The 95649-nt window shown below is 69.7% G+C and carries 83 protein-coding genes, 1 tRNA gene and 6 pseudogenes; 52 read left to right on the top strand and 38 right to left on the bottom strand.

Annotated elements, in window-relative coordinates; all coding sequences use genetic code 11:
* The 6 genes from N4G66_RS30945 to N4G66_RS30920 form a co-directional block, all read left to right on the top strand.
* Nucleotides 1-294: hypothetical protein (locus N4G66_RS30945; protein ID WP_261707554.1), on the top strand; the 294-nt coding region annotated here is incomplete at its 5' end.
* Entirely contained in the window at nucleotides 287-637 is a 351-nt protein-coding gene (locus N4G66_RS30940) for a gas vesicle protein (protein ID WP_261707553.1), read from the top strand. The genes N4G66_RS30945 and N4G66_RS30940, both read left to right, overlap by 8 nt.
* Nucleotides 638-697: 60 nt before the next feature.
* Complete coding sequence (locus N4G66_RS30935) at nucleotides 698-1510, top strand: GvpL/GvpF family gas vesicle protein (RefSeq protein WP_261707552.1); 813 nt, start codon at nucleotides 698-700, stop codon at nucleotides 1508-1510.
* Between the two features lie 3 nt (nucleotides 1511-1513).
* Nucleotides 1514-1741 carry a gas vesicle protein gene (locus N4G66_RS30930; RefSeq protein ID WP_261707551.1) on the top strand — a complete coding sequence of 76 codons (228 nt, stop codon included), beginning with the start codon at nucleotides 1514-1516 and terminating at the stop codon, nucleotides 1739-1741.
* Nucleotides 1738-2016, top strand: coding sequence for a gas vesicle protein K (locus N4G66_RS30925; RefSeq protein ID WP_261707550.1), 279 nt, complete (start codon nucleotides 1738-1740; stop codon nucleotides 2014-2016). The genes N4G66_RS30930 and N4G66_RS30925 overlap by 4 nt, the downstream gene beginning before the upstream one ends.
* Nucleotides 2017-2320: 304 nt before the next feature.
* A complete protein-coding gene (locus tag N4G66_RS30920; RefSeq protein ID WP_261707549.1) occupies nucleotides 2321-2791 on the top strand; it encodes a DUF3618 domain-containing protein in 471 nt (156 codons plus the stop codon).
* 598 nt (nucleotides 2792-3389) lie between these two features.
* Here N4G66_RS30920 and N4G66_RS30915 read toward each other — a convergent pair.
* Nucleotides 3390-3785, bottom strand: coding sequence for an ATP-binding protein (locus N4G66_RS30915; RefSeq protein ID WP_315903714.1), 396 nt, complete (start codon nucleotides 3783-3785; stop codon nucleotides 3390-3392).
* Nucleotides 3786-4017: 232 nt separating this feature from the next.
* Between N4G66_RS30915 and N4G66_RS30910 the strand changes: the two genes are divergently transcribed.
* On the top strand, nucleotides 4018-4182 hold the full coding sequence (locus N4G66_RS30910; RefSeq protein WP_261707548.1) for a hypothetical protein: 165 nt from the start codon (nucleotides 4018-4020) through the stop codon (nucleotides 4180-4182).
* 328 nt (nucleotides 4183-4510) lie between these two features.
* Here N4G66_RS30910 and N4G66_RS30905 read toward each other — a convergent pair whose 3' ends face one another.
* From N4G66_RS30905 to N4G66_RS30895, 3 genes are read right to left on the bottom strand one after another with little or no spacing between them, the layout of a single operon-like run.
* On the bottom strand, nucleotides 4511-4879 hold the full coding sequence (locus N4G66_RS30905) for an STAS domain-containing protein (protein WP_261707547.1): 369 nt from the start codon (nucleotides 4877-4879) through the stop codon (nucleotides 4511-4513).
* Entirely contained in the window at nucleotides 4876-6141 is a 1266-nt protein-coding gene (locus tag N4G66_RS30900) for a PP2C family protein-serine/threonine phosphatase (RefSeq protein WP_261707546.1), read from the bottom strand. The genes N4G66_RS30905 and N4G66_RS30900 overlap by 4 nt, the downstream gene beginning before the upstream one ends.
* A complete protein-coding gene (locus N4G66_RS30895) occupies nucleotides 6141-6950 on the bottom strand; it encodes an alpha/beta fold hydrolase (RefSeq protein WP_261707545.1) in 810 nt (269 codons plus the stop codon). The genes N4G66_RS30900 and N4G66_RS30895 overlap by 1 nt, the downstream gene beginning before the upstream one ends.
* A gap of 44 nt (nucleotides 6951-6994) precedes the next feature.
* On the opposite strand from N4G66_RS30895, the pseudogene N4G66_RS30890 reads away from it, so the two are divergent.
* Both N4G66_RS30890 and N4G66_RS30885 read left to right on the top strand, forming a co-directional pair.
* Nucleotides 6995-7484: pseudogene (locus N4G66_RS30890) on the top strand (RNA-guided endonuclease InsQ/TnpB family protein); the annotation flags it as partial.
* Nucleotides 7485-7511: 27 nt separating this feature from the next.
* A pseudogene (locus N4G66_RS30885) lies at nucleotides 7512-7769 on the top strand (GNAT family N-acetyltransferase); the annotation flags it as partial.
* A 392-nt stretch (nucleotides 7770-8161) separates the two neighbouring features.
* On the opposite strand, the gene N4G66_RS30880 reads toward N4G66_RS30885, so the two are convergent.
* The 5 genes from N4G66_RS30880 to N4G66_RS30860 form a co-directional block, all read right to left on the bottom strand.
* Entirely contained in the window at nucleotides 8162-8317 is a 156-nt protein-coding gene (locus N4G66_RS30880) for a DUF6131 family protein (protein WP_261707562.1), read from the bottom strand.
* 211 nt (nucleotides 8318-8528) lie between these two features.
* Nucleotides 8529-9110 (bottom strand): DUF2231 domain-containing protein, encoded by a 582-nt coding sequence (locus tag N4G66_RS30875; RefSeq protein ID WP_261707544.1) that lies wholly within the window; start codon nucleotides 9108-9110, stop codon nucleotides 8529-8531.
* A gap of 772 nt (nucleotides 9111-9882) precedes the next feature.
* Entirely contained in the window at nucleotides 9883-11610 is a 1728-nt protein-coding gene (locus N4G66_RS30870) for a thiamine pyrophosphate-dependent enzyme (protein WP_261707543.1), read from the bottom strand.
* Nucleotides 11611-11657: 47 nt separating this feature from the next.
* Complete coding sequence (locus N4G66_RS30865) at nucleotides 11658-13241, bottom strand: FMN-binding glutamate synthase family protein (protein WP_391858913.1); 1584 nt, start codon at nucleotides 13239-13241, stop codon at nucleotides 11658-11660.
* Nucleotides 13242-13579: 338 nt separating this feature from the next.
* On the bottom strand, nucleotides 13580-13987 hold the full coding sequence (locus tag N4G66_RS30860) for a hypothetical protein (protein ID WP_261707542.1): 408 nt from the start codon (nucleotides 13985-13987) through the stop codon (nucleotides 13580-13582).
* Between the two features lie 581 nt (nucleotides 13988-14568).
* Here N4G66_RS30860 and N4G66_RS30855 point away from each other — a divergent pair.
* From N4G66_RS30855 to N4G66_RS30820, 8 genes are all read left to right on the top strand, one after another.
* Nucleotides 14569-17139 carry a glycoside hydrolase family 5 protein gene (locus tag N4G66_RS30855; RefSeq protein WP_261707541.1) on the top strand — a complete coding sequence of 857 codons (2571 nt, stop codon included), beginning with the start codon at nucleotides 14569-14571 and terminating at the stop codon, nucleotides 17137-17139.
* Nucleotides 17140-17463: 324 nt separating this feature from the next.
* On the top strand, nucleotides 17464-19371 hold the full coding sequence (locus tag N4G66_RS30850; protein ID WP_261707540.1) for an FHA domain-containing protein: 1908 nt from the start codon (nucleotides 17464-17466) through the stop codon (nucleotides 19369-19371).
* A 181-nt stretch (nucleotides 19372-19552) separates the two neighbouring features.
* Nucleotides 19553-19625, top strand: a tRNA-Arg gene (locus tag N4G66_RS30845).
* A 109-nt stretch (nucleotides 19626-19734) separates the two neighbouring features.
* Nucleotides 19735-20868 carry a gala protein gene (locus tag N4G66_RS30840; protein WP_261707539.1) on the top strand — a complete coding sequence of 378 codons (1134 nt, stop codon included), beginning with the start codon at nucleotides 19735-19737 and terminating at the stop codon, nucleotides 20866-20868.
* Nucleotides 20865-22799 (top strand): ankyrin repeat domain-containing protein, encoded by a 1935-nt coding sequence (locus N4G66_RS30835; protein ID WP_261707538.1) that lies wholly within the window; start codon nucleotides 20865-20867, stop codon nucleotides 22797-22799. The genes N4G66_RS30840 and N4G66_RS30835 overlap by 4 nt, the downstream gene beginning before the upstream one ends.
* Nucleotides 22796-24010 (top strand): AAA family ATPase, encoded by a 1215-nt coding sequence (locus N4G66_RS30830; RefSeq protein WP_261707537.1) that lies wholly within the window; start codon nucleotides 22796-22798, stop codon nucleotides 24008-24010. Before N4G66_RS30835 ends, N4G66_RS30830 begins: the two co-directional genes overlap by 4 nt.
* A 41-nt stretch (nucleotides 24011-24051) precedes the next feature.
* Complete coding sequence (locus N4G66_RS30825; protein ID WP_261707536.1) at nucleotides 24052-25224, top strand: vWA domain-containing protein; 1173 nt, start codon at nucleotides 24052-24054, stop codon at nucleotides 25222-25224.
* Between the two features lie 21 nt (nucleotides 25225-25245).
* Nucleotides 25246-26397, top strand: a complete 1152-nt coding sequence (locus N4G66_RS30820; protein ID WP_315903716.1) for a protein kinase domain-containing protein — start codon at nucleotides 25246-25248, stop codon at nucleotides 26395-26397.
* A gap of 239 nt (nucleotides 26398-26636) precedes the next feature.
* Here the strand turns inward: N4G66_RS30820 and N4G66_RS30815 are convergent, their stop codons facing one another.
* On the bottom strand, nucleotides 26637-28187 hold the full coding sequence (locus N4G66_RS30815; protein ID WP_261707535.1) for a hypothetical protein: 1551 nt from the start codon (nucleotides 28185-28187) through the stop codon (nucleotides 26637-26639).
* Between the two features lie 89 nt (nucleotides 28188-28276).
* Here N4G66_RS30815 and N4G66_RS30810 point away from each other — a divergent pair, with 89 nt between their 5' ends.
* From N4G66_RS30810 to N4G66_RS30800, 3 genes are read left to right on the top strand one after another with little or no spacing between them, the layout of a single operon-like run.
* The gene (locus N4G66_RS30810) at nucleotides 28277-30028 is read left to right on the top strand and encodes an FHA domain-containing protein (protein ID WP_261707534.1); all 1752 of its coding nucleotides are present in this window, start codon (nucleotides 28277-28279) and stop codon (nucleotides 30026-30028) included.
* Nucleotides 30025-31602, top strand: a complete 1578-nt coding sequence (locus N4G66_RS30805; protein ID WP_261707533.1) for a serine/threonine-protein kinase — start codon at nucleotides 30025-30027, stop codon at nucleotides 31600-31602. The genes N4G66_RS30810 and N4G66_RS30805 overlap by 4 nt, the downstream gene beginning before the upstream one ends.
* 32 nt (nucleotides 31603-31634) lie before the next feature.
* Entirely contained in the window at nucleotides 31635-33278 is a 1644-nt protein-coding gene (locus tag N4G66_RS30800; protein WP_261707532.1) for a hypothetical protein, read from the top strand.
* Here the strand turns inward: N4G66_RS30800 and N4G66_RS30795 are convergent.
* The 3 genes from N4G66_RS30795 to N4G66_RS30785 form a co-directional block, all read right to left on the bottom strand.
* Nucleotides 33259-33657 carry a hypothetical protein gene (locus tag N4G66_RS30795; protein ID WP_261707531.1) on the bottom strand — a complete coding sequence of 133 codons (399 nt, stop codon included), beginning with the start codon at nucleotides 33655-33657 and terminating at the stop codon, nucleotides 33259-33261. The genes N4G66_RS30800 and N4G66_RS30795 overlap by 20 nt on opposite strands.
* A gap of 164 nt (nucleotides 33658-33821) precedes the next feature.
* Nucleotides 33822-34931 carry a phosphatidylinositol-specific phospholipase C domain-containing protein gene (locus N4G66_RS30790; protein ID WP_261707530.1) on the bottom strand — a complete coding sequence of 370 codons (1110 nt, stop codon included), beginning with the start codon at nucleotides 34929-34931 and terminating at the stop codon, nucleotides 33822-33824.
* Between the two features lie 291 nt (nucleotides 34932-35222).
* Nucleotides 35223-35609: a hypothetical protein gene (locus N4G66_RS30785; RefSeq protein WP_261707529.1), complete on the bottom strand. Its 387-nt coding sequence runs from the start codon at nucleotides 35607-35609 to the stop codon at nucleotides 35223-35225.
* 27 nt (nucleotides 35610-35636) lie between these two features.
* On the opposite strand from N4G66_RS30785, the gene N4G66_RS30780 reads away from it, so the two are divergent.
* Nucleotides 35637-35774 (top strand): hypothetical protein, encoded by a 138-nt coding sequence (locus tag N4G66_RS30780; RefSeq protein ID WP_261707528.1) that lies wholly within the window; start codon nucleotides 35637-35639, stop codon nucleotides 35772-35774.
* Nucleotides 35775-36134: 360 nt separating this feature from the next.
* A complete protein-coding gene (dacB, locus tag N4G66_RS30775) occupies nucleotides 36135-37664 on the top strand; it encodes a D-alanyl-D-alanine carboxypeptidase/D-alanyl-D-alanine endopeptidase (RefSeq protein WP_261707527.1) in 1530 nt (509 codons plus the stop codon).
* Nucleotides 37665-38550: 886 nt separating this feature from the next.
* Here dacB and N4G66_RS30770 read toward each other — a convergent pair.
* From N4G66_RS30770 to N4G66_RS30755, 4 genes and pseudogenes are all read right to left on the bottom strand, one after another.
* Nucleotides 38551-39117, bottom strand: coding sequence for an AMIN-like domain-containing (lipo)protein (locus N4G66_RS30770; protein ID WP_261707526.1), 567 nt, complete (start codon nucleotides 39115-39117; stop codon nucleotides 38551-38553).
* A gap of 380 nt (nucleotides 39118-39497) precedes the next feature.
* Entirely contained in the window at nucleotides 39498-41000 is a 1503-nt protein-coding gene (locus N4G66_RS30765) for an FG-GAP repeat protein (RefSeq protein WP_261707525.1), read from the bottom strand.
* A 450-nt stretch (nucleotides 41001-41450) separates the two neighbouring features.
* Nucleotides 41451-43412: an ABC transporter ATP-binding protein gene (locus N4G66_RS30760; protein ID WP_261707524.1), complete on the bottom strand. Its 1962-nt coding sequence runs from the start codon at nucleotides 43410-43412 to the stop codon at nucleotides 41451-41453.
* Nucleotides 43413-44075: 663 nt separating this feature from the next.
* Nucleotides 44076-44362 (bottom strand): annotated as a pseudogene (locus N4G66_RS30755) (transposase); the annotation flags it as partial.
* A gap of 85 nt (nucleotides 44363-44447) precedes the next feature.
* On the opposite strand from N4G66_RS30755, the gene N4G66_RS30750 reads away from it, so the two are divergent.
* The 4 genes from N4G66_RS30750 (at nucleotide 44448) to N4G66_RS30735 (ending at nucleotide 46778) form a co-directional block, all read left to right on the top strand.
* On the top strand, nucleotides 44448-45179 hold the full coding sequence (locus tag N4G66_RS30750) for a hypothetical protein (RefSeq protein ID WP_261707523.1): 732 nt from the start codon (nucleotides 44448-44450) through the stop codon (nucleotides 45177-45179).
* A 166-nt stretch (nucleotides 45180-45345) separates the two neighbouring features.
* The gene (locus N4G66_RS30745; protein WP_261707522.1) at nucleotides 45346-45855 is read left to right on the top strand and encodes an NUDIX hydrolase; all 510 of its coding nucleotides are present in this window, start codon (nucleotides 45346-45348) and stop codon (nucleotides 45853-45855) included.
* 112 nt (nucleotides 45856-45967) lie between these two features.
* The gene (locus tag N4G66_RS30740) at nucleotides 45968-46666 is read left to right on the top strand and encodes an alpha/beta fold hydrolase (protein WP_261707521.1); all 699 of its coding nucleotides are present in this window, start codon (nucleotides 45968-45970) and stop codon (nucleotides 46664-46666) included.
* On the top strand, nucleotides 46641-46778 hold the full coding sequence (locus N4G66_RS30735) for a hypothetical protein (protein WP_261707520.1): 138 nt from the start codon (nucleotides 46641-46643) through the stop codon (nucleotides 46776-46778). The genes N4G66_RS30740 and N4G66_RS30735 overlap by 26 nt, the downstream gene beginning before the upstream one ends.
* A gap of 194 nt (nucleotides 46779-46972) precedes the next feature.
* On the opposite strand, the gene N4G66_RS30730 is transcribed toward N4G66_RS30735, so the two are convergent.
* Nucleotides 46973-48103: a serine hydrolase domain-containing protein gene (locus tag N4G66_RS30730; RefSeq protein WP_261707519.1), complete on the bottom strand. Its 1131-nt coding sequence runs from the start codon at nucleotides 48101-48103 to the stop codon at nucleotides 46973-46975.
* Nucleotides 48104-48275: 172 nt separating this feature from the next.
* Between N4G66_RS30730 and N4G66_RS30725 the strand changes: the two genes are divergently transcribed.
* On the top strand, nucleotides 48276-48971 hold the full coding sequence (locus N4G66_RS30725; protein ID WP_261707518.1) for a TetR/AcrR family transcriptional regulator: 696 nt from the start codon (nucleotides 48276-48278) through the stop codon (nucleotides 48969-48971).
* A gap of 265 nt (nucleotides 48972-49236) precedes the next feature.
* On the top strand, nucleotides 49237-49617 hold the full coding sequence (locus tag N4G66_RS30720) for a hypothetical protein (RefSeq protein WP_261707517.1): 381 nt from the start codon (nucleotides 49237-49239) through the stop codon (nucleotides 49615-49617).
* A 302-nt stretch (nucleotides 49618-49919) separates the two neighbouring features.
* Here the strand turns inward: N4G66_RS30720 and N4G66_RS30715 are convergent, their stop codons facing one another.
* Nucleotides 49920-50774, bottom strand: coding sequence for a PhzF family phenazine biosynthesis protein (locus N4G66_RS30715; RefSeq protein WP_261707559.1), 855 nt, complete (start codon nucleotides 50772-50774; stop codon nucleotides 49920-49922).
* A gap of 484 nt (nucleotides 50775-51258) precedes the next feature.
* Here N4G66_RS30715 and N4G66_RS30710 point away from each other — a divergent pair, with 484 nt between their 5' ends.
* The 5 genes from N4G66_RS30710 to N4G66_RS30690 all read left to right on the top strand — a co-directional run bounded on the left by N4G66_RS30710 (nucleotide 51259) and on the right by N4G66_RS30690 (nucleotide 54684).
* Nucleotides 51259-51411, top strand: coding sequence for a transposase family protein (locus tag N4G66_RS30710; RefSeq protein ID WP_261707516.1), 153 nt, complete (start codon nucleotides 51259-51261; stop codon nucleotides 51409-51411).
* 58 nt (nucleotides 51412-51469) lie between these two features.
* On the top strand, nucleotides 51470-51619 hold the full coding sequence (locus tag N4G66_RS30705; protein WP_261707515.1) for a hypothetical protein: 150 nt from the start codon (nucleotides 51470-51472) through the stop codon (nucleotides 51617-51619).
* A gap of 473 nt (nucleotides 51620-52092) precedes the next feature.
* Complete coding sequence (locus tag N4G66_RS30700; protein ID WP_261707514.1) at nucleotides 52093-52500, top strand: hypothetical protein; 408 nt, start codon at nucleotides 52093-52095, stop codon at nucleotides 52498-52500.
* A gap of 80 nt (nucleotides 52501-52580) precedes the next feature.
* Nucleotides 52581-52949, top strand: coding sequence for a hypothetical protein (locus N4G66_RS30695; protein WP_261707513.1), 369 nt, complete (start codon nucleotides 52581-52583; stop codon nucleotides 52947-52949).
* Nucleotides 52950-53478: 529 nt separating this feature from the next.
* Nucleotides 53479-54684: an ISAs1 family transposase gene (locus tag N4G66_RS30690; protein WP_261707512.1), complete on the top strand. Its 1206-nt coding sequence runs from the start codon at nucleotides 53479-53481 to the stop codon at nucleotides 54682-54684.
* Between the two features lie 27 nt (nucleotides 54685-54711).
* On the opposite strand, the gene rph is transcribed toward N4G66_RS30690, so the two are convergent.
* The 3 genes from rph to tnpA all read right to left on the bottom strand — a co-directional run bounded on the left by rph (nucleotide 54712) and on the right by tnpA (nucleotide 59761).
* Nucleotides 54712-57309 carry a rifamycin-inactivating phosphotransferase gene (rph, locus tag N4G66_RS30685; RefSeq protein WP_261707558.1) on the bottom strand — a complete coding sequence of 866 codons (2598 nt, stop codon included), beginning with the start codon at nucleotides 57307-57309 and terminating at the stop codon, nucleotides 54712-54714.
* An 804-nt stretch (nucleotides 57310-58113) separates the two neighbouring features.
* Nucleotides 58114-59325, bottom strand: a complete 1212-nt coding sequence (locus tag N4G66_RS30680; RefSeq protein WP_261707511.1) for an RNA-guided endonuclease InsQ/TnpB family protein — start codon at nucleotides 59323-59325, stop codon at nucleotides 58114-58116.
* The gene (gene tnpA / locus N4G66_RS30675; protein WP_261707510.1) at nucleotides 59309-59761 is read right to left on the bottom strand and encodes an IS200/IS605 family transposase; all 453 of its coding nucleotides are present in this window, start codon (nucleotides 59759-59761) and stop codon (nucleotides 59309-59311) included. Before tnpA ends, N4G66_RS30680 begins: the two co-directional genes overlap by 17 nt.
* 154 nt (nucleotides 59762-59915) lie before the next feature.
* Here tnpA and N4G66_RS30670 point away from each other — a divergent pair.
* Both N4G66_RS30670 and N4G66_RS30665 read left to right on the top strand, forming a co-directional pair.
* A pseudogene (locus N4G66_RS30670) lies at nucleotides 59916-60385 on the top strand (YciI family protein); the annotation flags it as partial.
* A gap of 628 nt (nucleotides 60386-61013) precedes the next feature.
* Entirely contained in the window at nucleotides 61014-61865 is an 852-nt protein-coding gene (locus N4G66_RS30665) for an alpha/beta fold hydrolase (protein ID WP_261707509.1), read from the top strand.
* Nucleotides 61866-62139: 274 nt separating this feature from the next.
* Here the strand turns inward: N4G66_RS30665 and N4G66_RS30660 are convergent, their stop codons facing one another.
* Together N4G66_RS30660 and N4G66_RS46015 are read right to left on the bottom strand one after the other, a co-directional pair.
* Nucleotides 62140-63642, bottom strand: a complete 1503-nt coding sequence (locus N4G66_RS30660) for an MFS transporter (protein ID WP_261707508.1) — start codon at nucleotides 63640-63642, stop codon at nucleotides 62140-62142.
* A 4-nt stretch (nucleotides 63643-63646) separates the two neighbouring features.
* The gene (locus N4G66_RS46015; protein ID WP_391858912.1) at nucleotides 63647-64186 is read right to left on the bottom strand and encodes a DUF6188 family protein; all 540 of its coding nucleotides are present in this window, start codon (nucleotides 64184-64186) and stop codon (nucleotides 63647-63649) included.
* A gap of 326 nt (nucleotides 64187-64512) precedes the next feature.
* Between N4G66_RS46015 and N4G66_RS30655 the strand changes: the two genes are divergently transcribed.
* On the top strand, nucleotides 64513-65055 hold the full coding sequence (locus N4G66_RS30655) for a low temperature requirement protein A (RefSeq protein ID WP_261707507.1): 543 nt from the start codon (nucleotides 64513-64515) through the stop codon (nucleotides 65053-65055).
* Nucleotides 65056-65083: 28 nt separating this feature from the next.
* Nucleotides 65084-65764, top strand: a complete 681-nt coding sequence (locus tag N4G66_RS30650) for a low temperature requirement protein A (protein ID WP_261707506.1) — start codon at nucleotides 65084-65086, stop codon at nucleotides 65762-65764.
* 86 nt (nucleotides 65765-65850) lie between these two features.
* On the opposite strand, the gene N4G66_RS30645 is transcribed toward N4G66_RS30650, so the two are convergent.
* The 5 genes from N4G66_RS30645 to N4G66_RS30625 all read right to left on the bottom strand — a co-directional run bounded on the left by N4G66_RS30645 (nucleotide 65851) and on the right by N4G66_RS30625 (nucleotide 71099).
* Nucleotides 65851-66669 carry an ABC transporter permease gene (locus N4G66_RS30645; RefSeq protein WP_261707505.1) on the bottom strand — a complete coding sequence of 273 codons (819 nt, stop codon included), beginning with the start codon at nucleotides 66667-66669 and terminating at the stop codon, nucleotides 65851-65853.
* Nucleotides 66666-67433, bottom strand: coding sequence for an ABC transporter permease (locus N4G66_RS30640; RefSeq protein WP_261707504.1), 768 nt, complete (start codon nucleotides 67431-67433; stop codon nucleotides 66666-66668). Before N4G66_RS30640 ends, N4G66_RS30645 begins: the two co-directional genes overlap by 4 nt.
* A complete protein-coding gene (locus N4G66_RS30635) occupies nucleotides 67430-68434 on the bottom strand; it encodes an ABC transporter ATP-binding protein (protein ID WP_261707503.1) in 1005 nt (334 codons plus the stop codon). Before N4G66_RS30635 ends, N4G66_RS30640 begins: the two co-directional genes overlap by 4 nt.
* 58 nt (nucleotides 68435-68492) lie before the next feature.
* Entirely contained in the window at nucleotides 68493-69686 is a 1194-nt protein-coding gene (locus N4G66_RS30630) for a nucleotidyltransferase family protein (RefSeq protein ID WP_261707502.1), read from the bottom strand.
* A 195-nt stretch (nucleotides 69687-69881) separates the two neighbouring features.
* Entirely contained in the window at nucleotides 69882-71099 is a 1218-nt protein-coding gene (locus N4G66_RS30625) for an ISAs1 family transposase (RefSeq protein ID WP_261707501.1), read from the bottom strand.
* A 379-nt stretch (nucleotides 71100-71478) separates the two neighbouring features.
* Here N4G66_RS30625 and N4G66_RS30620 point away from each other — a divergent pair, with 379 nt between their 5' ends.
* From N4G66_RS30620 to N4G66_RS30605, 4 genes are all read left to right on the top strand, one after another.
* Nucleotides 71479-72351, top strand: a complete 873-nt coding sequence (locus N4G66_RS30620; protein WP_261707500.1) for a nucleoside-diphosphate kinase — start codon at nucleotides 71479-71481, stop codon at nucleotides 72349-72351.
* Between the two features lie 56 nt (nucleotides 72352-72407).
* The gene (locus tag N4G66_RS30615) at nucleotides 72408-73220 is read left to right on the top strand and encodes a metallophosphoesterase family protein (RefSeq protein ID WP_261707499.1); all 813 of its coding nucleotides are present in this window, start codon (nucleotides 72408-72410) and stop codon (nucleotides 73218-73220) included.
* A gap of 358 nt (nucleotides 73221-73578) precedes the next feature.
* Nucleotides 73579-73752: a hypothetical protein gene (locus N4G66_RS30610; RefSeq protein WP_261707498.1), complete on the top strand. Its 174-nt coding sequence runs from the start codon at nucleotides 73579-73581 to the stop codon at nucleotides 73750-73752.
* Between the two features lie 50 nt (nucleotides 73753-73802).
* Nucleotides 73803-75641 (top strand): GNAT family N-acetyltransferase, encoded by a 1839-nt coding sequence (locus N4G66_RS30605; RefSeq protein ID WP_261707497.1) that lies wholly within the window; start codon nucleotides 73803-73805, stop codon nucleotides 75639-75641.
* A 17-nt stretch (nucleotides 75642-75658) separates the two neighbouring features.
* Here the strand turns inward: N4G66_RS30605 and N4G66_RS30600 are convergent, their stop codons facing one another.
* Nucleotides 75659-76345, bottom strand: a complete 687-nt coding sequence (locus tag N4G66_RS30600; RefSeq protein ID WP_261707496.1) for a DUF4232 domain-containing protein — start codon at nucleotides 76343-76345, stop codon at nucleotides 75659-75661.
* Between the two features lie 498 nt (nucleotides 76346-76843).
* Nucleotides 76844-77767: an ADP-ribosylglycohydrolase family protein gene (locus tag N4G66_RS30595; protein ID WP_261707495.1), complete on the bottom strand. Its 924-nt coding sequence runs from the start codon at nucleotides 77765-77767 to the stop codon at nucleotides 76844-76846.
* 284 nt (nucleotides 77768-78051) lie between these two features.
* Here N4G66_RS30595 and N4G66_RS45725 point away from each other — a divergent pair, with 284 nt between their 5' ends.
* Nucleotides 78052-80475 carry a bifunctional serine/threonine-protein kinase/ABC transporter substrate-binding protein gene (locus N4G66_RS45725; RefSeq protein WP_315903713.1) on the top strand — a complete coding sequence of 808 codons (2424 nt, stop codon included), beginning with the start codon at nucleotides 78052-78054 and terminating at the stop codon, nucleotides 80473-80475.
* Nucleotides 80476-80721: 246 nt separating this feature from the next.
* Here the strand turns inward: N4G66_RS45725 and N4G66_RS30580 are convergent, their stop codons facing one another.
* Nucleotides 80722-80949, bottom strand: coding sequence for a hypothetical protein (locus N4G66_RS30580; protein WP_261707494.1), 228 nt, complete (start codon nucleotides 80947-80949; stop codon nucleotides 80722-80724).
* A 202-nt stretch (nucleotides 80950-81151) separates the two neighbouring features.
* Here N4G66_RS30580 and N4G66_RS30575 point away from each other — a divergent pair, with 202 nt between their 5' ends.
* Nucleotides 81152-81475 (top strand): hypothetical protein, encoded by a 324-nt coding sequence (locus N4G66_RS30575; RefSeq protein ID WP_261707493.1) that lies wholly within the window; start codon nucleotides 81152-81154, stop codon nucleotides 81473-81475.
* 302 nt (nucleotides 81476-81777) lie between these two features.
* Here N4G66_RS30575 and N4G66_RS30570 read toward each other — a convergent pair whose 3' ends face one another.
* The 3 genes from N4G66_RS30570 to N4G66_RS30560 all read right to left on the bottom strand — a co-directional run bounded on the left by N4G66_RS30570 (nucleotide 81778) and on the right by N4G66_RS30560 (nucleotide 84882).
* On the bottom strand, nucleotides 81778-82485 hold the full coding sequence (locus tag N4G66_RS30570; RefSeq protein ID WP_261707492.1) for an alpha/beta fold hydrolase: 708 nt from the start codon (nucleotides 82483-82485) through the stop codon (nucleotides 81778-81780).
* Nucleotides 82486-82612: 127 nt separating this feature from the next.
* The gene (locus tag N4G66_RS30565) at nucleotides 82613-84112 is read right to left on the bottom strand and encodes a tetratricopeptide repeat protein (RefSeq protein ID WP_261707491.1); all 1500 of its coding nucleotides are present in this window, start codon (nucleotides 84110-84112) and stop codon (nucleotides 82613-82615) included.
* The gene (locus N4G66_RS30560) at nucleotides 84088-84882 is read right to left on the bottom strand and encodes a helix-turn-helix domain-containing protein (RefSeq protein WP_261707490.1); all 795 of its coding nucleotides are present in this window, start codon (nucleotides 84880-84882) and stop codon (nucleotides 84088-84090) included. The genes N4G66_RS30565 and N4G66_RS30560 overlap by 25 nt, the downstream gene beginning before the upstream one ends.
* Before the next feature lie 604 nt (nucleotides 84883-85486).
* Here N4G66_RS30560 and N4G66_RS30555 point away from each other — a divergent pair.
* The 6 genes from N4G66_RS30555 to N4G66_RS30530 all read left to right on the top strand — a co-directional run bounded on the left by N4G66_RS30555 (nucleotide 85487) and on the right by N4G66_RS30530 (nucleotide 91121).
* A complete protein-coding gene (locus N4G66_RS30555) occupies nucleotides 85487-86191 on the top strand; it encodes a Clp protease N-terminal domain-containing protein (protein ID WP_261707489.1) in 705 nt (234 codons plus the stop codon).
* A 462-nt stretch (nucleotides 86192-86653) separates the two neighbouring features.
* Nucleotides 86654-87070 carry a hypothetical protein gene (locus N4G66_RS30550; RefSeq protein ID WP_261707488.1) on the top strand — a complete coding sequence of 139 codons (417 nt, stop codon included), beginning with the start codon at nucleotides 86654-86656 and terminating at the stop codon, nucleotides 87068-87070.
* Nucleotides 87071-87359: 289 nt separating this feature from the next.
* Complete coding sequence (locus N4G66_RS30545) at nucleotides 87360-87872, top strand: GNAT family N-acetyltransferase (RefSeq protein WP_261707487.1); 513 nt, start codon at nucleotides 87360-87362, stop codon at nucleotides 87870-87872.
* A gap of 257 nt (nucleotides 87873-88129) precedes the next feature.
* Nucleotides 88130-88552: a hypothetical protein gene (locus tag N4G66_RS30540; RefSeq protein WP_261707486.1), complete on the top strand. Its 423-nt coding sequence runs from the start codon at nucleotides 88130-88132 to the stop codon at nucleotides 88550-88552.
* 90 nt (nucleotides 88553-88642) lie between these two features.
* Nucleotides 88643-89407, top strand: a complete 765-nt coding sequence (locus tag N4G66_RS30535; protein WP_315903715.1) for a transposase — start codon at nucleotides 88643-88645, stop codon at nucleotides 89405-89407.
* A 163-nt stretch (nucleotides 89408-89570) separates the two neighbouring features.
* Nucleotides 89571-91121, top strand: coding sequence for a dolichyl-phosphate-mannose--protein mannosyltransferase (locus N4G66_RS30530; protein WP_261707556.1), 1551 nt, complete (start codon nucleotides 89571-89573; stop codon nucleotides 91119-91121).
* Nucleotides 91122-91399: 278 nt separating this feature from the next.
* On the opposite strand, the gene N4G66_RS30525 is transcribed toward N4G66_RS30530, so the two are convergent.
* Nucleotides 91400-91666, bottom strand: a complete 267-nt coding sequence (locus tag N4G66_RS30525; RefSeq protein ID WP_261707555.1) for a DUF6233 domain-containing protein — start codon at nucleotides 91664-91666, stop codon at nucleotides 91400-91402.
* On the opposite strand from N4G66_RS30525, the pseudogene N4G66_RS30520 reads away from it, so the two are divergent.
* A pseudogene (locus N4G66_RS30520) lies at nucleotides 91656-92213 on the top strand (MFS transporter); the annotation flags it as partial. The gene N4G66_RS30525 and the pseudogene N4G66_RS30520 overlap by 11 nt on opposite strands.
* 288 nt (nucleotides 92214-92501) lie before the next feature.
* Here the strand turns inward: N4G66_RS30520 and N4G66_RS30515 are convergent.
* Nucleotides 92502-92840, bottom strand: coding sequence for a hypothetical protein (locus N4G66_RS30515; protein WP_261707484.1), 339 nt, complete (start codon nucleotides 92838-92840; stop codon nucleotides 92502-92504).
* Between the two features lie 211 nt (nucleotides 92841-93051).
* Here N4G66_RS30515 and N4G66_RS30510 point away from each other — a divergent pair, with 211 nt between their 5' ends.
* Complete coding sequence (locus N4G66_RS30510) at nucleotides 93052-93189, top strand: hypothetical protein (protein WP_261707483.1); 138 nt, start codon at nucleotides 93052-93054, stop codon at nucleotides 93187-93189.
* Nucleotides 93190-93869: 680 nt separating this feature from the next.
* Here N4G66_RS30510 and N4G66_RS30505 read toward each other — a convergent pair.
* The gene (locus N4G66_RS30505) at nucleotides 93870-94472 is read right to left on the bottom strand and encodes an alpha-L-rhamnosidase-related protein (RefSeq protein ID WP_315903712.1); all 603 of its coding nucleotides are present in this window, start codon (nucleotides 94470-94472) and stop codon (nucleotides 93870-93872) included.
* A 60-nt stretch (nucleotides 94473-94532) separates the two neighbouring features.
* On the opposite strand from N4G66_RS30505, the pseudogene N4G66_RS30500 reads away from it, so the two are divergent.
* Nucleotides 94533-95404 (top strand): annotated as a pseudogene (locus N4G66_RS30500) (NmrA family NAD(P)-binding protein).
* Nucleotides 95405-95649 lie beyond the last annotated feature (245 nt).

Raw genomic sequence — 95649 nt, 5'->3', positions numbered from 1 at the left:
GAGCAGGAGCAGTCGGAGGGCGAAGAGCCCGAGGGCGATGCCGAGGAAGGTGCCGACTCCGCGTACGAGGACGAGGACGAGGACGAGGACGAGGGCGACGGCGACGGCGACGGCGCAGAGAGGGCGGAAGGCGCGTACGAGGACGAGGAGGACGGGTACGAGGACGAGGGCGAAGAGGGGGCGGAGGACGCATACGAGGACGAGGGCGAGGAGGGGGCTGAGGAGGAAGACGAGCCGGAGGGCGAGGAAGAAGCTCCCAAGAAGAGGAGAGGGCAGAGGCGACACCGTGACTGACGTCGACTTCCGGCAGGGCTCCTACCCCGTCTCCGGTCCTCAGACCACCAACCTCGCCGACATTCTCGAACGCGTTCTGGACAAAGGAATCGTGATCGCCGGGGACATCAAGATCGATCTCCTCGACATCGAACTGCTCACCATTCGGCTCCGCTTGTTCGTGGCATCCGTGGATACCGCGAAGAAGGCCGGAATCGACTGGTGGGAGAACGATCCGGCACTCAGCTCACGGGCTTCGCGCAACGCCTTGAAGGACGAGAACCGTGAATTGCGTGAGCGGCTGAAAGAGCTCGAGTCCGAGGCGTCGGAGAAATCGCTCGATTCCGAGAAGGCGGAGAAATAGCCTCAACGACGGCCACACAGCAACGTCCCGAGTCGGCGAGGAACAAGGAGGTCCGAGTACATGACGGAGCGCGGCCCTGAGCTGTCGGGCGTCAACGCAATCTACGTGTTCGCTGTCTGCCGGAAACCGGACCTTTCGGCCGTGGTCGGGCTGCCAGGGGTCACCGACCAGGCGTCCGTGAGCTCACTGTCGCTGGGGGCGCTGACAGCGATCGTCCAGACGGTTCGGGCGAGCGACTTCACTGACGAGGTCTGGCAGGCGCGCCTGTCGGACCAGCGGGAACTCGAGCGATACGCACGCGCCCACCACGATGTCGTCGCCGCGGTCGCGGCTCGCTGTCCGACAGTTCCCCTGCCGATGGCCACCCTGTACCACGGCGAGGAGAGGGCGCGGGAGGCACTGGCCAAGGAGGCCGATCGGTTCGATGCCGCGCTCAAGCGCATTGCGCACCACGCCGAATGGGGGGTGAAGGTCTTCGTGCCGCCCTGCCCGCAAGACGAGACGGTGCCGACGCCGGTCCGGCACGTCACGCCGACGGAGCGGTCTCGCCCGGCGCCCGGAGCCGGCCTCGCCTACCTGAACCGCAAGCGGGGCGCGCAGGAGCGCCGCGAGCGGATCCAGGACGAGGCCTTGAGGACCGCCGAAGCGGTGGATACCGAAGTCCGGGGTCTCGCCACCGCGTCCCGTAGGTTGCGGCCGCACGCCCAGCCTTCCGGGGAACACCGGGTCCAGGTCCTCAACGCGACGTATTTGGTGTCAGCACGCCGCGCTGAGGAACTGGCCGTGCTGACACGGACATTGCGGGAACGCACCGGGGTGGATATCGAGCTGTCCGGGCCGTGGGTGCCCTACTCATTCGTTGGCGAGGTGTAGACCGTGACGCACGACGTGGTGCCCTGGGATGCCCCCGGGCCCCTCAGCGGACCCATCGGGGTACCGCTCGTCGATCTGTTGGACCGTGTTCTGGCAACCGGCGTGGTGATCAGTGGGGATCTGGTCATCGCCATCGCTGACGTCCCGTTGGTGCGGCTCTCCCTTCACGCGCTGCTGTCGTCCGTCAACGAGCGCGTACCGGCTCCCTGGGCGGACGGCGGCCCGCTGTGAGCGGCTCCCGACTCGACCTGGACTCCGAGCAGATGGGGCGCGATCTGGTAGCGCTGGTACTCACTGTGGTCGAACTCCTCCGGCAGTTGATGGAGCGCCAGGCGATTCGCCGTGTTGAGCAAGGTGACCTCAGCGATGAGCAGGTTGACGAGATCGGGACCACGCTGATGTTGCTCGACCAGCGGATGGCGGAACTGTGCGAGCAGCACGGAGTGCGTCCGGAGGATCTCAATCTCGACCTCGGCCCGCTCGGAAGTCTTTTGCCCAGAGGCTGAAGAACGTTGATCCAGCTCTACTCGATCAGCGACGGTCCTCACCGTGCCTGCCGCGGGGCCGCGTGAAAACTCCATCGGATCGCAGGGCCTTTCCTGAACTGGTCCGCGATGTTCCGGGTACTCGCCGCCTCACCAACTACCGGAACGAGTCTCGGTGCTTTGGCCTCAGCAGGAAAAGAGGGGGAGGTGATCGGTCTGAGGGGGAAAGAAGCAGATCAGCCGCCGGGCAGCTCCCCCGTTTGCCCGAGCAGGTGATCGAGAACGTGAAGGCCGACGTGGCCCAGATCAAGGAGAGTACCCACCGATGAGCAACCCGTCAGACGATGAGCAGACTGCCGCCACTCCCGGAGAGCTGCGGGAGCAGGTCGAGCAGACCCGCGCCGAGCTGGGGGAGACGGTCCAGGCGCCGGCCGACAAGGCCGATGTCAAGGCCCGGGCCAAGGAGAAGGGTTCTGAGGTCAAAGAGAAGACCGCCGAGGTCGCGGAGCAGGCGGTGGCCAAGGCGGAGGAGCTGAAGGATAAGGCGGCCAGGACCGCGCACTCGGTCCGGGACAAGCTGCCCGACCCGGTCAAGGACAAGGCCGCCCAGGCCGCTGTGCAGGTTCGCGACAAGGCCGCACAGGCCGGGAGTGTGTGGGAGGAGAGGGCTCCCGAATCGGTACGGCAACATGCGGCTGAGGGCGCGCGCATGGCACGGAACAACCGCAAGTTGTTGCTCGGAGTCGCAGTTGCAGCGGTGATCGTGTGGTGGGTGGTCCGTCCCGGGAAGGGATGAGCGCCGGATGACGCCGGTGGGCTGCCACGCGTCACGAGCCCATCCGCGTCGTCGCTCAGCGGCTTCCGTACCCGGCCGCTGAGCCGTCCGGCTGGCCGAGTAGGTCCTGGCCCAGTCAGGTCCGTATCCCGCCGCACACCGTTTCGCCGGGGACGAGAGCCCGGATGCGGGGGCGACGCAGGCCGTCGTTGTCCCAACGATCAGCGCCTGGGTCCGGATGGTGTCAGGGCCCACCTCCGGGTGCCCCTGCTCGGGTCAGGTCAAACAAGTACATCGGCGGATCACCGACCGCACGGGAGCAGCAGGTTGGTGCGCGTCGTCGGCGGGCAGCCGGCCTGCCGGGGAGCCTCGGATTCCCATCACGGCGGCGTCCGGCGGCCGCCCAGTTCGGTGCCACTGGCTGTGAGCGGAGGCACGCGTCAACACTGATCTCCACGATCTTTGAAATCGTGCCGTCCTTCGCCGACCGGAGTCGCCCGCGGCCCTGGGCGACCGGGATCGCGGCCGCCGACGCCCTGCCGCTGTGGCTGCGTGGTCGGAATCTTGGGCGTGCTCGGCCTGTTCCGGACCAGCCCTGAACGCCTTGCCCCTCAGGGCATCAGCCTCGTCCGGACCCGGCGTCTTCGGCCAGGGATATGTGCGCAGTGACGCGTTTGCCGGCCGGTTCCACGTGGACCTGGAACTCCCGGGCGACGGCCAACACGATCTCCAGGCCGTGCTGACCGATTCGGTGTGGATCGACGGCGCAGGCGACGGGCCGGGCGCGGCGGCTGTCTCGCACGGTCACCTCCACGGCGGCTTCCGCGATGCGCAATTCCATGTGTATGGGCCCTGGGGCGTATTTGCTGGCGTTGGTGACCAGTTCGCTGACCACCAGTTGGGTCAGGTCCATCACGCGGGCGGAGACGACGACGTCCTGATCTGCCTGGGCACGGGTGAGGAAGTCTGCCGCGAAGTGACGTGCTTCGGCGATGCAGGAGTTGCCTCCGGCCAATGGGACAGCGGTGGCTGTGGGGCGAGTGTTCGGCGGCCCCGCACAGCCCTTACCAGACGACTCCATTTTGCCCACCTTCATTCCTGTTGTCCGCACATGTACCCCGGGTGGCACAGAAGATGCTGCTCCTGCTCACACGCATCCGCTGTTCGGCATACCGCCCTGTAGCGTCGGGACTGGGTGGGGTACACGCTCCGTCCTCGGCGGCCCGGCGAGCGCATTCGAGGACACGGTGACAGACGTACAGTCGGCGCAGACCGGCTATTTCTCCGTGAACCACTCCGCCGTCGGCGGTGTGCGGGTCGTCACGGTGTGCGGCGAGTTGGATCACCTGGTACGTGAGCGTCTCGACGAGGCGCTGAACCAGTCGGCCAACAGCAGTCGGTGCTGCGCGTGATGCAACTCATCGGCATCGATGAGCTCATTCCCTGCCACCCCACCATGTTCCAAGCGATGGAGGGATGACCTCGCAGGATGGCGCGTGCATGGCGAGAGCACTCGGGGGTTCGGCACCCTACGAGAGGCCGTGGAACGGTGAGCGGCTGCCTCACTCCCGGCCCGGCCTGCGAAAAGGCCAGGACCTCGTAGTACGTCAGCGCCTCCGCCCGGTCGGCCGGCTCGCCAAGCGCACGGACCGTGACCAGGTCGTCCCTGGACGCGCCGCGCGGGATTTCGGCGAGCCGGCGGTGGCGTCCTCGACTGACTCCGGGCGGGCTGTCCAGCGTTCATTCAGAAGGAGGCCCTGGTCGGGTCCATGCTGCCGCGGCCGCCTGCGAGGTGGGCTGGATGGAGAAGACCCGTTCCAGACCGACCAGGCGGAAGGTCCGGATGACGTCGTCCGGTACCGCGGTCAGAACGACGGACGCCCCGGCTGCCAGCGCGTGGTTGCGGGCGGCGATGAGAACCGTGATGCCGGTGGAATCGCAGAAGGTGAGCCGGTCGAGGTCGATGACGAGTTGCTGACCGGGGGAGAGGGCGAGGTGAGGGAGCACAGTGCGGACGTCCGGCGCGCTGTGATGGTCCAGGACGCCGGCCAGTTCGATCACCGGGCCGGCCGGTGTGGTGCGGGTGCGGACGGTCAGTTCGTGGTTCACATCTGCTCTTCGCTGCTGTGTCGGGGCACGTTGAAGGCCAGGACTGCGGTGTCGTCGTCCACGCCGGTGCCGAAGGTGTCGAGCAGGTCCCGGATCGCGGCTACGGTGTCGCGGGCGGTGGTGGGTGCCAGCTCCTGGGCGAACTCCAGCAGGGCTTCGTCGCCGTAGCGTCCGTCGGCGCCGACGGAGTGGGCTTCGGTGAGACCGTCGGTGTGCAGGAACAGCGTGTCGCCGGGGTCGAGGCGGACGCTGGTGGTGGCGATGTCGGCATCGGGCAGGACGCCGATCAGCTGGCCGCCGGGGGTCGGCAGGTAGTCGGCATGGCCGTCGGAGCGCATCAGCAGGGCCGGTGGGTGGCCGCCGCTGGCCAGGGTGACCTGAAAGCCGCCCTCGTCTCCGTCCGGGGTGAGCAGGCCGAAGATGACGGTACAAAAACGCGGGTCCTGGCCGTTGTACTCGTGATTCAAGACAGTGTTGAGATTGGCGAGCACGGCCGCGGGGTCGGGGTCGTACACGGCCGCCGCGCGCAGTGTGTAGCGCGCGAGGGAGGTGACGGCCGCGGCGGCCGCGCCCTTGCCGCAGACGTCGCCCAGGAAGAATCCCCAGGTGCCGGAGGCGAGGGGGAACAAGTCGTAGAAGTCACCGCCGACCTCGTCGGCGGAAGCGACGTGGTAGTACGCGGCGACGTCCAGGCCGGGCACGTCCACCAGGGTGGGGGGCAGCAGCGTCTTCTGCAGGGTGGCGTTCAGTCGTTTCAGACGTTCACGTTCCCGGTCCGATTCCTGACGGGCACGCAAGAGCTCGGCCTCGTACGTACGCCGGTCCCGGGCATCGAAGACGGTGGTGCGGATCAGCAGCGGCTGTCCGTCACTGCCTGTGCGAATGATGGAGGTCACCAGAACCGGCAGCCGGTCGCCGTCAGCGGTCTTGAGTTCCAGGGCGATGCCGCTGATCGTGCCCTGCATGCGCAGCAGCGGGCCGAAATGGGTCTCGTGGTAGAGCCGGCCGCCGACGGTCAGCAGATCGGAGAAGTCCCTCCGGCCGACCAGGTCGCTGCTTTCGTAGCCGAGCCAGTCCAGCAGAGTCCGGTTGATCTTCGCGATGCGGCCGTCGAGCGTCGTGGAGAGGTAGCCGCATGGCGCGTGTTCGTACAGGTCCTCCGCACTGTCCTCCAGCAGCGCGGAGAACATGGCCTGCTCGTCACCCGGCTGGGAATCCGGGGGCGAACCCCCGCTCTTCCCGTTGCCGTCGGTTCTGCACATCAAAGGCCCGCACCGGCGAAGGCCGCGATCGCGGCAGCGGTTTCCTCGGGGGCGGCGAGCTGCGGACAGTGCCCGGTGGCGTTCAGCGTGATCAGGCTGCTGCCGGGAATCCGCGCCTGTACGAAGGCGCCCACCTCCGGCGGTGCGATCGCGTCCCTGGAGCACTGCGCCACCAGGGTCGGCACCCGCACATGGGCCAGGGACTCGCGATTGTCGGACAAGAATGTCACCCGGGCGAAGACCCGGGCGATATCCGGATCGGTGCGGCAGAAGCTGTTGGTCAGCTCCTCACCCAGCTCCGGACGCTCGGGATTGCCCGTGATCACCGGTGCCATGGCACGCGACCAGCCCAGATAGTTGGAGTCCAGGGACTCCAGAAGCTCCTCTATGTCCGCGGCGCTGAACCCGCCCCGATAGCCGGATACCGGATCGTCGATGAAGCAGGGAGAAGGGGCGAGCAGAAGCAGACCGCTGAACGCACCCGGCTCCTGTGTCGCGGCCACCACTCCCATCATGGCGCTCACCGAGTGTCCGACGAACGTCACGGGACCCAGCGCGAGCTCGTGACAGATCTCCAGCACGTCCTCGGCATAGCCGTCGACGGTGGAGTAGCGCCGCTCGCTCCACGATGCCAGATCGGAGTTCCCTGCCCCCACATGGTCGAAAAGCACCACCGTGAAATCGGGCTCCAGCAGCGGTACCACCAGCCGCCACATGTTCTGGTCACACCCGAATCCGTGCGCGAGCATCACAATGGGGCCACCCGTCCGGCCGGTCACCCTTACATGGTTCCTGCTCCGCACGTCCATGCTGACCATCCTCGCAGACTGCCCCGGGGTGCCGACCGAACATTGTGGAGAAGATCGCCCACCTCCATGGCAAGGTCCGCCGCCAGCAGCTGGACCACGCGCACAAGACCGCGCTCGGCCTGGTCCGCGCGCACGAAGACCTCAAGATCCGCAACATGAGCCGGGCCCCCGCAGCCAGGCCCGACCCCGGCCGGGCGGGCGCGTTCCTGCCCAACGGGGCCGCCGCCAAGGCCGGGCTCAACAAGTCGATCAGCGATGCCGGTTGGGGGGTGTTCCTGACGATCCTGCACGCCAAGGCTGAAAGCGCCGGACGGGAAGTGATCGCCGTGGACCCCCGCAACACTCCCCCAGACTCCGTCCGGGGGCACCCCCACCCGCACCTGCCCCCACTGCGGGCACACCGCCAAGGAGAACCGGCCCACACAGGAAAAGTTCCACTGCATCGCCTGCGGACATATTGCGCACGCCGACACCGTGGCAGCCACCAACGTTCTACGGGCCGGGCTGGTCCGTCGCAACGCCGACCCGGCGTAACGAGAAGCCCCCGGCTCCAGCCGGGGGAGGAGTCACCAGTGGTTGTCACAGGACGCGTACTGGGCCCTCGGTCGCTCGTGGTGGCTCTGCGACGTCCATATCGCTCCCTCCGTACGCGGCGAAGGCCTGGGCACAGCTTTGGTGGCCGCCGTCAAAGACCACCTCGCCCCGTACGGGCTGCGCCGCATTCTGCTTGCCACGGCGGATGCCCACGCTGTCTACGCCGAAGTAGGCTTCGCACCGCTTGAAAAGCCGGAGAGGTGGATGACGCTCGGCGAGCAGTGAGTCGTTCCGCGCCCGGTCTGATGTGAGGCTGCCGAACTGACCGTGTGTGCGGACGCGTGCGTGTCTTGTCGCCGCCTCGGAGTCTTTGGGGGTCTTGACCTCGCATACGGGGGTGCCCGTCAGCCATGAAAGCGACAAGCTGGGAAATTGCCCTGCCGGAGAATGCTTGACCGAAGCGGTGAGCGGGCCCGTTTCTCTCAAGGAGACGGTGGGCCGTGCCGTGTCTCTTCCGGCGACCGGGCTGATCCGGCCGACGAACTCCGAGAGCCTTGATGCGGCTGGGGATTCATGGAGGGCCGCGCCGATAAACTGCAGGCGTGCCGATCGGCCGGGGTATCGGCCACGAATCGTCGCCGTTGATGGTCAGGTGAATGCCCGGGCAGTGGCGGCAACTACCAGTAGTGCCGTCGTCCGCCGACCTCATGTCCTATGGCTCCCAGAATCCACAGCAGAATTCCGATCGCGACCAGGATGACCCCGATGGTCCAAAGAATTCCAATACCCGCGACGAGGCCGACAACGAGCAGAATGACTCCGAGGATGATCATGGCTTCCTCCGATGACGGGACGTCGTCTGCGGGCGTCCCCATCCTTTGTCACGGGTCCCCGTCCTAGCGCGGGACAAACGAGTCTTCGGCCCCTCTTTGATGGAACGAGTTCTCGCCGGCCTGGTCGTCACGGCCGTATACGTCCGGCTGATTGCGGTGTCGGTCAAGGGCGGGCGGGATCGGCGACGAGGCGTCGGCAGCCACGGTCTGCCTATGCCGCGGGATTCGCTCCTACGGCCTGTCGATAGGCCACGTGACCGCCCAGCGCACCGCTCACAGCGACGGCTGCCAAGCCGCCCAACGACCACAGCTTGCCCTTCGTCGGGTGATGGCGGAGCCGCGCGGTCAGGGACGCGGCGTAGAAAGCCACTGCGGCCACGTTCGAGACCGCGTGGGCCAGTCCGACCCGGGCCTGTTCGGGCGGCAGGTCCGCCCAGTCGGCCCAGCCCGCGACCGCTGCCGGGGCGACCCCGGCCAAGCCGACGGCCGTGAGGGTCGTAGGCGCATGTCCTCCTCCTGGCACGATGTCCAGTACGGCGGCTGACAGCCAGCAACCGATCGGGACCTGTACCAGAAGGGGATGGACAGGGTGGCCCATCGGCCGGCCGCGCAACAGTGCGCGTACCTCACCCAGCGGGAGAGAGCGGATTCCGCGCTGGAGAACCCGGATCGCCGGATCCGCAACCGTCGACCGTTCCATGCGGTCCAGGGTCGTCAGCCACCATGTCGACGCCGGGTGCAGGGAGGCGGTCGTCCTGCTCTGCGTGGAGGTGTCGAAGGCGTGTGTGTTCATGTACAACGGTTACCCGCCATCGCGCTGCTGTCTCACCACGGCCTCGACTGCACCCGAACGGTCTGCTTCCCAACGGTGGAGTCATGGCCGGTACGTTCACGGCGGCGCATGAGCAGGTCAAATGCGCTCGTCCGGACGAGGTCGGCCCTTGGCCCGCAGGGTCACATTCCGAGCGGACCGGTGAGTCTCTCGGCGGTCGGGTGAAGACCGCGAGCAAAGGGCTGTCCCGTAATCCCCGGTGGATCAGCGCGCGGCGTCAGATGCTGGGGGCCCCTCCCACGCCTTTCGGGCCGTGGGGGAGCATCGCAAGGCGGAGGGTCGTCCTCATACTGGGCGTATTCGGGCGATCCGACAACGCGGCGTGGGGGTCCCCCCTGCTCGAAGAGCTTGGGGGAGTGCCGTAGCTGTCGTCGTGCGCCCGCCGGGGATTACGGGACAGCCCTAAGGCATCGCTCCGCGAGCCCAAGTCGGCGTCGCCGCCTTCGGACGGCTGAGGTGGTGTGCGGGCCGTGGCGGGACGGATCGGTTCGCTGCGGTTGCGGACCGAGTGGTCATGGTCGTGGTGTTCGTGATCATCGTGGCTGCGGTGGGCGTGATCACCGTGGTGATGGCGGCCGCTCGCGTTCCCGTCGCTGTGATGGGGGTGGCCGTGATGCGGCTTGTCGCGCGGGGCCGCGGTGAGGACCTCGCCACCCACGTCCTGTCCGCCTGGAAGCGGCGGCTCACTGCGCTGCGCATCCCATTCGGGGCGGACAACCGATGTCCGAGTGAGTCAGCTTTCACGGCTCGACAGAACTTCCTTGACCTTGGCGATGGCGAAGCCCCAGCCCTGTGACACGGTCGGCTTGCCCGGCACGGCCACCTCCTGCGGGTTGGTCAGCACGTCGAGCACGACCGGTCCCGGTGTGTCGAATGCCCGGCGCACGCTGCCGTGGAGTTCGGCAGGGTCGGTCACCCGGATTCCGGTGAACCCGAGAGCGGTGGCGACCGCGGCGAAGTCGGGGTTGTCGAGTTCCGTACCGAACTCGGACAGGCCCGCTTGTTCCTGTTCCAGCTTGACCATGCCGAGGCGGCGGTTGTCGAAGACGACGAGCTTCACCGGCAGCTCGTACGTCTTGATGGTCATGAGGTCCCCCAGCAGCATGCTCAGCCCACCGTCGCCGCAGAAGGCGACGATCTGGCGGTCCGGCGCCCAGAGTTGTGCCCCGAGGGCCTGTGGCATGGCGTTGGCCATGGAGCCGAGGTTGTAGGACCCGATCAGGCGCCGGGTGCCGCTCATGGTGACGAAACGGGAGAGCCAGACGGTGGCCATGCCGGTGTCGGAGGTGAAGACGGCGTCCTGGTCGGCGAAGGTGTCGACCGCGGCAGCCAGCGCTTCAGGGCGGATCTCGTGGTCGCGGTTGTCGAGCGCCGCACGCAGTTTCCCGGTCCAGCGGTGATCGTGGGCGGGGCGCGCCAGGCGCTGCTGTCCTTCCTGCCAGTGGGTGAACCGGTCGCGAGCATCGTCCAGGTGGGCACGGTCGGGCGTCGCCTTCAGCAGCGGGAGCAGGCCGCGCAGCGTGGCTCCGACGTCGCCGGTGAGACCCACTGTCAAGGGGACCCTGCGGCCCAGATGCTCCTCACGGGCATCGACCTGTACGACTTTGCAGTCCTTGGGATACCAGTCGCGGTAGGGGAAGTCGGTGCCCAGCATGAGGAGTGCGTCGCCGCTGTCGAGCGCGTGGGCGGCGGCGGGATTTCCGATGAGGCCGGTCTGGCCGACCTGGAAGGCGTTGTCTTCCTCGAAGCCTTCCTTGGCTTTGAGGGTGAGCACCATGGGCGCTGCGAGCAGCTCGGCGGTGCGGAGCACTTCGGCCCGGGCGTCACGTGCGCCGCGGCCGACGAGCAGGGTCACCCGGGAGGCGCTGTTCAGGAGTTCGGCCGCCTCGGCGAGCGCGGGGTCATCGGGCCGGGTCACCGCGCGGCCGAGAGCAAAACGCGTCGGCCGGTCCTCGTTCAGTTCCTGGTCGCCCAGATCACCGGGGACTGTCAGTACGGCCACACCGCTCTGGCTGACGGCCACGCGTACGGCCGATTCGAGCATGCGCGGCATCTGCTCCGGAGAGGTGACGGTGGCGCGGTATACGGCCACGTCGCGGAAGAGCAGGTCGTTGTCCACTTCCTGGAAGTACTCGCTGCCGATCTCGGCGAGGGGCACCTGACCACAGATCGCAAGGACCGGCGTCCGGCTCTTGGCGGCGTCGTAGAGTCCGTTGAGGAGGTGTACGGAGCCCGGTCCCACGGTTCCCATGCACACTCCGAGGGTGCCCGAGAGCTGCGACTGGGCCCCGGCGGCGAAGGCGGCGGCCTCTTCGTGCCGGCAGCCCACCCAACTCAGCTCGTCCGTGGTGCGGATGGCGTCGGTCAGCGGGTTCAAGGCGTCTCCGACGACTCCGAAGACGTGCCTTACGCCAAGTTCCTTGAGTGCCTCGACGATCACTTGGGCGACAGTGCGTGCCACAGGTATGTCCTTTGCTCCGGTGGGGCCCCATGGCGCCGGGGCCCCGGTCAGGGGGTGAAGCGGTCCGGGTCGGCCGCCTGCCAGTCGGTTGCCCAGTTGTCCGGGACCGACGCGAGCAGTTGTCCGGGCGTGAGCCATGTGTGGAGTTCGGCGTAGGAACGGACGGTGTTCGGGTCCACCCGCTGGAGCAGCATGTGGGGGCGCAGGCCTCGCGGATCGTCGACGCCCATCGCCGCCATGATCTGGAGGGCACTCTTCACCGTCGCCTGCTGATAGCGGTGAACGCGCCGGGACTTGTCGTCGACGTCGACGGCGCGGCCGCGGCGTTCGTCCTGCGTGGCGACTCCGACCGGGCAGGTGTTGGTGTGACAGCGCTGCGCCTGGATGCATCCGATCGCGAACATCATGGCGCGGGCGGAGTTGGTGTAGTCGGCGCCCTGGAGCAGACGCTTCACCAGGTCACTGCCGGTGGCGACCTTGCCGCTGGCGCCGACGCGGATCTGATCCCGCAGCCCGACGCCGACGAGGGCGTTGTGCACGGTCATCAGTCCTTCGCCGAGCGGCAGCCCTACGTTGTCGGCGAACTCGAGGGGCGCCGCGCCCGTTCCGCCCTCGGCGCCGTCGACGATGATGAAGTCCGGCGCGGTGCCTTCGGCCAGCATTGCCTTGCACACGGCGAGGAATTCACGGCGCGAACCGACGCACAGCTTGAACCCGACGGGTTTGCCGCCGGCCAGTTCACGCATCCGGCCCAGGAAACGCACAAGTTCGCGGGGCGTGCCGTACACGCGATGGAAGGGTGGCGAGATGACCGTCTCTCCCTGCGGAACGCCGCGGACCCGGGCGATCTCCGCGTTCACCTTGGCAGCGGGAAGCACCCCGCCGATGCCCGGCTTGGCTCCTTGGCTGATCTTCAATGACACGCATTTGACCTGCTCATGTGCTGCCTTGTCGGCGAACTGCCGCTCGTCGAAGCCCCCGTCGTCCGTCCGGCAGCCGAAGTAGCCGGTGCCTATCTCCCAGACGAGATCGCCGCCCGGCTGCAGGTGGTACTCGGACAGGCCGCCCTCGCCGGTGTCGTGGGCGAAGCCGCCGAGCTGGGCTCCTGTGTTGAGGGCAAGCACGGCATTGGCCGACAGAGAGCCGAAGCTCATCGCCGAGACGTTGAGCAGAGCCATGTCGTAGGGATGCCTGCAGTCCGGGCCGCCGATCCGGACCCGGGGTGGGCCGTCGGGCACGGCTCTGGGGGCCATGGACGGGGTGAGGTATTCACTGCCCGCCTGGTAGAGGTCGAGTTCCGTGCCGAACGGCTCCTCGGCGGCGGTTCCCTTGGCCCGCTCGTAGACGATGCTGCGGGTGTCGCGGTCGAAGGGACGGCCGTCGTAGTTCCGCTCGATGAAGTACTGCTGGAGTTCCGGCCGAAGTGCCTCCAGCGCGAAGCGAAGATGTCCCAGCAGCGGATAGTTCCGCAGCACTGAATGCCGCCGTTGAACGAGGTCGTGCACGGCCACCACCACTGCCAGGAGCAGGGGGACGGCCGCACCCCAGTACCAGGGGGAGACGAGGGCAGCGGCAACCAGACCGCACACGGTCAGCAGGGCGAGGAGGGCGACCAGACATTTCTTCAGCACCACACTCTTGTGTCCCCGAGCCGGGTCACTAATCGCGAGTGCGGGACTGACCGATCCTGGTCACTGCAAGGAAGTCGAGGTCGAGTCGGTGTCCCGGTGTCCCGGTGGCGGGTGGTGAACACTCCTGGCGCCGTGAGCGGAGCCTGCCCGAGGTGAAGATCAAGACCACCCGGGAGAAGCTCCGCGAGGAATACACGCCGAGCAGCCTGATCGGTCGGACCGCGGAGTTCGGGCCTCTCCGGGCGGAGATGCCGGACACCTCAAGGAGAGCGCGGCTTCGGGCCGGCACCCGTGGGTGTCTCGCGATACGGGGCCGCCCGGCCGCCGGTGCCCTCGTGTCAGCCGAATCCGATCCCGATGAGCAGCGTGCCGATGGACGCCAGCGTGAGGCCCAGCGGGATCAGGCTCACGCCGATTCCCACGCCCAGGCTCTTCCTCCTCGCCGGGTACCACGGCACGCCCAGGGAGAGCAGCGCCAGCAGGAACAGCACCAGGGACGTGCCGATGGCGGCCTCCGTGCGCCCGCAGGGGTTGGCGGTGCTGCACGAGTCCAATGCCATGGGGGATATCAGCAGCAGCAAGGCGGCGACGAGCTGGACCGCCAGGGCCACCAGCACACCGACCAACGGGGCGATCCACCACTTCCGCCGGGGCTGTGCCCGGTCGGCGGGGAGGGATCCGGCCGCGGACGGCGACGGTGAGGGAGAGGGCTGAGTAGGGAACTGCGGTCTGGCGGATGTGCTCATGGGCGCAGTATGGCGTCCTGGTGAACGTTCGGTGAAGGCTGGTCCGTTCTGGCGACGCGCCGGTGTGGCGCCGGACGTCGTGGTTCCGTCGGACGGTCCTCAGGGTGATGCGTATCCGGACGATTCGGGCCGATGTCCGCCCGTACGGTGATCTCTTGGGCGTTTCGAGTCCTTTGGTGTGGCCCGTCGGTGAAGCCTGAGCTCCAGCGGAGCGTGAGTCCAACGGTGACGGCCTCGAGGCCCTGGCGGAGGAAGTCGGCGAAGCCGCCCATCGGTTTGGGGTTCCCCCGGTGTGCACCTGGAAGGCGGCACGGGCCGAGCAAGAGGCCCCGGTCGGCCTGCGGGGCAACGGCACCAAAGAAGAAGAGGAGCGTCGGGTCCGGCAACTTCCGAGCCCAGGGCGTGAGTTCGGAATTTCGCACCCGCCCCGGCGGATTTCCGCACCCGGTCCGGCGGAAGGCATCGGTCGAGCAGCCCAGGGCCACCGCGCCGTCCGGACCCGGCCGCGCGTCGCGGATCCGGAGAAATTCCTGCTCACAGACCTTACGCGCGACCTTCGAACTGCCCTATCTTCTGCACCCATGCTCCTTGCCGATGATCAGCGCGGCCGCCGTCGGCTTGCCCGCACAGCGTCCCTCACCACCGCGGCCGTACTCGCGGTTCTCTGCGTCGCCCTCGGCTATGCCGACGGGACCGGACTGTTCGCTCCGGAGAACTGGCTGGACGCGGGATTCGTACCCGGCAACGCCACGAGCCCTGCCTGGGCCACGGTGGTGTTCATGCCCCTGCTGATCGGTGGCAGCGCGGTGGCCGTCCACCGGTTGGTGCGCGCCGCGGCCCCCGGGGCGAGGGCGCGATGGGTCTTCGGCGCCGTCTGGTCGAGTCTGATGCTGGTGGCGTTCCTGGCCAAGCTGGCCTACAGCGCGCTGCTGCTGGTGATCGCCGGACCGGGCGGGCTGCATCTGCTCCCGACGGCCGGGGCGCTTCTCGCGGAGTGCGGTCTGACCGGCGCGAAGTACGCCGTGTTCGGGCCGCTCGTCGCGGGTTTGACGGCGGCTGCGTACCGGATCGGCGTGTGGAGCCTCCGTGGCGAGCGCGCCGCAGGGGATTCGGACGGCGGCATCGACGAGGGCGCCGGCGTCGACGGGATCGGCGGGTTCGCGTGGCTGCCGGCCGGTGCCGCAGTGGCGCTCCAGGCGGGTACCGGCGCGTTCGCCTGGGCCGCCGGCCCGATACCGGGCGGCTCCGGGGTGGCGATCCTGGTCGCCGGGGGCGCGGCGGTGTGCGCCGGTGCGGGGCTCTGGCGCCGAGTGGTGTCGCCGGGCCTGACCCGCGCCGGTTTCGGGGTGAGACTCTGGTCGCTCGCGACGACGCTCACCGCGGCGGGCGCCCTCGGGTTCGCGCCGCTGTGGGTTCTCGACGGGTGCCTGAACGGTTTCGGCGGAGCGCTGTTCCCGGTCGCGTCCGTGCTCGTGCGGGTCGCGGAAGGTGTGACCGCGGGCGTGTGCGCGAGCGTCGTGGCCGTGCCCTGGGCCGCCGAGCGGGCGTGGAGGCGCCGGACGGAGCCCTCGGCCGAGCGCCGCGGCCTCGCCCGTGCCGTCGGATGGGCGCCGCCGGTCGCGATCGCCGTCCTATTGGCTCTCGCGGTCGGCACCGTGTCACCGGCAACCGCGGCGGGCTCCGGCGGCACCTCGCCGCGGGCCGCGGGCCGCGACCGGAACGGTCTGCTGCCGCTGACCGTGCTGCGCCGAAGCGGACAGCCTCCGGTGATCGGAGACAGCGCGGGGCGGCAGGTGCTGCTCCGCGGCGTGAACGTCAACCAGCTCATCGACTACGGGCAGCCCGACCCGGCCAAGGGCACGGTGTGGCCGCTGGAGGACTCCGACTACGCCCTGATGGCCCGGTACGGGTTCGACGTCCAGCGGCTGGCCCTGTCGTGGTCTGCCTTGGAGCCGAAGCGAGGCGAATTCGACGAGGGGTATCTGGCGCGGGTGCGCACCGCGGTCGACCAGGCCGCCGCGCACGGGATCCACACCGTCCTCGACATGCACCAGGACACCTTCTCCAAGTACGTCAGCGCGACGCCGGGGACGCACTGCCGCCCCGGGGCGACGCCCGAGTTCGGCAACGACGGCGCCCCGGACTGGGCGACGCTCACCGACGGCGCCCGGGCCTGCGGCTTCCTCGGCCGCGACCTCGCGCCCAACGTGCAGCAGGCGTTCACCAACCTCTACGACGACACCGACGGCATCGGCACCGAGCTGGCCCACGCCTGGGGCCGCCTCGCCGCGGAGTTCGCGGACGACCCCGCCGTCGCCGGCTACGACCTCCTCAACGAGCCCGGCCCGGGCGACGCCCCCGGCGTCACCTCCTCACTCCTCCTCGGACGCCTCTACCAGCAGGCGATCACCTCGATCCGGGCAGCGGAGTCGAAGGCGGCGTCGAAGCCTTCCGGCGGCTTCCACCACCTGGTGTTCTTCGAGCCCTCGATCCTTTGGTCGGGGCTCGGCTTCGACACCACTCCACCGGTCGGGTTCGCCGACGACCCACTGCTGGTCTTCTCGCCTCACCTGTACAGCGAGTCGATCACCATGGACCAGGGCCTGGGCGTCACCCTGACCTCGATCGAGCAGGGCTACACCACCGCCGAGCGCACCGCCCGGGCGTACGGAGCACCGCTGTGGTCGGGCGAGTGGGGATGGTTCGGGGACCCCGACGACTTCCGATCCCGGTTCGACCGTTTCCTGGCACGGCAGAACACCGACGTGCTGGGCTCGGCGATCTGGGTGTGGAAGAAGGCCTGCGGTGATCCACAGAACGACCCCGCAGCCACCACCTCGGGTGGCGGCGTGGTGTTGTACACCTGCCCCGACGGCAAGCCGTTGCCGAGCCCGGCCTTCGAGACCACGGAGCTGTCCCAGGCGTACCCTCGCAGCGCCCCCGGTCGCCTGAACTCCCTGCGGTCCTCCGCCACAACGCGGGACCTGCGGCTGTCGGGCTCCGGGGTGGGCACCCTGGACGTGTGGGTCCCCGGCCCCAGCCGCCCGGAAGCCACGGGGAGCGGCCTGACCGGCATCGGGCTGGTGGAGCAGCCCGGCGGCTGGCGGTTCACCGCGCACACCTCCCGTCGGTACACCCTTCACGTGACGTAGCGGTTCCTGTCGGCCTGCCCACCTCGGAGGTGGGCAGGCCGACGACACCGATGATCCAGCTGCGGAGTGGAGGGCGTTCGGCGAGGTCCGTTCCGCCGTCGACGGAAGGCCTCTCCCGAACGGCTTCGGAATCGGGCATGATGGGTCATCCGTACCGGTCAAACGACGCTGATCCGTCGTCAAAACTGATCCATTGCCCTTCGGACACATCGAGCGGACACCCCTTTTCCCAACCGTCAAACGCTGCCCGGTCACGCCCGCGCAGCGGTGCGTTCCGGTGGCACCGCGGCAGCGGCCATGTCTTCGATCCCGGAAGGAAGTGCCGTGGCACCGGTGCTTGTTGGACGCGTAGGACTGCTGGCCGGAGAGCGCATACCGGTGATAGGGACCAGGGTCACCTTCGGACGTAATCCGGAGAACACCATCGTCATCTCCAGCTTGAACGTTTCACGCTTCCACGCGGAAATCGTCCTCGACGACACTCAGGGCTACGTGCTGCGCGACTGCGGCAGCAGCAACGGAACGCTGGTGAACGGCGAGGAAGTCGATGACCGGCTTCTCAAGCCCGGGGACGACATCACCATCGGTGACCAGGAGTTCCGCTTCGAGGTCCCGGACGCCATGGAGACCATCATGGCGCTCTCCCTGCCGAGGTCGCTGACCCACGGCGACGAGGAGGTCGAACGCGGGCCGGTGCTGCGGGTCACCATCGCGGGCGGGGGCCCGGTGGGCCTGTCGCTCGCCCTGCTGCTGGAGCGCTTCCTCGGTACCCAGGTGAACATCACCGTCTACGACGGCCGGTGGCGCAAGCAGGGCCGCAAGGTCGTCTGGAAGGACGCGAGTCAGGGCAATGTCCGGCGCCAGCAGGTGGTGACCGTCCAGAGCCGCCAGTACCTCAGCCTGCCCGAGGAGGTGCAGACCCGGCTCTTCGATCCGGACAACTACACCGAGATGTGGCCCTCCGGCCCCGACTCGATCGGCGATCACCACCCGCGCAACATGCGCATCGCCTATATAGAGGACCGGCTGTTGGAGGTGGCGAACGAGAAACCCGGCCGGATCCGGCTCGTGCCCGCCCGGTTCGGCATCGATGAGCAGCAGGAGGCCCTGGCCACCCAGCACGTACTGGCGATCTGCGACGGCGGACGGTCGCGCACCCGCGAGCACTTCGCCGCCAAGTTCGGCAGAGCGGACGAGTCCATCTACTCGCTGAACGACCGCCATCTCCAGGACGTGGTGCTCGGCCTGCGGGTGAAATCGGGTCTGAGCGACCCCATGGCGGTACTGCTGACCGTCGGGCAGAACCGGTTCCTGCTGAACTCCCTGCGCGGAGAGGGCTTCCTCAACATGCGCCTGACGGACGCGGAGGCCGCGGAGGTCGTCGGCATCGATCCGGTGCGCCGCGTCTTCGAGGAGTGCATCGCCTCGCGCCCCTGCCTGATGGGGCGTGACGAGTACGGCGACTTCCAGTGCTCCACGCACAGCACCCTGTTCCTGCCGGCCCTCGTCAAGGGCTCCGCCCTGTGGAAGCGGGTGGGGGAGGGGCTGCGCCTGTTCGGCGTCGAGCCGGACGACCTGAGCGCGGTCACCTCCTTCCGCCTGGACATGGTCCAACGTCCCCGCTTCACTGCCGAGTTGCTGCCGCCCACGGCCAACTCCACCGGTACGTACGGCTTCCTGCTGGGCGACGCCGCCAACGCCATCCACTTCTGGCCGGGGCGGGGACTCAACAGCGGCCTGGCCTCCGCGATCTCGCTCGCACGGTCGCTCAACGCGGCATGGAACGGCAAGCCCTTCCGGGACGCGGACTTCCTGCGCCACGAGGCCGCCATGTCCATGCTCCAGTACCGGCACAAGAGCCGCGCCTGGAAGGCGATGGTGACCACCGACGATCAGGGCGCCACCTGGGCCATCAAGGACATCATCGCGCACGGCATCGACGGAATCGCCGAGGAGCCGGATCGCGAGGCGGACACCGCGACGCTGCTGGATCGGCTGCGCGAGATCCGCACCCGGCTGGCGACGCGCATGCCCGGTCTGCCCGACGACGAGGCGATCCTGGAACGACTGGGGACCCTGGAGGGCAGCACGCTGCGCATGCTGGTGCTCAGCGGCGCCTGGGACACACTCACCATGGGCGGCGAGGAGGTCGACATCGACATCTTCTACGGCCGGGACTCCGCCGCCGCGGCAGCCGCAGTCGAGGCCCTTGAGCCGGCCGCCCTGCTCTGAGAAGCGCCGACCCCCTCCGCACGCGCGAGCCCGCGGCCGGGCGTGACCTGCGGCTCGCGCACGTGTGGTCGGTCACTGGTGGTTGCTTGTGCCGGTCGAACGCTTCGGCGCGCTGGGGGAGTTGCGGTCGGCGGCGACCGGGTTCGAACGCAAGGATGAAAGCCGTTATGATCTCCGCGGCAAGGCCGTAGCGCAGAGGTCGTCGCGCCCAAGCATCGAGCTGGAGGACGTCGGTTCGAATCCGGCCGGCCTTGCCGCCTTTGTCGTGGAGGAATGTCGATTGGCGTCGGTTCGTCCCGGGCGGTCGCAGGGCGATGCCGCCCTCGGCGGGCCGGGCACCGGCGATGGACCGGTGGAGTGGTGATGACGCAGCCGACACCCGTACGCTGCCCCGCGATCGAGCACCCGGACATCCCGCTCAGTGACCCCGTCGCTCTGCAGCCTCTGCTGGACCGGCTGCGGTCCGCGCAGCCGGTCGAGGCCGACGAGATCTTCCCGCTCGGCACCGTGCGGGCGGACGGGCGTATCGACCTGTGCAAGCAGGGACTCGGAGCGGTGGGTGCCGCGCGGCTGATGCCCGTCGCCGCCGCCTGCGCGTACGCCGCGCACGTCCTGCTCGGCACGAACGCCATCGGGAACGACGGAGCCCGTGCGGTCGCCGACGCGCTGGTCGACGGCCATGGCCTGCGCACGCTCTACCTCGGCTGCAACCGCATCGGCCCCGAGGGTGTCACCGCACTCGCCGACGCGCTGACGACGGACGGCACCGTCCGCGCCCTGTGGCTCAAGCGCAACCCGGTCGGTGACGACGGCGCCCGCGCGCTCGCCGCGATGCTGCGCCGCAACACCACGCTGCGCACGCTCGACCTGGTCAACACCGGTCTGACCACCGACGGTCTGCGGACCCTGTTCGACGCTCTCACCAGCCGGACCAGCCCAGTCGAACGCCTCTTCCTCGGCGGCAACGGCCTGACCGCCGACGCGGCCCCCCTGCTGGCGGCGCTGATCCGCGAGGCGGGTGTGCGCGAGCTGTATCTCCCCGCCAACCACCTCGGAGACGAAGGCGCCGCGATCCTCGCCGCCGCGGCCGACCCTGTACGGCCGGTGCGCCTGGGCCTGGGCGGCAACGGGATCGGTCCCGCCGGTGTCCGGGCCCTCGCCGACCGCCTCGACGGGATCGAAGCACTCGACCTGGGCCGGCCCATGTCGGAACGCAGCCTCGGAGCCACCGCGAACACCCCCGGCGACGAAGGCGCCCACGCGCTGGCCGCCGCCCTGCCGGGCAGCCCGCTGCGCCGGCTGGACCTGTGCCACACCGGCCTGACCGGGCGGGGCGCGAAAACACTGCTGGCGGCCGTGCCCGACAACTCGCCCCTGGAGTACGTCGGTCTGGGACCGGGCCTGCCCCGCAACGTGAAGCGGTCCTTCACCCGGCGTCTGCGGCCCGCCGCCGGGGCGCATCCCGATCTGCGCGCGATAGGGAGCGTCTACCGTTGAGTTCTCGTGGCGACCTGCGTTGCTTCCTCCCGGACGAGGTGTCGAGCCGGCGCCGGATCCGCCAGTACGCGGTGCCCCGCTGGATGATCGAGCGCGCGAGCGCATACCGTCTGGCCGGCGACTGGCGGGGTGCCTGCGCGGCGGCCGACGTCGACGTCACCTTCGACCTGTCCGACATCGCCGGCCGCTGGGGCGAGGACATCGCAGCCGTGCTGGAGGACGACCTCCGCCACTTCGCCCCGGACCTGCTGCGCTGGCACCTGCCGCGCGCACTCGGCGGGCGGACCACACTCGCCAAGAACACGACCGTCGTCCTCGCGCGCTACCGCCCGAGAACACCTGACGCGGGCCGCCCGGCCACGCCGTACCTGCACGTCACCACTCCCGCGATGATCGACGGACCGCAGCGGATCACCCTGCGGTTCGCGGCCGTCAAGGGCGAACGGGCCGCAGGCGTCTTCGGGCAGACCCTCCAGGACTGGCGCGAGGCGCGGCACCTTTGGGATGTCCGGCACACCGCCGAACTGCGCGAACGGTGTGGCGGCGGCACGGACCGGCCGCCGTTCTTCCACGCCGACGCCACCGCGCGCGACACGGACGAGCTGCCGACGGCCGATCCCGGCGACGGCGACCCGGCGGCGCGGGCCGAGTGGGCCACGCTGCTGCACCAGAGGGGCGAGACCCGGGCCGCGTGCGCCGCCGTCGGCATAGAGCTGGATCTGACATCCGCGCAAAGGTCTTGGTACCGCGAGGAGCCGGAGCGGCTCCTGGACGGGATCGCACTCAACCTCACTCGCCTGGAGCCGGAGGTCCGTCGGCAGGTGGCCGAGGGCGTCTCCGATCGCTTCCTCGTGGCCACCACGCACTGGCGGGCCTTCCTCCTGCTGGAACCCTCCGACGCCGGCGGCCTGCTGGCGCGCATCGTCGACCGGGAAGAGGCCAAGGGTGAGCCCACCCTCGCCGAAGCCCTGTGGCGCAGGCTCCCCGACCTCGATCTGATGCGCGCCGGAGGCCTTGCACCGGAGCATCTGCATCCGCTCGTCCGTGCGGCCCTGTTCCCCGCTCTCCAGGTCCCGCAAGGCCCGGTCGGCCCGCCGGGTCCGACGGCGCCCGCACCCGTACAGGTCAGATGCCGAGGGCAATGGCACGAGGTGGGCTTCCGGCCCGGATCGCTGCTGCGCATGCCGCACAGCGACGAGGAACAGCAGCGTGAACGCGCCCTGCGCGCCTTCGGCGGTGCCGTCGCCGGATGCTTCGCCGTGGAGCAGACGTGGACATCCGGAGCAGGCCGCCTGCCGAAGGAACTGAGGGCGCAGCGCAACGACCTGTTCCTGCGCGCCCAGCACGGTGACACCCCCGGCGTGCTGGAGCTCCTGGACGCCGGTGTGGACCCCCGGGTGCGGGACGCCGGCGGCCGCACCCTGCTCCACGTACTGAACCTGCTCGACCACGAGACGCTGCTGCCCCGGCTGCTCGCGGAGGGACTGGACCTCGAAGCCCGCGACCGACGGCAGCGCACGCCGCTGTTCGTGGCCGTCAACGACCTCGGTACGACGGCGCTGGTGGAGGCGCTCGTCGCCGCCGGGGCGCGGCTCGACGTGACCGACGAGTCGGAGTTGTCGCTCGACCAGCTCGTCCGCCGGTACAAGCGGCCCGACCTGGCCTTCCTCCAGGACCGCGTACGCGAGGAGCATCCGGGCACTGGTGCCGAGTGGTGGGACGAATGGATGGAGGAGCAGGCGGAGTACCACGCTGACGAGTCCGACGAGGAGGAAGAGCCCTTCTGGGGGGACGAGCCGATGGAGGAGCCGGAGCCGCGACACGCGGATGACCCTGGCGGGACGGCAGAGCTCCTCTGGGGGGACGAGCCGATGGAGGAGCCGGAGCCGCGACACGCGGATGCGCCCGATGACGAGGAGGAGTCCGCGTGAGTTCCGACCGCACAACCGCCCCCACCGCGTCGTCCGGCCCGCTGGCGGCCGCGGACGACCTGAACCGCAGGCTGCGCACGACACGGACCGAGCCCGCCGCGAACCCGCAGCTGGAGGCGCTGGCCCTCGCCGTGACGGCCAATCAGCCCGTACTGCTGTGGGGGGAGCCCGGTATCGGCAAGTCGGCGGCCCTGGAGCAGTTGGCCGCCGGGCTCGGCCTGCCGCTGGAAACGGTCATCGCCAGCGTGCACGAACCCTCCGACTTCGCCGGACTGCCGATCGTCGGTGACGACCCGGCCGTGACCGGAGTCCCGATGGCTCCGCCGGACTGGGCGGTGCGCCTCGCCCGGGCCGGACAGGGCTTGCTCTTCTTCGACGAACTGTCCTCCGCGCCGCCGGCCGTGCAGGCGGCGCTGCTGAGGGTGGTGCTCGAACGACGGGTCGGCAGTCTGGTCCTGCCGGAGGCGGTGCGTATCGTCGCGGCCGCCAACCCGCCGTCCAGCGCGGCGGACGGCTGGCATCTCAGCCCGCCGCTCGCCAACCGGTTCGTCCATCTGCAATGGACCCACGACCCCCGGACGGTGGCCCGTGGCATGGCCGGCACCTGGCCGGAGGTGACCGTGCCCGTCGTCGGTTCCGCCCGGGTGCCCGGTGCGGTCGCACGGGCCCGCGGCGCGATCTCCGGCTTCCTCACGGCCCGGCCCGGCCTGGTCCACCACCTCCCCGGCGACGCCGAGAACCGAGGCCGGTCCTGGCCGTCCCCCAGGACCTGGGAGATGGCCCTCAAACTGCTCGCCACCGGGTACGCGGCCGGGGCCGGCCGCGAGGCACTGGCCGCCGCGCTCACCGGCGCCGTCGGCGACGGCGCCGGCCTGGAACTGCTGTCCTACCTCGAACACCTCGATCTGCCCGACCCCGACCGGGTCCTCGCCGACCCGGACGCCTTCGCCCTGCCCGACCGCGGCGACCGGCAACTGGCCTTCCTCATCGCGGTGGTCGCCGCCATCCAGAGCGACCTCACCCGGCCCCGCTGGGAGGCCGGCTGGACGGTGCTGGCCAAGGCGGTGGACGCGGGCGTACCGGACGTGGCCGCCCGGGCCGCCACCGACCTCGCCGCGATGCGGCGCCTCGACTGGCCCGTACCGCCCGGCATCGACGGGTTCCTGGACCTGCTGCAGATGTCGGGGGCGCTGCCCGGCGGCGGCCGGTGAGCCGCGCGGGGACCACGGGAGACGCCCGTAGCGCCCTGGACATGACCAAACTGCTCGCCGCCCGCTACCGGGCGGCCGGCGACCGGCCGTATCTGGCGGCGGCGTTGTACACCCTGACCGTCGTGCCGAGCACCGAGGTGCCGACGATGGGGGTGGACCGGCACTGGCGCTGCTATGTGTCCCCTGCCTTCGTCGAGGCGACGCCGGTGCCCGAGCTCGCGGGTGTGTGGGTGCACGAGGCGGCGCATCTGCTGCGCGACCACCACGGCCGGGCCGACCGGCTGCCCGCCGCCGTCCAGCGCGACTGGCATCGCGTGAACGTCGCTCAGGACTGCGAGATCAACGACGATCTGCTCGCCGACGGCCTGCGGCTGCCCGAGGGGCGCATGGAACCCCGCCGGTTCGGTCTTCCCGAGGGCCGGCTGTTCGAGGAGTACGTGGACCTGCTGCCGCCGCAGGTGCGCACCCCGGACTGCGGATCGGGCGCCCACGGCCGGCCCGCACCCTGGGACCTGCCGGGGTCCGCCGGGACCGCACGGATCGGCGAGGTGGAGGCGCAGGCGCTGCGGCGGCAGACCGCCGAGGCGATGCGCGCCCATCAGCGCAGCCGTGGTTCCCTGCCCGGGGGCTGGCAGCGCTGGGCCCAGGAGATCCTGGAACCCACGGTGGACTGGCGGCAGGCGCTGTCGGGCGCGGTCCGGGAAGCCGCCGCATGGGCGGCCGGAGCCGTCGACTACACCTATCGCCGCCCCTCGCGCCGCACCCCGGCGATGCGCGGTGTCGTGCTGCCGAGCCTGCGCCGGCCGCTGCCGCGGGTGGCCGTGGTCATCGACACCTCCGGCTCGATGGGTGACGGCGAACTGGCCGCCGCCCTCGCGGAGGTGACGGGCGTCCTGCGCGAGGTGGGTGTACGGGGCAATCGCGTGACCGTGCTGGCCTGCGACGCCGATGTGCAGGCCGTGTCCCGGGTGACGGCCACCGAGCAGATCACCCTGGGCGGCGGAGGCGGCACGGACATGCGCGTCGGTATCGAGGCGGCGCTCGCGGGTCCGGACCGCCCGAACATCGTCGTGGTGCTCACCGACGGGATCACCCCCTGGCCCGACGAGAACCCGCCCTGCCGCGTCATCGCGGCTCTGATCGGCTCCGCCGCACCACAGCCTCCTGGCTGGGTGGAGGCGGTACGCATCCCGGATCCCGGGCCGACGCAGTGAGCCCTCCAGCGGTAGGGACAGCTGTCCACGCCATCCATACTGCCCGCCCCTCTGCGGCCTTCCCTGTCGTCCGAGACGCGCGCGGCCGGCCAGTTCATGTCTCCCGAGCAGCTGACCGGCGACCCCGTGACGCCCGCCACCGACGTGTTCGCGTTCGGCGCGGTACTGACCTACGCGGCCACCGGCACCGGACCGTTCAGTACGGGCTCCGCGCAGTCGCTCAACTTCCGTATCGCGTACGAGGAACCGCGCCTGGACGGGCTGCCGGAGCAAGGCCTGGAGATCGTCGCCCGCTGTCTGGCCAAGGATCCGGAGCAGCGCCCGGACGTGAGCACACTCATCAGGGAACTCGCCGACACGGCGGGCGACATGAGCCGCACCCCTACTGAGATTGTCACCAACACGGCTGTGTGGCTGCCCGATCAGGTCGCCGCCGCCGTATCGGCCACGGTCACGGCAGCCGCCGTACCGGCACCGGCCGTTCCGCACCGGCCCAAGAAGGCACCCGCACCCGTCTCCCCTCGCAAGCCCGCCCACCCGAAGCCGGCGGCTGACGCTCCGGTGCCCGCACGCCCCGCGGTCTCCGCCGAACCACCGCACCGCCCCTCGGCGGGTACGTCGCCGACCCGGCCGCGGAAGGCAGAAGCGCCTGCCATCCGTCCTGCGCTCACCGGAGAGGTCGAGGTCCCGACCACGCCGGTCACACCGGCCGCTCCGCCCCACCCCTGGGCAGTGCGTCGCGTCCTTCTCCTTTCGATCGCCTGTATCGCGTTCGTGCTGGCGATGTGCCTTCCGTTCAGCTATCGCGCATCCGTATTCGCGTTCCTGTTCGTTGGCTGGTGGCCGTGGTGGTCGCCCAGTTGGCCGTTCGGCGGCACCTGGCCGTTCGTGCTCACCGCCGGGCTCGCCGTCACCAGCTGCGCCGCCGTCATGGCCATGCTTCGCCGCTTTCCCACGGGTCCGGTCCCTGGTCCGGTCCGGCGCCTTCACTACCTGGCGACCACGCTCGCCGGAGGGCTCCTCTCCCTCCATGTCGCTCTGGGCCTTGGAGCGCGGGGGGACCTGTCCTTCCTCGAATCCGGCGCGTGGTTCTTCGTCCTGGGTTGTGCGGCGTTGGTAGCCGGCACGGTCCGGCTGTCGGGTCCGAAACCCTCCGCCGCACCCATTTCCTGACGAAGGGGTGTATCCAGCGCCGGCCCGCAAGGCCGGTACAGGGGCGGTGAGTTCCGGAGCGAGGGCCCTCGGCGTCGCCGACGTGCGTGGCCCTATCGGCCGCGGCGTCCCCTCGGCCGGTGGGACGGGATGCCTGGACGGCCTCACGGGTGGCCGTATCCGATCGGTGCGCGGTCGAGATGGCCGACCCTTCCGGAGGCATATTCGCCCAGGGTGCCCTGCTCCCGGCCTTGCGCCGGTCATGCCGTGCCCCTTATAACCGTCCGAGCAGGCATCGGTGGGGATGGCCGGAAATGGCAGTTGCCGCCGACCAGGGGGATCCTCAGCTCCGCCGGGATCAGACAGCAGCGCACGCAGACCCACGCAGACCCACGGAGACCGAGGACATGACCGACAACGCCTTTCGCGATGCCATGACCCGCCTTGCCGTCGACCCGGCCTTCAGGGCCGAACTCGACGGTGACACCGAGGAGGTGGCCCGAAGACTCGGCCTGACACCCGCGCAGGTCGGCGAACTCCGTGCCCTCCGCGTCGAGTCCGGCACCGCCGGGGGACCGGCCGCACTCGACCCGCGGCTGTCCAAGTCGTCTCTGTTCTTCGGGAGCGCGGCACACGCGCTGGCGCACCATGACGTTCCGGATGTCCCGGCCGACCACGTCTCCGGTGACCACGCCTCCGTCGACCACGCGCCCGACCTCTCCTTTCCCGCTGACGGCCACGAGGGCGCCGGCGGCTTCGACGTCTCCGCCACCGGCGCCCAGAGCCTGCTCGGCGGGGGGCTGGTCCAGGAGTCGCCGGTTGATGTGAGCGGCGGATTCGGTGAGTTCGGCGACTTCGGAGGGTTCGGGAACGAGGACGGGACGGACCTCGGCGGGCTCGGGGGACATGTCGGTGGGGGTGCCGAGGGCGGCTCCGACGGCGGCTTGGGTGACTTCGGCGGGTTCGGTGCCGGCGGTGCCGATGGCGGTTCGGGCGGGTTCGGTGATGGCGGGTTCGGTGCCGGCGGTGCCGATGGCGGTCCGGGCGGGTTCGGCGATGGCGGCTTCGGAACCGGCGGTGCCGATGGCGGTCCGGGCGGGTTGGGTGATGGCGGCGCCGGTTCCGGTTTCGGTGACGGCGGTGCCGGATCCGGTGGCGACCTCGGCGGGTTCGGGGGTCACGGCGGTGGCTTCGGTGGCGAGGGCGGCGGCGACGCCGGTCACTTCGGGCACGGCGGCATCTACGACCGCGGCGAGGACGGTGACGGCGGCGGGGACAGCGGTGGCGGTGAGGGTGGCGGCGGAGACAGCGGCGGCGGGGACAGCGGCGGCGGCGGTGGCGGCGACCAGGAGAACACCGGACGTCGGCCCGGCGGCGGTGAGGGCGGCGGTGGCGAGGGCGGTGGCAGCGGCGGTGAGGGCGGCGGTGAGGGCGGCGGCGGAAGCGGTGACGGTGGCTCCTCCGGCGGCGAAGGCGGTGGCCACGGTGGTTCCGGCGGCGGTGAGGGCGGCGGTGGCGGCGACGGCGGTGGCGGCGAAGAGGGCGGCGGCTCCGGCGGCGGGGGCGAAGGCGGGGGCGGCGGTGGTGACCAGGAGAACACCGGCCGACGCCCCGGAGGCGGCGGTGAACCCGGTGGTGGCGACGACGGCAGCGGCGGCGGCAGTCAGGAGAACACCGGACGCCGGCCCGGCGGCGGTGGAGAGCCCGGTGGTGGCGAAGGCGGCGGTGGTGGCCGCGCGGGCATCCTCGACGGCGCCGAGAGCGTGCGCGGCGGTGTGAGCGCCCCCGGCCTCGGCGGCATCGCCACCCACCTCTCGCCCTCCGCGCCCGGCGCCGCCACCGACGGCGGCTTCTCCGGCGGAACGACTCTCAGCGGCTCCGGCGCGGGCTGAGCCGACGCATGCTCTGCCACGCCTGCCGCATCCACGTGCGGCGCGACTTCCCGTACTGCCTGTACTGCGGCACGCTCCGCCGCGGCGCGGCACCGACGTCGTACGCCGCGCCGCACCTGCGTGGCGTCGACGACCCCACGCTGCTCGTCCCGCTCACCGGCCCGGTCACCACACTGGGCCGGGGCGCGGACAGCGACGTCGTCCTGCCCGACGCCAGCGTGTCGCGCCGCCACGCCCGGATCGTCCGCACGGAGTCGGGCTTCCGAATAGAGGACCTGGACTCGTTCAACGGCACGGCCGTCGCAGGCGCCGACCTGCACGGCGGCGCCGCCCACCTCGCCGACGGCACCGAGTTGTCCGTCGGCGACGTACGCCTGGTGTTCGAACAGCCCCGCGACGCCCACATCGGCCAGCGCACCCAGGTCGTCGGCACCCAGCTCACCCAACTCCCCACCGCAGTGCAGGAGGCGGCACCGGAGGCGAACGGCCCGCTCACCGCACGTCCCCGCCGCCGCTCCGGCTGGGCGCTCAAGCAGGTGCCCACCGACCGCGGCGAAACCCGCTGGGTCCTGAACAACACCCGCACCGGTGTGTATCTGGAGCTGGACGAGCGCGAGGTCTTCCTCTGGCACGCCGTCGACGGCGAGAACACCGTACGGGACCTGCTGTTCACGTATGCCGACCGCTTCGGCGAGCTCGCCCTCCCGCGCATCGAGGCGGCGCTCGCCGCGTTCGCGAACGCGGGACTGCTGCGCGGCCTGCCCGGCCGCACCGAGGAGACGGAACGGACCGGCTGGCGCCGTGCGGGACGGGCGGTGTACCAGGCACTGCTGAAACTGGAGATATCAGTCCCCGGCGTAGACTGGACCGTCACCCGCCTCTACCAGGCCTTCGGCTGGCGGTTCTTCACCCGGGCCGGTGTGACCCTGGTCTGGCTGTCGGTGATCGGCGGCCTCGCCGCGTTCTTCGCCGCGCAGAGCCGGCAGCACCTGCTGGACTTCGGCGGGGCGGGCGTCTGGGGCCCGGTGCTCCTCGCCGTCGGATACGTGTCCGCCCTGGTCGTCCACGAGCTGACGCACGCGCTGGCCGTGAAGTCGTACGGCCGCAAGGTCAGGCGCGGCGGGTTCCTGCTCATGATGGGCATGCCGTTCGCGTTCGTGGACACCAGCGACATGTGGTTCGGCACCCGCTGGTCACGCGTCGTCGTCGCGCTGTCCGGGCCGCTGTCGACGGCGGCGCTGGCCGGCTGGTGCGCGGCAGGCGCGGCCTTCCTGCCCGCCGGAGCAGCCTCGGCAGTCCTCTTCCACCTGGCCTTCGGCCTCTACCTGAACACGCTCTACAACTTCAACCCCCTGATGCCGCTGGACGGTTACCAGGCCCTGACCGACGCGCTGCGCGTGCCGCGGCTGCGCGAGGAGGCAAGCGCGTACTTCCGCAAGGGGCTCTGGCAGGACCTGCGCGCGGGCAGCCGGCCCGGCCCACGGCAGGCGGGCATGGCCGCGTACGGGCTCGCGGTCGTCGTCGGCACGTACGGCTTCCTCGTGCTCGCCCTGCTCGCCTGGCGCTCCCGGATCGGCGACCTGCTGGACGGGTGGCTGTCCCCGCCGTGGACCACGGTGATCGAGGCGGTAGTGGTCGCCCTGGTGGCCTTCCCCGTCTGGTCCGCGCCGGTGCGGTGGCTGACGCGCCGTGTACGCCGCCGCCGTGAGACGAAGGGTGCGGCGCCGGCGGTGGGCGCGGCCGTGGAGGGGGCGGCATGACGCAGGGTCCGGGAAGGACCGAGGGCGGCGACTGGGCCGTCCCCGGCTACGAACCCGTACGCATTCTCGGCGAGGGTGCGGGGGGACGGGTCGTACTGGCGCGGCACACCACGACCGGCGTGCCCGTCGCGATTAAGTACCTGAGCGGGCGCCTGCGCGGCGACCGGGAGTTCCTCACCCGTTTCCGCGCGGAGGCCCGGCTGCTGGGCGGGCTGCAACACCCGTGCGTGGTGCGGCTGTACGAGTACGTCGAGGCGCGCGGCGGTGCCGCCATCGTGATGGAGGCGGTGGACGGAGTCAGCCTCCGCCGGCTGTTGCGCCGACACGGGGCGACCGGCCCCGAGGCCGCCCTGGTCCTGCTCAAGGGCTCGCTGCTGGGCCTCGGAGCGGCCCACGCGGCCGGGGTCGTGCACCGCGACTACAAGCCGGAGAACGTGCTGGTCCGCGCCGACGGCACGAGCGCGCTCGCCGACTTCGGCATCGCCGTACGCACCGGACGCGAGACCGAGGCCGCCGGCACACCCGCCTACATGGCGCCCGAGCAGTGGCGGGGCGAACCGGCGGGACCGGCGGGCGACGTGTACGCGGCGGCGGTCGTGTTCCACGAGTGCCTGACCGGGCGCCGCCCGTTCACCGGCGACGACGTGACCGCGTTGCGCCTGCAGCACCTGCGGGCTCCCGTCCCCCTGGACGACGTACCCGACCCGGTGCGCGGGCTGCTGCGCAGGGGACTGGCCAAGGACCCGGCGGACCGGCCGGGCATCGAGGCTTTCCTCGCCGACCTGGAACGGTCCGCCACCGACGGGTACGGCGCAGACTGGGAGGAGCGTGGCCGCCGCAGACTCGCCGAACTCACCGCGCTGTTGGCCCTGTTGTTCCCGTTCACCGCGACGGCGACGCTCGACGCGCCGGCCCGCGCTCTGACCCTGCTGGGACGGGTGAAGCGCAGCGGATGGAAGGCCGCCGCCGGGGCGGCCGCGCTGGCGGTCGTGGCGGGCGGGGTGACGTCCGTGGCGGCCCGTCCGCGCGACACGGCGACGACGGTGGCCAGTTCGGTGCCATCGGGGACCAACTCGCCGATGCCACCCGCCTCTTCGTCCTCCGATTCTCCGACTGCCGTCCCGGCCACGGCCGACGTCACGCCCTCGGTCACCCCTTCGGCCACGCCGGAGAGCCCGTCGGCCCCGCCCACGACCTCCGTGGGTACGGCCCCGCCGGCGGAGCCGCCCGCACCGACGACCGTGCCCCCGGCCGCGCCCACGCCCGGCACGGTCACGATCACCATCGGTTCCTGGCGGCGGGGGCAGACCCCGGGGACGCTGATCGCCGATGTCACCGTCGACACCACCGGGACCGGGCCCCTGACCGTCACGGCGGACTACTACGTCGACACGCCCGCCGATCCCTATGGAAACCGGACCATGGAGCTGTCCGGCGGCACGCACTACCCCGTGACCTTCGAGGCGGACTTCTCCAACCACCCGTGCCGGGGCACCTGGATGGTCACGCTCACCAGCACTCCGGCCGCCGCGAACGGACCGCGGACGGCCTCCCTGGACGCTCCGCCGTGCTGAGCGGTGACGAGCGACGGCGAGAACGGATCGACATGACGACAACCACCACGGTCGCCGGGCGCCCCCTGTCGGGCTGGACGCGGGACGCACGCCACGGCACCTGGCACGCGCTGCTCCCGGGCCGGTCCGGCGAGTCCGTGCTCGGCGCGCTGCGCATCGACCGTGCCCTGCTCGCGCCGGAGGGTGCGCGCGAGCGGCTCGCGGCGGCCGTGCTCGCCGTCGCGAAGCTGCGGCTGCCCGGGGTGCTCGGCACGGTGGACCTCGTCGCGGAGGCCGGGGAGGTGTGGCTGATCACCGCCCGGCCACCGGCTCCCACCGTTACGGACCTGCTCGTCCGCGGGGGTACGGGCCCCGACGCGGGCAGCGCGGCCAGTGTCCTGAACGAGACCGCGCAGAGCCTGCTCGCCCTGCATGCGGCAGGCCTCGCCCACGGGGCGCTGGACGCGGACACCGTCGTCCTCGCCCCGGACGGCGTCGCCCTGCTCGCCGAGGCCGCGCTGGGCACGGTGCTGGGCGACGCGCCGGACTCCGGGCGCCGCGAGGCCGACATCGCCGCCTGGGCCGGCCTGTCCCGCACCCTCGGCGAGGCCTGGGTGGCCACCGGCACCCCCGCGGCAGCCCTGTTCGCTCGCTCTTCCGCCATCGCCGGTTCCGAGGGGCTCGCGGCGGCCCGAGCGGCACTGGTCGCCGGGCGCGCGGCGCTCCCGGCGGGTTTCCTGCGGCGTACGGAACTCCGCGCGGCGGTGGCCGCGGCGACCCCGGAGATCACCACGGCACCGACGGCGGACGAGACGGGGGCGGACGCCCGGCGCGTGGGCCCCCGGGAGGGGGACTGCGAAGCCGCCGGTTCCGAGGCCGCTGGTTCCGAGACCGCCGGTTTTGAAGCCGCCGGTTTTGAAGCCGCAGATTCCGAGGGCGCGGGTGTCGGGGACGTGGGTTCCGAGGGCACGGGCCCCGGGGACGTGGTCCTGGAACTGGACAGGCCCAGGCACGTCGTGCCGGACGGGCAGCTCACCATGCCCAGCCGCACCCGCTCCGCCCCGCGCCAGCCCCACTCCGCACCCTCGGACGACCAGGCCACCCTCCTCGGCAAACGCAACCGCACCCCCGCCGGACCCCCGACAGCGACACCCACCGAGGCAACGACGCCACCCCCGACAGGGGAAGACGACGGCGAGATCCTCCTGCGCTTCGGCCCCGGCATCCCCGTCGAGGCCCAGGACGTCCTCCGCGCCCAGTGGCGCACCGCACCCGTACCGTCTGACAGCCGCCCCCACCGTCGAAGACGGCGGGCCTGGATCGCCACGACCGCCTTCCTGACCGCCGCGGCCGTCCTCCTCTGGCTGCTGCTGCGCCCGTCCCCCGCCCCGACGGTCACGGCCGTCGAAGTCCGGGCGCCCGCCGGGCGGTTGCACTGCGGACAGACCGCCGATCTGGTCGGCGTCGTGACCACCGACGGCCGCGGCGGCCCGGTGATGTACCACTGGCTGCGCAGCGACGGCCACGACTCCGGCGAGCTGGTCCATATGGCCCAGCGGGGCGACCACAGGGTCACCGTGCACCTCCGCTGGACGGTCCGCGGCCCCGGGAGCTTCCAAGGAACCGCCCGCCTGCGGATAGCGCACCAGCGCAAGTCGCCCGAGGCGGAAGCGACCTTCAGCTACGCCTGCTCCTGACGGACCCGGCCACCGGCGCGACAGACGGACCGGCGGCGAGCAGCATCGCGAGCGCCGCGAAACCGTACGTCACTGTCGCCGCGACCGGGTGGACCAGCAACGGACCGCCCGCGTAGCCGAGTTCGCGCCCCAGCCCGGCCGCGCCCATGCTCTGCCCGAGCCGCTCCTCCGGAGTCGCGGACGCCAGGGCGGCGAAGCCCAGCGGTGTGATCGGGCCCGTGCCGATGCCGATCAGGGTGGTGGCGAGCAGGACACCGGCCAAGCCGGGCAGCATTGCGCAGGCCGGTCCCGCCGCGGCGAGGAGCAGCCCGCACCCCAGGCCGCCGCGGGCCGTGAGTCGCCCCGAGTCCAGCGCCCGCCCGGCGCGGGGCCGGACCACCGCCGCACAGAGGCCGCGAGGTCCGCCGCCCGTCACGCGCGACCCCATCGAGCGCGACGCCGGGTGCCCAGATCGGTGTTTCCGACCGACCGGGGCACCCGGCGGGTTGAGTGGTGGAGCGACGCAGCGGCAGATCAGCACCAGAACCGTGGATCAGCCGTGGATCAGCCGCGTGGCAGGACCAGCGACTGCACGTCCGGCAGGCCCCGCCAGTCGTTCGACGCGACCGTGGCATGCGCCTTGGCCAGCAGCGCGACCCGTGCAGACGCGTCGGCCGAGGACGGGCTGACGTCGTCGAGAGCCGGCGACACATTCTGCGAGTCCGTCATGAACAGAAGGTAGTGGTTGACGTCGTACCAACTCGTGTCGATGCCGTTGTTGACGAATGCGGCCGCGTCACCGTCGAACGCCACGAACCAGGGCCGCAGCGTCGTGTCGGAGTAGCGGGTGCGCGGGTCGCCCGACGCGGCGTTGTGCACCGAGGGGAAGATGTTCGCCTGCGCGGTGGTGCCCGCGGTGTGCAGGTTGCGCAGGTAGGTCGCGTACTCCCTGTCCGTCCACAGGGTGTCGGTCGGGTTGTTCTCCTCGACCGTGCCGGGGATGACCTCCAGCAGCACCTTGCCCGCCAACTGCGCCCGGGTCGGCCAGTTGCCGGCCTTGGCCGCGTCGTCCAGGGTTGCGTACTGACCACCGCCGGGCTTGTTCAGCAGGTCGTTCGGCTTGTAGACCAGGCTCCCCAGGTGCGCGGTGATCGACTGGTCCAGCTTGGCCGGGCTCATCCCGAGGCTGGCCTGGAAGCCGGCCTTCATCTCCAGCTTGATGATCAGCGGCCCGTGGCCGGGGTGCGCGCCGAGCCACACCCGGACGTCGTCCAGACAGCTCTCCAGATCCTTGTTGGCGCTGCCGGTGTACAGGTCGGCGGCCGAGGAGGCGTTGACGCAGTTGTTGCTGTTGCTGGTCAGGCTGCTGTGGCTGACTTTCCACTCCTGGGTGAAGAAGTCGTCCCAGACGTCCAGCTCGATCATCGAGGTGCCGGTGTCGAGGCTCTGCGCGAGGTAGGTGAACGCGCTGGGGTCGTAGGTGTTGTGGATTCCTGACGTGGTGGTGCCGGACAGCTGCAGCGAGTTCGTGTCGACGGCGGTGGCGGAGGCGGTGGCGCCTCCGGCTCCGGCGGCGCCCAACGCCAGGAACAGACTCAGCATGCCGAGCAGCGCGGTACGCGGTGCCGCGAGCGGGCGGAGGGAAAATCTACGGCGGCTCATCGAACCGGTCACGGTTCCTCCATCGTGGGGGTGACTCTCCGTCTGGACGGTGACGGCTAGGCATGAATCGACGGAGACATGACACGTAACGCGATCTAGAATCCTGCTGTCAGCTACGATTCCGGCCGATCTTTCCGGCCGTCCGCAGGCCGCTGAGCATTCGTTTTCTTCTGTACGTGGTCGGTCCGCAGCGGACACCGCCGACGAAAATGCGGACGAGTGCGGCCGAACAAGGGAGTTCGGCAGGTGGCCGGGGCAACGTGGCGGCGCCGCGGCCGGCCTCCGCGCACCGGGCGGAGGGAATCAGGCGTGACCGGAACCGGTCCCACCGAAGTGGAAGGCCTTGGTCCGATGCCGGTGACTTGCAGGCGAAGCCGTCGCTGTTTCGGCCCCGGCAGCGCGGTCGGGGTCCGAGCCGCTGCGGGTGCTGTTCGCCGCGACCGCGAAGCCGATGGCCACCGAGACGACTCCCGGGGCCTTCCGGCGTGGCCTGCGGGTGCTCGCGGTGGACTGGACCTGATGGAACGTCACCGACACCGAGACCGCCATGTCCACCAGGTGGGACACCGGCGGGACGAGGGCGACGCCCCTGACTCTGCGTGATTCGCACAGGAACCCGATCGGATCGGCCAGCGGCCGCACCAGTGGGACCGGCTCGTTTTCCCCCAGCGGCGCCCTCTGTCCGTTCAAGGCCGGGACGAGAACGACGGCTCGGTGATGACCACGGCGTTCCTGATCGCCGCCCTCGGCTGGGAAGTCGACCTGATGCTGTGGGCGGACGCTGCCGAACGCGGCCCGTGCCACCCCGGCGACGACTCGCACCGACACGGTGAAGGACCTCGACGGGGCCGGTGACCAGCACCGGCGGCAACGACACAGCGCCACGCCCACCCACAGCCTTCTGCAACAGCCTTCGGGTCTGTTCGGACAAGTGGCTCACCTTGTGCGGACTTCCGGCGTCCTCGGCTTCGTCGATCGGCCGACCGGATGAAGTTGTCCCACACGCTGTCGGCACGGCGCCGAGCAGCGGAACGTGCGCGGTTCGTGTTCTTACGATGCGGCCAGGAGCGCCCCGACGAGTAGGGCCCGTGCGAGTCGGCCCCGTGCGATGCGGGCTTCTTCGACTCGGCTTCTTCGACTCCAGAAATGGCGGAACGCATGAGACCGATGATCTGTGGCCGGCGCCGGACCTGGGCTGCTGCTGGTGCGACACTCGTGCTTTTGGCGGGGGCGGCTGCCGCCGGTCCCCCTGCGGCGGCGCACGGGGACGGCCTCGGGCCCGCCATCGAGGCGATCATGCACAAGCCCGGTTACGAGCACGCGCAGTGGGGCGTGCTGGAGACGGATCCGGAGAGCGGCCGGGTGATCCACTCCCAGTTCGCGAACCAGTTCTTCGTCCCCGGCTCGACGGTCAAGCTGGTCACCATCTCGACCGCCTGGCACACCCTCGGCCCGAACCACCGCTTCACCACCCCCGTGATGGCGACCGGCACCCGCACCGGGTCGACGCTGCACGGGAACCTGGCGCTGGTCGCCCAGGGCGACCTGACCATGGGCGGGCGCACCAAGCCCGACGGGTCGGTCGACTACACCGACATCGACCACACCGAGGCCGCAATCCCCGGCGCGACCCTCACCCCGGAGAACCCGCTCGCCGGCATCAACAAGATCGCCCGACAGATCCGCGACGCCGGCATCACCAGGGTCGACGGCAACGTCATCATCGACCCCCGTCTGTTCACTCCTCCCGCGCTGAGCCCGCAGCCCACCCCGCTGATCCTCAACGACAACCTGATCGACCTGCTCACGACCCCGACCACGCCGGGGAAGCCGGCAAAGCTGTTCTGGCGCCCGCAGGTCTCGCCCTACCACGTCACCTCCACCGTCCGGACGGTCTCCAGCGGCGGGACCACCTCCGTCAACGTGACCGCCTCGCCCGACGGCACCCAGATCCACCTCTCCGGTACCATCGCCGCCGGTTCACAGCCGCTGCTGCGGGTCTCCAACATCCAGGACCCCAACGCCTTCGGCCGCACGGCGCTGATCGAGGCCCTGGCCCGTGCCGGCGTCACCGTCACCGCGCCGCCCACCGGCCCCAACCCGCAGAAGGAGCTGCCCACCTCCTACCGCAACACCCCCCGCGTCGCCGCGTACGTCTCCCCGCCCTACAGCCAGTACGCCAAGCTGATCCTCAAGGTCAGCCACAACCTCGGCGCCAACCTGGCCCTGTGCAACATGGCCGTCGCACGCGGCAGCAAGAACTGCTTCGACGCGTTCCCGATCGAGCACGACTTCCTCACCAACGTCGCGCAGATCGACCCGAAACAGTTCCAGCTCGCCGACGGGCGTGGCGGCGTGCCGGCCGAGAGGGTCACCCCGAACGGCCTCGTCGAGCTCCTCACCTACTGGCTGCACACCCCCGACGCCGAGGCCTTCCGGAGTCTGCTCCCGATCCTCGGCGTCGACGGCTCGAACGGCATCTCCTGCACCACCGACTGCCCGGCCAAGGGCAAGGTCTTCGCCAAGCCCGGCACGATCATCGGTGACGACGAGCTGAACCAGGAGCTCGCGGCCACGGCGCAGAACGAGGCGGGCTATCTGCAGACCGACGACGGCCGTCTGCTGACCTTCTTCGTCGGCGTCAACGGCGCCTCCACCCCGGACCTCCAGAGCTTCATCGGCATCTTCAACGACGTGAACCAGATCACCGCCCTCCTCCAGGAGCAGGCCTCGGCACACGAATAGCGCGCCGCCAAAACCGCCGCGCGACCGCCGCACGACCGACCGGAGTACTGGGGTCCGGTTCGAAGGTGAGGCGACCCCTGTCCTGTGGACACTCTGGCGGTCAGTGCGGTGCCCGGCCGGCGGGCGGTGACCCCCACCGGGCAGTACGGCCTGAATGCGAGTCAACCCGTCGGCAGCGTGGGATCCAACGCACGCCATGCTGCCGCCGGGCTCCATCGCGCCGGAGCCGCGCCCGCGTCTCGCGCAGCCGATCGGCCGGGCGACGAAGGTGCCGTCGTAGCGCGGGGTGTACAGCGGCCAGCCGGTCTTCTCCCTGTGGTCGGTCGACGCGAGCCGGGATGGGGAGGTGCCTTCGCCCATCACCGTCGGCGGCAGGCGGATCCTTCCACCGCCGCGCTGCGGGATCGGTCTGCACACACCGTCCGTCGGCCACCCCGTCACCACCTGGACGGAACGCGCCCTGGAACTCTGCCGCGACCATGGCAAGGAGGACGCAGGCACCGGACGACCACACGGAAACAGGCCCGTCCCGTTCGAGTCCGGCCGAGGTCGAAGTCTTCCCCGGCCGGCCATCGGGCGGGTCCGCAAAGGGGCGCCCGCTCCGTTCGGCCGGCGGCACCGTTGTCCTCCGTCAGCCTGGTACCCGGACCCGCCACCCCGCCACCCCGTCGCCCGGTCCGGAGGGAACGTGGTGCGGGGACTCCTCGGTACGGCGTGCGGCGACCGCGTGCGCCTCGCGGAAAAGGTGGAAGCGCAGGCGGGCTGCAGCCGGGTCGTCACACCGGTCGGCTCGATCGGACGTTTGACCCGGCGCCGTGCCGTCAGCCGGACGAGCGCAGCGACTCGTACGGGGCGGGCACGTTCACGAAGGCTGGCGGCGACTGCCTCACCAGGTGTGCGCGACGTCGACCACCAGTCGGTCGGAGAGCTGGGACACCCGGAACGGCAGCCGGGCCCGCACACCGAGCCCCACCTGCGTTACTCCCTCGAAGCTGGCCCCGAACTTCGCGTCCCGGAAGGTTCGGTAGCCGGTCAGGTCGACGCCCGGAAGCGGTCGCCCGCCCCGGCCGGGGTAGGTCTCGGAGTGGGTCTCCGGGTCGTAGGCGGGGGCGGACACGATGATCTCGATGATCGCCCCGCCGGAGATCGGGATGCGTATGCCGGACGGGTCCTGGTAGAACGCGTCGACGTAGTGCACGGTGTACCCGATCGGCTCGGTGCCCGCCGTGGGTACGTCGAAGACCATGCGGTCGTAGCAGTCGTGCTCGCCCGTCCTGATGTCGGTCAGGGACCCGTCGGCGGCGTCCGCCGCGGTTTTCGGAAGGCTGCCCCAGCCGGTCGGGCATGCGACAGCCGTCGTGGCCGCGCCCGCCGCCGTCGGCGCTGCGACTCCCACGCCCACACTGGCCATCGTGAGGGCGGCCAGCACCGCCCCGTATCGTCTCGTACGCATCAGGTCCCCTTGTTTTCGGCTCTTTTACCTGTGATGTACGACATGCCGGTCAGGGGTTTGGTTGTACGGGTCGCCCCGGAATTGACCTGAGGTCCGAGCGCTCGTAGAGGTGTCACGTCCGGGTGCTTGCCCCGCGGACTCCCTCACGGGCAGCCGACTTCGGCTGCCCCGCGAAGGCAACCTGGTGAGCGAAGGGGCCCCGCGGGTCGACATCAGTGCCGAAGGGCGCTCTGACGGCTGTGGCGCCGTGCCCGATTCCCCACGGACACAGCGCCACACCGGGCGGCCAGAAGGCCACACCACCGCCTCCCAAGAGGCATACAGAACACGTGAGTTGTGACGAACGCCGGTGAACTCCCCAGCCCTGCTCCAGGCTTCCGCTACTCGTCGATCGCCGCACCGAACCGCGCATTGGCCACCGATGCCCCGAGGCTCGCCCCGTCGTAGGTCCACGAACCGTTGGCGGTCAGCCCCGACGACGAGCCGGGAACGACCCATACGATGCCGTCGTTGGTGTTCTCACCGGGCGCCGCCGCCAGCAGACCGAACAGACCGTCCTTGTCGGCGTCGATCAGCCGCACCTGGCCACCCCACCGGTCCGAGGCCTCCGCGACGCCGGGAATGCCGGCGGAGTTCTGGTCGAAGCTGCGCGCCCCGGTCGCCGTCAGCCCGTCCGGTGCGCCGCGCAGCGTCCAGACCGCACCCGCGTCGGACACGGAACCCACGTCCTCCCCGGGCGCCCCGATGGCGAGATCCGGGCGGCCGTCGCCGTCGGTGTCACCGGCGGACAGCTCGGCACCCCACCGGTCACCGGCCTCGGCTGTGCCGGGGACACCCGGGGAGTCCTGCGTCCACGTCTGTGCCGGGGTCGGGTCGAGTCCGGAGAGATCGCCCTTGCCCAGGTAGAGGGAGACGGATCCACCGACGGGTGAGCCGACGCCCGTGTTGCCGATGACCAGGTCGTCCTGGCCGTCATGTTTGAAGTCGCCGGAGACGATCGCGGGACCACCTTCGAACGTGCCGCCGTCGCCCAGCGCCTCGACGCTGGGTGCGCCGTACAGCACCTGGGTGGCACCGATGCCGGGCTGGTCGCCGGTGGTCACACCGGAGATCGCCAGGTCGGCCCAGCCGTCCTCGTTGTAGTTGCCGTGGCTGAGGCTCCGGAAAGCGAAGCCGGTCTCCAGCGGGCTCACGTCCCGGGCCCGGACTCCCGTGTCCACCGCCTTCATCTGCCGTGCCGCCGCCTCCGGTGCGGCGGTGAAGAACAGCAGTGTGTCGTTCTCCAGGAGGGCGATGCTGTCGCGGGGGTTGGCGTCCGGGTTCGCCGGGTCCGGGGCGAAGTACCGGGCCGCTTCGATGGCCAGGCCGAAGTTCGCGCCGGCCCGCAGCCGGTCGGGGTTCTGCAGCCAGGTGCTGTCGGTCCCGTGCAGCCCGCTCGGCGAGCCCCAGAAGACGACGGCACCGCCCGCGTCGGACAGTCCGGCCAGGTCTTCGCCGGGGATGCCGACGATCGCGTCGTCGTAACCGTCGTTGTCCAGGTCACCCGAGGCCACGGCGCTGCCGAAGCCGTCGCCGGCCTCGGCGGCGCCCGGGACGCCGGAGGTGTTCTGGTGAAGGACGCTCTTTCTGGTCGTGCTGAGACCTCTTGACGAGCTGTACTGCACGGTGACGTAGCCGGCGGCCTTGGCGCCGCTCACCGTGGCGCCCGGGGCGCCGATCAGTACGTCGTCGAACCCGTTGCCGTCGTAGTCGCAGTTGTGCTGCTGCCAGCCGATGGACGGAAAGGGCACAGGGGCCTGTGCCGCAGGGGCCGCGGCGATCGTGCCGCCACCGAGGCTGAGGAGTGCGGCGGCCGTCAGGGCCGCGCTTTTGATGTGACGCACCGGAGAAAATCTCCTTCTTTTCTGGATTGGCCTGCGGGTTCCTGCTCGGTCGCGGCGCCCTGTGCGCGGGGCGCCGCAGGTGCGCGGTCGGTTCTCCGGCCGACGGCGAGGCACGTTTCAGGGACAGGGAGGGGGCAGGGGCGTGGCAGGTGGTCGGGGAGGGCCACAACGCCACCGCGCCCGTCGTGAACCGCAAGGAGTCACGCCTGGCCTCCCCCGTCGGGCAGTGCGGTGAGGGCAACGCCCCCTTGTACTCACTGAGAAGACATCCCAAGTTCATACGGGGTTGTAGTCAGCGCGCCGGAGAGTTGACGGATTCAGGCCTGCCGATGCGGACGGCATCCGTCGTAGGCGTACCCGCCTGTCCGGAGGAGCACAGGAAAGCGGCCGTGTCCCGTTCGAACTCCTCCGTGTACCGCCGGCTGCGGTTGCTCCTGCTTCCCACCTCGCTCAAGTGGGATCTGTGACGGGGGGCGATGACGGGTGCGGAAGGGGAGGGGCAGGGGCGTACTGGGCGGCTTGGGCGTCGAACATCGCGGCGTAGCGGCCCTGAGCTGCCACCAACTCGTCGTGGCTTCCCTGCTCGGCCAGTCGGCCCTGGTGCAGGACGTAGATGCGGTCTGCATGACGGACGCCCGACATGCGGTGGGTGACCAGGACAACGGCCCTGTTGGGGGCTGCGAGGCAGCGGATGCGGTTGAAGGCGGCGATCTCGGCCTCCGGATCGAGTGCGGAGGTGGGCTCGTCCACGATGAGGACACTGTCCGCCGTGGATGTGGCACTGCGCCAGTGGGTGCGGGCCAGACCGACCTTCTGCCATTCCCCGCCCGAGAGTTCGCTGGCTCCGCGGAACATCCGTGCCAGCAGGCTCTGCAAGCCGTCCGGCAGTTTCGCGATGACCGTGTCGGCTCCCGCATAGTCGACGGACGGTTGCAGGTCCCCAGTTGTGGCCTCCTGGGCGGGCCGGCCGATCCGAATGTTCAACGCGGCTGTCACGGGCCAGCGTTGAAAATCCTGGGTGAGCAGCGCGACCCGGTCGAAGACTTGGGCGCGGTCCAAGGACGCCACATCGGCATCGCCCCACAGCACGCTCCCGCTCTGCGGCAGCAGCAGGCCCGACAGCACCTTCATCAAGGTGCTCTTGCCCGAGCCGTTCTCGCCCACCACGGCCGTGACCGAGCCCATGGGCAGGGTGAGTGAAACCTCGTCCAGGGCAGCTGTCTCGCGGTCGGGATAGCGGTAGGTCACCTGGTCGAGGACGACTTGCTTGACCTGTGGCGGAACGGTATCGCCCCCGCAGGGGATGGCACGTTTGGCCGCCTCGTCCAGAAAGCGGGAGTGATCGCGGATGTAGAGGGATTCCTCGTGCAACTGGTTCACGTTCATCACCAGCGCGCCCAGGCTCGCCGAGCCGGAACGGACGGCAATGACCGCAGTACCTGCCACCGCCAGGCCCATGTGCCCACTCATGACCAGCCAGAACATCGTTCCGTACGTGGCGGCCAGGGCGAGCCCCGACAACGCGGCGGCGACCCACTCGGTCACTGCCTTGCTGGACGCCAGCCGCCCCTGCTCGGCCTCGGCACTCTCGGCCATGCGTCGATACCGGCTGAGCAGGAACGGGCCCACGGCGTGGATGCGCACCTCCTGGGCGGCGGTGCGCTCGGTCAGCAGGTTGCCGATGAGGCGACTGGCCCGTACGTGCTCGATCCAGCTCATCACCGACACATAGCGCTCCTGCGCCACCCGCATGGCGCCCCAGCCGCGCGGTGCCGCGATCAGGATCAGCATCGGCAGCAGGGCCGGGTGCAGGACGGTGAGGACACCGGCCGTGGCGATCAGGGAGATGGTGCCGTTCATAGCGGCCACGCAGGCACCGATCATGTGGCGAGCGGATACGGCACCGTACTGGGCGACGTCGATCAGCCGCCGGAAGTCCGGGTCCTCGATGGCCTCCAGCTCGACCGCTGTGGCCGCGGTCAGGTACTGGGTGGTGGCGATCCGCTCGACCAGTGGCTCAAGGCGGCCTGCCCGTGAGGTGGACCATCCGGCCAGAGCGGAGTTGACCACCGCGATTCCGGCCGCGGCCAGCAGGCCGGGCAGGACTGCGTGCAAGCGCTCCACCGGCGTGCCCGAGCCCAGCAGAGCGTGCATGACGGCGTTCACCGCGAGCAGGCTTACCGCAGCAGCGATGCCCTGCCCGATCTCGCTGATCACGACCGCCGACAATGCTCGCCGGTCCGCGTTCCACGCCATCCGCAAGGTGGCACCGACCAGAGTCGGCATGGAGCGCAGAGCGGACATCATGGTCAAGTCGAGTCGTGCACGCTCGTGTTCGGACCAGCCCATGTCGTAGCGCAGCGGACCGCCGAACAACTCCCGCTCCGCATCGGAGACTTCCGGCTCGGCCATCCGTATGCGACCCAGAATCCTCTTCACAGGATGCCTCCCCGCGCCGGCCGCTCCAGCGCCCGATCAGCGGGCCCCCGGGTGCGCGTTGAACAGGGCGGTGATCCGACGGAGAGCAGGGACCGTTCACTGCCACTGAGTCGGCTGTAGCGGCGACCATCGGCGTAACTGGAATTCCAGTCGTCCTGTGTCGTGGCCATGTGAAGCGCACGTCCTTCCTGGAAGTGACGGACTTCAAGGGCAGCAGCGCGAAGGGGGCGCGCGGTAGGGGGCCCCTACCGCGCGCGGGGTGAACGGGGACAGGCCGAGCCCTTCACGTGCAGGCCGTGACGAGGCAGCTAGGACACGACAGCAAGCCCGGCAAGTCCGCCACCACAGCGGCCGCCGTGCCCAGCGCCCAACGAGCGCCGCGGACAAGGCCGCTGACCTCCCGTCGGAGTCGACCGGAGCTGGCCGCGCAAGGCCGCTCCGCGCGCTCGCAGCCGCGATCCCGGACACCGTGCGCCACGAGGCCAGGGCCGTCGATGCCGCGCGCAACCAGTGCGCGCACCACCAGCGGACCTGGGTGGGTTTGGGGTGACTCCCTTCGGCGGGACTCGTTCCGGGCCGCGCGCCGAGGTGACGGGCGTGGCGCCACGGCTACCTTCGACGATGTCAGCGGGCGCGCAGCCGCTGTCGGACGCCGGCCGCGTTCCGGTCCCGCAGCCGCCGCCGGCGCGTCATGCTCGAGCCGAACCCCAAGTCCTTCGGAAGGCAGTCCCACTGGATCCCGGTGTGCAGCACGTACAGGATCCCGAACGGAGCACGTCCCGGTCCGGCAACGGCTTGCGGCCCGGATGCCGGAAGCGCCGCTCGTGTCGCGGGAGGAGCGGCTCCAGGTGGTCCCAGAGTTCGTCCGGCACGATGCACGGTGATGTTCCGACACCGGACCGAAGGCCCAACTCCCGTGTCAGACGCGGTCATCGGGGCCGATTCACCTGTGTCAGCCCTAATCAGTAGGGTGTTGGCGTGCCGTCTTCCACTGCTCCGAAGCAATCCATGTCTCGGGGTGTGCTCTCGTCGCTGCCGCGACCGCGTACACGTCGCCAGTGGCTCACCACCGCTCTCGTCGTGATCGCCGGTGGTACGTGGCTTCTGCTGGGCACCGGACCCCGACCCGGCGACCACGCCCCCATGGCCATATGCGCCGTCGACGGCTTCACCCTCACCCTGCGGGCCGACGTGGACGCGGACGGGCACCTGGACGAGATCAACGAGGTCACCAGCTCAGTGGTCTTCCAGAAGGACGATCACCGGACCGTTGTCAAAGTCGACGCTGCCCGCGGGTTCTGGCAGAAGCTGCGAGGCGCGTCGAAGAAGGACATGAAGACGCGGGGAGCCTTCGGCGACTTCGACGGCGACGGTTACCTCGACCTGGCCTTCTTCTACAGCCAGCGCAACAATGGCGACTCACCGCAGGACAACATGGTGGTGCACGAGGTGCACTACGGGCCCCTCGCCCGCGACCTGAGCAGCGACCGGACCGGCACCATCCGTATTAGGTCATCGTCGTTCGTGTACGAAGCACGGGCCATCGACACCGACCACGACGGCCGCGCCGAGCTGGAGGTCTTCCAGTCGGCCGGGGACGGCGGCGTCTCCCGCCGCATCGGCCGGCAGGACAGGGGCGGCGTGTCTGTGAGCCGTGAGGAGACCGGCTTCTACGGGGAGTCGGACTTTCCCTCCCGTGACCCCGACGCCCTCGGCTACGGCGCCTGCGAAGATCGCTAGTGCCCCAGGTCGCGGACTCCCTCATGGGGAGCTGCAGCGAGCAAGTCCGTCCTGCCCATGAGCACCAGGTGAGGATTCCGGGCCTGATGCCCCACCCGCGTCGCGGTTGTTCATCCGTCATGGCCGGATCGGACTTTTACGGCGGTGGACCGGGAATCATAGTGAGGTGCCCCACTCGCATGTTCCGCCCCTCGCAGCCGACGGCCGCGGCAATGACCTGGTCTCCTTCGCACGCGGGACCGAAGGCGCGCCACCGTGTGACGCGCCGCTGCCGGCGGCGTTGGTCGCCATCTGGCACGCCGACCGTGTCCTCGTGGTCTTCGACCGATTCCGCCAGGCGTGGGAACTGCCCGGCGGCTGCATAGAGGAAGGCGAATCCCCTCGCCAGGCGGCCGCGCGCGAATTACTGGAGGAGAGCGGCCAGATACCTGACGGGCCGTTACGGTTCGTCGGCTACGCGGGTTTTGTACTCGCACCCGACCGGCGAGCTGAGAACGCGGCGTTGTTCGCAGGCCGTACCACCGACATTCGGGACTTCCAGGCCAGCGAGGAGATCGCGGCCATCCGCTGGTGGAACCTCCGGGAAGTCCTCCCAGGACGTGTTCAATCCCTGGACGCCTACCTCGCGCGCCTCACGTGCGAGTCGGGCTCCGGTCCCTCCCACGATCCACCGTGACGTCAAAACTCAAGCTACGGCGTGCTCTAAAGTGGATCAAGGTCGTCAGTGACGGCCGGCCGTCGTCCGGGCCTGAGATCACTGGCCTGACGCCGATCTGAGGAGGGGTGAATTGCCCGCTGTGGTGCTCGTTCACGGCCTGTATCACCGTCCCGAGCACTTCGCCGTGGTGGCAGAGCGTTTGCGGACCGCGGGAAGCGAGGCTGTCGTTCCCGAGCTCCACCGGGGCTCATTGCCCGCTGATACAGCCGCGGTTCAGGCTGCCGTCGACGCACTACCGGAGCCCCCGATCGTGCTCGGTCACTCCTACGGCGGGTCGGTGATCACCGGGGTCCGCGGAGCAAGCCACCTGGTCTACCTGGCGGCCTTCGTGCCGGACGTCGGCGAGAGCGCGGCCGGTCTGGGCGGGACGTCCCCGCAGCTCCAGGACGCAATCAGCCCTGAACCCGACGGTTCGACCAGCCTGTACGCCGACCGGGCCGCTGCCACTCTCTATGGCGACTGTCCCGAACCTCTCGCCGCATGGGCGGTTGACCTACTGCGTGCCCAAGCCCCCGGCTGCGGACGGGGAGTCCCGGAGTGCCACAGCTGGAAGCGCACGCCCTCCACCTACGTCATCTGTGCACAGGACCGGGCCATCGACCCTGGCCTGCAACGGAAGATGGCCTCGCGCTGCACCGACGTGCGCGAGTGGCAGACGGGCCACTCCCCGTTCGTGGGACAGCCCGATCTCATCGTTGAACTGCTGCGGGAACTGCTCGCTACCAACGCCGCGCACAGGCGAGATGAAGGGGCAACACCTACTCGTTGACCTCAACGCGCTCGGCCGCCACAGCTTCCGTGCCTCCAACCCGGTCGACGACGGCCTGCGCCCGCCGCGCGACACGGGTGCGGGCGATCTCGACGAGGACGAGGCGGAATGAGATCGGCCAACGGTTCAGCAGGCGGCTTCCAGGGTGCTGATCGGTTCGCCGTGAGCAGGGGGACGTGAGCAAGGGGGACGTGAGCAGAGGGAGAGGGGTCGGGGCGCTGCGGTCCAGGTACGGACTGAACGGTGCCACCAACCCATCGCCCACGGTCTCGGTCAGCCACTGGGCTTCACCGACTTCCTGCTGGGTCAGCCGTACATCGCCACGCGGTACAGAGTCACAAGCGCGTCGTCGATGGGATGGGGCTGCGGCCTGCCGGAGGAGTCGAGTCTGTTCCACCTCTGCAGGTTCACCGCGACGGACATCTGCCGTTTGCCGTCGGCACGGGTCATGGCCAGCGCTCCACCACCCCAGACCGTACCGCCGTGGCCCCAGAAGGTGCCCTGACCGGGAGCCTCCATCGGGTGCAGGCCGAGGCCGTAGTCGATCGTCCTGCCCTCCTGGGAGACGACCGGGACGGTGCGTTGCATCTGCGCCAGCGACGACGGACTGACGATCTCGCCGGCCAGCAGCATGCCGAAGAAGTGGTTGAGGTCCGTGACAGTCGATATCAGCGAGGCGGACGGCCCCACCCATGACATGTCGTAGACGCTGTAGTCGCGCGGCGGGTCGATCATGCCGAACCACGCCTCGTAGAGCTGCGAGTGCGGCCCGTCGACGTACGGTCCGGTGGGGAGTTCGGTGTCCCGGAGCCCGGCGCGCTCGATGACGTTCCGGGTGATGTACCGCTCGGCCGGAGTGCCGGTCACCTGTTCCAGAAGGTGGGCGAGGAGCAGATAGTTGGTGTTGGAGTACACCCCCGGAGTACCGCCCGGAGTACCGCCCGGGGTGCCGACGGCAGGTGCGGTGACCCCCATCTCGATCAGGTCGGCAGGGTCGAACCGCGTGAGCCGGTGGTCGTCCAGGCTCTGGGGTCCAGTGTCCGCGAGAGCGGGATACGCCTTGAGGGAGGGGTAGGCGTACGGGAGGTACTCGGCGAGGCCGCTCGTGTGGTTGAGCAGCATCCGGACCGTGATCGCGTCACCGCGTTCTCCGGGAACCAGCTTCGGAAGGTACCGGCCGATCGGTGCGTCGAGGCCGATCCGACCGCTCTCGACCTGCTGCAGAACTGCGGCGGCGGTAAAGGTCTTGGTGATGCTGCCGACGCGGTGCCGCATGTCGGCAGTGACGGGACGGCCGGTGACAACATCGGCGACCCCGGCGGCGCCGCGCCAGACCTGGTCGCTGTCTCGCACCTCGGCGAACAGTCCCGGCATCCCGGCGCGGTGGACGTTCTCGATGGCTGCGTTCAGTGCCGCGCAATCCAGTGGGCTCTTCACGTCATGCGTCCTTTCGTGTTCCCCGGGGTGAGCTCCGCATCGGTCGCCTGACCCGGGCAACAGGGCACGAGTGGCATGCCGGCCCGCCCGGCATGCTCATGCACTCATTATGCACGCGGTGCGTGCAACGCCAAGTGCATAGGCTAGGCTGAGATGTGGCGAGAGGAGCAAGATGGCAGGCCGAAGGCGTTGGTCAACCGAAGAGATCCTGGACGCGGCGGCGGAACTGCTGCGCACGAGCGACGCGGATTCGTTCAGCGTGCGCAAGCTGGCTGCGGCCCTTGGCACCGATTCCTCCAGCCTCTACCGGCACTTCCGTAGCAAGACCGAACTGCTGCGCGCGGTCGCCGACCGGATTCTTCTGGCCGCGATGGACGGCTACCGCCCCGAAGGCGACTGGAAGCAGCGCATCACGTCCCTGGCCCTGCATGTGAGAGAGGCGTTCGGGCGGCAGCCGCAGCTCGCCGCGGTCTGGGGACGCTACGCATCAAGCGGCACCGGTTCCCGGCTGGTCATGGAAGAGGTGCTGCAGGCCCTGCGCGCGTCGGGGCTGCCCGACGAGGAGATCCCGGCGCGCTACCACCGGCTCGTGGTCCTCGTCGCGGCGTTGATCGCCTCCGAGGCCGGGGTCAGCACCGTCACCCCCGAAGAGTACGAACAGGGCATGGAGCTGTTCCGCGTGGCGGTTCTGGGCGCCGACCCCGAACGCTTCCCGGCCCTGGCCCACTTCGCCCGTGACATCCGTCCCCTCGGGGTGGATCGCCGTGCCGCGTTCGAAGAGATCCTCGCCGCCCAACTCGCCCACATCGAGGCCGAAATCCGCCCGAGCCGGCCGACGGGCTCGGTAGACGATGGCACCCTCAAGTGACCAACGCACCAACCGCGAATGATCATGTGGTTGCGTCGGTGACGGCGATGCGGATGGCCTGGTAGGCGGTGAGCGGGGCGTAGATCTCCTCAGGTCGGACCGGCCGTTGACCACCAACCCGTACGCCTGACTTCACGGCCTTGTCCACATGCCAGTGACGTCACGTCAGCGACCAGCGCACGGAACTTGTGCCAGACCCTTGAAGTGGTTCCGGCTGTCGGTGCGAGGCGGTCCCACCGGTGTCTCGTGGTGGCATGATCGCGGCATGACTGCAGTGCTGCCGCGGACGATCCGGGCCGTCGACACAGCGCGGCTCGTGCGGCTGGGGGAGGAAGCGGCGCGTCTGGGCTTCAGCCAGCGCCTCCCGGCCGATTGGCTGCGGAAGCACGCGGCGGCCGAGGCGGTTCACCATCTGTTCCCGGCGATGGAGCATCGGCTCGGCCATCGACCGGAACTGTCACCACAGTGGCGGTGCGAGCTGTTGCTCATGGTCCGGACCGGCGAGGAGGTGTTGGGCCTGCTCGATGTCCTGCCTGCCGCTTTCCAGGAGCTGCCGGAGACACTGGACGCGACAGCGAAGTCTGCCATTGCGGCCCGTATGAAGCGTGCGCTCGCCGTACGGGAATGGCTCGAGCAGGAGCGGTGATCCTGCTCCGGCGTGGGCGCCGACGCGGTCAGGTGACGGCCTTGGGCTGTTGCTGGGCCTGGGTGCGAGCGAGGCGGCAGACCTGGAAGCGTTCGGCGGGTCGGCGCCGCGGCCGGCCGTCTTTGACGACGTGGAGGGCCAGGCGCAGGCAGCCGGTCTCAGCCAGGGTTGCACTGCGGTGTGGTTCGAGGGTCCTTCTGTCGCTGGTGCAGATGTCGCGATCCACACCAGGCCAGAAGGCCCTCACCCGTCTTCAAGACCGATCAGCAGCGCACCCTGTCACCAACCGCCGTGGACAGTCCTTAGGGCGCTGATGAGGACTCGATGGCTACGGCCGTCCCTGTGATCGCGATGCCTGTCTCTGGATCTTCCGGGACGGTGACGGTGATGGTGCTGGGTCGCCCCATGTCGTCTCCTTGGCGGACCGTGATCTGAGCGGGTAGCGGAGCGAGGCCCAGTTCTCTGACATAGCCTCCGAGTGCTGCGGCGGCGGCCCCGGTGGCCGGATCCTCGAACACGCCCCCGGTGGGGAACGGGTTGCGTGAGTGGAAGACCTCCGGGGATTCTCGCCAGACGAGGTCGATGGTCACCCATCCGTGCCGGTCCATGAGCTCGGCCAGTTCGTGCATGTCGTAGTCAAGAGCGGCCAGGCGGGCGCGGTCCGCGGCGGCCAGTACAGGATGCCAGGCGCCGGCGTAGGCGACTCTGGGCGGCAGGGCGGGATCGAGGTCGGGCAATTTCCAGCCCAGTACGTTCAGCAGAGCGGTGAGCTGTTCGTCCGACATCGCGACTGTGCGGGGTGGCACGCTCGTCAAAGTCGCGGTGATGCGGCCCGACTTGTCTCTTGTGGTCCGCACGGGGACGAGGCCGGCCCGCGTGTGGAAAGTGAGCTCACCGACCCCATGCAGATGGGCGTGGACGACTGCGGCGGCAATGGTGGCGTGACCGCAGAAAGGCACTTCGGCAGTCGGACTGAAGTAACGCACGGACATGTCATCGCCTTCGCCGGGAACGAGGAAGGCCGTCTCGGAGTAGCCGACGTCTTTGGCGATTCTTGCCATCTCGTCGGCGCTCACACCCGTGGCGTCGAGCACCACTCCGGCAGGGTTGCCACCCTGAGGGTCGGTCGTGAACGCCGCATAGCGCAGAACTTCCACAGTCACATCTCCAAAATGGGCATCTTGTCGTTCGGGTGTCAAAAGCCCTACGGGAATGGGTGATTCACCCCTGTGCCGGCAATTCACCGTTGACAGTGGGTCCGAGGGAGAATCCGAGTGCGATGCGTCGATCACCGAGACTTGGTCGCACCGCATGATAGTTGCGGGAGTTGAACAATAGTGTCACCCTCTCGCAGCGTGAAAGACCCTGCCTGCAGGGGAAGTCGGGCGTCAGGGCGGAGAAGCGGCCGAAGTGCGATTGGGTGAAGCAGTCGTGGCGGACCGGCTCAAGTGGTCGGGGTGATCCTCCGCATCAGGCCTCGGTCAGGGCGGTTGCAAGTTCCGGGGTCGTGCGGCTGGTCGGGTTGTGACCGGTTGGGGCGCACAACAAGGCAGGCACGGGCTTCGTGATCATTGTGGTGTCTAAGCCAGATGATCATGAGGTGGCCCGTGCCTGCTGCTGCGTCCTCTCCCACTACCTGCCGTGCTGGTGAAACTGGGCCCGCTGGACAGCGGCCGGATCGCCGACCTGCGCCCCTACTTCGACTCGGTGCCCGACCCGCGCGCACGGCGGGGCCGGTGGTACTCACTCACAGCGATCCTGCTGGTGTGCGCCTGTGCGCCTGCGCGGCTGTAGGGATGTCACCTTCGCCGAGGACGCCTCCACCGTCCACGCCGGGACCGCACTACGGGCCATGGCGACCCTCCGCAACCTCGCCATCGGCGCGCTGAAAACCCTCGGAGCCGACAACATCGCCAAGACCACCCGGGCGATCCGCGACGAGCCCCAACGAGCACTCCCCATCCTGGGCATCACCAACAATCCGGACGCCCATGGAACTTGATCAAGCCCTGCACCAGTGCAGCACCACGAGAACATCGACTCACGGACAGCCGGCAGACTTCACCTCACCGCGTGAAGATCACCAACAGCATCCAGAAATTGAGTCAGAGCCGAAAAGCGTGACCGCCACGGCTTCTCACTGCAAGCGACGTCACACCGACCTCGACTGAACCCTTCACCCAGATGATCCGTCAGATCGCCAAGTGCAACTGGAGTACTGGGGCACCAGCACCCGAACGGGCGACCCGGTCCCGCCTGTCGCCGCACCTCAGGTTTCGCTCAACCGTGCGAACGGAGGTGGGAGTCGGCGCTAGGGTCTCTCCTCGGCGGCTGTAGAGGCCGTTGTCGACCAAAGAAAACCGAGGGGAACGCGTGCGCCGAATTTCGCGAATCATGTCGGCAGGCTGTGTCGCAGCGGCACTGGCCGTCATCAGCTCCACACCTGCGTCCGCCGCTGTGCCCATGAGTTGCCCGATGACCAAGGGCTACGATTTTTCCGGCAGTCACAATTACTACCGGGACCTGGAACCCCGTTCCGGCGGCGACAGCGGTACGACAATCAGCATCACCTTCCACAAGGGAAAGACGACGACGTCCACCGTGGGCGGAGCGATCACGGGCGAAGCGAAGGTGGTCTTCGTCAAGGCGTCGGCGTCGTTCGACTACCACTTCGCATGGCAGTGGACGAACAGCTCGACCTACACGTGGTCGTGGAAGGTGCCGAACAACATGAGGCACGGTTACCTGCACGCGGGTGTGAAGCTCAGGTACACGAAGTGGAACTACAACCAGACGCAGCCCAACTGCAGCACCAAGGTGCTGCGCAGTGGATCAGCGCGGCTGCTCTACAAGGGTCGCGAAACCTGGCACGGAAAGAGCTGATGCGCAGAAGACATCTGGCCGTACTGCCAGTCATCGTCATCCTGGCCGCCGGGTGTGGGGGAGGGGGAAATCGGGCTCCTGTGGGCAGCCCGTCGAAATCAGTGCTGGTGTCTGATCCGGACCGTCCTGACAGCGGAAAGGAGACGCCGGGCCATCTCGGACCCGGGACGGTCAAACTTCCTGTTTCTGCTGACCTGATCGCCGAACTAGGCGTCCGCTACGACTGTCTCGGACCTGGCGGTCTCACTGTCACTAGCGGAACCGGCCTCAGCGCCGAGGTCGGTGGCTGCGACGACAGCGCCACGTTCGGCGCCCGCATCAAGGCGAAGGATTTGCGCGGCAGAAAATTCGCGGACACGGTCACCGTCACGGTTGGCAAGCGTACGAGGTGGCGTATGTCCGTGGACATCACCACCAAGGACGGTGTGAAGCAGACCGTCCACGGCTGATCGCGTGGCGAGACCCCCGCTGATGCTGATCTCTGACTACGGGCTGACGCGGGGGCGACAAGTTCCAGGCCGGTTCCGGCCAGGAAACCGATGAGGAGTTCGGGGTGGCGCTGGGCGTAGCGCAGGGTGCTCTTCGTGGCCCAGTACTCCAGTCGTACTTCGTGATCTGACGGATCAACGGGGTGGTGGGTTCAGTCGAGGTCGGTGAGGCGTCGCTTGCAGTGAGAAGCCGCATCTCAACCGATCTTGAAACCTGCAGGTCGAACGGAGTTCCTGGTCGGGTGATCTTCCGGCCGTACGCGCATGAAGGCAGGGCCTCCTGGTAGCTCGGGGGTGCGACCCCATTCCGAGCGTTCCGGGAGGCCCTGTTGCAGGGCGGTTGCAAGTTCCGGGGTCGTGCGGCTGGTCGGGTTGTGACCGGTTGGGGCGCATAACAAGGCAGGCACGGGCTTCGTGATCATTGTGGTGTCTAAGCCAGATGATCATGAGGTGGCCCGTGCCTGCTGCTGCATCCTCTCCCATACCTGCCGTGCTGGTGAAACTGGGCCCGCTGGACAGCGGCCGGATCGCCGACCTGCGCCCCTACTTCGACTCGGTGCCCGACCCGCGCGCACGGCGGGGCCGGTGGTACTCACTCACAGCGATCCTGCTGGTGTGCGCCTGCGCGGCTGTCTCGGGAGCCAGGAGCATCGACGAACTCGCCGAGTGGAGCCAGCGTGCCTCGACGGCACTCCTGACGGCGATCGGGATCCGCCGCCACCTGCTCAGATGGCGGCGCACTCCGCCGGCCACGATCGGCCGTGTGCTGGGGGCTGTTGACGGTGACGCCCTGGACCGGGCGGTCGGCGCCTACCTGGCCGACCGGCACCGCGCCGCCACCGAACCCGCCCAGGCTTCGTCGCCCTCCGGGTTCGGGCCGTCGCGTGTGATCGCTGTCGACGGCAAGGCACTCAAGGGATCAGCCCGTCTCACCGCGACGCGCCGACATCTGCTCTCCGCGGTCACCCACGGCACCGTCGTGACCCTTGCCCAGGTAGAAGTCGGCGCGAAGACGAACGAAACCACACACTTCTGTCCACTGCTGGCACCGCTGGACCTGACCGGCACCGTCGTCACCTTCGACGCCCTGCACTCGGTCAAGTCGAACATCTCCTGGCTGGTCGAGACCAAGAAGGCCCACTACATCGCCGTGATCAAGACCAACCAGCCCACCGTCCACGCCCAACTCGCCGCCCTGCCCTGGCAGTCCATCGCAGTCCAGCACACCGCCTCCGGGGCTGGACACGGACGCCGCGAGTCCCGCTCAATCAAGACTTGCTCGATCGCCGACAAACTCGGCGGAATCGCCTTTCCCCACGCCCGCCTGGCCATCCGCATCCACCGCCGCCGCAAGCAGACCGGCCGGCGTGAGACCCGTGAGAGTGTCTACGCCGTCACAAATCTCGACGCCCACCAAGCCGGTCCCGCCGATCTGGCCGCCGCGATTCGCGGGCACTGGGGCGTGGAGAACTCCTCGCACCACATCAGGGATGTCACCTTCGCCGAGGACGCCTCCACCGTCCACGCCGGGACCGCACCACGGGCGATGGCGACCCTCCGCAACCTCGCCATCGGCGCACTGAAAACCCTCGGAGCCGACAACATCGCCAAGACCACCCGGGCGATCCGCGACGAGCCCCAACGAGCACTCCCCATCCTGGGCATCACCAACAATCCGGACGCCCACGGAACTTGATCAAGCCCTGGGCCTCGGTGCGGCCGGTCAAGGCAGGATCTCGACGTACCCGTCCGTTCCGTGCACGCGGATCCGCTGCCCGTCCCGGATCAGCCGGGTGGCCTGCTCCACCCCCACGACGGCCGGCAAGCCGTACTCCCGGGCGATCACCGCGCCATGGGTCATCAGGCCGCCCACCTCCGTCACCAGACCCGCGACTCCGACGAACAGCGGCGACCAGCTGGGGTCCGTAAAGGTCGTGACCAGGATGTCGCCCGCTTCGAGATCGGCCTCCGCCATGTCAAGGATGACGCGGGCCCTCCCCTCGATGGTCCCGGCGGAAACCGGTAGGCCGATCAGGGCGCCGGCCGGCACGCCGTCGCGCCGGTACGCCCCGGTGACAGCCTCGCCATCCGACGTGAGGACCCGGGGCGGTGTGAGCGCGTGGTGCGACCCGAACGCCTCCTTGCGCTGCTGGACGAGCTGGTCATCCACCTGGTGCGAGCGCACGACGTCGTGGAGTTCCTGGAACGTGAGGTAGAAGATGTCCTCCCTCTCAGGAAGCACGTCGGCCTGCACGAGGCGCTCGGCCTCCTCCAGCAGGGCCTGCTTGTAGACGAAGTAGCGGCTGACGATGCCGTACTTCGGGTATTCCCGGTACCCGATGAAGGTTCTGACCCGGTCGATCATTCGCTCGGCCTCGTCGGCTTTCCGGTCCCCGTCAGGCAGGGTCCTCAGCCGTGACAGCACGTCCTCTTCCTTCTTCAGCGACTTCTGCCGCCCTTGCTCGAAGCGCCGCCCGGCGGCGCCCGGCTCGAAGTTCCTGACGTTGTCGAGGATCACGGGCACGAGTGTGGCGGGGCGTTCGCGCCAACGTGGCCTCGTGATGTCGATCTCGCCGACGCAGCGCATGCCGTACCGGTCGAGGTAGGTCTCGATGGCGTCGCGCGCTTCGGTCCCGCCCGTGAGCTTCGCCAGCTCGTCCAGGAAGTCCTCGTCCTCGACGCCCTGCAGGAACGCCACCACCTCCGGCTGCGGGCGGATCACGTCCGCGACGTCGAGCAGCGCCAGTCCCATCTCCGAGGTGATGTTGTCGGGGGCGGACAGCGTGAGCGTGTCAGCCGCGTTCTTCTCGCCCAGCCACTCCTCCAGCTTGTCGTTGAGCCACCACGTGGCCTCCATCCCCGCCATGATCGCCTGCACGCTCAGCGGATCACTGAGGACTCGCTTGTGCTCCTCGAAGGCCTCCAGCAGGAAGTCGAACAGCGCCGGTCCGCTCTTCGTCCGGATGCCGCGCTCCAAGGCGGCGAGGGATACCCGGGTGCGCTCGATCAGCTCGGTGACGATGGCCGGATCGGTCTCGATCGGGGCGGACGCGCCGCCGACCGGCGGCCCGCCGCGGCCCGCGTCCGGGAGCGAGGGGACGAAGTCGTCGCGGTCCAGGACGGTCTCCAGAGCGTCCCTGACCAGCGGATCGCCTCTCCCCATGATGTCCAGGAGGGCGGCGCGGCTCGCGGGCGAGGCCAGGCGCCGGGTGACGTCGACGAACAGCCTCCCGCCGGCCTCGTGCATCGGCACCATGGCCGTCAGCTGCCACATGGAGAACCCCAGGGGCTTCATGGGGTCGGTCATCATCTGCTGATGCCCCACGGAGACGTAGACGTGATTCTCCTGGTCATCGGCCTCGGGGATGGGGAACAGCGTCGTGATCGGCCGGCTCTGAACGATCTGGAAGCCGTCATCGGCCAGGCACCATTCGATGTCCTGAGGGCGGCCGAAGTGTGCTTCGATCCGCCGGCCGAGCTGCACGAGCCGCACGACCTGCGCATCCGTCAGCGCCGGCTGCTCCTGCCGCTGCGAGTCGATCGCCACTTCCTGCGTACCGCCGGCCGGAAGGGCGTGAACGGCACGCTGTTTGGCGGCGATCGCCTTGGCGACGACTTCGCCGTGCCGCACCTTGAAGACGTCCGGGTTCACCAGGCCGGAGACCAGAGCCTCGCCGAGGCCGAAGCCGGCGTCCACGGTGGCGACCTTCCGGTTGCCCGTGACGGGGTCGGCCGTGAACAGGATGCCGGCCGCATGCGGGAAGACCATCTGCTGCACGACCACGGCCATGTGGACCGTGCGGTGGTCGATGCCGTTCCGCTGGCGGTAGGTCACGGCCCGCTCGGTGAACAGCGAGGCCCAGCACCGGCTGACGTGCCGGAGGATCGCCGTCGGCCCCACGACGTTCAGGTACGTGTCCTGCTGGCCGGCGAAGGAGGCCGTCGGCAGGTCCTCTGCCGTCGCGCTGGATCGGACGGCGTAGGCGGCTTGCTCGCCGAGTCGGGCGAGTCCGCTGGTGATCGCCGCCGCGAGATCGCCCGGGATGGAAACCTCTTCGACGGCCGAACGAATCTGCGCGCTGAGCGTACGGATCCCCTCCCGGTCGTCCGGGTTCAAGCGCGACAACCGGTCGAGCCGATCGTCGATCGACGGCGCTTCCGCCATGATCCGACGGAAGGCGTCCGTCGTCACGCAAAAGCCACCCGGCACGCGGATGCCCTCGATCCGCGACAGACCGCCCAGGTGAGCGCCCTTTCCACCGACGGCCGCGACCTGAAGCTCGTCGACCTCTTGAAGATCCAATACGTACTGCTCGATCATTCCGATACCTCCGATACGGCCGTGCTCCCTTGCACTGCGGTGGCCGATCGAATCACCGGCGCCTCCGACTCCGTCGAACTTCTTGTCGAGCATGTCCTCATCCCCGGTTGCCTTACCTTCGACGAGTCGGCCGGCCGCTCCGCCCGGTCGGGCGGCACGCACCCCGTACCTCCGCGCCGAGCACCCGCAACTGCACTGCCGGTTCCCACGACTGGTTCGACGTCACCACGTTCCCCCCCCCACACGTCGACTCCATACGTCGACCCCACATGTCGACAACAACACGTGCACGTCGTGCCGCCTTTTCCGCAGTTTGTGGCATCGGCCGACGATTCTGCGCCGTGACCCGGGTCTTGCGGCAAGCCCCCCAGCGCGCTATATGTTGAGAGTGGCAAGGAGAGAGAGCTCTCCTTGCCTTTGCCTTTTGCCGTCCGGGGGAACTGGAAAGCGTCTCTCCGAAGTGATGGCGCGGCGCGTACGGGTACGCGTCGTCGGCCCAGGCGGATGCCCCCTCGGCCTACGGATGCAGCCGCGGAACCAGATGTTCTTCCCCTTGTCGGCAAGCCCGAACGCCGAGCGCGCCGCATTCTCCCGGAGGCCTTCGCGCCACGCGAGTGCTGCGCCAGGTTCGCCGGACGGACGCCTCGGGTGAGCGCCCATTTCTGGAACCGTTTGCAGGTCGGAGGCTTGTCGCTGCTGGCCGATCGGTCATAAGTCGGTCGCGCTTTCGCCGTGCGTGGTGGTAAAGACTGCGGGCGTGACTCCTCCTCCCGGATAAGCTCGGGGGGCTTCTCCTGTCGGTGGCTAGGCCACGTCGGGAAGGACCAGCCCGGCCCTGACAGCGACGTTGAGTGCGCCGACCGTGTCGGCGTTGGCGGTGTGGCCGCACTTCACGCACTCGAACTTCTCCTGTGTGGCGCGGTTCTCGCTGGACACGTGCCCGCATGGGGGGCAGGTGCGGGAGGTGTTGCGGGGGTCCACGGGAACCAGCATGCGACCGGCGCTTTCAGCCTTGTGCGCGAGGATGCCCAGGAACACCCCCCAACCCGCGTCGTGGATGCTCTTGTTCAGCCCGGCCTTGGCCGCCGTGCCGTTGGGCAGGAAGGCGCAGGGGGCGCCGGGGTCGGGCCTGGCCTTGGGGGCGCGGACCATGTTCGCGATGCGCAGGCGTTCGTGCGCGATCACGTCGTAGGTGTGGACCATCGTGAGGGCGGTCTTGTGGGCGTGGTCGGCGCGCTGCCGCTTGACCTTGCGGTGCAGTTGGGCGACTTTCTCCACGGCCCGGCGGTGCTTGGCCGACCGGTTGTCCCGCTTCCTTCGTGGGAACGCCTTGAGGGCGCGCTGGGCGTTGGCCAGGGCTGCGGCGTTACGCTTGCCGTGGCGGGGGTTGGCGATGTGCTCACCCTGGGACGTGGTCAGGAAGTGGGCGACGCCCATGTCGATGCCGGTCACCGCGCCCGTCGCGGGCAGCGGCTCGGCGGGGACCTCGTCGCAGGCCAGGACGACGTACCACTGCCGGCCCTCACGCTTCACGCCGACTGTCCTGACCCGGCCCTTGACCGTCCGGTGCTGGTGCACGCGGACGTGGCCCACGCCCTGGAGGCGTACCCGGGTGACCGGGTCGTGGGGGGTGGAATCCCAGCGGCACCCGTCACCGTCCTTCGGGAACTGAACGGTGTCGAACCAGTTCACGCCCCGGAAGCGGGGGTAACCCGGCTTCTCGCCGGCCTTGACCCGGCGGAAGAACGCCTGCATCGCCTTGTCCAGACGGCGCAGCGTGGCTTGTTGGGAGGAGAACGACCAGCGTCCCTGACGCTCGGGGTCGAACGCCCGGATGTCCTTGAGCTGGGCCGACTGGTCGCCGTACTTCACCGAGGTCTTCGAGACATGCCGATAGGCGTCCTGGCGTTCCTGCAGCGCCCCGTTGTAGAGCGAGCAGTGATCCCGCAGCATCTCGCCCAGCGCCTGCTCCTGGCGCACAGTGGGACGGAGGAGGAACTTATACGCACGGTGCACGGTCCTCCTCATTCTTCCGCTTGTTGGTCCAGGGGCGTTCCCACTGGGTGTTGATGTACTGCTCGACCGTGTCCGCGCTGACCGCGCCGACCGAGGCAACGAAGAACGACGACGACCACAGGGTGGGCATCTGCGACTTCAGATGCGGAAACTCCTCGCGCAGGACGCGGGAAGTGAAGCCCTTGAACTGGTTCGCAACGTAGGACGCGGAGGCCTTCGGCCCGTGCTTGACGAAAACGTGGACGTGGTCGGGCATCACCTCCAGGGCGATGATCTCCCAGCCCCTCTCCACCGCCTTCGCTTCGATCAACTCACGCAGCCGGACCGCGACCCGGCCGCCAAGGACCCGACGGCGGTACTTCGGGCACCACACGACATGCAGACCCAAGTCGTACACACCGCCGGAATATCGGCGAACCTTCCGAGGCACGGCCATAATCACCAATATATGCACGGCATGTGTCTAGTGTCCGCCGATATCGGCACCCCGAGGCCGACAGGACAGATCCATGGACAAAACTGAGGTCAAAGCAGCACCGAGAAGCGATTCCCCCCACGCCTGAAGGCGCGGGTCCCCTCGCTAGGTCCTGATGGACCGGTACGCGAAGGAGATGATCGCCTGGGCCCGACCCTCACCGACGACGGCGACACGCCCACCGGCAGCGTGCACATCGTTGACCTGCCAGATCCCGCCTCCGCCCGCGCGTTCGCCTTCGACGAGCCCGGCTATCAGGCCAGTGTGTACCGGGACGTGCTGCTGCGCCGGTGGCGCAACACGCTGGGACGCACCATGTGGGATTTCCCCGGCGGCCGGACCGGGGGCAACCGGTACCTGGTGCTCGGCCTCGGCACGGGGCAGGCCGCTGACCTCACGGTGCCGCCCGACCAGGACGAGCTGATCGCATACGGGCCGCTGCTGTCCGACGACCGCGCCGTCTGGCTGGGTACGGAGGCACTGGTCCGGGCACCGGACCCGGACACGGCACGCGCTGTCCTGACCCCGGACCGGTACGCCGACATCGAGGTCCACAACTGGCAGTTCGGCGGCCGACCGTCATGAACCGAGGGTGTGGATTCAGTGCTGAAGTGCGTACGGTGACGGCATGGGCAGGGACGGTGTTCCCCGGCTGAGGCTGAGACTGTTGGTGCCGTTGTCCCGACGGCAGCCCGTCCGCCTACTGGGCCGCTCTTGTTGTCGCCGGAAGACTCATGCCGGACGGTGGCGGTATGGAGGAGGCGCGGCAGCACTGTCGTCGGATGGCGAAGCATCCCGGCGATTTGAGGGACGCCTCAGTCACCAGCATCAGCCCGCCTTCAGATGCCTCTGAGTCTGACAAGCCGTGCTCTCGGCTCAGGTAGGCGATGGCTCGTCGAATGCCGGCGCCTTCACCCGACCGCCGGCCCCGGCCTGCGGGAGCTGCACGACCCGAGCCGCGAGGCCCGGAAGGACGTCAGCGAGGACGGATAAAACCCTCTATCGGTCCTGAGCAGGGCTTTTATGTTCCGGCATATGCCTGGGGCCAGGGCGTGTCTCCTTGATCGTCGGCTCGTTGTTCTGTGGACGGGCCGTCGGGCCCGCCCCAATCTGCTTTCCAGTACGACGCCGGGCCTGGCGTTGCGGAGCTCTCACCGCGCGTCGAGCCGGCGTTGTTGGACGGCAGGGGGACTCAACTGCCGGAGAGGATGCCATGAGCGACAAGCGCGATCAGTTCGCGGAGTTGACGACGGTGAAGATGTGTTTTCGCGACGAGGGGAACTCGGAGGGGGAGCCGCTGCTGCTGATCATGGGACTCAGCTCGCAGCTGATCCACTGGCCGCAGGAGATCGTCGACGCGCTCGTCGAGCGGGGCTACCGGGTGATTCGTCCCGACAACCGCGACAGCGGTCTCACGGAATGGAAGAGCACACCGAGCCAGTACTACCTGAGGGCGCTGGCGCGTGACACGGTCGAGCTGCTCGACCATCTCGGCATCGAGCAGGCGCACGTCGTCGGCGCCTCGATGGGCGGGATGATCGCCCAGCTGCTCGCGATCGAGCACACGGCGCGCGTGCTCAGCCTGTGCTCGATCATGAGCACGCCGCACATCAGCATCGGCATGGCCGACGGCAATGTGCTGGAGGAGCTGACCAAACCGCTGCCACCCGGTCGCGAGGACGCGATCAAGCAGATCGCCGGCCTGTACGCCACGATCGGCTCGAAGACCTACGCGGACAGCGAGAGCGAGCGCCGCCTCGCGCTGGCGACGCAGGCATACGACCGCGCGCAGCATCCCGAGGGCGGAACACGCCAGGTGACTGCGGCCTTGATCGCGCCTGACCGCACGAAACGCCTTCAGCAGTTGAGGCTCCCCGCGCTGGTGATCCACGGTGGCGAAGATCCGCTGATCAAAATCGCCGGCGGCGAGGCCACCCACGCCGCGCTCGCCGACTCGACCTACCTGCCGCTCGATGCGATGGGCCACGACCTGCCTGTGCCGCTCCATGACCAGATCGTCGCGAGCATCGCCAAGAACGCCGCGCGGGTGACGAGCCGCTTCTGATCCTCAGGTCTTGGCAGGATGCCGCCCCATGGGCTCCTTCCTCGCTGCCGATACTCAGGACCCGAGTATCGGCGGGCGGCATCCAGGACCTGGCCGAAGATCGGCGAACCGACGAAATGTGGTTCCGGGCGATGTGAGTCCACTCGGCATCGGGCACAAGATCGCTGTGCAGGTCCAGAAGCACGGCGGAAGTTCCCGCCTGAGGCGCACCGATTGGGCCGGTGAACTCGCCTGACGAGTCAGAGCGGGGGAGCCGTGACGGAGGCCGTGCCCCTCAGCCGCCGCGCCGGACCATTTCCTCGGCGTCCCCCTCCTCGAAACCACGCCGGGGGGTTTCCACGGCCCGCTCCGGCTCGGGGTGTGCTTGGCGTACCCGTAGGTCCGCGACGGCCAGAAGCAGTGCGATCAGGCTCATGCCGACGGCGGTGAGCAGTCCGAGCTGAATGGCTGTGACGGAGCGACCGTGGTCGGCCTGATGCGCGAAGTACACCGCGCCCACCACGGCGATACCGGCCGCCGAGCCGATGCGCTGCCCCGTCTGCAGCACCCCGCCCGCCGCGCCGGCACGGAGAACGGGGACGCGGGTGAGTGTGAGCGTCGTGTTGGGGGAGACCGTGAGGCCCGAGCCGATCCCGGCGATGACCATGGGCAGGGCCGTGGCCCACCCGACACTCTGCAGGGGTACCAGCTGGACCGCCACGATCACCCCGAGCAGCCCGACCACCACCGCGAAGAGACCGAAGACGACCAGCTTGCGGCCGTGGCGCATCACGAGCCGGCCCCCGATGGCGGCGCCGACCGCGGAGGCGGCCGCGAAGGGCAGCACCGAGACACCGGCTGCCAGCGCGCTGTATCCGGCCGTGTTCTGCAGGAACAGGGAGTAGACGAAGAAGACCGTGGTGAAGCCCGCGAAGTAGGTCAGGCTGATCAGGGAGCCGAGCGTGAAGGAGCGCAGGGAGAACAGGTTCAGATCGACCAGCGGAGCCTGCCCGTGCCGTCCTTGGCGCCGCTCCCACGCCCAGAACGCGGCCAGCAGCAGCGCGGCCACCGGCAGCATGGCCCACTTCAGCCGCCCGGTCCACTGCTGCATCTGCACCAGCGGCAGCATGAGCGCGAGCACGGCGGCGCCGAGGAGCAGCACACCGAACGGGTCGAACTTCTCCCGCTTGCCCGTCGCCGCCGGGAATCGGGGCAGCAGCCGCAGTCCTGCGGCGAACGCGGCGACCCCGATGGGCAGGTTGACGAAGAACACCCAGCGCCAGCCGTCATCGGTGCCTACGGCGTCGATCAGCAGACCGCCCGCCAGCGGGCCTGCCGCCGTCGAGATCCCGATGACACTGCCGAGCAGACCGAAGGCCTTGGCCCGCTCGGCGCCTTGGAACATCTGCTGGATCAGCCCCGAGGTCTGCGGGGCGACCATGCCCGCCGCTGTGCCCTGGACCAGGCGGAACAGCACCAGCCAGGAGGCACTGGGAGCGAGGCCGCACGCCCCCGAGGCCAGCGTGAACAGGGCCAGCCCCAGCAGGAAGGCCTGGCGTCGCCCGCGCATGTCGCCCAGTCGGCCGGCCGGGACGAGCACCAGCCCGAAGGTCAGGGCGTACCCGGAGACCACCCAGGACTGGGCGGCCTCCGAGGCGGCCAGCCCGTGCTCCATCGAGGGCAGCGCCACGTTCACGATCGAGGTGTCGAGCAGCGAGATGAAGCCCGCCGTCAGACAGACGGCGAGCGCCTTCCACCGCCGGGTGTCGGGGGCGGGCCGGTCTTGGACAGTGGTCATGGGGTCACGCTAAGCAGTCACCCCGCCCAACGCGCGCGGAAGGGGCCCTTCCGCGCGCGTCGCGGTCGTCAGGAGGCCGAAGCGGTGCGCCAGGTCGGCGGCATGCCTTCTCCGCTCCTGGCGTTCGACCCGGTGTCGGCCGACCGCACCGTAAGCTCACTCCTCGGCGTCGACACAAACCGCCAGCCCCCGGGCCCGTCACCTGCCAGGTTTCGAACGAGGGGTCTGCCGGGCAGGTGAGATGCAGTCCGTTGTCGAAGACCAGCCGCAGTGAGCCCGTCTTGAAGGCCACGGCCGACAAGACCTTGGCGCCGAACAGGGCCAGAGCCGCCGCCACGTCCTGGCGTCCCGGATCCGACAATCCCTGCAGATCGTCGCTACGGGCCAACCCTTGTCCGATTCGGGATGGTCGTTCCAGAACGACCCAGGCTTCCGAGCCGAGCAGAAGCGTCAACCGGAAGTCGATGATGATCTCAGTGACAGCCAGACCCCGAAGACCCAAGACCCAACGGTCCTCGTGCTCGGCAAGGGCAGAATCGTTCACCACCGCACGATGCACTGCCACATGCCGACCATGCCACTCAGATCTGTCCCTGAACTGGTGATCGAGAACTGGTGATCGAGCCCTGCGCCGCGCACAGGTGGGGCCCGGTGATCAGGACGGTCTTGCTCATGGTGCTCACTCCTCTGACACCGGCCACTGCGGGTCGGGGGTTCGTTTCTCAGGCTTCTGTACGTGGCCTGGCGAAGTCGCGTACGGAGGCCTCGCCTTCCGCAGGCGTGCGGCTGTCCTGCCGCGCGCCGGGCTAGCGGAGGAACGCCTGTGGACCGTATCCGAGGCCTTCCTCCGCCGGCGATCTACCTGCGCGCATGACCTCGCGATACGGGGAGTGGGCCGGGCTGCGGCGTCAGCTGTGGCGGCCCCCTCGGCCTCACGGCGAGCAGCCGCCGGAGCGGTCGGTCGGACCGCTCGAGCTCTTCTACGACCTGGTCGTGGTCGTCCTGGTCGGCCAGGCGGCCCACCACTTCGCCGAACACCTCACCTGGCACGGCCTGTTCGAGTTCACCGTGGTGTTCGCGCTGGTGTGGGTCGCCTGGTTCAACGGCAGCCTCCACCACGAACTGCACGGCCACGACGACGCGCGCAGCCGGGTCGTGTTCCTGCTGCAGATCCTCGTGCTCGTGCCGCTGGGCGCGTTCATCCCGGAGGCAGGCGGCGAGCACGGAGCGGCGTTCGCCGTGAACGCGGGCGTGATGTTCGCGGTCCTCGCACTGCTGTGGCTGTTCGCCTCACGCGGTGACAGCCCCGAGTTCCGGCGTTCCAGCGGGCTGTTCGTGGGCGGGACGGCCGTGTGCGCGGTTGTCCTCGCCGCGAGCGCCGTCCTGCCGGAGGATGACCGCATGACCGCATGACCGCATGACCGCATGACCGCATGACCGCATGACCGCCTGGGGCCTGCTGGTCCTCGCCTACCTGGCGGGCTTCGTGTTCATGATGGGCTGGGCCACCCCGGTGCGGGCGGTCGCGCTGAGCGTGACCGACCTGCTCGCCGAACGGTTCGGCCTGTTCATCATCATCGTGCTCGGCGAGACCGTGGTCGGCGTCGTCGAGGGCCTGTCCCACGAGCCGACCAACGCGCTCACCATCGCCGTCGGACTCGTCGCCGTCGTCGTCAGCTTCGGTTCCTGGTGGACATACTTCGATTTCGCCGGACACCGGCTGCCGCGTCCGACCCGTGCGAGCACCGCGCAGTGGCTCCTGGTCCAACTGCCGCTCACGGCCGCCATGGCGTCCATGGGCGCCGCGAGCGTGGGCTTCGTCGAGCATGCCCACGACGGCCGCACCCCCGCCGCCGTCGCCTGGACGCTCTGCGGGGGCGCGGCCTTGGTGCTCGGTACAACCATGGTGCTCGCGACGTCCCTGCGTGTCTGGCGCGAGGACCGCGAGCTCTACCGGCCGCTGGCCGGGACCTGCGCAGTCGCCGCACTGATGGCCGTGGGCCTGGACGCCGTACGTCCCGCACCGCTGGTTCTCGGACTCGTTCTTGTCGTCCTCCTCGGCATCCCCTGGCTCCTGGCGATGGCCGGTCGGCCGGCGCGGGACGAGCCGGTCGAACTGTGACCGAGGGCCCGGAGCGACGAGGAACTCGGTCCCGTTTCCGGTGACTGCCCCTGTCCGTAGGACCTCGCCGCCCGCCGCCCAAAGCATCAGGTCAGGAAGAGGGCCGCCCCGTCGCGCCTGCTTCTGCGGGCCCGTAGCCCCAGTACGGCGAGGGCGGCGGCCAGCCAGCACGCGCCGATCAGCGTCTCCCATCCGGCCAGTCCGGCCGTGTGCGCGCCGGCCTCGCCCGCCAGCACCTCGCGGATCGCCAGCAATCCATGGGTGAGGGGCAGCAGGTGGCCGAACCCGGCGAGGACGGGGCCCACGGCATCCGACGGCACCTCCGGGCCGCAGACGATCAGCATGACCGTGAACGCCGCGTTGGACACGACGTTGCGCAGGTCGACGGCGGTCAGCACCAGGGAGCCGAGGAAGAGGCCGAGGCAGTAGCTCGTCACCGCGACGAGGACCAGCAGAACGGTGAGCAGGGCGACCGACGCCGCCGTCAGAGGCAGTCCGGCCACCGGACCGAGGATGAGGACGGCGCCCAGCCCGCAGGCCACCCCGTCCGGCAGCCAGAAGAGGCTCCGCCCGACCAGGACGAGCGCGGGACTGCTGGGCGAGGCGACCAGCAGGGGCAGGGTGCCGTTCTGGAGCTCCCAGGTGGTGGAGGCGGTCGCGAACACGCCGTGCAGTGCGACGAGTGCCACCGCGTTGCCGACGAGGAGGTAGCGGGCCTGCCCCGGCCCGAGCAGGTTGCCGATGGTGGCGAAGAACAGCACCTGGGCGAGCATGCGGACGAACCAGCCGAGCAGCCAGGTCTTCCAGGTGAACACCGTGCCGTAGTCGGCGGCCCCGGCGCGTGCCGCCCAGCCCAGCACCCGCGTCCGGCGGCCCGTGCGCGGGTCGTCCGCCGTGCGGCTCACCGCAGCCCCACCGTCCCGTTCTCACGTACCAGCCGTACGACCCTGCCGAGCAGGAGTCGTCCGCCGGCCCCGGTGAGGAGGCCGAGACCGAGGATGGCGCCGGTGCGCGCCGGGGCGGAGGTGACCGCCGCCGGGGCGAGCGCGTCGCGCAGCAGGTCGGAGCTCCAGGAGAGATAGACGAGGCGGCCGATGGGGTGCGTCCACTCCGGCAGCCGGTCGAGGGGGGCGAACACTCCGCCGAGCAACAGGACGGGGTAGCTCAGGGAGTTCTGGAACGTACGGGCCGTCCGGGTCGCGACGAACAGGGCGGCCATCAACGTGGCGGCGCCCGCGGTGGCGACGGCGGTGGCCAGCAGTCCCACGGCGAGGACGCCGGGATGCGGCACATCGGGAACGGTGCCGAAGCCGAGGATCGCGACGGCGGCGACCTCCAGCACCGTCAGCAGGCTGATCGCGGTGGTCACCCAGACCCGGCTGAGGACCACCCGGGCGAAGTCGGCCGGCGCGGCGATCTGAAGTTCCAGCGTCCCGAGCCAGCGGTCGTTGTCCACGACCTCTCCGGAGATCAGCATGGCCATGCTCCACACCCCCATCAGCACGGGGGCGAGGAGACCGTTGGCGAGGAGGTCGGGACGGTCGTTGTGCCGGATCAGGAGCAGGAAGACAGCGGCGAGCAGCGGCGTACGCACCAGGTCGATGAGGTAGTCGCGGTGGGTCAGCACCAGGCGTCCCTGGAACCTGCCGGCGGCCGCGAGCAGGCTCACCGGTTCACCACGCTGCGCGTCTCGCCCCGGTGCACGAGTTGGAGGTAGACCTCTTCCAGGCCGGGCAGTTCGGTGCGGACCTCGGTGACTCCCCGCTCGACCACGAAGGCGAGTACGCGGCCCACGGCTTCCTTGCTGTCCACCGTGACGACTGTGGTCCCGTCGTCGGCGGGTTCCGTGCCGAGGGTCCCCGGGAGCGCGCGTACCAGGTCGAGCAGGGGTTCCTCGGCGCGGATACGGACGCGTTCCTGGCGCGGGACGAGCCGGGCGAGGGTCCTCGGTGCCTCCGCGGCGACCACCCGCCCGTGGTTGATCATGGTGACGCGGTCGCAGAGCGCTTCCGCCTCGGCCAGGTCGTGCGTGGCGAGCAGGACGGTGCGGCCCTCGCCCGCCAGCCGCAGGATCAGTTCGCGCAACTGCCGTGCGGCCAGCGGGTCCAGGCCGTTGGTCGGTTCGTCGAGCAGCAGGACGCGGGGGTCGCCGATGATGCCGCGGGCGAGGTGGAGACGCTGGCGCATGCCCACGGAGAAGGTCTCCACCCGGTCGTCGGCGCGCTCGGCGAGCCCGAGTTCGTCGAGCAGCGCGTCGGTGCGGGCGACTGCGTTCCTGGTCGTCAGACCGTACAAGGCGGCCCAGTAGCGCAAGTTCTGACGTGCTGTCAGCCGAGGATAGAGGCCGCGCTCGCCGCCGAAGACGATGCCGAGCAGGGGGCGGATCCGCCGGTGTTCGGTCGCCAGGTCGTGGCCGAGGACCCGGCCGTTTCCCGAGGTCGGCAGCAGCACCGTGGAGAGGATCTTCATCAGGGTGCTCTTGCCCGCGCCGTTCGGACCGAGCAGTCCGTGCACCTCGCCCTGTTCCACGGTGACCGAGACGTCGTCGAGCGCGACGACCGCCGGGCCGCGCCGTGTGCGGTACTCCCGCCGCAACCCGCGTGTCTCGACCGCCGGTTCGCCCTGGCCCGGACGGGTAAGGCCACCCGTACCGTTTCTGCTGTCCGTCATCGCGCTCCCGTTCCCGTGCGGGTCGTCGGGTTTTTGTCTGCTGGGTGGCGCAGGAGCTTCACGTGCCGGATTCCGCGGCCGCCAGGCCACCGTCGGCCGCCTCGTCGAGCCACTCCCGCCGGGCGGCGCCGGTCACCAGCAGGAACGAGCCCAGCGGGGTCCGCGCGACGAGATGACGCCCGACGTCGTCGAGGCGCAGCCGGTCGGTCGGCTCGTCCTCCAGGGGTACGCCGAACAGCGGCAGCCCGGCGTCGAGCAGCCGCCTGGCGCCGATGCCGCGGTGGGCGAGATCGGAGGCGAGGTCCGCGAGACGGCCGGCCTCGCCCTCGATGCCCGACTGGGCGACCAGGGCGGGCGCCCGGACCGGGCTGCTCCAGCGTGCCGTCGCGCGGGCCGCCCGCAGCAGCCGGGCGCGTACCGCGGCCGTCCGGGTGTGCGGCAGCGTCACGGCGGGCCGCCAGCCCAGCCGGGCCATGGCGCGCAGGGCCTCCCGCCACTCCGGCCACAGGCCGGTCCTGGCGAGGTCGGCGCGCAGCTGCTGCACGCCGGTGCCGTCGAGGTGCTGGAGCAGCAGCGCCAGGTCCAGCAGGTCGCGGGTGCGGAAGGGGCGCTCCCAGCGCTCCGCGACCAGGGCGACCGCACAGGCGGCGAGGGGGGAGCGGGAGGGGCGGGTCAGCTGCCACGCCGGGGCGCGCACCTCGGTCACGATCTCCGCGGTGAACAGACCGACGGCGTAGGGGTCGGGGGACGGCTCGGGCGCCGGGCTGCGGAACTCGGCTCCCAGGTGCAGAGGAACGGAGTCGCCGGTCCTGGAGGGGCTCACGGTGAAGGCCGCCAGGTCCCAGCCGTTCGCGGCCAGATGGCGGGCGCAGTTCCACAGGTCCGCGTGGCCGGGGCAGACGACGTCGAGGTCACCGGCCGCTCGGAGGACCCCCGGCGGGTAGAGACCGGCGATCGTCATGCCCTTGAGCAGGGAGACACCGGGCGCCGCCGTCTGCAACTGCGACCAGATCCGGCGGTAGTGGTCGATGCGCTCCCGGTGCAGGCGCAGTTCCGCCGCCTCCGCCCCGGTGAGGGCCCGGCCGTCCTCGGCCCACAGACTCAGCAGGGTCGCGGCGAGTTTGTGGCGGCTGTCGCGGGCGGTTCGTACGACGGCCTCCCGCGACACCCCGGGCCCGGCGTCGAGCAGGGCGAGGACGGTCGCGGCCGACACCTCGACGTCCGTCGCCGTTCCGGTCGGTGCATCAGTCAACGCCGGCTCCGCCCTGGTGCACGAAGGTGGACGGAGTCCGCGGGCCAGGGGACTCCGAGGTGGCCGAAGAAGAACGCGATCAGGACCGCTGGCGGGCGAACAGGCCCGGATCCGGATCCCGATCGCATCCGGCGGACGACTACTTGCCCGGCTTCGGGCCAGGGCTTCGGCATAGTCGGTCCTCGTCCTTTTTGATCATATGAGGCCGAGAAGGGCGAGGGTGCGGGTTTGATCCCGGGCTGTCCGGCGGAGGCCGGCGGCGATGTTGCGGACGCCGGCAAGGCGGAGGGCTCCGATCGCGAGGTTTCTGCAGGTCGCCATCGCCCGGGGTGCGTTGCCCGTCCGCAGTTGTGAGGCGTCCTCGGCAAAGGTGACGTCTCTGACGTGGTGCAGGGCCTCGACCGTCCAGTGCCCGCGGACCAGTTGGGCGAGCCGGGCCGATGGAGCCTGTTCCGCGGCGAGGCTGGTGACCGCGTAGACGGTCTTGAGACTGATCTTCCCAGTTGTGCGATCCACACGGCGGCGGACGATCTGGACGGCCTGGCGGGCGCCGGGGAAGAGCAGGTTGCTGACCGTGCAGACCTTCAGACGGCGGATCTCGAAGCGTCCGTGACCGGTCGTGCGGGACTTGTCCTGGAGTGGGATCTGGTTCCAGGGCGGGGACTTCAGCTGCTTGCGGAGCTTCTTCGTGTTGCCCTTCACGATCGCGATGTAGTGGGCGTCGCGCCCGCGCAGATAGGTGGCATGGCCGTGCTGGGTGTGCATGGCATCGCTGGTCACGACGGTGTCGGACAGGTCGGGCAGCGTGTCCAGGAGGGGCTGGAAACGCGTGATCTCGTTGGGCTTCTCACCGACGTCCATCTGCGCGAGGACCAGGCCGCCGACGTGATCGCAGGCGGCCAGAAGATGAATCTTCCGACCATGCGCGCGGGCGGCGCCCCGCAGGGATTTCCCGTCGACGGCCAGCCCCCGCAACCCGCCCGTATCCTCCTGCCGGTCGGAGAGCCAGGCCCCGACAACCTGGTCCAGGGCATCCGCGTCGATTCTGGCAAGGAGTCTGCGGATCGTTGATTCCGCAGGCCAGGAGCGTTTCGGGAAGAGCGGGTCGACATGAACGCCGAGCCGCTCGAGGACTTCCGCCGGGGCGTCGGCCACCCATTCACTCACGGCCAGCAACGACCTCGCGCCGGCGAGGACCGCGCAGGCGGTCAGGGCCAGCACCGTGATGAGTGGATGCCGTACTCCGCGGGGATTACGCGGGTCAGGGACCTGCGCGAGGCGTTCCAGCAGGTCAGGAATCTCGCTGTGCGCGGCTTCCGGGTGGGGGTCGAGTTGGTGAAAGACGGAAGAGATCAGAGATGATGCGTCGGCAGGCACGGACTTCCCAGGATCACAGAGCGTAGAGAACTCCATGATCACGGACGTCCGTGCCTGTTCTGCGTCGGACCCCGCCCAGCCCGGCCATCCGTCAGGAACCGGACGTCAGCCGACTACGCCGAAGCCCTGGGCTTCGGGCGGACCTTGACCTGCTTGAAGCCGACGCTCATGGGACTCTCCTTGATGTGGTCGGTCATGGAAAGTAACCTCAGCGTATTGCCCTCGAATGGTTCATGACAATGATGCAACTTGCTTTGCATACAGCTGACTTGGCGTGCCGCGCGGGTGCTGTGCCGGGCCCGGCGGACGAGTGGAATGCCGGAGGAGCATGACGGTCCACGAGTGGTTGAGGGCTCCCCGGACTCATGATCCGGTAAGGCGCCGCACCTATCCCGATGACGTCTATTTCCGGGAAATGGCGGCTTTGCTGGACGGGTGGGAGACGGACACGGCCGACCGGGCACTGCTGCGGTCGACTTTCGTGATGTTCAAGCCGGACGCCGTCGTCGGCCGGCGTGTGGAACCCGCGCTCGCCTTTCTGGCGGGGCATGACTTCGAGCCCCTCGGCGCCCTGACCGTACGGGTCGACGCGAGGGTGTGCCGGGAGCTGTGGCGCTACCAGATCAACGCGGCGCCGCTGGCGGTCATCCGGGCCGTGGACATGATTCTCGAGTCCGGCCCGCCCTGCCTCTTCGTCGCCCTCCGTGACACCCGGGTTCCGGAACGGACGGGTACGACCGCGGCGGAACGGCTCGCCGAGCTGAAGGGGTCGTCCAAGAACCGTTCGGTGGAGGGCCGTTCGCTGCGCGAGGCGCTCGGATGCGAGTTGATGTGCCTCAACTTCCTGCACGCGCCCGACGATCCCTCCGACCTGATCCGCGAGGTGGGTGTTCTGCTGCCCGGACGGCGGGAGGAGGCACTGTCCCTGCTGGCCGCCGACGCGGCGCCGCGCGAGGCCGCCGAACCGGCCGCCGTGGCAGGCGAGTTGTACGCCGCCCATCCGGCCCACTCGCTCACCCGGCCCGCGTCCCGGGGCACCTCGCGCCGCCCGGCCGACCCTGCCTCGCTGCTGGCGCGGGTGGAGGAGCTGGCCGCCGGGGAGGACGGGCTTCCGCTGTGGGATCGCATCGTGATCGCCGCGGAACTGGTGGAGGGCCTGCCCTCCGAAGGCCGGCCGCTGATAGGTCCGCCGCCGGGCAAGCGCCTCACCCACCCGCGCGCCGTCCGTCCCGCCGGACCTCCGGCTGCAGCGGCGGGACCCCCGGCCGCTGCCCCGGCGGACCGCTGAACGCACCTGGCCCCGCTCGACCGAGGAAGCCCCAGCCACCAGGAGGAATGGCATCGATGGCCGACCACGACGTCGAAATGCACGGTCCGGCGCACTGGGAGGGACCGCCACGCCGGTACGGTCCCGTCGCCCGGGTCGCCGTGCTCTCCGATGTGCACGCCAACATTCCCGCCCTCGACGCGGTGCTCGCCGAACCGGACGTCGCCGCGGCCGACCTCGTCGTCCTGTGCGGCGATCTGACCTGGGGGCCGCAGCCGCAGGAGACGTACGAACGGATCGTCGCGCTCGGTGGACGTGCCCTGTGCGTACGCGGCAACGCCGACCGTTACGCCGCCCAGATCGGCACGGCCGCGCGGGTCGCCGACACCCCGCGTCAGTCATGGATCGCCGCACAGCACTCGCCCGAGGCGATCGCCTTCCTCGACCGGCTCCCCTTCGGGGTCGTCGTCGAGATCGACGGGCTGGGACCGGTGCACTTCTGCCACGGTTCGCCGCGCAGTGACCACGAACTGGTCACGCCGGGGACACCGCTCGAACGGTTCGTGGAACTGTCCGGGGCCATCGACGCGCGGGTCCTGGTCACCGGACACGCGCACCTCCAGTTCGACCGCGCCGTGGCGGGCCTGCGCAGCGTGAACCCGGGCAGCGTCGGGCTGCCCTACCACACGGGTGAACCAGGCACCGCGTACTGGGCGTCGCTGGGCCCCGATGTCCGGCTCAGGACCACTCGCTACGACGTCGAGGACGCCGTCGCGCGCGCCCGCCGCGCCGCCGACCCGGACGCGGAGCGTTACGCGGACACCCTGTCGAACGCGCCCGACCCGGAACAGATCGTCGTGGAGGCGGAGACCCGGATCTTCGTGAATTGACCGCGCGCCGACGTCCCCTGTCGGCCGTGCGCGGAACGCCTTATCGATCGGCCAGGGAACGCGCATTGATCGTCCACGGAAACGACGTAATGATCGTCCACGGGTAGGGCGTAATGATCGTCCTGGGGTAGGGGGAAATGATCGCCCACGACCGGGGTGAAATGATCGCTGTCCGGAAAACGGACCGCGCGGTCGACGGAATTTCTCGCTCCGTCAAATACGAGAAACAAAAGCATAGTTGAGGGTTGATTCCCGGCACGTCGTTGACATGCAGGCTCGCCATGTGTTGACCTGTTCACGCAAAAAATGCAAGTTGTTTGGCACTTTTCTCTGGCACCGTTCCCGGCAGGAGGAATCCATGCAAACAGCTCCGCTTCCCACCGCGAAAACCCCCACCGAAGTCACGCCCGCGTCGACCCCGGCGCCCGTGATGCTGCTGCCTCGCCTGGTCGAGCGCATGATCACGGACCGGCAGGCCGCGCATATCGTCAAGTTCCGTACCACCTGCACCGACTGCGTGCCGAACTTCTGAGCACAGCGTCGCGTGTCGGCGGACAGCCGGCAGCGTCCGCCGACCTGCGCGTGGTCACCGAAGTCGTCGCGGGAAACCTGCGTGCCGCCTCTCGGGGACTGTGCGTCCTGGCGGTCGACGGCCTGTCGCTCGAAGTGGCCGAGTCCGCGTTCGTCCACGCACATGTCCGGCCACTGCGCTCCACTTTCCCGAGCACGTCGACGACGGCCTGGCTCACAGCGGTCACCGGCACGGATCCCGCTGTCCACGGCGCCGTCGGCATGGTCTACCGGGCACCCGGCGCCGAATGCGTCACCCACCTCGTCACCGGGGAGACGTACGCCTTCGGCTCCTGCCGTCCGCCCGGGAAGGCGCTGCTGCACGCGGGACCGACCCTCTTCGACCGCGCGACCGAGTCGGGCCGGCCCGCCTTCGCGATCGGCGCGGAACTGGAGCGGCTGACCGGTGAGTGGGTGGGCGCCCTGCTGCACGGCGCCCGGATCGTGCCGTCACCGGCTGCCGCCGCGACCCTCACCACCGATCCGGTGGCGGTGGCCGAGCGGACCGTGCGCGAGGTCGGGGCCGTCCTCGGGAACGCCTTCGACGCCCCGCCCCTGGTGTGGGCGTACGTGAACCTCGACGATCACATCCACAGGGCCGGCTACGACGCCCGGCTGCGCGAGGCGCTGCTGCTGCTCGACACGGCGGCCGCCCGTTGGGCCGACGCCGGCTGGAGCGTCCTCGCCCACGCCGACCACGGCCAGGTGGAGGTGACCCCGAGCATGGCCCTCGTCGACGCGTGGGCGCGCCTCGACGCCCCCGCCCACTGCCGCATGCCCGGGGGTGGCGCCGGCCGGGTCCGCTGGCTCTACCCGCGCTCCGGGCGCGAGGAGAGAGTGGCGAACGCGCTGCGCGACATGCTCGGCGTCCACGCCCTCGTCCTCACCCCGGACGATCTGCACGCACGCGGACTCCTGTCCGCGACACCCGTCGTCCGCGACCGCATCGGCGAGGTGGTCGCCCTGGCCGCCTCCCCGTACTTTCCCGTACCCGACCCCACCGTGGCCTGGGAACACGGATCCGTCTCCGACGGCGAGACGCTCGTACGCGGCGTCGGGATCGATGAGGCCGACGGTCCCGCGCTCCTCGGGCACAACTGGTACTGCTACGACACCCGCGTACCCGTACGGGCTACCGGCCCCGCACAACAGGTCCGCGTCCTCGGAGCCGTGCTGGACGCCTTGCGCGAGCTGGCGGACGCCGACGGCGCCCGGACCGCGGGACTCGTCAGCGTCCCCGAGGGCGACCCGGTCCTCGACGTCGCCCGGAACAAGGGATGGCGGGTGGAACCGATCGTCACCCGCTTCCAGCTCCCGCTGCACGGTCCGGCGGGGGACGCCTTCGACTCCTACGACTCCTATCTCGCCACCCTGGGCAGCCGCACCAGGCGCACGATCCGCCAGTACCTGCGGCGCGCGGCGGACGCGGGCGTCACCACCGCCGTCGAGGCACCCCGCCCCGGCTTCCTGCGGACGGTGGGCGACCTCACCCGCCGCACGGCAGCCAAGTACGGAAGTGCCGGCATGTATCCCGAGACTGCCTTCACCGACTTCGTCATGGCGCTGGGCGACAGCGCCCGGGTCGTGCGTGTCGACCGGGGCGACCGGACGCTGGCCGCCGCGGTCGTCCTCCTCGACGAGGAGCGACTGCACATGTGGGCGGGCGGCACCAGCCACGCCACCCTCGATGGTTTCAGCCCCAACTACCTTCTGTGGGCCACCGAAATCCGTACCGCCATCGAGTGGCGAAAGCGCTGGGTGGAGGGCGGCCGCAGCAACCAGCCCATGAAGACCCGCCACGGCATGATGCCCCTACGCCTGTTCGCCTGCATCGCCCCACCCGATGCCTGATCGGAAGGGCGTACGGGTCAGCCGCCCTGGCCGGCGTTTCCGACCGGGCCGACCTTGACAGGGGAGCCGGTGCCCTCTGTGACGGGCAGCGTGGCGGCGCCCGGCCAGGTGAGGGTGACCGTCTTCGTCTCGTTCGGCGGCGTCACCAGCAGTCCCGTGATGCGGACGCCGGAGCCGCCCGACTTGTTGAGCGGGTAGTTGATGCCGAAGGCCGTCGACTCGCCGTTCTTGAGGATGGCCTGGCCCGCCCGCTCGCCGGTCCGCTTCGCGGACAGTGACCCCGCGCTGGTCTTCAGGTCGACGCCCGCGTACCCGAAGATCGCGCAGTCCCGGCCGCCGCCGTTCTTCAGCTGCACCGTGACGGTGCCGTCGGGGTCGCCGTCGATCGTGCTGTCCTTCGCCGTGATCTCCAGCTCGTCGGTGCGGCACTTGCCGACCTTGCCGTTCTTGTCGGACCCCGTCCCGGCGGTGGTGCCCTTCCCGTCGGAGCCGGTGCCGTCGGAGTTCGTTCCGGCGGACTCCTTCGCTCCGCTCTGATCCGAACCGCCCGAGTCCGAACCGCCGCCCGAGGTGGACGCCGACGACGCGGTGGATCCGGACGACGGGCTGCTCTGGTCCACGCCGCCATCGTCGTTCTGGCAGGCGGTGAGCGTGAGACCCGCGGCAACGGTCAGGGCCGCGAAGGTGAGCTTGTAGGCGCGCATCGTTTCTTCCTCAGGATGGGTTGCAGGCCGGCCGCTCGGTGCGAGTCGTTAGAAATCGGCATGAGCGGACGTTACTGACCACCAAGAGCCGCCTGGCCGGCCCACCGTTCCGCCCAACTGCCCCCTAATACATTCCTGTTACGCACGGCCGGGTCCAACGCGCACCACCACCGGGTCCTACGCGCACACCGCCGGGCGCCCCGCGCCGGAACACGCCGTCCGCCAGCGGGGACGGCGGCTCCGGCCGGCAGGAAGAGGCGGTTCCCGTCACCGTCCCGCACCTGGCCGCAGTCGCCGTCCACTGGGACAGACCCGTAGCCCGGCGGATCTTGACCGCAACTGGTACATGCCTTCCTCGACCCGCCTCGCCCGCTGCCGCCCGCGGGCGGGGCGGGTCGAGACCCCCGTTCGACGCGCATCTCTCAAGGGCGAACGACAACAGGTGCCGAGCAGTGAGTCACGATGCTTCGGTTGGCCGGCCCGGTCCGACCGGCTCCCCTACCGGACAACTGCGCGGGAATCCCACCGGCTCCACACGGGGATGTCTTCGCGGGCTTGCCGCCAGGCGGCCGGGACGCCACCCGTGCCGGTGCGGGCCGCGACGACGCCTCCCGCGATCGCGCAGGTCGTATCGCGGTCGCCCCACCCGGCGACGGTCTGCCAGAGCGCCTCGGACAGGTCGTCCAGTCGCCCTGCCGCAGACCACAGGGCGAACGGCACCGTGTCCGGAGCCGAGATCAGCGTCCCCGAGCCCAGCACGGACGCGGCGTGGCGCACCGAAGTGCGCTCGGAGAAGTTCGCGGCCACCAGCAGCCCGGAGCGGACGTCGCTGTCCGGCACGTGCGAGGCGACTTCTCGCAGGAACTCGGCGCGCGGCGGGGCGTCCTGACCCTCGCCGGAGGCTGCCAGTGCGGCGGCGACCGCCACGGCCACCGCCCCCGCGACAGCTTCTGTGTGAGCGTGGGTGGTCAGCGCCGACAGCCGGGCCTGCTCGCGGGCAGCCGTCAGGTCGTTCCGGAACCAGGCCCCCAGCGGGGCAACTCTCATCGCGGCTCCGTTGCCGTAGGAACCCTGTCCGCCGAACTGTCCCGTGGTGACGGCCTGCCAGTCCTCGCCGTCGCTGATGCGCCGCAGTACACCGTGCATGGAGGGGCCGTACTTGCGCCCCGGGTCGCGGCCGTACTCGGCGGCGAACTCCCGTGCCAGGTCGTCCGGACGGATCTCCCCATGAGCCATCAGATGGGCGAACAGGACGAACGCCATGGCCGAATCGTCCGTCCACAGCCACGGCACAGGACGCAGGTTCCGCGCAGCCCACAGTTCCTCGGCGCACTCGTCGGAGCGCGTGAACCAGCTGTCACCGAAGGCGTCGCCCATCACGAGCCCGTCCAGGCTGGCGTGGGCGTGCTGCGGACTGCTCATGGCGAAGCTCCTCTGAAGGATCGGTGGCCATCTGATTCTCGCCGTAGGCCGGTTGAGCGCGCGAATGGATTGTCGTGCTGGGGCGAAGCCGCGGGGCAGCGGTCGACGGGCTGCGCACACGCTCCGAGATCGGTTGAGATTCGGCTTCTGAGCGCGACCGGGTCCGGAGGGACGGCGGGGCCTGCTCCGAGCCCCGCCCCGGGCTCGCCCCCATCGGATCTCAGGGACGTGATCAAGCCACCGTTGCTTCACTTGAACGGCGCAAGAGGACCTAGAGTGTGCGCGTGACCGAGCAGAACTCCGAACTCGTCGCCAGCCGGTACCAGCTGGTCGAACGCATTGGCCAGGGTGGCATGGGCCGGGTCTGGCGTGGCCTGGACCAGCAGCTTTTCGGACGCGAGGTCGCCATCAAGGAGATCCTCTTCCCGCCGGGGATGGGCGAGAGCGACCGCGCCACGCTGCTCAGGCGCTTCACCGACGAGGCCCGTGCGGCGGTCACTCTCAGCCATCCCGGGATCATCACGATCCATGACGTCGCGGAGCACCACGGCGCCCCCGTCATCGTCATGGAGTTCATCCGCGGGCAGTCCCTGGCCGCCGCGATCAGCAGTCAGGGCCGACTGCCCGTGCGGCGGGTGGCCGAGATCGGCGCCGCCATGCTCGACGCGCTCGCCGAGGCGCACGAGGCGCGGATCGTCCATCGCGACATCAAACCGGACAACGTGCTCCTGACCAAGGACCGGGTTGTCCTCACCGACTTCGGCATCGCGCACCTCGCGGACGCCACGACCAAGCTGAGCCACAGCGGGATCGTCATCGGCACGCCGCAGTACATGCCCCCGGAGCAACTGGACGGCAAACGCCCGACCCCCGCCAACGACCTGTGGGCCCTCGGCGCCACGCTGTACCACGCTGTCGAGGGGCAGCCGCCGTTCGAGGCGACGGGGCTCCACGCCCTTGCCGTCGCCGTCTTCACCCGACCGCACCGGCCGCCGGTCCACGCCGGACCGCTCGCGCCCGTACTGGATGCGCTGCTCACCAAGGACCCGGCGCAGCGGGTGGGCGCCGCCGAGGCCGCCGGGATGCTGGCATCGGTCCTGCGCTCCTTCCCGGCCCAGGACGAAGTGTCCTCCCCGCAGGAGCCGGAGCAGGAGCAGGAGCAGGAGCAGGAGCAGGAGCAGGTTCCGGAGCGCGATCCAGCGCCGGAACCGGCACCGGACGCCGCAACGGAGCAGGCACCACTCCCTGCGCCCCCGCGGCCGCCACACCCGCCCACGGCCGTGGACTCCGGGGCGACCCCGGCCGACCCCCGGCGCCCCGCCCCGGAGCGGCCGACCGACCCGCCGGTACCCGTGCCCGCGCCCGTACCCGTCCCCCCGACCGAGGACTTGGTCTCCCTGGGGACGACGGCCAAGATGGAGACAGCCGAGCGGAGGCCGGTGCAGGCGCGCGCCCTCACCCGGCGTTCCGTGGTCCTGGCGGCGGCACTGGCCACGCTCGCGACCGGATCCGTCCTGTCCTGGACTCTCTCCGGGGAGGACGGGACACCCCGCGGCGGCGGAGCGGCCGGCAGCGGGGCCACGGCTGCTGCCGTCACGGTGGTGATCGGAGTGGACGCACCGCTCAGCGGCGGTTGGTCCGGGATGGGCCTCGGCATCAGGAACTCCGCCGAACTGGCGGTCCGGACCGCGAACGAGAAGGGTTACGTCCCCGGCGTGACCTTCGAGATCAAGGCTCTGGACGACGCGGCCGACCCTGCCAAGGGCAGGCCGAACGCCGCCCGCTTCGTGTCCGACGCGAAGGTATTGGGTGTCGTCGGACCACTGAACTCCGCCATAGCCCAGACCTTGGTGGAGCCCTTGGCCCAGGCGGACCTGGTCAACGTCTCACCGGGCAACACCGACCCCGTGCTGACGCTGGGCCCCGACTGGGCCGCGGGCACCAAGTCCCGTCCGTACGACACGTATTTCCGCACCCTGACCACGGACGTCGACCAGGGGCCGTTCGCCGCCCGGTACCTCCACGCCGAGGCCGGGAAGCGCAAGTTGTACGTCATCGACGACAAGAGCGCCTACGGCACCGGCCTCACCTCCGGTTTCACGGCCGAGTTCGAGAAGCTCGGCGGGACCGTGGTCGGTACGGAGCAGGTCGATCCCGCGGAGCGCGAGTTCCCCGGCCTCGCCGCGAAGGTCCGGGCCTCGGGCGCCGACTCCGTCTACTTCGGCGGCTACTACGACACCGCCGGGCCGCTCTCCAAGCAGCTCAAGAAGGCCGGGGTCGGCATCCCCCTGATGGGCGGCGACGGCATGTTCGACCAGCGGTTCCTCACGACCGGTCCGAAGGCCGACGGCGACCTGGCCGTCAACATCGGCGTGCCCGCCGATGACCTGGCGGGCGGGGCTGACTTCCTCGCGCGGTACCGCAAGGCGGCGTATCCGGAGGCGGCCGGCTGGTACGGACCGTACGCCTACGACGCGGCCTGGAGCCTCATCGAGGCCGTGAAGTCCCTCGTGACGGCCAACGGCGGCACCCTCCCTCGGCATGCCCGCGCGAAGATGCCACAGGCGGTGGCCGGGCTCGCCTTCGACGGCGTGACGGGCCACGTCGCCTTCGACGGGTACGGCGACACCCGCAACCGGCGCCTGACGGTGTGCTCGGTGGCTTCCGGCCGGTGGACCACCGTCACCAGCGGCCCTGTCACTCCTTGACGCCGGGGGACAGGGCGAGGCGGCCGTAACCGGCAGTGGCGCAGGCCCTGGACGGCCTTGAAGCGCGCGGGGTGTCGGCCGGGTCCAGACATCCCAGGTGCAGGGGAGCGGAACGTGCTCCCGCTGCTTGCGATGCCCGTGGGCCGGCCGAAAGGCCCAGGCGGGGGCGCCGAACTCCAGGGAACGACGGTCGTATGACGTTCCGCCGACAGTGATCGATGGGGAGGGGGCTTGCGGTGCCCTCGCTCACGAGACCACCGCGAGCCTTTCGGGGCCTGTGTATCGGCATGCGCTGAATCCCTCCCTGTTCAGAGGGTTCGAGATCCAGCCGGTCGACTGTTCGTACTCACCCGGCAGGTCTTCCATCCGGCGGTTGGCCACCTCGCGCCGGCCGTCGAGGCGTATCGCATACCGGCCGAGCAGGACCTCAACGCCGCCGCCCCCGGGCCGAGCCTTGGAGAGTGTCAGGTCCATCATGCCTGCTCGAAGGCTGTTTGCGGTAGGACGGAGCGCACGTCCTGTCGGGCTTGTCGCCGGTGGTGGTCCGCCCGCAGACTCGTCGTCATCCACTCTCCGGCGTTCGTGTCGGCATCCGTTCTCGGCTGCCGGCGCGTTCGCTGTGCTGTCTCGTCGTGGGACGGGCGCGGATCGGGAGTGAGGGAACGAAGGGGGATCGGTGGATCAGGACATGGTCGTGCTGGCGAGGGTCAAGCTGCTCAGTGCCAATCGACGAGTGGTGCGCGGTGCGGAGGGGCTGTGGATCTACCGCCTGCTGACCCAGGTCGAGCCGGAGGTGTACGGGTCGAAGTTGGCATACGTCCTGGTGGAAGCCAGCACCTCGCCCCTGGTACGGGAGTTGCCTGAGCGACGGCTGGCCCTGTTGGACGAGGCGGTGACAGTGGCGAAGGCCCTCGGTACCGCGAACCCCTACCGGGCGAAGATGCTGGCGAGGGCGCTGGCCGCCAGGCAGCGGGAGTTGGAGGGCCGCACGGCCAACTAGCTTTCTAGCGGCTCCGCGTGGCCAAGTCCCTTACCAGTCATGTCATTTGGGTGCTGCTCGTAGAGGGGGATCACGGTCGAGCGGTCAGGCGGTATTGCCGCTGGTCACTGGTCGCTGGTCGTGCGCGGGGCAGAGACACTGGTGCTTGTTGCAGAGGCCTGTCGGTCGGGCTCTGTCCGAGATGCCGGGCAGGGGGCGTGAGAGACATCGTCTTCTTTCACGCCCCCTGATGAGTGTGCCCCGGCCCGTCGTGGTGAGGGCCGGGGCTACGTGGGCTGTAGCGGCGGCGCGGTCGCCCGCTTCTAGGACTGGCCGTTGAGCCCCTGGGCGGCCTGGGCGGCCTGGGCGATGACGGCGGCCACGACCGCCGGGCGGGAGACGTAGACGGCGTGGCTGCCGGGCGTCTCGGAGACGATCGCCCCGGCCCGCTCGGACATGGCGCGCTGGGCGGGCGGAGGGATCATGTGGTCGTCGGTGGCGACCAGGTACCACGACGGCTTGGTCTGCCAGGCCGGTTCGGAGACCGCCCCTTCGAGGGCTTCGACGCCCCAGGGGACCTGGGAGTCGGCCATGAACGCCGCCAGCTTCCCGGGGACGTCGGCGGCGAAGGCGGCCGCGAACTTGCCCCGGTCCAGGAACAGGAACCCGTCCTTGGGCGGCAGGATCGGCGGGACCGGCGCCCCGGGCGGCGGGTGGGCGATCAGGGAACTGACCGACTCGCCCTTGTCCGGCGCGAACGCGGCGATGTAGGCGAGGGCCGCGACTGCGGGGTGGCTGCCGGCCTCGGTGATGACGACACCGCCGTAGGAGTGGCCGACCAGCACGGCCGGGCCGTCGAGGCTGTCGAGGACCTGGTGGGTGGCGGCGACGTCACCGGCCAGCGACAGGGGCGGGTTCTGTACGACGGCTACCCGGTAGCCGTCGGCAGTCAGGTGGTCGTAGACCCCCTGCCAGCCCGATCCGTCCACGAAGCCGCCGTGTACGAGCACGATGTTCCTGATGGTTGCCATGGCTGCGTCCGATCTGGTTGGGCAGGCCCGATGCCTGTCGGTGCGTTCCATCCAAGCCATGTGAAGGGAAAGAGAACACGCAGAGCAGCACGCAGAATTCCGCGAACATCGGCCCCCTCTGCGGGGGTCAGGATGCGGCGGTGGCCAAGGCATGGCAGCGGCTGCTCGCCGCGCTGTCACCGATCGCCTCGAACACCTGCGCCGCGAGCGCGTAGGTACGGCGGCTCTCGTCCGTCCGGCCTTCCTCGGCCAGCAGGGCGGCCAGGGCCTCCAGGGCCCCGGCATGCCGGAAGTCGGACACCTGGAGCGCGCCCAGGAGGGCGATCCCTTCGCTGAGCGTGGTGATCGCTTCGCTGCGGCGGCCGAGGTGTCCCAGGCACTGGCCGATTCGGACCAGCGCGAAGGGCCGGCTGTGCGTCGCGACGCTCGGGGTCATCCCCGAGCCCTCACCGTCCATCAGCGCGAGCGCTGTGCGGAATTGCTGCAGGGCCTCGGCGTATCGTCCCTCGTCGCGAAGGCAGTTGGCGACGTTGGCCAGGGTCTGGACGTAGCTGTCGATGTCGCCGAGGGTCTTGAACGTCTCCGCCGCACGGAACGAGAGCGGTATTGCCTCGTCGGACCGTCCGAGCAGGAGCAGCGCTCCCGCGGTGTACTCGTGTGACCAGGCGACCTGCGCCTCGGCGCCGCCTTGGGTGGCCAACTTCAAGGCCTCGGCCGAGTATCGCAGCATGGCCTGAGGATCTGCCGGCGGCACCGAGTGGACCCAGGCCAGGTAGTTCAGCTGGGTCGCCTGCTGCTCCAGGTCACCGAGGGCGGCGGCGGACTCCGCTCCGAGCGTGAAGACCTCGTGCCAATGCGGGCCGTGCACCCACCGTTCGGAGAACCAGTGCATCGACTCGGCGCAGTCGAGGACGAGAGAGTGCCGGTCGCTGCCGGCCGCGGCCCGCATCGCGCCGAGCCAGTTGTCCACATTCACCCGAAGCCACCAGTCGGCCTTTTCCTCGGAGGACGGGACGGAATGGTCGGGTTCGGACCGGCCCGGGGGACCGTAGCCGGGTTCGAACCACCGCCCGGAAATCGTGGCCATCCGCAGCAGCCACGGCGTCACCCGCTCCGTCACCGCCTTCCGCCCGCCCGGGGGCTCCTCCTCCTGAAGACGCTCACGGGCGAACAGGCGGACCAGGTCGTGGAAGCGGTACCGGCCCGCGGAGCTGTCCTGCAGCAGGCCGAGATCGACGAGGTCGTCCAGAGCGTCCCAGGCGTCCTCGATCGGCACTCCGCCGGCGACGGCCGTCAGAGCGGCATCGAAGTCCCGGCCAGGTACGACGGCGAGACGCCGGAACAGCCGCCGTGCGGAGTCCGCGAGTTGCTCGTACGACATGCCGAACGCATGGGCGATCTTGAGATCGCCGGCCGTGAACTGCTCCAGCCTGCGTCCCTCGTTCGCCAGCCGGGCGGCGAGTTCGGCGGCATCCCATTCGGGCCGGCTCAGCAGACGGTTCGCGATGATCCGCAGCGCCAGAGGCAGGCCCCCGCACAACTCGGCAAGCCGGGCGAGAGCCGACTTGTCGTCGGACGCGGAACGTTCGCCCAGAATCCCGGTCAGCAGCTCCAGGGACTCCGGCACCGGCAGGGGTCCGAGGACGAGTCTGCGGACACCCTCCAGCCCTGCGAGTACCGCCTGGTCGTGATCAGTGTCCTGCTCGCACCTCCTCCCGACAGCAGCGGGCGCACCTGCTCCTCCGACGCGGCGTTGTCGAGGAGCACCAGTACCTGTTTGTCCCGCAGCAGTGACCGGTACAGGGAGGCACGCTCCTGGATGTCGCCAGGGATGTGCTGGTCCGTGATACCGAGCGCGCGAAGCAGCAACCGCAGAGCGTCACTGGCGCTCAGCGGCTGCTGGGACATGCCGAACAGGTCGAGGAAGAGCACCCCGTCAGGAAAACTCGGCCGCACGGAATGAGCGGCACGGACGGCGAACGTGGTCTTCCCCAGGCCGGCAGAGCCGGTGATGAGCCCCACCACACCGACCCCCGGCGAACTCTCCGCGTACAACAGTTCGCTCATCCAGGCCAGTTCCGCGGCGCGACCGGTGAAGTCCTCGACCGACCGGGGCAGCTCGCACAGACCACTCGGACGCGTCCAGTGATCCCGCAGTCGGCCATCGCGCGCCAGCTCGACCAACTCCTCGCGAGCCTCCCCCTCGAGCGCAAGCGCATCCGCCAAGGCGGTCACGGTCCGGTGCTGGGGCCCCTTGCTCCGACCGCGCTCCATGTCCGACAAGGTCCGAGCGCTGACCCCCGACACCTCGGCCACCGCTCCAACGTCCAACGTGCCGCGCGCCGATGGCTCCGCAGCACCTCCGCGAAAGCGAGACGCCCAGTGATGGATCCACACTCCCTATCAGCCGCGAAAGCCCGCCGCAGACCGAGCCCGCGAATCCACTCAGACCGTCCCTGATCGCGCTGTTCTATCACGTCCGCCTCCGTCGGGGAACATATCGGCAGCTTCGGCAGAAATGGACGGATGAGGTGTGGCCGACTCGTTCTGGAACCGATGGGCGATATCGAGGGGATGACAGATGGCTTGTATCACCTGAACCGCGCCCGGTTTACCGGACGGACCCGATCCTGAAGTGCTGAAAGCGCCGATCGGGCTGATCGTGACGGACGGCAGGAACACCGCCGGACGGTCGACTGCGCCGGAGCCGGCGGTCGTGACGAGTGGCCCGGAGCCGCGGGCGGTGCCCTTCCGGGCGATCTCCGGGCTGCCGCCGCGGCCCGGAGAAATCGGCGGTACTAGCCGTAGCCGTAGCCGTAGCCGTAGCGAAGTGCCATGCCGGTCGACGATCAGATGGTGCCTTCTGCCGGACCGGGCCGGGACCGGTGGGTCGCGATCGGTCCCAAGATGCCCTGGACCACCGCCGAAATTTGGGGAGCAGACCCGGAGCGATCGTCAATTACAAGTTGACGATCGCTGATCGTCAACTTAAGATTGACGCATGAGCCCACTCGACATCAGCCTCGCCGACCTGATCGCCCGTCTCGACGAGGAACTCCCCGGCGCCGACGAACTGGCCCGCATCAGCGAGGCGCGACTGCGCGCCCAGACCCTGTCCGACCTCGGTGACCAGCTCATCGACCACTACGTCAGCAAGGCCAAGCGAACCGGCGCGTCGTGGACCGAGATCGGCGACGCCATCGGGGTGTCCAAGCAGGCCGCCCAGCAACGCCACGCACCCGGCCCCTTCGAGCGGTACACCAACCTGAACCGGCACAGCATCGTGCTGGCGCAGGAGGCCGCCCGAACGCACAAGCACGACTTCATCGGCACCGAACACCTCCTGCTCGGCCTGCTCGGCGAACCGCAGGGCCTGGCGTACGAGGTGCTGATCGCGAAAACCGAGTCGGAGCAACGCATCCGCGACGCAATCGAGGAAGCGATGCCGCCGGCCGGGGAGAAGGCGCTGCGGGGTCACATCGCGTTCCGGCCGGAGAGCAAGGAGGCCATCGAGCAGGCACGCCGCGCGTCGGCCGACCTCGGTCACGACTGGGTCGGCACGGAACACACACTGCTGGGCCTGATCCGCGTCGAGGAGAGCCCGGCCGCGCAGATCCTGCGCAACCTCGGCTTCACGTCGGACGGGCTGCGCGAGACGATCTCGACCGAGATCACCAAACGGTCCGCCGCGCGCGACAAGCAGTAGCGAAACGATCGCTCGCCGCAGAGGACGGGGCCGGCACAGCCTTCCGACCCGTCACGGGACGGTGCGCTCGTGCCGCCAACCCCCACCCGACGTCGCCAAAAACCTTGCAGTGCACGGTGGGTGAGAGGCGGCCGTGCACTACGACTCCGCTCGAAGCCGTCAGTAAGACTTGTCCCATAACAATCTTTTGGCCGAAGGCCGGTGAGGCTTTGCCTCACCGGCTTGGGGCTTGCTGCCCTCGCCCGCTGGGTATCGCAGGCGCATGCAGGTATGGGGAAGGCCGTGAGGACGGGACCCCGGTGGGAGACTTTCCTGCGGGGCGTGGTGCGGCGGGTGCCGGCGAGGAAAGTCCCGCAGCCGTGGTGGATCCCGCGGCGCCTGCTGACAGTGGTATCGGCGGACGTCGACGGCACTGCCGGTGTCGGGGCGGTATGGATCGTGTGGCGTCCGAAGTCACCGCGCATGCGTGAGCACATTGCGCTCCTGGAGTGGTACGAACAGCAGTGGCGGTACGTGGGGGGTGGCAGCGGCCCCGGAGAAGATCCTTTCAACGTCGATGTGCTCGACGTTCGCAACGGCGGCGGTGTCCTCAGCCTCACCCGCAGCATCGACCCCCCACGCTCCATCACCGCAGCCCCGTGGATCAGTTGTGTCAAAGTGAGCCTCGGGCAGGACGTGGATCACGTTCTCGTCGGAGCCCGCCGGTTCGAGAAACCCGAGCGCCGCAAGCTCATCGCTGTTTGGACGTCCCCCTGCACCAGCCGCGGAGCCCGTCCCGTCATCGTGGCCGTGGGACGCGACGGCGCCGAGCTCTCCCGCATCGGCCCCCATGACAGCCTGGACACTCATACCTGGGCGCGGTTGAGAGAGGAGTTATAAGCTCCTTCTTTATGGTTTGACCTGGTCACGTTCGGCGATGGTGCCGGGGCGTCTGGTCGCTTTGCCCACGTCGTAGCGGGTGGCCGGGTGCCGGTTCTTCGAGCCGAGCGGCCTGCCAGTAGCCTCAACAACCCCAGTTACACCGTTGATTGGTTGATTGGACAGTCCCATCCGAAGCGGGCGAGGCGCTTACGACCGGTCCGCGATCGAGGTCGCGGTGGGATTGGCTGGTTTCGGGTCGAGATGCCCATGTGCTTGTTCAGGCCAGGCGGACTGGGATACTCCGGCTATGGATGCTGGGGTGATGTGGAGCGGTACGCGATCGGACACGGCAGTACCTGCACCGACCACGTCGGCGCGCGCCGCGGGCTGGGTGCTGCGTTCTGTGGTGGCAGCAGACATCGAGGTGATCGCGGAGTTGCGGGCCACGGTTATGCGTGCGGACTTGGAACGCCTTGGACGCTACGACGAGCACCGGGTACGGCAGCGGCTGCGGGACTCTTTCTCCCCGGAACACACGTCGATCATCACGGTCGACAGCGAATTCGCAGGATGCGTCACGGTCCGGCCAGCCGAAGGCAGGCAGTGGCTGGAGCACTTCTACCTTGCTCCGCACTGTCAGGGCCGAGGGCTCGGATCGGCTGTGTTGCGCACGGTGCTGGAGCGAACGGATGCGCAGGGCATGACCGTGGGCTTGAACGTTTTGCAGGGCAGTGCTGCCCGTCGACTCTATGAGCGCCACGGATTCGTCGTGGAAGCCCAGGACCCGATCGACGTCTTCATGATGCGCCCACCGGGGTGATGGCGAGCGCTCCTGCGAAAGCCTGGCCGGTGCCGGCCCGAAGTGGCTTGCGTACCTGATGGCATCGCGGGCAGGGATGGACAGGTAGCCGTTCCCGGCGCACGCATGCCGCACTGCCCGAGTCGGCTGAACTGCGAGCACGCCGCACGGACTGGACCAGTCGGGCGCACCCTGAGTCGGCGCGGCAGGTCGGGCTTGGCCTGCCCGCGAGCCGGCCGCACCATTGACTTTCCGGATCCACCCTCGTCGCCCACGCGGTGGCGGAACTCCAGGCCACGCCGTGGCCCGGCATCGAACTCAAAGGCGCGGAACAGCGCTGGGCCTCCTGCGCCGGATCCTGCGACGTCGGTCTGCTCGCCGGTGACACGCTCTTGCACACCGACCTTGCACCCCACAACGTACTGATCAGCGACCGCGCGCACATCATTGACTGGGCGTGGCCCACGCGAGGCGCGTCATGGATCGATCCGGCGGTGATCATTCTTCGGCTCATGGAAGCCGGGCACAGTGCCGAGGGCGCCGATACCTGGGCCCGCGCGTTCCTCGCCTCCCGGGTGTCCGCCCCCACGGCCGGGGTGACGGTCTTCTCCAAGGTCAGCGCCGCAGCCCGGGCCGAGATCGCCCGTAACGATCCGCAGGACCGGAAGAAGACATGGCCCGGCACGCCCATGACCGGGTGACCTATTGGTGCAGCCGTACCTCCTGACCCGAGTGCAGATGGCGCCCCCACCGAGGGCCGCAGGTGCAACTCGCGGCCGTTGACGTTCGCAGTGACAGGGGGCGTGCAGGTATCCACCCCGTACTCGGTCCGGAGAGACGGAAACGACTGCGGTAGTCCTTCTTCGCCAGAAACCAGCCGCTCCAGCTGCCCTTCAAGGGAGCCCGGAAGAGCCTTCGTGGACGGACTACCAGGCCCTTCTGGTCTGTGCGCGTCCTCAACTCGGTCCCCGGTGGTGATCGTCTGGGACAATCGGAACGTCCACAGGACAGCCGGACTGCGTCAGGGCGCGGCTGACCACAACTGGCTCACCATCTTCCAACTCCCGTCCTATGCACCCGATATGAACCCTGCCGAGGATGTTTGGTCGCTGCTGCGGCGAGGGCCCCTGGCCAACACCGCGTTCACCGAGCCCGAAACACCTCGAGCGCGCCTTCCGTCGCGGACTGGCACACATCCAACGACACTCCGACCTCATCAACAGCTGTCTCACCGAAACCGGCCTGGACATCACTGCACATCCGACACCAGAGGTCAGTACTGGTCCTCGGCCTCGCCCCATCACCTCTGCCAGGTGGGTCCCGATGCCGTCCACTGCCCGCTCAGCCTCCGCTGCCAAGAGGGTGCCGATGTCGTACCGTTCCTCAACGCCCGAGCCGGTGCAGACCTCGACCACCCGGGCAGCGCCTTGTCCAGGATCAAGCAGTTCCGATCAGCGAGGGCTGACTTGAGTCGGCGTGACCACCACCGACCGCCGGGCAGCTGCTCCCGCTCGTCCTGCTCTCCACGAGTAGAAAGCTCACCACGTGATCCATGAGAAAACGCCCGCGTTTGTCGACGAGCCACGGGAGGGGGTGAATCGCCGGCCAATCTCCTGGGAGCGGCGGCTGCGTCACTTCGGGTACGTCGAGCGCCCGCGTACGTCCGTGCGCGACCGCCTGGTCGTGCCGTTTCCCGAACCCACGTCGCGGCTTTGGCGCATGCTCGGGCTGTCCCCAGTCGCGGCGTGCCGGCTGGCGCGCTGGTCGCAATGGGGCGGGCCGCTGCTGGTGGCGCTCCTTGCAGGGCTGCCGCGCTTTTGGCGTCTGGGCAGCCCGGGGGCGGTCGTGTTCGACGAGACGTACTACGCCAAGGACGCATGGTCCTTGCTGCGGCTCGGCTACGAGGGCACCTGGCCGAAGGGCCAGATCTCCGACCCGCAGATCCTGGCCGATCCCCAGGTGATCCCGCTCTCCGACGCCGGGTCCTTCGTCGCGCACCCGCCGACGGGCAAATGGGTCATCGCCCTCGGCGAGTGGATGTTCGGCCTCACCCCCTTCGGCTGGCGCTTCATGACGGCACTCCTCGGCACGCTGTCGGTGCTGATGCTGTGCCGAATAGGACGCCGCCTGTTCCGTTCGACACCGCTGGGCTGCCTGGCCGGAGCACTGATGGCGGTGGACGGTCTGCACTACGTGATGAGCCGTACCGCTCTGCTCGACCTCGTCGTCATGTTCTTCGTACTGGCGGCGTTCGGCTGCCTGCTCATCGACCGTGACAGTGCGCGAGGCCGGCTCGCGGCAGCTCTACCGGTCGGCGAGGACGGCCGGGTGCGCCCGGACGGACACACTGGCGACCGTGTCGGGACGGGAGCGCGTCCCTGGCGGCTCGCTGCCGGCCTCTGCCTGGGACTGGCGGCCTCGACCAAATGGAACGGCCTGTACTTCCTCGTCTTCTTCGTGATCCTCACCCTGCTGTGGGACGTCGGCTCTCGCCGCGTAGCGGGGGCGCGCCGTCCCTACCGTGCGGTGCTGCGCAAGGACCTCGGCTGGTCGGTGCTGTCCCTCGGCCCGGTCGCTGTCCTGACGTATCTGGCGACATGGACCGGCTGGTTCCTGTCCGACAACGGCTACGGACGCCACTGGGCGGACGCCCGCGGCGGCACATGGTCGTGGATTCCGGCCCCGCTGCGCAGCCTGTGGCACTACGAGCACGGCGTCTACCAGTTCAATGTGGGGCTGAGCACTCCCCACAAGTACCAGTCGAACCCTTGGAGTTGGCTGGTTCTCGGCCGCCCCGTGCTGTTCCACTACCAGTCGCCGGCACCCGGGAAGGACGGCTGCCACGCGGCGGCCGGCTGCACACAGGCGATCCTCGCCCTGGGAACACCGCTTCTGTGGTGGTCGGCATGCTGCGCACTCGTGTACCTGCTCTACCGATGGGCGCTGCGCCGCGACTGGCGCTCCGGTGCCATCCTCTGTGCAGTGGGTGCCGGTTATCTGCCCTGGTTCCTGTACCAGGACCGCACGATCTTCTCCTTCTACGCGGTCGTCTTCGTGCCGTACCTGAGCCTGGCCGTGACGATGATGCTGGGAGCCCTGCTGGGTCCGGCGGGAGCGACCGACAAGCGCCGCATACGAGGTGCGGTGGCCGCAAGCGTGGTTGTCCTGCTCATCGCCTGGAACTTCATCTATTTCTTCCCGATCTACACCGGACAGACGATCCCGCATGCCGCCTGGCGCGCCAGAATGTGGCTCGACACCTGGATCTGAGCCCGGCCACCCGGTACGCGCGGGCAACCTGCGCGTGCCCTCGACCGGATGGGATCCGATTCGGCGTCGCTCACCGGGCTGCAAACGGTGTGATCGTTCAGGCAATTCCGCACTGTCGGGGACCAGTTGGTGGGTTCCGGCAGTCCGTTCGCGTCCGACAGGACGTGCATCTTGGATGCGGCCTCGGGAGGCGCCGTTGCACCGCACCACGGGTATGTCTCCTTTGGGTGCCCAAGTGCGTGCCCGGTGCGACGTCATGTCCTGGACGGGGCCATGCACTACTGGCACAGCGGCAGGCCGTCGTTGCCGTACTTGTGGGTGCGCCGCTGGCAGCCGGAGCATGGGCCGACGATGCTGCCGGGGCAGGTGGAGGTGGAGGGGTCCGGGCCGGCGGATAAGTCGAGGATCTGCAGCGCGGTGTCCGGCTGGCAGTTGCCGCAGGCGCGTACGCCCGCAGTGAGGAGGCGGCGTGCTTCGTCGCGCGGGACGGGGCGCCGTCGTTCGCCCGCGGTGTAGCAGCCACCGACATGCACTGCCGGCACCATCAGCGAACTCGGCCTCATCGGCACCCTCAACATCGGCATGGTGCTCCTCGACGCCGAACGCGGCTGGGGCCCTTCTGGCTACGGCTGGATCGTCAGCAGCTTCGGCGCCGGCGCAGCGGCCAGCGCCGCACTGCTTGCCATCGTCGGCTGGCTGCCACGTGCAGGCCTGGTCTTCGCCGGAACACTGCTCGCGGGTTGTACGGGCGCGGCTGCCATCGCACTGGTCCCAACCCTGTGGCTCGCCATGGTGCTGGCCGCTGTCATAGGGCTGAACACGGGCATCGTCGGCAGCTTGTACAGCGCCTTCGTACAAACCGCCGCAGAACCGGCCTATCTCGGCCGGGTCACCTCCGTCGTCATGCTCACCATGGTCGGTCCCGCACCCCTCAGCTACCCACTGGTCGGCGCCGCCATCGGGGCCTGGGGCGTTGCCCCGGTGTTCGTCGGCTGCGGCATTCTCGCCAGCCTGGGCGTGCCCATCGCCCTGGCCTCCACCGCGGTCAGGCACGCTGAACTGCCCCGGCGCCGGCCACGTCTGACCGCCTGAAGCCTTGCCCGGATCTGTCGGGCTCCTCGCGCACGCCAGTATGAAAGGTGACGGCGCCGGCGCGGCTGGCGGCAGCGGCCCGCCAGGAAGGGAACGACCGGATGCACGCCTCGTCATGCGAGGCAGGCCCGTACAACTTCCGCACGGAGATGGTCCCGCACTCTCCGTGGCAGCCTGAGGACATAGGGGTTCGCTCGCAAGGAACGGTGGCCACTCCGGGGCCGCCTGAGTGATTGTCAAGGGTTTCGGGTGCTGGAAGATTCTCGCGGACGGGGCCGCAGATCGCTGTCACTCGCCGCTGGCGCGTAGGGCGAGATCTCGTAGCACCTGGGCGGACGGGACTTCGGGATCGCCGCGATCGTGTTCTGCGGCGAGCTGGTGGAAAGCGGCGGCGAATGCCCCGAACGCTGTGAAGATCGGGCCGCTCATTGCTTGGGCGATGGCGTTGGCGACCTCTTGCGGGGCGGCGTCGTCGTCGATGTCCACGCTCCTCGGGAAGATGTCCTTCACCAGCTCGTTGAGCAGGACATCGCTTTCGCTGTCGGGTTCGGGTGCGTCGTCCCCGACGTACTCACGTGTCTTGGTGAGGATCGCGACGACGCGTGTCATCACTTCTTCGTCGGTCATGGGAGGAGCCTAGATCCTGGACACGCGGGCTTCCGGTGGATCAGCCGGGGGCCGCGGCGCTCCGACCTGTGAAAGGCATCGGTTGCCGTGTTGCCCGATGGTCGCCCCGCCGACTGACCGGCCCGGGTCCAGGGGTGGGACGGACTGTCCGAGGTGCCGAAGGTCGGCAGGCAGCGCGGCCGAAGGCGTCCTTGACCAGCCGGTATGGTCCGTGTCCTTTGACCTGATGGCGGAGACGGCCGGAACGGCGCCCTCGGCGGAGTTCGGAATCCGTCAGCACGACGTGCTCGGCGACGCCATGGCCAAGCAGGGCACGGATGGCCGTGGCGGGCACCGTATCCGCGTATGAGAGGGGGCCTTCGGATCGTGGAGGTACCGGTCCCTCCTACCTGCCCCAGGTACGCGAACTCCTCCCGGGCGTGCCGTGAAGGTGACCTATGGGGTCACGGCAACAGCAGACCCGGCCCGGATGACTTCGCCGGGAACGCTACGGCGAAGAAGGACGCGTACATGCTCGGTTCGGCAGGCGTGGGCGGAACCGCCTCCGACGCGGTGGTGCTCCTCGACGGCCACACCGCTTGTCGGCCAGAACCGCTGCGCTGGACCCTCAGCCGGCTCGCACGAGGGCTGCTCGCATGCTGCCCTGCCCTGCCCGTTCCGCAGTCGGGTCACCCTGGTCACGGGCCCCGACGACGACTACCTGCACACGCTCGCCGCCCTGGACGGCCACAGGTCCGGGGTGGGCCGGGTCACCGTCCATCCCACCCGGCACCGAGAGTCCGTCAGGCGCCTGTCCTACGACGCCGGAGGCCGCCATCCGCCGCAGGCGGCCTGCGCCGAGCAGATCCCCAGCCCCCGGTGTCCGCACCGGCGTTGTTGGAGACGACCTCCACGTTGCCGATGCCGGCCTCGAAGAGGGACCCGATGAACAAGGCCGGGATGCCACACAGACCGGAGCTGCCCACCGCGACGGTGGAGCCGCTGGGATGTCTGCCACCGCAGCGACAGCGGAACCCGCGGCCTCGTCCGTCAGCGTTCTCCTTCGGCGAGCATGCCGTCGAGCGGAAAGGGCGGGGACGGGTGCCATTCGCGATCAGCCGGTGGGCCCGGGTGCGGCACCACGAAGCGATGCCTGCCGCATTCGATCTCCCTGGGTTCGAGGCCCGGCAGGACGACGGTCGCGACCGACCCGGTCGGCACGGTGACGTCGACGCGGAGTTCACCCTCGGCTCGTTCCCACGCGACCTCGGCCAGGCCGTAGGGAGTGCGGTGCGCCGTGCGTGCCCACGAGAGCCGTCCCCCGGGTCGCGGCTCGATCCGCAGCGACCGGTACCCCGGCGAGCCGGGCCCGAGCCCGGCGACCACCCGGTGCATCCAGTCGGCCACCGCGCCCAGGGCGTAGTGGTTGAACGACGTCATCTCCCCGGGGTTGACCGAACCGTCGGGGAGCATGGAGTCCCAGCGCTCCCAGACCGTGGTGGCCCCCATCGTCACCGGATACAGCCAGGAGGGGCACTCGGTCCGGAGCAGCATCTGGTACGCGTCGTCGATCGCTCCCGCGGACGTGAGGGCGTCGCAGATCACCGGGGTGCCGAGGAAGCCGGTGGCGACCTTGTGGCCCTTCTCTCGCACCAGCCGGACCAGTTGCCGTGCCGCCCGCGCGCGTTGTCCGGCGTGGCATTGGAGCGCAACATGATCATCGTGACCGGCGCCACCGGACAGCTCGGACGCCAGATCGTCGAACGGCTGCTGACTCGCGTGCCGGCGGGCCGAGTCGGCGTCAGCGTCCGCGACCCTCGGAAGGCGAAAGCGTTCGCCGACCAGGGAGTACGGGTGCGCCAAGGCAGCTTCACCGCCGCCGCCGACCTCGCGCACGCCTTCGAGGGCGCCTCCCAAGTGCTGATCGTCTCTGTCGACAGGATGGGCGAAGAGGCCGTGCGGCAGCACCGCGCCGCCATCGACGGGGCCGTCGCGGCGGGTGCCCGCCGCATCCTCTACACCAGCCACATGGTGCCGGCGCCTCGTCGCATTTCCAGGCCTGCCGCGACCATGCCGCCACCGAGGGAGCACTGCGCGCTTCCGGCGTGCCGTTCACCTCGCTGCGCAACGGCTTCTATGCCGCCAGCGCGGTGCAGTTCCTCGGTCACGCCATGCAGTCCGGCCAGGTCGTGCTCCCCGCGGACGGACCGGTCAGCTGGACCGCGCACGCCGACCTCGCCGACGCGGCCGCCGTCGTCCTGGCCGACGAAGGCCGCTTCGACGGCCCCACGCCCCCGCTCACAGCGGCACAGGCGCTGACCTTCGACGACATCGCCGGTATCGCCACCGAGGTAACGGGCCGCACCATGACGAGGACCACGGCACCCGACGACCAGTTCCGGCAGCTGTTGGTGGAGGGCGGCGCCCCTGTCGAGGTGGCGGACCAACTGCTCGGCATTTTCGCCGCCGGCCGTGCCGGCGAATTCGCCGCCGTCGACCCGACACTGGCCACTTTGCTCGGCCGTGAACCCATCGCCCTGGGCACGGTCCTGCGTGAGCAACTGCCGAACGGCGAGGGGCGCTGACCGGCTATGACTTCGCAGAACTGGTGCTTCTTGCGTCGCCCTCGCGCGTGTGCAGCGGCCGGGGGCGGATGGGTGAGGTCGTCTGCGCGCGGCCGTATCGCTACAACAGGGCGGGGTGGCTGGGAGTCTGCGTGAGTACCGACCACGCCGACGGTGTCCGTCAAGGCGGCTCAAGCCCAAGTCCCGGACAGGTGGCGCGAACTCCCGAGCCACGTACGCGATATTCCCGGAGGCTTCGGAGTGTC

Source organism: Streptomyces rhizosphaerihabitans (assembly GCF_025399795.1).
Taxonomy (GTDB): domain Bacteria; phylum Actinomycetota; class Actinomycetes; order Streptomycetales; family Streptomycetaceae; genus Streptomyces; species Streptomyces rhizosphaerihabitans.
Note: the sequence above shows the minus strand (reverse complement) of the source record. Positions and strands in the feature narration are given on the sequence as shown.

Bases quoted from the DNA above. Each gene is read 5' to 3' on its own strand.
- N4G66_RS30935 (WP_261707552.1), top strand. From the start codon at position 698: ATGACGGAGCGCGGCCCTGAGCTGTCGGGCGTCAACGCAATCTACGTG.
- N4G66_RS30920 (WP_261707549.1), top strand. From the start codon at position 2,321: ATGAGCAACCCGTCAGACGATGAGCAGACTGCCGCCACTCCCGGAGAG.
- N4G66_RS30900 (WP_261707546.1), bottom strand. From the start codon at position 6,141: ATGTGCAGAACCGACGGCAACGGGAAGAGCGGGGGTTCGCCCCCGGAT.
- N4G66_RS30895 (WP_261707545.1), bottom strand. From the start codon at position 6,950: ATGGACGTGCGGAGCAGGAACCATGTAAGGGTGACCGGCCGGACGGGT.
- N4G66_RS30880 (WP_261707562.1), bottom strand. From the start codon at position 8,317: ATGATCATCCTCGGAGTCATTCTGCTCGTTGTCGGCCTCGTCGCGGGT.
- N4G66_RS30875 (WP_261707544.1), bottom strand. From the start codon at position 9,110: ATGAACACACACGCCTTCGACACCTCCACGCAGAGCAGGACGACCGCC.
- N4G66_RS30860 (WP_261707542.1), bottom strand. From the start codon at position 13,987: ATGAGCACATCCGCCAGACCGCAGTTCCCTACTCAGCCCTCTCCCTCA.
- N4G66_RS30855 (WP_261707541.1), top strand. From the start codon at position 14,569: ATGCTCCTTGCCGATGATCAGCGCGGCCGCCGTCGGCTTGCCCGCACA.
- N4G66_RS30840 (WP_261707539.1), top strand. From the start codon at position 19,735: ATGACGCAGCCGACACCCGTACGCTGCCCCGCGATCGAGCACCCGGAC.
- N4G66_RS30825 (WP_261707536.1), top strand. From the start codon at position 24,052: ATGACCAAACTGCTCGCCGCCCGCTACCGGGCGGCCGGCGACCGGCCG.
- N4G66_RS30810 (WP_261707534.1), top strand. From the start codon at position 28,277: ATGCTCTGCCACGCCTGCCGCATCCACGTGCGGCGCGACTTCCCGTAC.
- N4G66_RS30805 (WP_261707533.1), top strand. From the start codon at position 30,025: ATGACGCAGGGTCCGGGAAGGACCGAGGGCGGCGACTGGGCCGTCCCC.
- N4G66_RS30800 (WP_261707532.1), top strand. From the start codon at position 31,635: ATGACGACAACCACCACGGTCGCCGGGCGCCCCCTGTCGGGCTGGACG.
- N4G66_RS30780 (WP_261707528.1), top strand. From the start codon at position 35,637: ATGACCACGGCGTTCCTGATCGCCGCCCTCGGCTGGGAAGTCGACCTG.
- N4G66_RS30770 (WP_261707526.1), bottom strand. From the start codon at position 39,117: ATGCGTACGAGACGATACGGGGCGGTGCTGGCCGCCCTCACGATGGCC.
- N4G66_RS30760 (WP_261707524.1), bottom strand. From the start codon at position 43,412: ATGGCCGAGCCGGAAGTCTCCGATGCGGAGCGGGAGTTGTTCGGCGGT.
- N4G66_RS30750 (WP_261707523.1), top strand. From the start codon at position 44,448: ATGTCTCGGGGTGTGCTCTCGTCGCTGCCGCGACCGCGTACACGTCGC.
- N4G66_RS30735 (WP_261707520.1), top strand. From the start codon at position 46,641: ATGAAGGGGCAACACCTACTCGTTGACCTCAACGCGCTCGGCCGCCAC.
- N4G66_RS30725 (WP_261707518.1), top strand. From the start codon at position 48,276: ATGGCAGGCCGAAGGCGTTGGTCAACCGAAGAGATCCTGGACGCGGCG.
- N4G66_RS30720 (WP_261707517.1), top strand. From the start codon at position 49,237: ATGACTGCAGTGCTGCCGCGGACGATCCGGGCCGTCGACACAGCGCGG.
- N4G66_RS30705 (WP_261707515.1), top strand. From the start codon at position 51,470: ATGGCGACCCTCCGCAACCTCGCCATCGGCGCGCTGAAAACCCTCGGA.
- N4G66_RS30700 (WP_261707514.1), top strand. From the start codon at position 52,093: ATGACCAAGGGCTACGATTTTTCCGGCAGTCACAATTACTACCGGGAC.
- rph (WP_261707558.1), bottom strand. From the start codon at position 57,309: ATGATCGAGCAGTACGTATTGGATCTTCAAGAGGTCGACGAGCTTCAG.
- tnpA (WP_261707510.1), bottom strand. From the start codon at position 59,761: ATGGCCGTGCCTCGGAAGGTTCGCCGATATTCCGGCGGTGTGTACGAC.
- N4G66_RS30665 (WP_261707509.1), top strand. From the start codon at position 61,014: ATGAGCGACAAGCGCGATCAGTTCGCGGAGTTGACGACGGTGAAGATG.
- N4G66_RS30660 (WP_261707508.1), bottom strand. From the start codon at position 63,642: ATGACCACTGTCCAAGACCGGCCCGCCCCCGACACCCGGCGGTGGAAG.
- N4G66_RS30655 (WP_261707507.1), top strand. From the start codon at position 64,513: ATGACCTCGCGATACGGGGAGTGGGCCGGGCTGCGGCGTCAGCTGTGG.
- N4G66_RS30650 (WP_261707506.1), top strand. From the start codon at position 65,084: ATGACCGCCTGGGGCCTGCTGGTCCTCGCCTACCTGGCGGGCTTCGTG.
- N4G66_RS30635 (WP_261707503.1), bottom strand. From the start codon at position 68,434: ATGACGGACAGCAGAAACGGTACGGGTGGCCTTACCCGTCCGGGCCAG.
- N4G66_RS30625 (WP_261707501.1), bottom strand. From the start codon at position 71,099: ATGGAGTTCTCTACGCTCTGTGATCCTGGGAAGTCCGTGCCTGCCGAC.
- N4G66_RS30620 (WP_261707500.1), top strand. From the start codon at position 71,479: ATGGCGGCTTTGCTGGACGGGTGGGAGACGGACACGGCCGACCGGGCA.
- N4G66_RS30615 (WP_261707499.1), top strand. From the start codon at position 72,408: ATGGCCGACCACGACGTCGAAATGCACGGTCCGGCGCACTGGGAGGGA.
- N4G66_RS30610 (WP_261707498.1), top strand. From the start codon at position 73,579: ATGCAAACAGCTCCGCTTCCCACCGCGAAAACCCCCACCGAAGTCACG.
- N4G66_RS30600 (WP_261707496.1), bottom strand. From the start codon at position 76,345: ATGCGCGCCTACAAGCTCACCTTCGCGGCCCTGACCGTTGCCGCGGGT.
- N4G66_RS30595 (WP_261707495.1), bottom strand. From the start codon at position 77,767: ATGAGCAGTCCGCAGCACGCCCACGCCAGCCTGGACGGGCTCGTGATG.
- N4G66_RS30580 (WP_261707494.1), bottom strand. From the start codon at position 80,949: ATGGACCTGACACTCTCCAAGGCTCGGCCCGGGGGCGGCGGCGTTGAG.
- N4G66_RS30570 (WP_261707492.1), bottom strand. From the start codon at position 82,485: ATGGCAACCATCAGGAACATCGTGCTCGTACACGGCGGCTTCGTGGAC.
- N4G66_RS30555 (WP_261707489.1), top strand. From the start codon at position 85,487: ATGAGCCCACTCGACATCAGCCTCGCCGACCTGATCGCCCGTCTCGAC.
- N4G66_RS30550 (WP_261707488.1), top strand. From the start codon at position 86,654: ATGCGTGAGCACATTGCGCTCCTGGAGTGGTACGAACAGCAGTGGCGG.
- N4G66_RS30545 (WP_261707487.1), top strand. From the start codon at position 87,360: ATGGATGCTGGGGTGATGTGGAGCGGTACGCGATCGGACACGGCAGTA.
- N4G66_RS30530 (WP_261707556.1), top strand. From the start codon at position 89,571: ATGCTCGGGCTGTCCCCAGTCGCGGCGTGCCGGCTGGCGCGCTGGTCG.
- N4G66_RS30525 (WP_261707555.1), bottom strand. From the start codon at position 91,666: ATGGTGCCGGCAGTGCATGTCGGTGGCTGCTACACCGCGGGCGAACGA.
- N4G66_RS30515 (WP_261707484.1), bottom strand. From the start codon at position 92,840: ATGACCGACGAAGAAGTGATGACACGCGTCGTCGCGATCCTCACCAAG.